Here is a 110692-nt window from a genome sequence, read left to right as displayed (position 1 = left end):
CGGTACGCAACCGGCGAAACATCGGATCGGCCTTGGTGGTGTCCTTGCGCGTCTGGCTGAAGTTGATATCGAGGTAACGCTTGATATCCTCGCGATAGAAGGAGCGGACGGCGCCGCGGCCTTCATCGAAACCGGTCAGCATGCGGCCGCGGCTGCCCTTGGTTGCCCGCCAGTTTTTCAGGCGGCGGGTTTCGCCGTTCCAGATAAAGCCAATCCCGGCCTGTGAGCGCAGCACCTTGCGGCGGCGCTTCTCGAATTTTGAGCCGTCCGGGTTTTCCTGGCGTGCAATGCGCCGCGACTGGCTCTGGCGCAGCATGCGGCCGACCTCGCGCGCGGTGCGTATACGCCCGGCAGGGGACATGCCGCCGAGAATATCGGCGAATACCTGATCCAGTTCATGAAACAGCGCGGCATCGGTCATGGCACCAGCTCCCCGCCGCTCTCAGGATCGAATACGATTTGCCAGTCGCCGCCGTTGATGCGTGGCTTGTCTTCCGCCAGGTGCTGCGCGACGGGCTTGCCGTTCTCGATAGTGACCATCACGCGTTCCCATACCGGCACCTTCAGCAGAATGTCGGCGCTGTCGTCGCTCACGATATCGGCGTCAAACTCAATCTTTTTGTTGCTGTCCGGGTTCAGCAGCAGGTCGGGCTGGTTCTCCCAAATCCACGCCAGCAGCGGCAGCATGAGGTCATCCAGTTGACCGGAAAAGTCCATTGCCAGCACCTGGATCGGGTACACGTACATGAACGAGCTTTCGCCGGTGGCCTGGATCTCGATATGGCCTTTTTCCACCCATACCGTGAACAGTTCAGGATTGGCCTTGCACCAGTCGCAGTCCGCGATCAGCGCGTCGCGCAGCAGTTCGGCTTTTTTCACTTCATCCCCCGGGCGATACGCCGTAGTTCGAGTTCTCGTATGGCCGCCTTGTCGGCATTGCAGGTGTCCAGCGCATCCAGCAGCCGATCCGCCCATGGCGCCAGGCTGCCGTAAGTCATCGGTGACGGTGCTGCAGGCACATCAGTGTTTGCCGTCAGGCTGGCCGGCAAAGGCTCCTGAATAATCTGCGGTGCGAACTTCCGCGGCGCGTTTTTGCAGGCTGTCAGCGACAGCAGCAGGCACAGGAGTAACGGCACACGCTTCGCCGTCCAGCGCAGTCTTGATGGTTTCACGTCGTTGCTCTCCATTGGTGCCGCGCTTCTCGCTCAGCTTCTTCATTCCGGCCTCAATCTCGCCGACGTCGGCACGCAGGGCGCGCACTTCGGCCAGCACATCCCCGGTTTGCTCGACGGCGCGCTCGGCAATATCGCGGCGCTGTTCGGCCAGTTCCCGCTGATGCTTCTGCCATCCCATCCCGGCCAGCGCCGCCAGAAACAGCAGGATCAATACCGCGGCCGCTTTCATTCGGCGCCCCTGAGTGCCGGGTCAGACAGGCACCAGGCTTTGAACTCTTCCCGACGGTTAACCAGCCCTTGCAGGCGTTTTCCGCCGGAGTTCACAAAGTCGGTCAGGCGCTGGCATACGCCGGGCCAGTTGCCCGCCTGCGCGTATTTCCACAGCGTGGTGCGCTGTTTTTTGCCCTGGCGATCGGTGAACCAACTGATCCCAGTGCAACCCACGTTGAAACTGACGTCGGTCAGCGCTTCAAACACGAATTGAGGGGCGGCGGCGCCGTTAAAGTTGCTGTTGATACACTTTTCCGCGCGTACCAGGTCGTTTACCCAACGCTCGGCGATCTCCGTTTCCGAGTACTGCCGATCCTCGACACGGGTCGTTGAGCCCATGCCGATGGTCAGCACCCCGGCGGGGCAGTAGTAGGGCGTTTTGCGGCAGTCTTCATACTTCGCCATTTTTAACTGTGCCGCCTGGCTGGTGCGCACCTTCTCGGGCCACAGGGCACCGGCCAGCGCCACAATGGCGGCCACGCTGCAGGCGATAACGCTTTTTCGTCTCACCGGTGGCCCCCTTTCAGCTCGCTGATAAGCGCCTTCACATCCTGCCGGTTCTCGGCATCGCTGCGCACTGCGTCAACCAGCTGCGCCAGCAGGGCATTGGTGGTTGCCTGGCTGCGCGCCACCCGGCGGCGGTGGATTTCGCCCAGCGCCGCGGCGATAAGGCCGATCACCAGCCCGCCTGTCGCCAGCCATTCGCGCTGCGTCATCATGCCGATGCCCATCAGCACGGTGGAATAGGAGTAGATCACCCAGTTCCAGAGGCGGTCGATTACGTCCATAGCTGCACCGTCTCCTGTTGGGTTGAACGTTCGATCTCCGGCAGCTCGACCACCTGGCCGGCGGTCAAAAATATCTGTTCGGCGATCCCCGAATTGGCGGCCAACACGATTTCTGTCACGCCTTGCGTGGTGCCGTAGTGTCGCTGGCACAGCAGATCCAGCGTGTCGCCCTGCATTGCTTGCACCTTCACTAAAATGCCTCCGCAAAATTGCGCACTTCGTCGCGAATATCGGCGATAGCCCAGCGGGCATCCCGCCACAGATCTGCCGCCTGCAGCGTCAACCCGGCGACGCGTTTCTCGCCGGCGTCGCCGGTGGTGTCGACGTCGCGATAGTTTTCGATCAGCAGCGCACGGGTGATGCTGAATACCGCGCGGCGGTAGCGGTGGATCTTCACGCTCACGTCATTGATTTGACGGGCTGGCACGGTCTCCAGCGACGCGAAGCCGGCTTTTAACTGGTTTTCTTGCCAGCCCGTCAGCTGGTCGATCACATGGCCTGTCGCTTCAATCGCGGCCTGCTTTAAGCGGGTGGTGGTCACCGCGCCGGTGATGCGCATCTCAAGGCGCACGTCCTTGAGCGCAATCGCGGGCCAGAAGGGGCCGGCTGTGATGGTCTCGCCGCCATCGTCGGTATCTGGCACATCGTCAGCGGCGGGGGTGACGGTACGCCCGGCAACAAGGCTCATGGCCCAATCTCCTCAAAAGGTGGCGGTGAGCGGACGGGGAAAAGCACACGCGAAGCGCTGCAGATCTCCGTCCGCGCCGCCAGCGCACGGGGCGCAAGTCGTTTTATTCGGTGGCGTCCTGCTTGGCTTTCTTACCAGCGGCCTTGCCGGCGGGTTTTTTAGCGGCCGATGGCTTACGCGCGGTGCTGCTGCGCTGCCGGCGCTGGGTGGCCGGTACAGTCGTTTTTGATGCTGCTGCAGCGTCGGTCGTTGCTGCGGTGCCGGAGGTGTCGGCATCGTTATCGCCTGCGCCGTCGGTAGTCTGGCTGGCCTTCTTGACCTGGCGTGCCAGGCTCTCGATCGCTTTTTTCACGCCGGCGTTGGCGTCCAGTTTCAGCGCCTGGCGCAGCAGTTCCAGCGCCTTCGCCTGGGCGGCATCATCGCCACCGCGCAAGGCAAAGCCGCGCACCTTGAACAGTTTGGCGAGCACGACGTCAGGCATATCCTTGCCATCGACGATTTGCGCGAGCTCGTCCAGCACCTGCAGGTGTGCGGTCAAATCGGTACTCTCGTCGGCCTTGACCTGCACAAGAATGGGATCGCAAAGTTCTTCCACGAGGGCCGTCGCTGCCGTGCGGCGGAACTGGTCAGGCATCGCGAGGTTGTGCTCGATGACATAGCGGCCGATACGCACCGCGAGCGGATAATCGCCGGCGTCAATCGCCCAGATCATCAGGGTGACGATGACCTCGTCCTGCCGGCCGCTGTTGCCGTCGAGCGTGCCTTCGATCCAGCCGTCGTACTGCGGTAAAAGCTGCTTTTTCATCTCCGCTTTCGCCTGGTCTGACTGCACGCGTCTGAGTGCACTCTGATCCATGCGCAAACGGTGAAGGATTTGTTCATGCGCGGTGCGGGCGGCTTCTGTGAACTCCTCGGTCTTACCGTGGCGCTCCGCCATCACGCGCTGAAAATGTCGTTGTGCCGGTGTCAGCATTGTCCTGTCCCCGAAAGGGGGCGGGCAGGAGCCCGCCCGGGTGATTAACCGCCGTTCTCAGGCTTTGCGAAGGTGATGCCGTCGATAAAGGCAACGTTGCCGTAGTCCTCTACCACGAAGTCATCGTTCGATGACTGGTAAGTCGCAACGCGGTTGTACTCCGGCTCTTCCTTGATGCTGCGGCGCAGGCTCCCGCGCTGGTAGTACACCGACAGGTTTTTAAACGGCGTGATCAGGATACCGTTGACCGGGAAGTACGGCGCGATGAAGGTCGGCATGTTCCCGACGCGCTCCTGCGCAACAATGAGCTGACCGGCCAACATTTCGGTGTTCGGGTTGCTCTGGCTCATGGCGTTGATCGCCGGGAAATTGCTACTGGTCAGCAGGTCACCGGCCAGGATCACCACGTTATCCGGGTTACGCTTGTGCCACTCGTCCATCAGGCTGTTTTTGGCGTCATAAACTGCTGAGGTCAGGTTGCCGTAGGTGCCTTTGGCGATGATCTTGTTGTCGTCATCACGGGCCGTCACGGTCACGCCGGAAATCATGCGGTGTGGGGCTTCCGTACGAATTTTTTCCAGCCAGCCGATGCCGCAGTCCTGCAACAGCGGGTTAGCGGCGCGGTTGGATGGATCGGCATAGCTGGTGCCGTTGAAGCCGATCATGATGCGGTCTAGTGACATTTGGCGCGCCATTGCTTTGCTGATCAGCGGCTGGAAATCAGGCTGATGCGCCCAGGTATCTAACTGCTCGTAACTCAGGCCGTAGTCATAGTTGACCTTGCGGCAGGTGTAGTTGAACGGCTCCATTTTGCTGTTATCGGCCGGGTTGCGGCGTGTGGTGGTGCTGTTGTTCACGCCGGCCAGCGGGCCTTTGCTGCCGATCAGCACTTTCTGGCCGATCTGTTGGGTCACGCCGAAGACGTTAATCTTGCTCAGGAAAGAGTCGCTTTCCTGCGCTGCGGCTTCCAGCTTCTGCTGCACCGTCGGATCGACAGCGAATTTTGCCGCGACGGCGGCCGGCGATACGCGGTTTAGCTGGGCCTGCCGGCTGATGTACTGGTCGAACAGCTCGCGGGTAATGTTTTCCATGTTCGTTTCTCTTGTAGTGAATATCGATCAGGCGCTGGCTTAGTAGTCAGCCAACTGCGCGTTGCCACCACCGCCAGCCGGCGGGCGACGGCTGAAGTTACCGTCCGTGGTTACAACCTTCTGCTGCATCGCAGCCAGGTCAGCGGTCAACTTCGCGATGGCCTGCTTGTTGCTGGCGCTTTCCTGCGCGGTGGCGCTGAACTGGTCGGTCAAATCGGCCTGCGACTGCGCCACGGCCTCTACCGCCTGATGCACCTGGCTGAAGCGTTCATCGTCGGTTTTCTTGCCCTTGCCGAGGATGCCCATGACGCGGGAGAACCACTCGTTGCCGGTGGTTGAGCGCGACTGGTCTGCCTGCATCAACTCAGCTTCGAAAGCGGCGGTGAACATCGTCGGCTCGGCATCTGCGGTGTTGAAGCGCATGATCTCCCCGCGCTTCTCTGCGGCGAATTTCAGCTTGTCAGTGCCCAGACTGGCCGGGGTATCGGTCATCGCCAGGCCGACCAGGTACGGGCCGTTGGTCAGTGAAAACTTTGGATGGATCTCGACGCTGGAATAAATCTTCTTCCCGTCGTCGGTCATGGTCTTCATGCGTGCCGTAGGCTCGATCTCTGCGTACAACGCAGCTTCGCCAGTCAGCGGGCCGTCGGAAATGTCCTCGGCGGACAGGGCCATCACGTCACCCATGGCGCAGAAGGTGCTGTCAGGGAACGGGGAAAGGTAGTGCTCGATATTGACGCGGGCGCCATACACCGCCGGGTTATACGACGCCGCCATCGCATGGATCTGATCGCGGGTGACCTGACGGCCGTCGATAGTGACGCCGGAGGTCATAACGCGGAATTTCTTACGGGTGCTCGTTGTGCTTGCCATGTCTGCTTGCTCACGATTCTGTTGAGTTCCCGGTGATGATGGCAGGGCGCCCGGCCCCGTCTCAACGCGTTGTTGTTGTCGGAGAACGGCGACAGCCGGCACCGCGAGAAAGCCCCCGCGCGCGCGGGTTAACCTCCCCGGCAGGACATGGGGGAGACAATGACGGTTCAGGAAACATTCACTAGGCACCGCGCACGACAGCTTTACTGGCAGGGCTACCCGCCGGCGGAAATCGCGCGCCTGATGGGTATCAACCAGAACACGGTTTACGCCTGGAAGAAGCGCGACGAATGGGACGAAACGCCACCGATCCAGCGCGTCACCACCTCGATTGATGCGCGCCTGGTGCAGCTGACCGGCAAGGACAAGAAGAGCGGCGGCGACTTCAAGGAAATCGACCTGCTCACGCGCCAGTTGAAGAAGCTGGACAACGGCACGCCGGCCACCCAGCCGAAAAAGAAGGTGCGCAAGAAGCAAAACTTCTTCTCTGAGTCGCAGATCGCGCAGCTGCGGCAGAACATCCTGGGGTCGCTGCACTGGCACCAGCAAGGCTGGTATGACAATCACCACCACCGCAACCGGATGATCCTGAAGAGTCGCCAGGTGGGGGCGACCTGGTATTTTGCACGTGAGGCGCTGATCCGCGCGTTATCTGACGATGTGAAGTACAAGCACCAGCTCAACCAGATCTTTCTGTCGGCCAGCCGCCGGCAGGCGTACCAGTTTCGCAGCTTTATTCGTTCCGCCGCGGCGGAGGTCGACGTCGAGCTGAAAGGCGGCGACATGATCCAGCTGTTCAACGGCGCCGAGCTGCACTTCCTCGGCACGTCTGCAGCGACGGCGCAGTCCTACACTGGCAACCTGTTCTTTGACGAGTTTTTCTGGGTGGGCCAGTTCGCGAACCTGAAGAAGGTGGCCGGCGCGATGGCGACGCTGAAAGGGCTGACGCGTACCTACTTCTCCACGCCATCGGCGGAAAGCCATGAGGCCTACCCGTTTTGGACAGGGGAGGCGTTCAACAAGGGGCGCGCCAGCAGTAGTCGCGTGGAGTTCGACACGTCCTGGAAGACTCTGAACAGCGGGCTAATGTGCCCGGACAAGATCTGGCGCCAGATCGTCACCTTGCAGGACGCCATCGATCACGGCTGGGATTTGACCGATATCGATGAAATCCGCGACGAGAACAGCCCGGAGGAATACGACAACCTCTACGGCTGCCAGTTTATCCGCAACGGCGAATCGGCCTTTGACTACAACATGCTGCTGACCTGCGGCGCCGATGGTTATGACGACTGGCTCGATTGGAAACCCTATGCCATGCGGCCGCTGGCCGATCGGCCTGTCTGGATTGGCTACGATCCCAACGGCGCCAGCGGGAAGGGGGACAGCGGGGCGATCTCCGTCAACGCCGTGCCGCTGGTCGCCGGTGGCAAGTTCCGCACCATCGAGACGCAGCGCATTCGTGGCATGGAGTTCGAGGCGCAGGCCAATCTGATCATTGGCATGCTGGATCGCTATAACGTGCAGCATATCGGCATTGACGGGCAGGGGATTGGCGAGGCGGTCTGGCAGTTGGTGAAGAAGAAGTTTCCGGCGGCGGTCTGCTACCAGTTCAACCCGGCCAGCAAGCGCATGCTGGTACTGAAGATGCAGCAGCTGGTTCGCGGCGGTCGCTGGGAGTTCGACCGCGGGGAGCGTGACCTGATCACGGCATTCAGCGCGGTGCGCAAAGTGGTAACGCCTGGCGGGGTTATCACCTATGACACCGACCGCAGCCGCGGCGTCAGCCATGGCGACCTTGCCTGGGCGACGATGCTGGCCATTATCAACGAGCCGCTGGGACAAGATGGCGGCAGCACAATGACGGTTATGGAGTATTAACGTGAGCAAACGAAAATCACCGCGGCAGCGCCAGCAGCCCGCCGCAGACACCCAGCTTGATCTGGCGACCGAGCTGCAAAAACTCCCTGGCCTGAGCACTTTCTCCTTCGACGGCCCCTGGCCGGTCAGCTCGTCCTATGACCTGCTCGACTCGATGTACTGCGCCGACAACGGCCGCTACTACGACACGCCGATCAGCTGGTACGGTCTGGCGCGCCAGTTCGGCCACGCCAGCTGGCACCAGTCGGCGCTGATATTCAAGCGTAACGTGCTGGCCGGTTGTTTCATCCCGCACAAGCTGCTGTCGCGGCAGGCGTTCTCGGCCTTCGCCATGGATTGGGTGGTGTTCGGCAATGCCTATCTGGAGCTGCGCCGCAACGTGTTAGGCGGGCCGCTGGCACTGCACCACACGCTGGCGAAGTACACCCGCCGCGGCTCTGACCTGGACACCTACTGGTTTATCCAGGCGGGGTTTGATGATTATCAGTTTCCTACCGGCGCCGTCTGCCATGTGATCAACCCGGACATTCACCAGGAGATCTACGGCATGCCGGAGTACTTCGCGGGCCTGCTGTCCGCGAACCTTTCACACTCGGCCGACACGTTCCGCAAGCTGTACTACGACAACGGCAGCCATGCCGGCTGCATCGTCTACGTCAACAGCGCCATCGCCGATCAGGAGAGCCTCGACAAGCTCAAGAAGACGCTGACCGACACGCGCCGCGGCGGGGCATTCAAAAACATCCTGCTGCACGCGCCTAACGGCGGTAAGGACTCGGTGCAGATCCTGCCGTTCAGCCAGATCTCAGCCAAGGATGAATTCCTGGGCGTCAAGAGCGCCACGCGTGACGACATTCTCGCCGCGCACCGTGTGCCGCCGCAGCTGATGGGCGCCATGCCGGAAGGTAATGGCACCTTCGGCGACGTGGAGAAGGCGGCGCGGGTGTTCGCCATCAACGAGCTGACGCCCATCATGGAAGCCATGAAGCACGTCAACGACTGGATGGGGGAGGAGGTGATCCGCTTCAACCCTTATGCGCTGCTCGACGTAGAGTAACCCCGGCGCTGCAGCACGGCCGCCGTTGTCTATGGCGGCTATCACCCGACAAGTAACCCCATCACGCGCCACGCCCATCACTTCTAACCGCTCCCCACCGCCAGCCGCGCTATGCGGGCCGCTGGCGCGTTAACGCCTGCCCATCACCTCATTAGCACCACGACGGCGAGAGCCTCACAGCGGCCCATTCAGGCAACACACGACCCCCTTCCCATACCCCAAAGCGCGCGCTTGCTCCCCCGCCTCGCCTGCGCGCCTCACACCCTCTTTTTTGTGCAAGATCCAAAGTAGATCGAACCCGTGCCAGTACTGGCACAGGTTCGCAATGTGGGAGATCGAATTATTGTGCAAAATTGTGCGGGTTCGTGCAGAAGGATTCAATGGCCTCTCCTCCCAAATCTTGGGAGGAGAGGTGATCTGATTACGGTCTGATGGTAATAGATGTTTGAGGTTGAATTGGAACCAGTATCTGATTGTAAGCGCGCAATATCTCGTTATAGAGATCCTGATGTTTTGCCGCTCGTACTGTAATGATAAGCGCGTATTTAATTTTGTCGGCTTTGTGGCTAACGATGCTTGCTCCAGCTTCGCGCGCATTATAGTGAATGTCGAACACTGGATTCTTTAATGAAGAACCGCGCATGTTTTTTGTGCTATGCAACACTGTTTCCCATTTCCCCATGTCAGAACGCCGTTCACTTTCTGTTGAAAACTTCTTCAAATCAAAGAAACCGGCAGTGTCTGCATTTTTGCTACCTTCTTTTACTTTGGCATCATTTGGCCTAAACGATATTTCTAACCCTGCTTTTGTATAAGAGGCTGAGTCTTGCGGGTCTGTAGCCGTTGCATAACAGAATGTGGCTGTCAGGTTTACAGTTCCTTTTAATCCGCCATCAGGAATAGGCACCGGCGCTCGTAGGTATTTTCCCGGTTTTAATTCCCCTTGGTAGACGATTCTGGCAACTCCATCTGGGCTTATAATCACTTCACTTAAATTTTCCGGTAGTTTTCCCCAACCTACCTCAGTACATGGGTGTTCAAGAGGTTTGGAGGCATGAATAAGTAATGCCTTAATAGCAAGTTGACTTAGTTCACTACCCAATATAGAACGTATTCCCACAGCAGATCGCAAAGCGTAAGGAGCCGCGAAACTCGTTCCTCTTTCTGGCGATACTACAGGCTTTTCTCCCTTACTAAGCACATGGAAATATTCAGTGGTTTCACCACCAAAAGCCACTAGGTCCGGCTTCATGACACCGGGACTTCTTCCTGGCCCCATAGCACTATATGAAGCCCTTTTCCATTGACTGTCATTAGTTGAGTCACTTGACCCAACAGCGAGCGCATTAACACAGTCAGAGGGTACTTGAATTCGAGCATTACCCGATTGACGATCTCTTTCGCCGTTGTTTCCAACTGCTACGGTCATCAGTGTATCGCCATCACTCAATAAATCGTCTATCACAGAGGTCCATGCGTGGACATCTGTATCTTCGATAGGTAAATCTGGCCCTAGGCTAAGATTCAAAAATTGATATTGTCTAGAAAGCAATACTTCCTCTATAAAGCCTAAGGTTCGGTATAGTTCTAATGGGTCTTCTTCACATGTTTTATTGTCAAGCACCCTCAAATTATCAATGGAGGAATACGGTCGAGGTATTTCTCCTTTGGTATTGATTGGCCCGAATAAAAATGCAGAGGAGACAGCCAACCCGTGATCAAGTGCATCCGGATCATCGTCGGCATGATCATCCATTACTCGATACGATCTCAGCCATGGCGAAATAGGGTGCTTTTCTGGCAATCCACCATCAAGAATCGCAACCCTAATTTCTGGGGATAGTGGCCCTTCTGATGGAAGAATGCACTGCGCCTCAGCTCCCCCTGCTCGACGCATAGGACGGATGCCACGTAGCTTTGGTACAGGTCGAATTACCCGTACAAATGTAAACTTAGCTAATTTATTGATTTCTGTAATATGACCTTTGACTGGTAGGAACCAAAGCGTTCCTGCGGTAAAGGCCAGTTCATTATGAACAGTAATACCTAATGATGTGGCATACTTTATGAAATGTTGTTGAATGAAGTCACGACCGTCATCGGCCAATAAATGAATGCCAACTTCAAAGTATGAGTTATTATCCGGCAAGTTGCTTACAATTCTCTCTTCTGGTAGATAAGGCTGGAATTGCTCTACTCTTGCAAAGTCAATTGCTTCATCAGAGTTTACCTTTAACTCATCGATCCATTTCTTTAAGTTAGTGAATGATGTCCTTTTACCTGCAACAAATATCTGAGTTGTCGGGTATTCAGTAACTTCTATTTTTCTTTTCCAACTGTCAGGAGTGATTTTTACGGTTTTGCTGCCGATAGACTCTAACCCCGTATCCTTTAACAGCGCTGACGGGAAAAATGATCGTGCAATGTAGCTAGGGTTTAGGGTGAGTTTCGCAACCGCATAGTCATTCGGGCATGCGGAGGACGGTAAGGTATCAAAAGCCTCAATTGTAGATTTCACCTGAGGTACAAGTCTTTGCTTTGCTTCAGCTAAAGTGTATACCTCAGATTTATCCATTCTTCTTCTTGGGCCGGGAATGTCATGGGTTAACAATTCACCTCTACCAATTAAAAAGTTTGTTTTTGGCATAATAGTTCCTTACTGTGTCTAATCAATATTAACTGAACGATACTTCCTAATCGTATCCCTGCTGACGCTGGTCAAATCTGATATCGCGCGCTGAGGTAACTTAGAGTTTTTAGTAAGACTAACTGCTATCTCTATCCTTTCATTTCTGTCAAGCTCAGATAACCTCCCTTTTATGAACTCTTCAATTAGTTCTTCATCAGATGCGATACCTAGAGCAACAGAGCGTCTAAATCTATTTATAGAACGTTCTATATTACTGAAGGACTCGTCTTTAAATGCTAAGGCCAAAACGTCCATCCATCGTCCAAAAATGGCGTAATCAGGCCCCAAAAATCTTGTTACTGCGTCACGTATAGCAGCTTGATCTGGTTTATCAAAATTTAGGACAAGATCAAATCGACGCCAGAGCGCTGGATCTATCAGTTCTGCATGGTTAGTAGCAGCAAGAAGTAGGCTCGATGACGGCCATTCATCAACCTCTTGTAAAATAACAGTCACTAGGCGTTTAAGTTCACCTACATCTGAATCATCGCTACGTTTTTTTGCAATTGCATCTATTTCATCCAAAAGTAATACGCATGGACCTTTTTTCGCAAAATCCAGAGCCGCTCGTAAGTTATTACCACTTTTGCCTAAGTAACTACTCATCACCGCTGTCAGGTCAAGCACATAGAAAGGAACACCTAATTTCTGCGCAAGCCAACTAGCCGTAAGGGTTTTACCAACACCAGGAGGACCTACAAAGATTGCAGAGCGAGTCGGCATTAGACCTAGATCCTCAAGTTTCTTAATACTTTTGCGCTCAAGGATGAGTTGATCCAATGCATCTTCGATACTGCTTGTTAGCATCGGTTTGGAAATCTGCGCCTTATCCGATGGAGCTTTCAACAAGGTCAATCTAGAATCTTCGTCAACAGGCATAGTCTGCGGCGCTAGATCCGGGGTGTTAGCTTTTCTCAAACCTTGGGTAGGTTTCTGTGGTTTGCTTCGTAAATACAAATCCAATTGTTCGGAAAGAGCTGGCATAGACTCACGGTACTTACGAACCAAGCGTGCGACATAGAGGCGCACGTCATCATACTGTTCAGTGATCACCAGTCTGACTAACTGGGCTAAATCTGACTGAATTCCGCTCAACTCGCCCATTGTTTTTGTAACCTCTTGTTTTTCATCTAAATTAAAATTGTCGTTTGTGGACTACTTATAGTATTGCATTTTTTTTCATAGTGGGAAAGAAAAATACTATATGTAATTACAGTGCTGGCCTGAGGCAGGCTGACATCATTGTTCGTGACAATACCGATGATTTTTCAGTGCAAAAACCCGACTCATGATGGCGCTGCGTTTTTCCGCGTAGCTGGCCGGCGCCTCGCGGATGGTTCCATCGGCGCCAGCCCGCCAGCGCTTGCCGTTCAGCGACAACTCATCACCGCCGGCCAGTTTTTTCGCTTCCAGTTCAGTCAGTTCCAGGCCGATCGAAGCCGCGAAATCGGTTAGCCGCTCTAGATGCTGCGACGATTTTTCGGCACGTTGGTGCTGCACGGGCTGCTTGCTTCGCGTTTTTTTCGCTTCTGCTATCAGGTATTCGTTGAGGGCCCGCCGTTCTCGGCGCGTCATCCCCTCAAAATCGCCCCCAGGCGGCCAGCTGGCACAGCCATTTGCATCTATATCAGGGGACAAAAGGCCGGAATTACTGCCCTGTCTGTCTTCCTCCTGCTGCGTTCCGCGTACAGTTATTGACAGAACTCCGAGGGGCGGCGCTGCCGCCTGAAGGTCAACGGCCAAACCCGGATCGGCGCTGGCCGGGACAATCTTGTAGGTGTTCAGGCGGGTGTAAATCATCGGCTGCGTTCTGGCGAACGGCGAGTAAACGCCGGCTATCTTGCTGATGTCGTCTCCGTAATCGTTGCCGTTCTCGGTGATGTCGTAGCCGATGCGCACGCGTATGTGACGACGCTCGACTAACGGGCCGCCCTGGGCGTCGGTATACCCGGCCCAGTCGCCGGCATCTGCCGCGATGTGCGCGGGCGAGATCTCCGGGTGCAGGAACAAGTCGCGATCACGCAGTCGGCGCAGCTCGCGGTATACCGTGACCGGAGCGCCGCCAATCTGTTGAAACTGACGAATACGCCATCGCGACGCCCAGGCGTTGACGCGTTTGGCGATATCCTTCAACAGTTCACCGGTATCATGATCGCGCTCGCCGTCCAGCGCGTACCCATCGATATTTTTCGAGATGTATTTCGCGATGTAACCCGTGGCGGAGCCGAATTGCTCATCCATTGGCTTTACCTTAAAACGGTATTCGGCAGCGCCAGGCTCATCGCCATCTACCTGCAGCGCGTAGCGACGGAAGATGTCGCGGGCTTGCTCGATGTGCTCAGGCTTGAGGAACAGCAACAAATGCCAGTGCGGGGTTTCGTCGTGGTGCGGTTCGGTGACGCGGAAGCCGAACACGCGAATGCCGGCGCGCTTCCATGATGCGCGCACCTTTGACCATACCTTGCACAGATAGCGCTGGGTTTCGCGCGGGCTGGCGCCGCGGTATTTGTTATTGCGGCGTCCGGTCTTGCTTTGCATCGCGTGGTACTTCGACGGCGCCGTCAGGGTGTAAAACTCGCCAGCAAGATCGCGGGCCTTCGCCAAATCTTCAAAGCCGCGCATGCGGTTCATTAGCTCAGCGCGGCGCACTGCCGGATTGGCGACGCTGCCGTCCACCTTATCGACCAGCGAAACGCGTTCGCCGGTGTCCACGTCTTCGAGTTCCCGCGACTTCAAAAACTCGCGGTTGGCTTTCTTCTGGGCATGCCATTCTTTCAGGCATGGATCGCTGCAGTAGGGTGTCGCCTTATCGCTGACGTAGCCCGCGGCGATCATGAGGTGCTCGCGCCACTGGTCATGGAGGCGGCGCAAACGGCGCAACCACCATGCCGGTGATTCGAGGCGCGCGACGGCGCGCGTTGCATCTTCCGCGCTCAACTGCCCGCTGCAATATTGCTGCCAGCCCGGAGCGAACATATTCAGATGCTGAGTTAAGTAGCCGATGCGGCCATAGGCATAGATCACGGCGAAGGCCAGATCGTTAGCGGCGGCGGCCCAGTAATCGCAAAGGCGGACAAACTCACCTGTCATGCAGTCGGCCAGCCTATGCGCCAGGCGCTTAAGGTCTTTTTTCCCACTGTAAGGGATACGGAAAAAGTCATCGCGGAAAGGTATTAGCGCCGGCGGCACTTGGCCGATCTGGTACTGTTCATTAACTGCATCGATGCGCGGCAGTACGTGGCGCTCAAAGGTATTGACCAGCCAACCGTTAGCGGCCTTCATTCCTTTGCCTTGCTCGAGGCTGTTCAGGCGCTGGGTGTAATAGCGTCGGACATACTGGGGAAGGGCGGCTAGCCGCCGGCGCAGGCGACGTGGCGCGGGATCGGCAACGCGGGTCTGACCTGCGATATCAAACAGGGGAACGCGCACCGGTTCGCCGGCGTGGTTGGTAGCACCGAATAACTGGATCGAGGCCGGTTCGTCGGCGCGTTCGGTGACGATGGCATCGCGCTTGGCGTTCCATGAGTACGCGTATTCAAAAGCAACCGCGCCGCTGCCCGGATAGGGTAGCGGCGGGGAAGGTTGGTGCCGTCCGCGTGCGTTGCTTGTCATTCGCAAACGCCGGCGTAAACGCTACTGCAAGCGGTGTGATCGTTCATGGCGGCAATCAAATCGAACTGTTGCCCACCCCTGGTGGTTAGGGCCCAATCGCGATAGGTTTCGATGCCATGTGATTCAACCGTGATGCACTCGATTCGGCTTTCCGCCTTTTTCGGATCTTGAGTAGCGGGAAAGAAGGCGCTGTTCTGGCGGCGAGAGCAAGCGGCGACCAGCTTTTCCCATCGTGCAACGCGGGCTATCTCTTCCGGCCAGCGGGTAAAGATCTCGGCCAGCTCGGATTTGCGAGCGTGAATACATGGCATGCAGCCGACGCGGCTACAGCCTTGTGTATACAGCGGATTCGGCTTGATGCCGTGATGTTTGGCAATCGCGAAAACGTCGGCATGTTTCCAATCGAGAATTGGCCGATAAATATTTAGGCCCGGCGTTTTATCGGCATCGGTTTCCCACGCGGGCAAACCTGCGCGTTGTGGTGATTCCTCCGCCCGTACCCCTTGCCAACTAATCACCTCGTCGCACTCTTCCAGCAAAGGTACTACCAGCTGATCACGGATTGGGATGTGCTTTAACTCGAATGTACAGAAGCGGGCCATTGTTGACGGGAAACGGCCCTTCCACATACAGAGATCAAGGAATGGCACGCCGGTTGGGTGAAGGGTTTCGAGCGCCAAGGCGACGGTTTCTTCAGCCTGCTGCTCGGTTAATCCGCATTCCTTTACCAGCGACACTGGCCAGTTCTCGGCAATAAACCGGCGCTTACCTTCAATGCGCGCGGTAAAGTCGGCTTTGACGCGGCGAATCGGCCCTAACTTGGATTCGAGATAATCCAGGTATTTCATTGTTAACGGGTGTTCGTGTCCGGTGTCAGCAAATGCGGGAATAATCTTGACGCCGGCAGCAAGTGCTAGCAGCCATTGCGCCAGACTGTCTTTGCCGCCGGAAATACTGATCACGTTTATGGCGTCGGTAGCGAAGACGCGATCGTCGATCAGCGCCGTTCCGGCAGGATATGAGATTGCACGCAAAGGCATCAGCATTTGAACGGCCCCCGCTCGATACTCAGCATCACGTAACCCGGCGCCCATTCGGCCAGGTCGGTGATGTGGGTGATACGCACCCAGATGTGCTCGCCGGTAAACCCTTCCAGGTGACCAAACTTTGTATAGCCGTTCAGACTCAGCAGATCGCCGACGGCAAAGTCACGGTCGTTAATACGGAATTCGGCTCTTTTCGCGCCACAGTTGACGGCGGCGAGGTGTTCCGGGTGGATCTTCAGGTGGTGTTTTTTCACGATGCCGCCCTCATGGTCGCGATGATCTCGCCAGCGTCTGCACGGCTGGAAGCTTTGGCGCTGACAGACCGGCGGGCAGTGATCGAGGTGATAGCGAAATCTGAGTACAGCGCTTTGGCTGCGTCCGTCTCGCTGTTCGAGGCCACGACGTGGCGGCCCAGCTTGGCGGCGATACGGAGCATGCGCGCCAGCTTGCTCTGCTGCTCGTTGGTAAAGCCGTCAGTGTGATAGCTGGTAAAGTTGGCTGATGCACTGGCTGGGATGTACGGCGGATCGCAATAAATCACGTCGCCGGCCTGGGCCATCCTGATTGCCTCTGGGAAGCTGCAGCACAGGAAAATAGCTTTCTTGGCCTGCGCCTTTTCTGCGAAGGCTCTGATCTCGTCTTCTGGGAAGTAGGGCGCTTTTCGATGACCGAACGGCGAATTAAACTCGCCGCTCAGGTTGTAGCGGCAAACGCCGTTGAAGGTGTGGCGGTTCAGGTAAAGGAACTGCGCCGCACGGTAGATGAAATTGCTGTCACAGCGCAGATTGAAGTCAGCGCGCACGCCGTAATAGCCCTCCTGATCCGGGTGTGCGTTGAACAGATGGCGCGCTTCGCGGATCAGCACCTCAGGATGGTTTTTGGCGACGTTGTGGAAGTTGATCAGATCGCTGTTGATATCGCACAGCAGATAACTGTCATAGTCGGTATTGAGGAAAACAGCGCCGGAGCCGACGAACGGCTCAACCAGGCGCTTACCTTCAGGCAGGTGCTGGCGCAGAGTGTCGATAATACGGGCTTTGCTGCCGAGCCATTTAAGGGCGGTTCTGTTCATGACTTACCCCTTGATATGCCGTGCTTTGGCTTCGTGGATTTCCTGGCAGGTAACGCAACGCGTTACGCCATGGACGATGGCGCGGCGCGCTTCAGATATCGGCGCGTCGCAGATTTCACAGGTGAAGGCAGAAGGCCCGCATTGCTGCGGGCGGGCGCTGGCGATTTGAGACTCAAGAATCAGCTGGTGCCGTTCTTGTGCCATATCGATCTGATCAGCCATTACCATGCAACCCCGTTAGCTTTAGTTACTGGCTCTCCCGGGCGCTTTGCGTAGGGCAGGTTGATCAGTACACGGATTGCCATGGCACCAACTTGAGTGGCCTCGCGGCGCACCTTTTCCAGTGAACCGTTGTGATAGTGATAATCGATCGCCGCCTGGGTCAGTTCGCCGGCCTCTTCGTTGAGAATGGCGGTTGCGTGAATAACATCCGTCGGCCAGGTAGGGTGCTTGCTCTCGGCAGCGCTCAGTTCTTCCCTGATCTGAGTAATAGCAACGCTTCTAAGTACATCGCGGAAATACACGCCCCTTTCATAACGGGAGAATTTCGGGAAGGGGTGACTTACGTTAAATAGAAGATCATCTTGGATTTGCTGACTGATGTTTTCGCTAACGGTTGCAGCAAAGTCGACGCCAACATAGGTGCATTTCAATTTGTCTTGTTCGGTAGTGACCTTTTTTAATGCCTTATTCTGTTCAGCAATGAAAGCGCATGCTTTTTGCCACTCGCTCTCACCGTGATATTTCTCTAACCATTGCGGGTCAATTGAATTGATGGCATTGGTAAGGCTCAACCAGGCAGCTTTATATTCTTCATGCTGCCCAGCCTCATTAATGAAATTTGCCACCGAGTTTAATTCGCGTATTGAGTCATTGCATGGTTCAATAGCACGAACAAAACCGATAGCACGATTTACAGCGTTCATTGCGTCTTGTTTGTTAGTCATCATTTCACCTTTACATGATTAGTCGTAGTTACGTTGTTCAGGCTGCAAATACTGCCGATTGAATGCGCGGCAGAATTTGCAATAGCGGTAGGCAACCCAGCCAACCAGCCCAAACGCGACAACCGCCCAAACGGCGGCGAGAGTGAAGCAGAAATCCATCATTGGGGCTTCTCCACTTTTGGTGCGTCGGTAGACCGGCGGATGTTGATCCAGTCCTTCAACGTGCTTAATACCTGATCGCGGGTGAAGTTATCCGCAGCCAGTCGGTCAAGTTTGCTTTCCAACAGCTCAAGCAGTTGCAGCCGCTCAGAGCGGCGGGCATTCATAAACGCTTTGTGTAATTCGTCGTCTTGCATATCCCCCTCCTGATTTCAGGGTGTAAGAAACCCGCCACCATGAAGGCGGCATTACTTTTAACAACGCTGTTTAATTAATCGCAGTCAGTAATATTTATTAATGACGGGATATCGCGATTTAACCTTTGTAGAAGTTTTATTCCTCGGAAAACGGCTCGCCTTTCTGCGTAACTCATTTCCTCGAATTTCATTTCGATGTGCCGGGCTGTTAACTTTGTGCGGCTGTCAATATTGCCTAATGTGCAAATGGCTTTTTTTTCACTCGCCATCAGCTTGTTATAAAAACAGGCAGTGTGATTTTTGTTTTTAGCGCGCGCCAGTAATGACTTGGCATTATTGACGAAACACTCAACGGATTTTATTTGCTCAACTGTCATGCTCATAAAAGCCTCCACACTATTGCCTATCTGAGAGCACACCCCGCGACGCCCATCGCCACACATTAAAGGAAGGGATGCGCTCTCAGATAGGGCCGGGCGTACCCGGCTAAGCTGAAATTTCAGGTTGCGGAATATCACCGTTGTTGCAGCGCATGATCAAACAATCGATAACGGCGGCGGCCGGGCCATCGCCAGCAGCCTCTGCCGTACTCAGCAGGCCAGTTAGGCCGATGCACAGGCGGAAGGCGTAATCGTTCAGCGATACCTGGCGAACCTCTGGCGCCACAGCGGAAGCGCTGTGCAGATTGGTCGCTTTAGTGTGGTACTGCAGCAGTAGCGCGTCGATCAGAATGCGGTAAGGCTGTTTCATGCTGGTGTGTCCTCTGAAAATGGCGCCGGTTTTTTGCCGTAGCACTGCCAATACTTCGCGGCGTTCTCGATAATGATGCTGGCAGCAGGGTGACCGGCATAGCGTGCGGCGTCTGCGATACGTCCGAGATTGATCACTGCATTCGCCGATTCGCCGACCGCGCGCTCTGGTTTCATGTACTGCATGCGTTTATAGTAAGAAGCGATCACGGCGTTTGCTGCGTCGTAGAATGGGTTGCCGCTCATGCTGGCCTCTTGCCGTTGATCATCTTGTCCACGGTGCGCATGGCTTCCGCCAGCGCGAAATCACGACCGAAATAATCCCCGTTGCTCACCAGCTGGTAGGCCGTGCGATTCGTTTCGCTATGGCGCGGGCACTTTTGAATCGTGAACCCGCGATAAATAAAGGTGTGCTTTGAAAGTTGGATTAGGGTGCGCGGCTTTATCTCTTTCATCTGCAATTTCCTCACGACCCCATATGCGCGACGAACTTCTCAGCATGACGCTTGGCATTCAGGTAGATGGCGTAAAGATTTACCCGGCGTTTGGCACCCGGACGAGCTTGCAAAATCGGCAGGGCGCCAGTGTCTGCCTGAGTGCGAATAGTCTGCGGGTTTTTACCAATGCGACGCGCATACTCGGAGATCGATTCTTCCAGTAATTCACCAAATGGATAGTCATCAGGAAGCTGGCTCCCCCTCGGCACAATCACCTTTTTTTGTCGGTTTTTGCTCATAGTGATAACCTCTAGGATCACGCAGATTTAAGTTATTTTGGGTTCATAAATATGAACCAAGGTGACTTTAGTTCATAGGAATGAACCATGTCAAGCACTCTAGGCGACAAAGTGAAAGCGATTCGTAAAAGCGAAGGGGTCAGTCAGAGCGAATTTTGTGAAATAACAGGCATTTCAATCAGTACAGTGAAGAAGTATGAAACCGGATTGATAGAGCCTGGCGGTGCGACACTGATGAAGATCACAAGCAACCCGAGATTTAAAAAATACACAATGTGGCTAATGACAGGGGATGTCGCGCCGGAAATTGGGCAGATATCTCCTGCTCTCTCCCCTGATGGGCTCGACAGCACATCCAACCGCCAAAAAGGCCAGAAGGCTGGCTAACTGCTTGGCGTATAAAGAATTCATGGGGTAAAGGTGGGATTTGTGCTGAAAGGAGTCTTTGGGGATGAGTATTAAGTCTCTTGGCGCTGACGGTTACATGGTGGATGTGCGGCCCCAAGGTCGAGATGGGAAGCGAGTCCGCAAAAAGTTTAAAACGAAGTCTGAAGCGCAACAGTTCGAACGCTGGGTGATTGCGACGCAGAACAACAAAGAGTGGCTCGATAAGCCCGCTGACCATCGCCCATTAACAGACCTGATCGATCTGTGGTGGAACCATCACGGCCAGCACCTGAAAGACGGTGTGAAGAGGGCGCAGAAATTGCGCGTCATGGCGGAGAAAATGGGGCATCCCAAAGCGAGCCAGATCACCCGCACTTTCTTCGCCGACTACCGGGCGCTGCGATTTGCTGAAGGCAAGAAAGCCAAGACGGTCAACCTTGACCAAGAAATGCTGGGCGGCGTGTTCTCTGTTCTCATCGAGCTGGGGCATTACCACGGCGAGCACCCGCTCAAGGCCATGAAGAAAATGAAGCTGCCGGCACAGGAAATGGGGTTTCTTACCCAGGCCGAGATTGCCGCGCTACAAGAGCGGCTCGACGGCGATCACCTGAAAGCTGTCCGTCTTTGCCTGGCGACGGGCGCCCGCTGGGGTGAAGTGGCGAAGCTGCGAAAGGAAGAGGTGATCGGTAACAAGGTCACCTACCTGAACACCAAGAACAACAAGAACAGGACGGTGCCGATCTCGCCCGAACTCTGCAAAGAGATCACCAGCGGTGTGAAGTCGGGGCCGCTGTTCAAGGATCTGAACTATCCCTATGTCCGGCTATGCGTGAAGGAAGTTGCTCCCGGTCTGCCGGCGGGACAAGCGGTGCATGTGCTGCGGCATACGTTCGCCAGTCATTTCATGATGAACGGCGGCAACATTTTGGCACTGCAGCGGATTTTAGGACACTCAAGTATTTTACAAACAATGGTTTATGCGCATTTTGCGCCGGATTATCTGGAAGATGCTGTCCGGTTTAATCCTTTAACCAGTGTGGCTTAGACATGTCGTCTTCGGTTAACCAGACTCGGCCGCGAAGTTGAGACATTTGCTCGCGTGTCGCCGGGTTGAATTTTGCGCACCATGCACCGCCACGCAATACACAAAAAGCACCGTGAATCATTTGGCAAGCCACGATTAATCTTACATAAAAAGGAGTTTTCATGCCGGAAATGAATAATTTCATACAAGTCCCATTTCGTGTTGATGGTTGGAATTCAAACGCATTATTGAAGGAGCTTAACGAGGCGGGGTTTGAAACGCAAATTACAAGGCGGCACTTCAGCGCGGGCTCTACCGGCGGTGACTTTTTCAACCTTGCGCTTGAACTTGCACCTTATGCTTTTGGGTTACTCTCTTCTGTTTTAGTTGCGTATGTAACAAGAGGGAAGAAGGTGAAAATCAGCTTTAAAGATGGGCGCGTTACAGAGCTTGAAACAAACTATTGCAGCGTCAAGGAAGTGACCAAACTTTTAGAGTCGGTAGAATCTGTGAGACAGATTGACGTTTCGAACAACTGATCCACAAATTGACCCAAACACCCACGCTATACCCATTTTAAGCACGCAGTTACAGGTATCTAAATCACTGATAATCCTGTAACTGATTGTTTTTCTTACCCTCGAAATGGCGGCGAAAGCCTCCCTTTTTTATTGCCTGTCGTCAGGCGCTAAGGCGCTGTTCGAGTTCGGCGAGAGAAGGAAGGAACCAGACCTGTTCGCCGCGGTTGGCTTCGCGCACGAAATCTTGCAGCGCGTTGCTTTTCGCCAGCCAGGGGGTGATATCGCCTAGCAGCGCCACGCGCAGGCGGTAGTTGATAAATTTCTGCAATACGGCGCCGGCAATGCCGCTTCTGAGCTGGAAAAAGGTGGCGTCCAGGCGGTTGACGGGGAGGGCAATCATCCCGGCATCGTGTTCAAAGGCGGGCGCGATAAACAGGCTGACGTCGTTTTCGTCTTTCAACAGCGGCCCGGCTTCGGCGAAAACCACCAGGCGCCGATCATGGATTTGCCGCACGGCGTAGCTCATCGGCGCTCCGGGAGTCAGGGTTTGGCGTGCTTTTGCAGGTAATGCTCGAACACCGCCAGCGTTTCGTCCGAGATATGGTGTTCAATCCCTTCGCTATCCAGCTCGGCGGTTTCGCTCGGCACCCCGAGGCACATCAGCAGATCGACCACGATGCGGTGACGGCGACGCACCTTCTGCGCCAGCTGCTCGCCTTCCACGGTTAAAAACACCCCGCGATAAGGGCGCGACTCCACCAGCCCGGCGCTTTTGAGCCGCGCGATATTTTTGATCGCCGTCGGGTGAGAGACGCCGAAGCGGCGCGCGATATCGGTGGTTCTGGCTTCGCGGGTGCTTTGCAGCAAATCGGCGATCAGCTCAACGTAATCTTCGATCAGCGCATTGGACTGCGCTTCGCGGGCGCGGCTAAAACGCAGGGCGTGCTCGGCCTCGTCCGGCATGTCGGTCTGGGCGTGGCGGTCGGCGTTATCTGGCGCGCGGGTAACCATAGCGTGGGGCGTCCTGTAAGCATAAAAATGGCGTCTCCCGGCAATGCGGGGAGGGTTGCCCTAAGTTAGTCCAAATAGCACACATTATCAATTCGATGCCATGCATTGTGGTAGTTAGAAATATCTCTACACAAAGCCCATTAATTTCGCCTGTTGCATAAAGTGTAGCCGATGCTACATTGTCAGCATGATCGGTGGAAAAATAACCAGTAAAAGATTAAGGGTACTTCATGCGAGACGCGGCAACCCCCCCATCGTTAACCGAACGGACCAACATCGCGATTGGCGCCGCCCTTGCCGGGCGCAAGCGCGGCGCCTTCACGCCGCTGCTGTTCGCCGGTCCGGCGGTGATTGCCTCTATCGCCTATATGGATCCCGGTAATTTCGCCACCAACATCCAGGCCGGGGCGAAATACGGCTACAGCCTGCTGTGGGTGGTGGTGATGGCCAACCTGATCGCCATGTTGTTTCAGGCGCTGTCGGCCAAGCTGGGCATCGTCACCAACCGCAATCTGGCGGAAATGTGCCGTGACCAGTTTTCACGGCCGGTGGTGATCGGCATGTGGCTGCTCAGCGAAGTGGCGGCGATGGCCACCGATCTGGCGGAGTTTCTCGGCGGGGCGATCGCGCTGGCGCTGCTGTTCCATATGCCGCTGCTGGCGGGGATGGGGGTGACGGCGGTGATCACCTATGCACTGTTGATGGTGGAAAAAAAAGGTTTCCGCCCGGTCGAGCTGATGATCGGCGGCCTGGTGGGGATCATCGCGCTGTGTTACCTGGTCGAGATGTTCATCGTACCGGTGGATTGGCAGGCGGCCGGCATCGGTATGGTGACGCCGCAGTTGCCGGATGCGCAGGCGCTGACCATCGCCGTCGGCATTATCGGCGCCACCGTAATGCCGCACGCCATTTTCCTGCACTCGGGGCTGACCCAGCACCGCAGCCCGGCCAGCGACAACGGCGAGCGGCGCAAGCTGCTGCGTTTTTCCAATATTGAAGTGGTGATCGCGCTGGCTCTTGCCGGGCTGGTGAATATTGCGATGGTGATCATGGCCTCGAGCGCCTTCCACGCCGGTAACAGCGACGTGGCCGAAATCGGCACCGCCTACCATACGCTGACGCCGCTGTTCGGCGCGGCGGCGGCCGGCATTTTCCTGGCTTCGCTGATCGCCTCCGGTATTTCCAGCTCGGTGGTGGGCACCATGGCCGGGCAAATGATCATGCAGGGCTTCGTCGGTTTCCGTATCCCGGTGTGGGTGCGCCGTCTGGTCACCATGGTGCCGGCGTTCATCGTGGTGGCGATGGGCGTCAACGCCACCGACGCGCTGGTCTACAGCCAGGTGGTGTTGAGTCTGGCGCTGCCGGCGCCGATGATTGCGCTGGTAATGTTCACTCGCCGCCGCGACATCATGGGCGAGTTCGCCAACGGTCGCTGGACCAGCCTGGCTGCGGTGGTCGGCACGGTGGTGATCGTGCTGCTCAACGTGGTGTTGCTGCTGCAGACTTTCGGCGTCGATATCCCCGGGTTGGGATGAGCTGCGCGATCAGTGCCCGGCGGATTTACCGGCGAACAGTTCGCTGATGAAGTCGACGAAAACCCGAATTTTATGGCTGCGATCCCGCAGGCGCGGATAGAGAATATTGATTGGCGCCCCAGGGGGCGCCCACTCCAGCAGTATCGGTTCCAGTTCGCCTGCCTTCAGATAGTTTTCCAGCGTGCAGTCCAGCAAGTAAACCAGGCCAAGATGGTTCCTGGCCACCTCACACAGCGATTGTGAATGGTTGAAGCTCAACAGCGGGCTGGGCGCCAGACGGTAGCGCTCGTCACCACGAATGAACTGCCAGTCGTCCGCCGCCGCCGCGCCTGAACGGATAAATCCCAGCCGCTGATGGCGTTGCAACTGCTCCGGGTGTTCCGGCCGGCCGTGGCGCGCAAAATAATCGGGAGACGCACAGCACAGATAACGGGGTTGCAGCAATGGGCGGCTGACCATCTCGGGGATGTTGCCGGCGCCGATGCGAATAAACACGTCGGCGCGATCTTCCGCCGGATTGACCAAGCGATCGCTGACCGACACGCTGAGCTGCAACTCTGGGTATTGCGCCAAAAAAGCCGGGAGCGCCGGGGCGATATGCATGCTGCTGAGCATCGAGGCTATCTCGACCCGCAGCGGTCCTCGTGGTTGTTCAAAATCGCACGACATGTCGTTTTTCAGCCGGTCAAACTGCTGCAGAATTTCTTGCGCGGTGCGATAGCAACGCTCCCCGGCGCTGGTCAGCGAGAAGCGCCGGGTTGAACGCTTGAACAGGGGTTGCCCGAACTGTTTTTCAAGCTGATTGATGCTGTATGTGACGCTGGCCGGGGAGAGCCCCATTTTGGTTGCCGCCTGGCTGAACCCCTCCATTTCCACCACCTGGCAGAATACGCGCAGCGCGTGCAGTTCATTCATGTTAACGGCTTCCATTATTTAAATTATTAAAAGAGTATTTTTAAATATGCCGGCTGTCAATTTAACGCGGCATTGGATAATTTATTTCCAGCGTTTTTATTTATCTGAAATCGCATCCTGTATTGCCATAATGAAATAACGCCTGAGAGGATATTTATATGAAAAAATTAACTGCCGTATTGTTATTGGCGGGCGTGGGCTTGTGCGGCCAAAGTTATGCCGCAAGCAGCGAGGCCGCACCGCAAAGTTACAGGGTTTCCGCTGAGGCGGGCGTCGCGGCCGAGCAGAAGGCGGTGTATAACCTGATAAACCGCTACCAGACAGCGCTTAACGCCGGCGATACGCAAACAATTTTGTCACTTTTTGCCCCGGAAAGTTACTCGCAATGGAACGAAAAACCGACGGCGGACAGCAATGAAAAACGCCGACAACAATATGACAATTTATTTAAAAACGAGAAATTTGAAACCGAGTTTGCTTATGACAGCATCAGTGTGAACGGGAATATGGCCTATGTGCGCACGCACCATCATCGCGGCGCGACGGTAACCCGAATAAGCGACGGAGCCACCTTGATCGATTTAAACCGTGAAGTATTTGTATTGGAGAAACAGCAGGGCCAGTGGAAGATCGTGGTCTACACCTTTAATACCAACCCGATTCAAGGGGTGAGTTGAGTGACACTGACAAAGGCCGCGCAAGCGGCCTTATTGTGTCGCGAGACGGCTAAAGATTCCCCACGCCGCCGTCCATCTGCAGCTCCGCGCCGACCATAAAGGCCGACTCATCCGCCGCCAGAAACACCGCCGCTTTGGCCAGCTCCAACGCGCTGCCCATGCGGCCGATCGGCACCAGCGCGCGGATATCGTCGCGCAAGGCCCGCTCATCCGCTTCCGCCAGCCCCAGTTTTCCCAGCGCCGGGGTTTCGGTCGGGCCGGGGCTGAGGCCGTTGACGCGAATGCCGCGCGCGTGCAGCTCGCCGGAGAGCGTTCTGGCCAAAGACAACAAACCGGCTTTGCTGGCGGCGTAGGCGCTGCTCTGCGGCAGGCCGATATGGGCGCTGACCGAACCGCACAGGATCACCGAAGAAGGGTTGGCCAGCAGCGGCAGCAGCGCCTGGATCAGAAAGAACGGCCCCTTCAGGTTGATGTCCATCAGCCGCTGGTAGCTCTGCTCATCCCACTCCTGCAGCGGGCGATGCGTGACGTCGCCGGCGTTAACGTACAGCACGTCCAGCCGCGGCCACCGTTGCTCCAACTGCTGCGCCAGCGCGCGCTGCTGTGGGATGTTGCCGGCATCGCTCAGCAGCAGCAGCGCGTTGCCCGCCAATGCCTGGCCCGCCGCGTCCAGGGCGCGTTGGCTGCGGCCGGTGATCGCCACCGTTGCGCCCTCGGCGATGAACTGACGGGCGGTTTCCAGCCCGATGCCGCTGGTGCCGCCGGTAATCAATGCGTATTTGCCTTGCAGTCGTGACATAACCGATTCCTCTTTAGCGTCTGTTGCGGCATTATTTGCGCTATAGTTCCTTTTGCATAGTAGGCACCTTTTGGATACTAAAGGGCGAGGTGGGATGAAATGACGACGCAAGCGCCCTTAACGGCGGAAAATAATTTGTCGGCGCTGCCGACGGCGGGCGAACCCTGCCCGATGGTGGACTTCGTCAATCTGGTGTCGGGCAAATGGGCGATACCCATCCTGTACCGGCTGATCATAATCGATGGCCCGGTGCGATTCAGCGAGCTGCAGCGGGCGGTGGCGCCCATCGCGCAAAAAGAGCTGACGCGCCAGCTGCGGCTGTTCGAACAACGCGGTCTGGTGACGCGGCAGGTGTATCCCGAAGTGCCGCCGCGAGTGGAGTATCAGGTCACCGCGCTGGGCAAATCGCTGCGGCCGACGCTGGACTCGCTGGCCGAGTGGATGCGTCGGCATGCCCCGCAGCTGATCGGCGGTTAGTCGCCGATGCCCGGCGGGTTGATGGTTGAACGCTCGACCTTTTCGTCGCCTTCGCCCCAGCGTTCCAGCACCTGCGCGTATTCGCCGCTGACGATCGCGCCATTGATCGCGGCGTTGACGGCGTTCACCAATCCGTTGCCTTTTTTGGTGGTGACCGCGACGTAGGCCACGTTGGGGCCGATGCCGACCATTTTGGTTTTGCCGGTCAGCGCCGCCTTGTAGGCGCCGGTGGAGTGGGGGCCGAAGAACGCATCGGCGCGCCCGGACTGAATGCTGAGGTTGGTGGCGGCGTCGTCGGTCACGTAGATCGGCTGTACCGGCGGCAGCCCGGCGGCGCGATTCTGCTTATCCCATCCCAGCAGAATGTTTTCCTGATTGGTGCCGGATCCGACGATGATCCGCAGCCCGGCCACATCCTGCGGGCGGTTGATCGCGGTGATGTGGCTGGTGGATTTGACGTAAAAGCCCAGCGTGTCCACCCGGTAGGTGGCGAAATCGAATTTGGTTTTACGCTGTTTGGTGACGGCGATGTTGAAGATCGCCGCATCGTATTTGCCCGCGCTGATGCCCAGCGGCCAATCTTCCCAGGAGGTGGGCACCAGATTCAGCTCCAGCCCGAGGCTGTCGGCCACCAGGCGGGCGATGTCCGGATCGCTGCCGATCAGCGTTTTATTGTCTTCGGCGAACAGCGCCAGCGGCGGGGAGTTCTCGAATGCTACCGCCACCGTCAGCTTGCCGGGCACCGCGAAGTGAAAGTTCGCCGGGATCAGCGCGATAGCGGCGGGATTTTTCTCCGCGCGTATCGGCTCTCGGTTAGCCTGCAGATCGATACCGCCCGTCGTGGCCGCCTGCACGGCAGCGCTCAGCAACAGCGCGCACAGCGCCGCAATCTTCAGTGGCATAGTGCCCTCTATCCTTTGTTAATCATGGGGTTACTATTGGCGGCGGCGCGGGGCAAGTAAAGCAACAATAGTGAATAACCAAAGTGAAAAGATGCACAAGCGGGGCGACGGCCTGCGCGAATCTGCAGCACTCGACGTGGAAAGTGCGCAATCAGGTTGAAAGCAGTAGAATTTGTCACTCATACTGCGTACAGCTAATTGTGTAAAACAAGGAACGCCAGATGGCCGAAGAAACGATTTTCAGTAAAATTATCCGCCGCGAAATCCCTGCTGATGTGGTTTACCAGGATGAACTGGTCACCGCTTTCCGTGACATCTCCCCCCAGGCGCCTACCCATGTGCTGATCGTTCCCAACGTGCTGATCCCAACCGTCAACGACGTGACCGTGGAGCATGAGGCCGCATTGGGCCGCATGATCACCGCCGCGGCGAAAATCGCCGAACAGGAAGGCATCGCCGAGGACGGCTACCGCCTGATCGTCAACTGCAACCGCCACGCCGGTCAGGAGGTCTATCATATTCATATGCACCTGGTCGGTGGCCGCTCGCTGGGGCCGCTGCTGTCACGTTAAGCGAGGAAATCATGCGCGGTAAAAAAACTCTGCGTTGTCTGATGGCGTTGGCGCTGCCCGCCGCGTTGCTGATGGGGTGCAGTTCGCCATCCGGCATCGCGGTTAACCGGGGGCAAACGGTGGTGATGGATCCTTCGGTGCTGACCGCCGGCATTTTTGCCGATACGCCCTCTGTCTCGAACGCTTCCGGGCGGGTGATGGCGACTTCGGTGCTCAATAACAGCCAACCGACGCCGGTCACCGTGCATTATCGTTTCTATTGGTACGACGCGCAGGGGCTGGATATTCGCCCCTTCGAGAAACCGCGTGAGATCGTCGTGGCGCCTAACTCGGACGCCAAAATCTACTCGATTAACGGTAATCTGGAAGCTAAAAGCGCGCGTCTGTATCTGTACCTGTAAGCGCTTGCCAGGTTTGGAGAAAAAGCATGAAAAAGTACGTCTTAGTGGCGCTGGCCGCATTCACCCTGAGCGGCTGTCTGTCGCGCCCGCCTGAGCCGGATCAGCCGTTGCCGCCGGTCACCGCCGAACCGGAACAGCCAACGCCGCCGGTCGAGCAGCCGCAGCCACCAACCACCGAGCCGGTGCCGCAGCCGCCGAAAATCCAGCAGCTTGACTGGCTGGGCAGCGTTCAGCCGCTGGTGAATCAGATGCTGAAGGCCGATGGCGTCACGGCCGGCAGCGTGCTGCTGCTGGACAGCGTCAAGAACAACACCAACGGCTCGCTGCAGATGGGCAAAGCCACCGCGGCGCTGTATAAGGCGCTGGCGTCGAACTCCACCTTCAGCGTGGTGCCGGAAGCGAAGCTGACGAGCGCCAGACAAACGCTGGGCCTGTCGGCGGATGACAGCTTCGGCTCGCGCAGCAAGGCGATTGGCCTGGCGCGCATCGTCGGCGCGCAGTACGTGTTGTACAGCGACGTCAGCGGCGACGTGAAGTCGCCGGCGTTGGATATGCAGCTGATGCTGGTGCAAACCGGCGAGATCGTCTGGTCGGGCAATGGCGCCGTTAAACGCTGAGGCCGCGCTGCGACAATTGATGGAAACCAGACTGCCGGCGGTGAATACCGCCGGTTGTCATTTCAGCCCGGTGCAGGGGCTGACCGGCGAGAGCTGGCGCATCGACGGATCGGGCATTATGCTGCTGGCGCGGCAAAACAGCGCGGAGAAACGCGCGCTGGGCGTGAGCAGACGGCGGGAAGCGCAGGTCTTGCGTCGCTGCGCGTCGGGGCTGGGACCACGGGTTTTCGCGCAGAATAATCAGTGGCTTGTCCTCGAATGGCTCGAAGGTGACATCGTCACAGAAGCTGAGTTTGACATGCTGAATCAACGCGGCGAGCTGGCGGCGATGGCGACGACGCTGCACCGGCGGCCGCTCAGCGGTTACCGGCTGGATCTGCGGCGGCAGTTCCTCCGCTACTGGCAGCAGCTGGATACGCGGCGCTTAACCCCCGCCTGGCTGCGTTGGCAGCGTCATTTCTTACGCTGCGCGCCGCCGCGGCCATTACGCCTGGCGCCGCTGCACATGGACATCCACCCGGGCAATTTGCTCGCGACCGGCGAGGGGCTGCGGCTGATCGACTGGGAGTATGCCGCCGACGGCGATGTGGCGTTGGATATCGCCGCGCTGTTTCGCGGCAACGGCTGGGCGGCTGAGCCGCAGCAGCGCTTTTTGCAGCACTACGCGCGTCAGGGCTATCACGACGTCGCCCGGCTGCAGGCGCAGGTGCAGCGCTGGCTGCCGTGGGTGGATTATCTGATGCTGCTGTGGTTTGAAGTGCGCTGGCAGCAGAGCGGCGACGTTGAATTTTTGCGCTGGGGCGCGGCGCTGCGCCGGCAATTCTGTTTATCATCATCCGAATTCTGAACGAACAATATGAAGTGAGGTGCCCGTGGGCCCAGTAATGTTAGATGTCGCCGGCTACGAGCTGGATGCAGAAGAACGCGAGATTCTGAAACACCCGCTGGTTGGCGGATTGATCCTGTTTACCCGCAATTTCCACGATGCGGAGCAGCTGCGTGAGCTGGTGCGCCAGATCCGCGCCGCTTCGCACGATCGGCTGGTGGTGGCCGTGGATCAGGAGGGCGGGCGCGTGCAGCGCTTCCGCGAAGGCTTCACCCGCTTGCCGGCGGCGCAATCGTTCGCCGCCTTGAACGATGCGCAAGAAGGTGGCCGCCTGGCGCAGGAGGCCGGCTGGCTGATGGCGGCGGAGATGATCGCGCAGGATATCGACATTAGCTTTGCGCCGGTGCTGGACATCGGCCATGCCAGCGCGGCGATCGGCGAGCGTTCGTTCCACAGCGATCCGCAGCAGGCGTTGGCGATGGCGGAGCGCTTTATCCTCGGCATGCACAGCGCCGGCATGAAAACCACCGGTAAGCACTTCCCGGGGCACGGCGCCGTCAGCGCCGATTCGCACAAGGAAACCCCGCGCGATCCGCGGCCGCTGGCGCAGATCCGCGAGCATGACATGGCGATCTTCCGCGAGCTGATCAATCGTCAGCTGCTGGACGCCGTCATGCCGGCTCACGTCATCTATACTGAAGCGGACCCGCGTCCGGCCAGCGGCTCGCCGTACTGGCTGCAGCAGATCCTGCGTCAGGAGCTGGGCTTCGACGGCGTGATTTTCTCCGACGATCTGTCGATGGAAGGCGCCGCCATCATGGGCAGCTATGCCGAACGCGGCCAGGCGGCGCTGGATGCCGGTTGCGACATGATCCTGGTGTGCAACCACCGCGAAGGCGCGGTCAGCGTGTTGGATAACCTGTCCCCGGTCAAAGCAGAGAAGGTGAAGCGGTTATATCATCGCGGTCAGTTCACCCGTCAGGAACTGCGCGACTCCGAGCGCTGGCAGCAGGCGCACAAGGCGCTCAGCGCGCTGAGCGAACGCTGGGAGGAGCACAAGCAGCGTTCGCAAGGGTGAATCCAGGCGCCGCATCGCGGCGCAGAGCGGAAATGATGAGGGCCGCACCCGCGGCCCTTGGCTTGTTGCGAGGATCCACATGATTATCTATTTGCACGGCTTCGATTCCACCAGCCCCGGCAATCATGAAAAGGTGTTACAGCTGCAGTTTATCGATCCGGATGTGCGCTTTATCAGCTACAGCACGCTGCACCCGCGTCACGACATGCAGCATCTGTTGAAAGAGGTGGACAAGGCGGTGCAGCAGGGCGGCGATGCGCACCCGTTGATCTGCGGGGTCGGCCTCGGCGGCTTCTGGGCGGAGCGCATCGGCTTCCTGTGCGGCATTCGCCAGGCGATGTTCAATCCCAACCTGTACCCGGAAGAGCACATGCACGGCAAGATAGACCGGCCGGAAGAGTATCGCGATATCGCCACCAAGTGCGTGGAGGATTTCCGCGAGAAAAACCGCGATCGCTGTCTGGTGGTGCTGTCGCGCCACGACGAGGTGCTGGATAACCGGCGCAGCGCCGAATTGCTGCATCACTACTACGAGATCGTGTGGGATGAACAGCAGACGCACAAGTTCAAAAACATCTCGCCGCATCTGCAGCGGCTCAAGGCGTTCAAGGCGCTGGGTTAACAGTTTCATAACGCTGCCGCGAGCCGCGCTCCCCGTTTTTCACCGACGGAAAGTGCGGCTTTTTTGTGCGCCAAAGCCAGATTTTGCGTGGCAATCGGCAAAATTTAAAACTGTGACTCAGCGCTAACTATTTGAATCGCAATCCCCAAAAAATGCCCTCGTCCAGCCTTTAACCAAAAAAATTGATGTACGTCAATTTTGGTATGACCAAATAACCTCACATGCTATTCTGGCTGCAGAGAGCCGATTTATTTTACGCGAACCCTATGTATTCTAAGGATATTATTTATTTACCCTGGGATAACAAATGGTTCACATTTAGGGGGTTATTTTGACAACGCCAAAGAAGAAAATCGTTATTGTCGGCGGCGGCGCCGGTGGTCTGGAGCTGGCGACCAGCCTGGGCCATAAACTTGGCCGTAAGAACAAAGCCGAGATCACTCTGGTGGATCGCAACCACAGCCATTTGTGGAAACCGCTGTTGCACGAAGTGGCGACCGGCTCCCTCGATGACGGCGTGGATGCGCTCAGCTACCTGGCGCACGCGCGCAATCACCATTTCAGCTTCCAGCTGGGGTCGTTGACCAACATCAACCGCGAGACGCAAACGCTGCAGCTGGCGCAGATCTGCGACGAGCAGGGCGGCGAGTTGGTGCCGGCGCGTGAACTGCCGTACGACATCCTGGTGATGGCGCTGGGCAGCACCTCAAACGATTTCGGTACGCCGGGCGTGAAAGAGCACTGCATCTTCCTGGATAACCCGCATCAGGCACGTCGTTTCCACAACGAAATGCTTAACCTGTTCCTGAAGTTCTCGGCGCAGCCGGGGCAAAAAGAGCGGGTCAACATCGCCATCGTCGGCGGCGGCGCCACCGGCGTTGAACTGTCCGCCGAACTGCACAACGCGGTGAAACAGCTGCACAGCTACGGTTTTGAAGGCCTGGACAACAGCGCGCTCAACGTGACGCTGGTCGAAGCCGGCGAGCGCATTCTGCCGGCGCTGCCGCCGCGCATTTCCGCTGCGGCGCACCAGGAGCTGATCAAGCTGGGCGTGCGCGTGCTGACCAACACCATGGTGACCAGCGCGGACGCCAAAGGCCTGAATACCAAGGGCGGCGAGTTCATCGACGCCGATCTGATGGTGTGGGCGGCGGGCATCAAAGCGCCGGACTTTATGAAGGACATCGGCGGCCTGGAAACCAACCGCATCAACCAGTTGGTGGTGGAGCCGACGCTGCAGACCACGCGCGATCCGAACATCTTCGCCATCGGCGACTGCGCCTCTTGCCCGAAAGAGGGCGGCGGTTTCGTGCCGCCACGCGCCCAGTCGGCGCACCAGATGGCCTCACGCTGCGCCACTAATATCCTGGCGCTGATGAACGGTCAGACGCTGAAGCCTTACGTGTACAAAGACCACGGTTCGCTGGTGTCGCTGTCGCGCTTCAGCACCGTCGGCAGCCTGATGGGCAACCTGATGCGCGGCTCGATGATGGTGGAAGGGCGCATTGCGCGTTTCGTCTACATCTCGCTGTACCGCATGCACCAGGTGGCGCTGCACGGCTACATCAAAACCGGCCTGATGATGCTGGTGGGCGGCATTAACCGGGTGATCCGCCCGCGCCTGAAGATGCACTGATCCCGCCGTTGTCGATCAACCCGCGCCGGTTCGCCCGCGCGGTTTTTTTTATGGCGGTGCGAGGCTAACGGCGGCGGTTGCTTGATTCTTCAGCATAAGCTGTCGCCGATATGGGTAAAATTCTTAAGATTCCTCCTAAACAACGGCAAAACGGCCGTTTTCCCGCATTTTTGGTCCCCTTGTCTTATTGCGAGCCCTCAAATCATTGTGCAGACTTTACCTCGTTTACAGACGGCGCGTCGCGCACGCCGTAAACCGGGATACCGCAAGCCGCCCATGCGCAAAATAATAAGCGCGGTGCCATGCCGGTAACAGACCCGGAAAAAATGCGTGGTAACACTTTCAGGAGGTTTCCTGTGAACAAGTCAATGTTAGCCGGTGTTGGGATTGGCATCGCTGCCGCTCTGGGGATTGCCGCGGTAGCCAGCCTGGACGTCTTTTCTGCCGGTCCGCAATATGCGCAGGTGCTCGCCGCAACGCCGATTAAAGAAACCATCAAAACGCCGCGTCAGGAATGCCGCAACGTCACCGTCACGCACCGTGCACCGGTGCAGGATGAAAACCGCATCGCCGGTTCTGTGCTGGGCGCAGTGGCGGGCGGCGTGATCGGCCACCAGTTCGGCGGCGGTCGCGGACGCGACGTGGCGACCGTGGTGGGCGCTCTGGGCGGCGGCTACGCCGGTAACCAGGTGCAAGGGGCGATGCAGAATAACGACGTCACCACCAGCGTTCAGCAGCGTTGCAAAACGGTCTATGACAAGTCTCAGAAAATGCTGGGCTATGACGTGACCTACAAGATCGGCAATCAGCAGGGCAAGATCCGCATGGATCACGATCCGGGCACCCAAATCCCGTTGGACAAAAACGGCCAGCTGGTGCTGAACAGAGCCTGATCGACGCATTCGAATTAAACCCGCGGGCAGTGTTAGTTCTGATCGTTTAACTCGGTTAAGCGAGCGGCGTTAACATTGACGCGGGTTTCTGCTTTTTGTCTGCCCGCGAATTCGACGATCGTTCTAATGTCTGCGTGCGATATCACTGGGCAAAACTTCAAAAAAGCCCCCGCGTTTGTTATATTATTGTGCGATTAAGCGGTGTGTTCGGCGCTAATCGCCGCACCGGCCAAACCCGAGTATTTCGTCTCGCAGAGATAACGACATGTTAGATTTTCGCTTTCCGACAGCGTTGCAAATGGTCCTTAGCGTCGCCGTAGCTGAGAAGCAGGGCATGCGTTCGACGAGCGCCACGCTCGCCGCCACTCTGGAAGCTAACCCGAGCTTTATCCGCAAACTGATGGTGCCGCTGACCAAAGACGGCATCATCGTTTCCACCCTGGGCCGAAACGGCTCTATCCACCTTGGCCGCCCGGCGGAAGAGATTACCCTGCGGGATATCTACCTGGCGGTGATCGACGACAAGCGCATCTGGGCCTCACGCCCTGAAGTGCCGGCCCGTTGCCTGGTGAGCGCCAACGCCTGTTGGTATTTCAAATCGGTGGTGAACGAGGCCGAGCAGGCTTCGCTCGCGGTGCTGGCGCGCCACACCGTGGCTGACTCGCTGGCCGAACTGGAGCGGGGCGACAAGCGCGCCTGTGCGGAATACGCCGCCGCGCAAGAGGCTGAAACCGCCGATAAATAATCGCGGTTCGCATGCATAAAAAAGGTCGGGCAATGCCCGACCTTTTTGCATGTTAAGACGAGGATTACGCCGTCTGCGTCTGCGTTTTGCGTGCCACCAGGCGACGCAGGGTGACGTAGAACACCGGCGTCAGGAACAGCCCGAACAGCGTGACCCCCAGCATGCCGGAGAACACCGTGATGCCGGTGACGCCGCGCACTTCGGCGCCGGCGCCGTGGCCGAGGATCAGCGGGATGGTGCCGGCGATGAAGGCGATGGAGGTCATCACGATCGGTCGCAACCGCAGGCGACAGGCTTCCAGCGCCGCCTCGACGATGCCTTTGCCCTGCATTTCCAGCTCGCGGGCGAACTCGACGATCAGAATGGCGTTCTTGCAGGCCAGCCCCATCAGAACGACCAACCCGACCTGCACGAACACGTTGTTGTCGCCGCCGGTCAACCACACGCCGAACAGCGCCGACAGCATGGTCATCGGCACGATCAGGATCACCGCCAGCGGCAGCGTCCAGCTTTCATACAGCGCCGCCAGCGCGAGGAACGCCAGCAGCACCGCGACCGGGAACACCACCAGCGCGGCGTTGCCCTGGGTCGATTGCTGGTAGCTCAGATCGGTCCACTGGATGTTCATGCCGTTCGGCAACAGCTTGCCGGCCATTTGCGTCAGCGCGCTCATCGCCTGGGTAGAGGAGAGGACGCGCGGATCGGCGTCGCCGATCAGGTCCGCCGCCGGGAAACCGTTGTAGCGGATCACCGGATCCGGGCCGTAGGTCGTGCCGATGCTGACCATACTGCCGATCGGCACCATTTCGCCTTTGTCGTTGCGGGTACGCAGGTTGGCGATGTCTTCCACGCTGTCGCGGAACTGGCCGTCGGCCTGCGCCATCACCTTCCAGGTGCGGCCGTAACGGTTAAAGTCGTTGATGTAAGACGAACCGAGGTAGGTCTGCAGCGTGCTGAACAGCGCATTGAGCGGCACCCCTTGGGCCTTGGCCTTGTCGCGATCGATTTTGGCGTCCAGCTGCGGCACGTTGGCCTGATAAGAGGAGATCGGGAAGCCCATGCCCGGCGTTTGCATAATGGCGCCGGACATCGTGTTGATCGCGGTCTGCAGCGCGCCGTAACCCAGCCCGCCGCGATCCTGCACGTACAGCGAATAGCCGGAACCCTGGCCGATGCCGAGGATCGGCGGCGGCATGATCGAGAAGGCGAAACCTTCCTGGATCTGCGAAATGCGCGCGTTGATCTCGGCGTTGATCTGCGCCGCGGTGCGGGTACGGGTGCTCAATGACTCCAGCGCGAAGAATACCGTGCCGGTATTCGGCGTATTGGTGAACTGCAGCGCGTTCAGGCCGGGGAAGGCCACCGCATCGGTGACGCCGTCCACGCTCAGGCCGATGGCGCTCATCTTGCGGATCACCGCATCGGTGCGCTCCAGCGAGGCGCCTTCCGGCATCTTCACGCCGCCAATCAGATACAGCTTGTCCTGCGTCGGGATAAAGCCGCCGGGCACGGTCTTGAACATTACCCCGGCGGCGATCAGCAGCAGCAGGTAGACGACGAACACTGCGCCGCGTCGGCCCAGCACGCGGGATACCCCGTGCTGATAACGCTGCGAGCCGCTGGCGAAGAAGCGGTTGAACGGCCGGAACAGCCAGCCGAACAGCCGGTCGATCAGGCGCGACGGCAGATCTTTCGGCGCGCCGTGCGGCTTCAGCAAGCGCGCCGCCAGCGCCGGCGACAGGGTCAGTGAGTTGATGGCGGAGATCACCGTCGAGATGGCGATGGTGACGGCGAACTGTTTGTAGAACTGGCCGGTAACGCCGGAGAGGAATGCCATCGGCACAAACACCGCGCACAGCACCACGGCGATGGCGATGATCGGGCCGGAGACCTCGCGCATCGCCTGGTGCGCTGCCGCCAGCGGCGACAGCCCCTCTTCGATGTTGCGCTCGACGTTCTCCACCACCACGATGGCGTCATCCACCACGATGCCGATCGCCAGCACCAGCCCGAACAGGCTAAGGGTGTTGAGCGAGAAGCCGAGCAGATACAGCGCGGCGAAGGTACCGACTACGGAGATCGGCACCGCCAACAGGGGAATGATCGAGGCGCGCCAGGTCTGCAGGAACAGAATGACCACCAGCACTACCAGGATCACCGCTTCCAGCAGGGTGTCGACCACCGCGCGGATCGAATCGCGCACGAACACCGTCGGATCGTACGGCGATTTCCAGCTCATGCCGTCCGGGAAGCGGGTCGCCAGCTCGGCCATCTTGCCGCGCACCGCATCCGACAGCTCGATGGCGTTGGCCCCCGGCGACTGGAAGATGCCGATGCCGACCGCATCCTTGTTATTGAGCTGGGCGCGCAGCGCGTAGCTGCCGGAACCCATTTCGATGCGCGCCACGTCGCGCAGCCGCACGATCTCGCCGTTATCGCCGCTCTTGAGAATGATGTTGCCGAACTCTTCTTCGGTTTGCAGACGGCCCTGGGCGTTGATCGACAGCAGATAGTCGCTGCGCGTCGGCATCGGCTCCGCGCCGAGCTGGCCGGCGGAGACCTGCACGTTCTGCTCCTGCATGGCGCTCACCACGTCGGAGGCGGTCAGCCCGCGCGCGGCGACCTTGTTCGGATCGAGCCAGATGCGCATTGCGTATTCGCCGGCGCCGAAGATTTGCACCTGGCCGACGCCCGGCAGGCGAGCCAGTTCATCCTTGACCTTCAGGGTGGCGTAGTTGCGCAGGTACAGCGAGTCGTACTTGCCGGAAGGCGATACCAGATGCACCACCAGCGTCAGCGCCGGAGACTGTTTCTGGGTAGTGATGCCCTGGCGGCGCACATCCTCCGGCAGGCGCGCTTCGGCCTGCGCCACGCGGTTTTGCACCTGTACCTGCGCCTGATCGGGATCGGTGCCCGGGCGGAAGGTGACGGTGGTCACCAGCACGCCGTCGGAGCCGGCGACCGATTTCATGTACATCATGTTTTCGACACCGTTGATCGCTTCTTCCAGCGGCATCGCCACCGTTTCAGCAATCTCTTTCGGGTTGGCGCCCGGGTATTCGGCGCGCACCTGTACGCTGGGCGGCACCACGTCCGGGTACTCGCTGATCGGCAGCAGCGGAATGGCGATCACCCCGGCGACAAAAATCAGTATCGACAGCACCGCGGCGAAGATCGGCCGGTCGATGAAAAAACGGGAAAAGTCCATGGGTCAGAATTCTCTGCTGGGAGCTTAGTTAAGGGCGGACGCGGAGGTGGTCATGGCGACGCTTTTCGCGTCGACCGACATGCCCGGCATAAACACTTTCTGCATGCCGTCGACGATCACCCGATCGCCGTTCACCAGGCCTTTTTGCACAATGCGCAATCCTTCGGCTATCCGGCCCACGGCGATGTCGCGGCGCTGCGCTTTGCCGTCTTTATCGACGATGTAAACGAACTTGCGGTTCTGATCGGTCATCACCGCTTTGTCGTCGATCAGCATGGCGTTGAACTCGGCGCTGCCGGGCATCTGCACGCGGGCGAACAGCCCCGGCGTGAAGCGGCGATCGCGGTTGTCGAGCAGGGCGCGCATGCGGATGGTGCCGGTACCGGCGTTCAACTGATTGTCGGTGAAGTCCACCAGCCCCTGATGCGGAGTGCCGTCTTCGCCCACCAGGCCCACTTTCACCGGCAGACGCGCGTCGTGTCGGCCCTGCTGCTGATAGCGCAGGAAGGTCGCCTCATCCACGTCGAAATAGACGTAAACCTTATCGAGCGATACCAGCGTCGTCAGCACGCTGGCGCTGTCGCCGGCGGTGACCAGGTTGCCGGCGGTGATCATCGCGCGGCTGGCGCGCCCGTCGATCGGGGCAGTGACGCGGGTAAAGTCGAGATTAAGCTGCGCCATATCGAGCTGGGCCTGCGCCGCCAGCACGTTGCTTTGCGCCTGCGCGGCGGACGAACGGCGCTGTTCCCACACCTCTTGCGAGATGGCCTGAGTGCCGATCAGTTTCTCGGTTCGCGAAGATTCGCTGCGCGCGAGGGCTGCCTGATTGCGCGCCCGCACCAGCTCCGCCTGCGCCTGTTCGCGCGCGGCGCGGTAGGTGCGATCGTCAATGGTGAACAGCACCTGACCTTTCTTCACCTCGTCGCCTTCGGTGTAGTTGACCCGCTCGATGTAGCCGGAAACTCGCGGGCGGAGCTGTACGCTTTGCACTGCTTCGACCCGGCCATTGAACGCATCCCACTGGCTGATCGGTTTGACCACCACGCTGGCGGCGCTGACCACCGGCGGCGGTGGCGGGGCGTTGTGCGCGACGCTGTTGTCACACCCGGCGAGCAGGGCGGCCAGCAGCGCCACCCCGGAGAGCCGCTGGCCCAGAGCGAAGGCGCGCGTGCGGCGGCCGGCGTTGAACGATGAGTTTGGTTGATTTGGCATTATTTTTATTCCGATAAGTAAGCGCTGTCTGGCCCCATACCCAGCCCTGTTTTCCGGGCTTTTCCCTTCATGCCGGCGTTCGGCGGAAGGGGCGCCGCGCCTTGTCATGGCGCAACGTTAGGTTTTGAAACATATTGGTGTCACATTAATGTATCAATATCGGTTACATTAATTGGGTGGAGTATAGAGGCGGCTTTCTGGTAAATGCAATAATAAAAATTGCATTTAAAGCGAAACTGTTGCAACGTATGCGCACTGGGCAGAGGGGGACCCTGCCGACATGATGGGAGCATCAGCATGAACACGACGGGTTTCATTACCGATTTGAAGACGTGGATCGACAACAATCTGGAAGAAAAACTGGATATCAACACCGTAGCGGACCGCGCGGGCTACTCCAAATGGCATCTGCAGCGCATGTTCAAGCGTCAGACCGGCTATGCGTTGGGGGAGTATATCCGCATGCAAAAACTGAAGGTGTCGGCGGAGCGCTTGGCCAACAGCGGCGAACCGATCGTCAGCGTGGCGATCTCGCTTGGCTTCGACTCACAGCAGTCGTTCAACCGCAGCTTCAAACGCCAGTTCGGCCAAACGCCGGGGGACTGGCGCCGCGCACTGGCGCAGCCGACGGCGGTGAGATGCACGCACCACTGAGCGGTTTGGCAGTGGGAATAAAAAAGCCTGAATTTGCGTTCGGGCTTTTTTTATGGCGGTGAGGGAGGGATAGATTCGCTACGCTCACCCTGCGGGCCGCCGTTGGCGGTCCAAAACGCGAGCGTTTTGTCGAACCCTGTCGAGGATTCTCACCCTCCCGGTCGGTGCGCGATGCAAACAAAAAAGCCTGAACGCGAGTTCAGGCTTCTTCGTAGAATATGGCGGTGAGGGAGGGATAGATTCGCTGCGCTCACCCTGCGGGCCGCCGTTGGCGGTCCAAAACGCGGGCGTTTTGTCGAACCCTGTCGAGGGTTCTCACCCTCCCGGTCGGTGCGCTATGCATACAAAAAAGCCTGAACTTTCGCTCAGGCTTTCTCGTTAGAATATGGCGGTGAGGGAGGGATTCGAACCCTCGATACACTTTCGCGTATACACACTTTCCAGGCGTGCTCCTTCAGCCACTCGGACACCTCACCATATTTTTTTGTTGCGAAATCATCGCTGCAACGGGGCGCTACTATAGGGAGTGGGGCCGATCCGGTCAAGAATAATTTCTGTGTTTTTGCTTGTCCGCTCAAGCCGTGTTCACTTTGTTGAAAACTGCGGCGAACTACACGTCAGAAGTCATGAAAGGGCGAGAAAATCAGAGAGGCGGTTCGAGGAGAACCGAGAAAAAGGGGAACCTCGGCAGCGTAAGGCGGGAGGCGTTCGCGGCGGGCCGCCGTTGGCGGTCCAAAACGCGGGCGTTTTGTCGAACCCTGTCGGGGCTTCTCACCCCTCTCGGCGGTGCACCATGCAAAAAAAGCCTGGACGCAATCCAGGCTTTCTCTTTGAATTTGGCGGTGAGAGAGGGCTTGATTCGCTGCGCTCACCCTACGGGCCGCCGTTGGCGGTCCAAAACGCGAGCGTTTTGTCGAACCCTGTCGAGGCTTCTCACCCCTCTCGGCGGTGCACCATGCAAAAAAAAGCCTGGACGCGAATCCAGGCTTTCTCTTTGAATTTGGCGGTGAGAGAGGGGTTCGAACCCTCGATACACTTTCGCGTATACACACTTTCCAGGCGTGCTCCTTCAGCCACTCAGACACCTCACCGTTTTGTTGCCGATAACGCCTTGCGCTGTCGACGGGCGCTAATGTAGGAGAATCTGATCTCAGCGTCAACCCTCTTATTTCATTCTCATGACTGTTTAGCCAAACTTGCAGCAATTTGCTGATTTACCGAACGATATCCTGACTCTCGGCCGCCGGCGGACAGGGCGGCAGCGAGCAAAATGCGTGAAAGCCGATTGTTTGACTTTTTTCTGTACAGATAGCTCAATATCTCGCCATTGAGGTGAGGTTGTTTGCTGTTATATGCATTAATACTGGATTATTAGTCAGATGTGTCGCTAAATGGAATCATGTCGGCGCGGCGTTTTTGGCAAGGAACATCACGTCGCCGCGCAGATTGCCGGGTGACAGGCCGGCGATACCGCAGACAGGGACAGACTCATTACATAATAATGCAGTAGAGGTTCGTTTTGACTCCTTCAGATGCCATGCCGGCGCCGCAAGCGCGCCATGCCATTCCCCCCGGCGCGGGGGCGCTGTTCTTCATCCAGATCTTCGCCACGCTGGGTTTCGCCGTGCTCTATTCCACGCTGGTGCTGTACGCCACCAAGCGATTGGGTTTCAACGAAAGCAGCGCCAATGCCATGATGGGCGTGTTCGGCGCCTTCAACTATGGCCTGCACATGTTCGGCGGCTATCTCGGCGGCCGTTTCCTCAGCAACCGCAATCTGTTCGTGCTCGGTATGGTGCTGCAGGTGTTCGGCTGCGCGCTGATTGCCGTCGCGGGCGTGTGGGGGTTGTACTGGGGGCTGGCGATGTTCCTGACCGGCAGCGGTCTCAACGTGACCTGCATCAATATGATGCTCACCCAGCGTTTCAAACCGGACGATGATCGGCGCGAATCGGCGTTCCTGTGGAATTACGCCGGCATGAACCTCGGGTTCTTCGTTGGCTTTACCGTGGCCGGGTATTTCCAACTGACGGAAAATTATCGCGCGCTGTTCCTGTTCGCCACGCTGGGCAACGCGGCGGCGATCATCGTCGCCGTCTGTCGCTGGCGCATTCTGGCCGATCTCAATACGCCGCTCCACGACGCCAGCCGCAGCCAATACCGCTGGCGCATGCTGGTCGGGTTGGCGGTGCTGGTGGCGCTGGTGCCGATTATCCGCGTGATGCTGACCCATGCCGAGTTCAGCGGCCATTTCGTGATCGTGCTCGGCGCGCTGATCTTCCTGATGCTGTGCCTCGTGACGCTGCGCCACCATCCGCGCGATGAGCGCCGCAGAATGGCGGCCTATCTGATCCTGGCGCTGGGGTCGCTGGTGTTCTGGGCGCTGTATCAGCTGGCGCCGATGGGGCTGATGCTATTCTCCGAGCACAACATCAATCTGAACGTTTACGGCATTCAGGTAGCGCCGCAGTGGATCCAGAACATCAACACGCTGGTGATCGTGGTGGGCGGCCCGCTGCTGGCCTGGTGGTTCAACCGCCTGCGCGCTCGCGGCTGCAACATCGACATTCCGCTGCAGTTCTCCGGATCGCTGTTTTGCATCGGGCTCGGCATGCTGGTATTGCCGCTGGGCATCAGCATGGCGGGCGGCGACGGGCTGGTGGCGTTTAAATGGATCGTCATCAGCTATGTGCTGCAAAGCGTCGGTGAATTGATGATCTCGCCGATCGGTTACGCGATGATCGGCAAGTTGGCGCCGCCGCGCTATCAGGGCGTGATGATGGGCTGCTGGATGATGGTGACCGGTGTCGCTTCGGTGTTGGCGGGCTACGTATCCGGCTTGATGCCGGAAAACAGCGGCAGTACGCCGCTGCAAACCAATCCCGGCTACAGCGAAATCTTCAGCGCGCTGGGCTGGGGGGCGACGGGCGTCGGCGTGGCGATGCTGATTTTAATTCCGCTGTTGCGGCGTCTTATCCGGCGCGACGGCGCGCCTGCCGCCTGATTTTGCGCACATGCACAACAGCCCCACTGGTCGGGGCTGTTTTTATTTTGGGCTTTAACGCTTGCATCCGGCGATGAATCGCGGAAGGCTGAAGGAAAACCAATAAAAACAAACGGGAGCCTGCAGTATGAACATCATCTATTACCATCCCTTATTTAACGCCCAGGAATGGCTGACCGGCATCAAGCAACGCCTGCCGCAGGCCGAGATCCGCGAATGGCAGCGCGGCGACGAGCGGCCGGCGGATTACGCGCTGGTATGGCGCCCGCCGCACGAGATGTTAGCCAACCGCCGCGATCTGAAAGCGGTGTTCGCCCTCGGCGCCGGCGTCGACGCCATTCTCGATCAGGAGCGCAAACACCCCGGCACGCTGCCCGCCGGCGTGCCGCTGCTGCGGCTGGAGGATACCGGCATGGCGCAGCAGATGCAGGAATATGCGCTGAGCTATGTGCTGCGCTATTTCCGCCGTTTCGACGAGTATCAGGCGTTGCAGCAGCGGCAGGAATGGCAGCCGCTCGATCCGCACTCACTGGATGATTTCACCATCGGCATCCTCGGCGCCGGCGTGCTGGGGCAGAGCGTGGCGCGGAAGCTGACCGAGTTTGGCTTTAGCGTGCGCTGCTGGAGCCGCAGCGCCAAACAGATTGACGGCGTGCAAAGCTTCGCCGGGGAGGCTCAGCGCGCGGCCTTCCTCGACGGCGTCAAACTGCTGATCAACCTGCTGCCCAATACGCCGGAGACCGTTGGCATCCTCAACCGCGAGCTGTTCGCACAGTTGAGCGCGGGCGCCTACCTCATCAACATCGCGCGCGGCGCGCACCTGGTGGAAGCCGATCTGCTGGCGGCGTTGGAACAGGGGCAACTGGCCGCCGCCACGCTGGACGTGTTCGTCCGCGAGCCGCTGCCGCAGGATCACCCGTTCTGGCGTCATCCGCGTGTCACCATTACCCCGCATATTGCTGCCATCACGTTGCCGCAGCAGGCGATGGATCAGATCGCCGCCAACATTCGCGCGCTGGAGACGGGGCATCCCCCTGCCGGCGTGGTCGACAGGCAACGGGGGTACTGATCCTTCAGCCGCCGTTCGGTAACTGATAAGCTGACACCGTCATCGCGCCCGCCCGCACCGCTGCGGGCAGGCCCTCTGGAAGGAGAAACAATGTATCCCGTTGATTTGCATATGCACACCGTCGCCAGCACGCACGCTTACAGCACGCTGCACGATTACATCGCCGAAGCCCGGCAGAAGGGCATCCAGCTGTTCGCCATCACCGATCACGGCCCGGACATGGCCGATGCGCCGCACTACTGGCACTTTATGAACATGCACGTTTGGCCGCGCCGGGTGAACGGCGTGGGCATTTTGCGCGGTATCGAAGCCAACATCAAAAACCTGCAGGGCGATATCGACTGCACCGGCCCGATGCTGACGGCCACCGACGTGATCATCGCCGGTTTCCATGAGCCGGTGTTTGCGCCGCAGGATAAAGCGTCCAATACTGAAGCGATGATCGCCGCAATGGCGCAGGGGGACGTGCATATCATCAGCCACCCCGGCAACCCGCGTTATCCGATCGACATTCCCGCCGTCGCGGCGGCGGCGGCCAAATACGAGGTGGCGCTGGAGCTGAATAACTCGTCGTTCACCCACTCCCGCAAGGGCAGCGAGGCCAACTGTCGGGCGATCGCCGCCGCGGTGCGCGACGCCGGCGGCTGGCTGGCGCTGGGCTCGGATTCGCACGTCGCCTTTTCGCTGGGTAACTTTGAGCACTGCGAGCGCATTATCGAAGAGGTGGGCTTCCCGCAGGAGCGCATTCTCAACGTCAGCCCGCGCCGGCTGCTGGATTTTCTCGAGCGGCGCGGCAAGCCGGCGATTGCGGAATTGGCCGATTTGTGACATCGTCCCGGCAAAATTTTCCGTATTGAATAAGGCTTTATCATGAATGAGTTTTCGATTGTCTGCCGCGTGCTGGGTACGCTGTTCTACCGCCAGCCGCAGGATCCGCTGTTGGTGCCGCTGTTCGCGCTGATTAAAGAGGGCAAGCTGCAGCAGCACTGGCCGCTGGAGCAGGATGACCTGCTGAAGCGCCTGCAGCAGGGCGGCGACGTCAACCAACTGGCGACCGACTTCAATGCGATGTTCGTCGGCAGCGAATGCAGCGTGCCGCCGTTCCGCTCCGACTATGTCGAAGGCGCAAGCGAGGCTGAAGTGCGCGCCTTCCTGCAGCAGCGCGGCATGCCGCTGGCTGAGGCGCCGGCCGACCATTTCGGCCAGCTGCTGCTGGCGGCGTCCTGGCTGGAAGATCAGTCGCAGGAAGATGAAGCGCAGGCGCAGATCGCGCTGTTCGACGAGTTCCTGCTGCCGTGGTGCGGCCGCTTCCTCGGCAAAGTGGAAGCGCACGCCACCACCGGTTTCTACCGCACGCTGGCGCTGATGACCCGCGACGCCCTCCAGGCGATGCGCGACGAGCTGGCCGAGTACGAGCAGGACGATGAAGCGGGCGACGAAAACGCGTAACGCCGCAGCTTATCCAGGCGGGCCGCCCGGCCCGCTAAACACAGGTTTGCATCCCCCAGACGTAAATTGACAAAAGATCCCCTAATCTGGCGGTTTACCGTCGGTTCGGGCGCGCCTGCGCGCCGCGTTTTTTCACGCAAGGGGTAGATGATGAAAAGTAACTGGATGCAGCAGATTCAAACGTTGATCGGGCAGAAGGCCGGCGCGATGGGCGGGGCAGAAGGCATCGGCAAACTGCTGGCGCCCACGGCGCTGGGCGGCCTGGTCGGCGTGCTGTTGGCCAACAAATCTTCGCGCAAGCTGGTGGGTAAGTTCGGCAAGAATGCGCTGATTATCGGCGGCAGCGCGGCGGTGGGCGCGGTGCTGTGGAACAAGTACAAGCAGCGGGTGAAAGAGACCCATCAGGACGAACCGCAGTTCGGTTTGCAAACCACGCCGGTGGATCTGCGCGCCAAGCGTTTGGTGCAGGCGCTGGTGTTCGCCGCCAAAAGCGACGGCCATATCGATGCCGACGAGCAGCGCGCCATCGATCACAGCCTGGCGCAACTGCAGGTGGGGGAAGAGGCGCAGGGCTGGGTGCAGGAAGCGCTCGACCAGCCGCTCAACCCGGCGTTAATCGCCCGCAGCGTGCAAAACGAAGACGAGGCGCTGGAGGTTTATTACCTGAGTTGTCTGGTGATCGACGTCGATCACTTTATGGAGCGCGGCTATCTTGATGCGCTGGCGCAGGCGCTGAAGATCCCGGCGGACGTCAAGCAGGGCATCGAGAGCGACGTCAACGAGAAAAAGCGCGAGCTGGCATAGCGCCGCTTGGCAAGCCGGGGGGAATCGTGTCACTCTTGCCGCAATCTATGTAAGCGGATGATTTAGCAATGATGACCCCACCGAAAGCGGAAAAACGGCCTTATCCCATCACTATCCACGGCGATACGCGCGTGGATGACTACTACTGGCTGCGCGACGATGAGCGCGCAGACCGTCAGGTGCTGGACTACCTGCAGGCGGAGAATGCCTACACCGATGCGATGTTGAAGCCGCAGCAGGCGTTGCGCGAAGCCCTGTACGAAGAGATGGTGGCGCGCATCCCGCAGCAGGAACATTCGGTGCCTTACGTGCGCCACGGCTATCGCTATCAGACGCGCTACGAGCCGGGCAACGAATACGCGATTTATGTGCGCCAGCCGCAGGCCGAGAGCGAGCAGTGGGATGTGCTTATCGACGGCAACCAACGCGCCGAGAACCACGAGTTTTACACCCTGGGCGGGCTGGACGTCAGTCCCGACAATCAGCGTCTGGGGGTGGCGGAGGATTTCCTGTCGCGCCGCCAGTATGACATTCGTTTCAAGAACCTGGCCGACGGCAGCTGGGCCGACGAAGTGCTGGAAAACACCTCCGGCAGCTTCGAGTGGGCCAACGATTCCTCGACGGTGTACTACGTGCGCAAGCACGCCAAGACGCTGTTGCCGTATCAGGTTTATCGCCACGTAGTCGGCAGCGATCCGCAGCAGGACGAGCTGATTTACGAAGAGCAGGACGATACCTTCTACGTCGGGCTGGAGAAGACCACCTCCGAGCGCTTTATTCTGATCCACCTGAGCAGCACCACCACCTCGGAGATCCTGTTGCTGGATGCCGATCGTGCGGACGCCAAACCGCAGCTGTTCGTGCCGCGCCGCAAGGATCACGAGTACGCCATCGATCACTATCACCAGCATTTCTATATCCGCTCTAACAAGGACGGCAAGAACTTCGGCCTGTACCAAAGCGAACAGGCGGACGAAGCGCAGTGGCAGACGCTGATCGCCCCTCGCGCCGACGTGATGCTGGAGGGCTTCAGCCTGTTCCGTGATTGGTTGGTGGTCGAAGAGCGCAATGCCGGCCTGACGCTGCTGCGCCAGATCCACTGGCAAAGCGGCGAAGAGAAGCGCATCGCCTTCGACGATCCGACCTACACCACCTGGCTGGCGTATAACCGGATCCGGAAACCGCGCTGCTGCGCTACGGCTATTCGTCGATGACCACCCCGACCACGCTGTACGAGCTGAACATGGACAGCGGCGAGCGGACGATGCTCAAACAGCAGGAAGTGAAGAATTTCACGCCGGAAAACTACCGCAGCGAGCGGGTGTGGGTGAAGGCGCGCGACGGCGTCGAGGTGCCGGTTTCGCTGGTGTATCGCCAGGACAGCTTCCAGCGCGGCGCCAACCCGCTGATGGTGTATGGCTACGGCTCTTACGGCAGCAGCATGGATCCGGCGTTCAGCGCCAGCCGCCTGAGCCTGCTGGATCGCGGTGTCGTGTTCGCGTTGGCGCACATTCGCGGCGGCGGCGAGCTGGGGCAGCTGTGGTATGAAGACGGCAAGTTGTTCAACAAGCAGAACACCTTCAACGACTTTATCGACGTGACCGAAACGCTGGTCGCCCAGGGGTACGGTGATGGCAAGCGAGTGTTCGCGATGGGCGGCAGCGCGGGCGGCCTGCTGATGGGCGCGGTGATCAACCAGGCGCCGCAGCTGTTCCACGGCGTGGTGGCGCAGGTGCCGTTCGTCGACGTGGTGACCACCATGCTGGATGAGTCCATTCCGCTGACCACCGGCGAATACGACGAGTGGGGCAACCCGAACGAGCAGGCCTATTACGACTACATCAAGCAGTACAGCCCGTACGATCAGGTGAAAGCGCAGGAGTACCCGCATCTGCTGGTGACCACCGGCCTGCACGATTCGCAGGTGCAGTATTGGGAGCCGGCCAAGTGGGTGGCCAAGCTGCGCGAGCTGAAAACCGACGATCGGCAGCTGCTGCTGTATACCGACATGGATGCCGGCCACGGCGGCAAATCCGGCCGCTTCAAGGCCTATGAGGATATTGCGCTGGAGTACGCCTTCATTCTGGCGCTGGCGGAATAACGGCGTGCGGCGGGCGGCCTGAGCCGCCCGCTGTGTTAGCCAATCAGATAGTATTTCAGCGTGTGTTTCATGTCCGGGCTCAGATCGTCGATGGATTTCAGCATCCAGCGCAGATAGCCGGGGTCTTCCTGGGCGATGCGGTCGATCTCCTGCCCGCGATACTTGCCGAACTTGAACTTCTTCAGCAGCACCGGCTGTTCGGTGATCTGCACCATTTGCTCCGGCGTCCAGCCCGAATCCTTGATGATGCGTTGCAGCAGCGCGGCGGTGACGTAGCAGTCATACAGCGCGCGGTGCGGGTACAGCGTGGCGTCTGCCGGCAGCTGCACGTCCAGATTCAGCGCGTAGCGCAGATACTGGTTGCCGTACTTGATGTCCGGATACAGCGTGCGCGCCAGCTTGAGGGTGCAGATCCAGGCGCCGTTCATCTCCGGCAACACCCCGCGATCAAAGGCGGCGTTGTGCGCCACATAGTAGGGGCTGCCCTGATAGCGGCCGATCGCCACCGCAATGCGCGGTTTGCCTTCCACCATCTGTTCGGTGATGTGATGAATCGCCATCGCGTCGAGGCTGATGGGGCGGTCCGGGCTGATCAGGTCGCTCATCGGGTTGGTCAATTGGCCGTCGAGCAGATCGAGGGAGGCCACTTCCACCACGCCGCCGTCCAGCCCGCAGGTCTCGGTATCTATTACGCGTAACGTCATGCTTTCCTCCGCGTTGCCGTCAGGTTTCAGCTTAACCGGCACAGGCGGCCGTGCCAACCGTCGCGGATCCTGTCGGCGATGATAAGACCAGGGGCGTCATCCGGCGCGGCAACCAAAAGCGCTCCCGTTTCATTCCAGATGGCGCTGCGGCCTGCCGGGATCCAGCCTCCGGTCGGCGCCGCATGGTTGGCCATCAGCGTGACCATGCCATAACGACGGGCATAGCCTGCCAGCGCAGCGCTGTCTTTCGCGTAACCGGCTTCAGATACCAGCACGCCGGCGGCATAAATCTGCGCCCCCGCCAGCGCGGCGGCGCTTGCGTGGCCGGGTTGCGAGGTGTCGGCGCAGATAGCCAGCGCGATGCGTTGCCGATGTATTTCCAGCAGCGTGCCGCCATTACCGGGCAAGAACCGTTGTTGTTCCGCGCCGTGCAGATGTTGCTTGGTATAGGCGGCCACCGCGCCGTTGGGGTGAAAGATCAAGGCGGCGATATGCAGCGCCTGGCCGCTGCGCAAGGGCGCGCCGACGATGATCGTCATCTGATGCGATTGCGCCGCCGCAGCGAGCGGTTGCAGACGCGGATCGCCCAGCGTCAGCGCCAGTTCGGCGGCATCGGCCAGCTCATAGCCGCTTAGCGACAGTTCGGGAAAAACCAGCAGTTGCACCTGCTGTTCGGCTGCCTGCGCGACAAATTCAAGGTGACGTTCAAGGTTGCAGGCGATATCGGCCGCAGCGGCGGGGTATTGGGCGGCGGCGAGGGTAAAGCAGGACATTGGCCATCTCTCCAGTGAGGCAATAAAAAACCCGCCTTGGCGGGTTTAATGACGGATGGAAGGACGCTTACTCACCAGACGGATGCGCTTTTTTGGCGCGTTTCTCCGCACGTTTCTCTGCTGGGGTTTTCAACGGCTTCTTCTTCGCATTTTTTTTGCTATCCATTCCCTTACTCATGATGGCCTCTCGTTACCTATGATTGGGTGGCTTGCTCAGCCATTAACCGCCTAAAGCCGACAGGATGCAAGCGACAAAGTGCAAGTAGTATGTAACTGGCTGTTTGCACGTGAAATTTTGTTTTTGGATGACCGGGTGCTTAAAATAATTATTATGTTATAATATTACACCTTTAGGGTTCGGAGAACGCAATGACAGTGATGACATTACCGGATGCGCAGCAACTGCTGGCCATGCCGGATTCTGATTACATGAACTCGGTTCAACGGGCTTTTTTCCGCCAGCTGCTGCAGGATGAGCGGCAAAAACTGCTGTTGCACATCGATGAGCTGAAGAAGGCGATCGACAGCGGCGAAGCGACGGGCGATGAAGCCGACAAGGCGGCGCGCGAAGAAGAGCTGCGCCTGTTGTTCCGCCAGTTGGATCGCGAAAGCCGCCTGCTGCCGAAAATCGATGCGGCGCTGGCGCGGTTGCAGAACGGCGAATACGGCTACTGCCGGGAAACCGGCGAACCCATCGGCTTGGCACGCCTGATGTTGCGCCCGACGGCGGAGCTGAGCATCGAGGCGAAAACCGCACAGGAGATGCGCGAGCCGCATATGCGTAAAGGCGTGTAGGCGTAACAAGGCGTGAACTGATCGGGCCTGTGGGCATTTTGCAGGCGGGTCGTTGCGATTTTGAGCAAACGCGCGCCGAGTTCCCGGCGCGCGTTCGAGTTTTCAGGTTTTACCGTTGACCTGCCGGGCGGCTTCCGCTTTGATGAAAGCATGACTCACAGAGAGACGGAAAGCGCCATGGAACAATTACGAGGTTTGTACCCGCCGTTAGCGGCATACGACAGCGGTTGGCTGGACACTGGGGATGGCCACCGGATCTACTGGGAGCTGAGCGGCAACCCGAACGGTAAACCGGCGGTCTTCATTCATGGCGGGCCGGGCGGCGGCATCTCTGCGCATCATCGCCAGCTGTTCGATCCCGAGCGCTACAAGGTATTGCTGTTCGATCAGCGCGGCTGTGGCCGCTCCCGTCCGCACGCCAGTCTGGATAACAACACCACCTGGCATTTGGTGGCCGATATCGAGCGGCTGCGCGAAATGGCCGGCGTCGAGCAGTGGCTGGTGTTCGGCGGCTCCTGGGGATCTACGTTGGCGCTCGCCTATGCGCAGACCCACCCGGCGCGCGTCAGTGAAATGGTGCTGCGCGGTATCTTTACCCTGCGCAAGCAGGAGCTGCATTGGTATTACCAGGACGGCGCCTCGCGCTTCTTCCCGGACAAGTGGGAGCGCGTGCTGTCCATTCTGTCGGATGACGAGCGCAAAGACGTGATTGCCGCCTATCGGCAGCGGCTGACTTCAGCCGATCCGCAGGTGCAGCTCGAAGCGGCCAAACTGTGGAGCGTGTGGGAAGGGGAAACGGTGACGCTGTTGCCAAGCCGTGAATCCGCTTCGTTCGGCGAGGATGATTTCGCGCTGGCGTTCGCCCGCATTGAAAACCACTACTTCACGCATTTGGGGTTCCTGGAGAGCGATGACCAACTGCTGCGCAACGTGCCGCTGATCCGCCATATCCCGGCGGTGATCGTCCATGGCCGCTATGACATGGCCTGCCAGGTGCAGAACGCCTGGGATCTGGCCAAGGCCTGGCCGGAGGCGGAGCTGCATATCGTGGAAGGGGCGGGGCATTCGTTTGATGAACCGGGCATTTTGCACCAGCTGATGATCGCCACCGACCGATTCGCCGGCAAGTGACACGAAAAACCCGCCGTAACGGCGGGTTTTGTTATTTGGCCTTCGGTTCGTAAGGCAGACGCGAAAACTTGTGGGATTCCGCGCGGTAGTGCGCCACGCGCTCGCGAAAATAGTCGCGCAGCGGCTCCGGCTGCTCGCGCTCCACCACTTCCGGGATCACCGGCATGTTGTAACGCTCTTTGTACGCCACGCCTGAGGCGGCGAGATCCACATTCACCCTGTCCATTTCTTCTTTGGACAACTCGGCCAGATTGTAACCCACCTTATGCTCCTTACTTTGCCGCATTGAATCTGCGCAGAAGGTAATCCACCCGGCGGCGCTTGGCAAGCCCGTTGCGCCGCGGCGGCGGGCGATATTTATCCAAGAGTAATGCAATCTATTTATTCTTTTAAATAAGAATGATTCGCTTTTTGATTAAAATAAAAGATCTAAATAATTCTCATGTTAATTACCAATAACTCCATGATATTTTAACTTATTGATATAATTTGTTTTTGTAATTGATTTGGTTTGAATGTAAATAAGGTGTTTTTATTTTTACGGCGACAGGGCATAATGCGCGGAAATTAAATTCATGACCTGCAAAATAAAAGGAATGATTATGCTGACGCAAGAAATGACTCAAAAGCTGAATGAGCAACTGAATCTGGAGTTCTACTCCGCCAACCTGTATCTGCAGATGAGCGCATGGTGCAGCGACAAAGGCTTTGAAGGCGCCGCCGCATTTCTTAAAGAGCACTCTCAGGAAGAGATGCAGCATATGCAACGTCTGTTCGACTACCTGAGCGACACCGGCTCTCTGCCGCTGCTGGGCACCATCGCGGCCCCGCCGGTGGCGTTTGAGTCGCTGGCGGACGTGTTCGAGCAGACCTACGAACACGAGAAGCTGATCACCCGTCAGATCAACGAGCTGGCGCACGCGGCAATGTCCTCGCACGATTACTCCACCTTCAACTTCCTGCAATGGTACGTGGCGGAGCAGCACGAAGAAGAGAAACTGTTCAAATCCGTGCTGGATAAGCTGGCGCTGGTGGGCACCAGCGGCAAAGGCCTGTTCTTCATCGACAAAGACCTGAAGAAAATGGGCGCGATGGGCCAGGGCGGCAACGGCCAGGCCTGATCCCTGACTGAACATTGAAAAACCGCGCGCGGGGCAAACCCGACGCGCGGTTTTTTTTACCCTGCGTTTATCGCGGTTATGCGGCGATACGTGCTGCCGGATCGCAAAATGCCAGTGATGCGCTCGACTTGCTGAGGCGTGCTCGTTATGATTTACCGCGATACGCTACAGGGATGGTAGAGTCAAAACAGCGGGTTAGCCGATACAACCCGTTTTTCTGTTTACCCGTGGCGCAATCATTTGCGGTGGGTTGGGGCCGCTGATACATCGCCTTGGCTGTGGCCTTAACCCTTATGACCCTCTTTATATTGTTAAGGGATACCACTGTGATCGGTAAAATTCGTTCCTCCTGTCGCCTGCTTTCCACCGTTTTCGTCCTGTTCGTTGGCCTGTCTTCACAGCAAGCCTTGGCGCACGCTCACCTGAAAGTGGAAACGCCGAAGGCCGACGCCAGCGTCAGCCCGGCGCCGAAGGCGCTGACTCTCAGCTTCTCCGAAGGCATCGAGCCGAACTTCAGCGGCGTGAAAATCACCGGCCCGGATAACGCCGTGGTGAAAACCGGCAAGCTGCAGCTCGATCCGAACAACAACACCCAGGTCAACGTGCCGATCGAAGGCGAGCTGAGCGCGGGCAAATACAACGTCAGCTGGCATGTGGTGTCGGTCGACGGGCATAAAACCAAAGGCCAGTACAGCTTCACCGTAAACTGATCGTGAGTTTGGCGACCCTGTTCGTTCTGTGTCGCTTGGTGCACTTTGCGGCGGTGATGCTGATGTTTGGCATCAGTCTGTTCACCGCCTTATTGGCACCGCAGCGCCTTTCCCCGATCCTCTCCCGCGATGTGCGTCCGCTGCTGCTTGCCGGCACCTGGATTGCCGGGCTTTCCGCCGTGGCGCTGCTGGCCATTCAGGCTGGGCAGATGGGTGACGGTTGGCAAGACGCCTGGCGGCTGGAGGTTTGGTGGGCGGTGCTCGGCACCACCTTCGGCGAAGTGTGGCGCTGGCATCTGGGCCTGTCGCTGCTGGCGATCCTGAGCCTGCTGCTACCGGAACGGCCGCGCGCGCAGGCGTTGGCGCTGTGCTCAGCGCTGCTGCTGGTGAGCCTGGCGTTCATCGGCCACGCGGCGATGCACGAAGGCGCGCTGGGCGCGCTGCACCGCGCCAACCATGCGGCGCACCTGCTGGCCGCCGGTTACTGGTTCGGCAGTCTGGCGCCGCTGCTGGTTTGCCTACGCTACCTGCAGCCGCCGCAGTGGCGCAGCGACGCCATCACCACGCTGATCCGTTTCTCGCGCTGGGGGCACCTGGCGGTGGCGGCGGTGATCGTCACCGGCATCGTCAACAGCCTGATCATACTCGGCGGTTGGCCGCTTAATCTCAGCTCGCCTTATCAGCGCCTGCTGCTGATCAAAACCGCGCTGGTGGCGCTGATGGTGATGGTGGCGCTGGCCAATCGCTACGCCATCGTGCCGGCGATGAGCCGCGTACCGGCGCTGGCGCAGCGCGGGGTGGTGCTGGCGTGCTGGCTCGAAGTCGGGCTGGGCATAGCGGTGCTGCTGCTGGTCAGTTTATTTGCAACCTATGCGCCGGTTTGACATTTCAGCTTGCCGCAGGCCGGCAAGCTGCGGGAAAATCGACGCGAATAGCAACCTTAAGGCCATCACATGAAATCGGTATTACTCGGCATTACGCTGCTGGCAACCGCGACCGGCGCGCTGGCGGCAGACAAACTGGTTAACATCACCAAACTGGAGTACGGCAAACAGTGGGCGTTCACCAAGGAAGAGGTGACGCTGCAGTGCCGCAGCGGCGGCGCGCTGTTCGTGCTGAATAACAGCACCCTGATGCAATACCCGCTCAACGACGCGGCGGAGCAGCAGGTGAAGAAGGGCCATCAGCGCGCGCAGCCGCTGGACGTGATCCTGCTGGACGATCCCGCTGAACCGGGGAAGAAAATGAGCATGGCGCCGTTTATCGAACGCGCCGAGAAGCTGTGCGCTGACTAACCGCTTGTTTGCCAACGCCTTGCCCAGCGCGCGCAGATTGATGCGCATTTGCCGCATAGTTATTTCGTCACGAAACTATCACGCGGCCACCGGGCGGCTGGCAAAACTGGCGCGGTAGGCTACTCTTAAAGTGCACGGCTGAACAAGCCCTGCATTAAATGCCAACTTTTAGCGCACGGCTCTCTCCCAAGAGCCATTTCCCTAGACCGAATATAGGAATCGTATTCGGTCTTTTTTTGAGTTTTTGATTTTGAAGGATTTATTTTCGTTTGTCCGAAAATGTCCGAAATATGTCCGAATTTTGATATTCGGTCTTTTACAGCATCACGTACTCTTTCCCCCTCGTTTTGAGATATTTCAGCGTCATCATTTCCGTTGTATGCCCCAGCAGCTTTTGCGCAAAGTCTTTCCCTCTTTCCTTATACAGCCGGCCAACCAAACTGCGGATCTCGTGAAAGGTCGGCGGACTTTCCTCGAACGACAAATCTGAAGCCTTTCGAGCAGCAACAAATTTTTTCGTTATCCCGTCGGGATGGATCGAACCATCTGGGCTATTTTTCCTGATGCCTGCGCTGATCATGAAGTCTGTCGTGCTGACCAATCGGCATCGGTCGATAACGGTGCCAAGCCGCAGGCCCATACATTTCAGTTCAAGATCAAGTGGGAGGGAGAGCAAAGCCCCCGTTTTGCCTTGTTCAACCTGCAGGCGTCCGTCAACGATATGGTTAAAGTGCATTTGTGTCAGATCCTCGCGGCGTTGGCCGGAGATCAGCGCGAGATCCATCGCCAGGCAGAACCACGGCGGCATTGTCTCCGCGGCCTTTCGACGGCAACGCCCGACACGGTCGATTTCGTTACGAACAAGCTCAAGCTGGGGGCGGTTGTCATTGGCGAGTTTAAGCGCGCCCGGAATCCCGGACTGCACCGCAAATTTTTCTCACTCCTGAATCTCGGTTTGAATACTGGACGCCGACTGGCGGCGCAGTATCAACGTTTGAGCGTCAATTCCTCCGCGGGTATATCAATCGCCTGGCGCGCCATGTTGACGATGCTAGCGTGTTCTATGCGCCGGCGGACGAATACCTGCAGCTGGTGACCAAGAAGCGCGCCGAACGGCTGACGATTGCAAAATCCTTCCACGCTTTCCGCCGATGGGTAACCGTCGAAGCGGGGCATTATGACCTTTTTGAACTCCCCGACGGTTCGACCCTGCGCGAGCCGCGATCGATCTCATTCTCAAAAATGGACGACCTCGAATTTAACGACCTGTACCAGGCAGCGCTTAACGTGCTGTGGACCTTCATCTTAAACAAATCCTTCCCAACCATCGCCGAGGCAGAGAACGCCGCGGCTCAGCTTCTGGATTATGCAGCATGAGCAAACTGACAGACGAGGCCCGCGGTCGTGATTGCCAAATCAGGATCCCCGGCATCTGTAACCGAAACCCCGAAACAACTGTCGCCGCACATTACCGGCTGACCGGCACCTGCGGCACGGTAATAAAGCCAGACGACACACAGGCAGCGTGGGCCTGCAGCGCCTGTCACAATGAAGTAGACCGCCGCACGCGTCTTATCGCCGCGAACGGCGCCAGACTGATGCACGCCGAAGGCGTCAAGTGCACGCAAAAAATTTTGAGAAAGGAAGGAAAGCTATGAAATTGGACATATACGAAGTGCTGTCCCGTTGGGGAGTGTGGGCGCGAGAAAGTAGTAGCATTAATTATTCGCCAATCGCTGCAGGTTTTAAGGGGCTACTACCTCATCCGCCCAATGGTAAGCTGTCTTGCTGCAATGATGACGGGTTGGTAATCGATGGATGTGTGGCCAGGCTGAAGCAGTACAAGTCGGGCGAGTACGACCTGGTGATTGCGCACCATGTTTACGGAGTTTCTTTGCGCAAGATTGCTAAGATGCGTAAGTGCTCCGACGGTACTGTGCGAAAAGAGATACAAACTGCTGAAGGGTTTATCGGCAGGATCTTGGCTATTTTAGATGTAAAGATTAATATGGATATTTGATGTCTGATTAAAGCTAATTCTAAGAGTTTAGATCAAACCTCTCTAAAAATAGCTCTTTTATCCTTAAAGGAATAAATAAGGAGTTTAGAAAAGAGAATGAAGTAAAGAACGTAATGCCATACTCAAGAGATGATTTTACATGAGTTTGGTACTTGAATGTTTCATGATTTCCCTTTGAAATAAGATAATATAAGAAAATCATAACAAGAACCATAAAGTATATGAAAAATAGTGAGTAGTACCTGTAGAATCTAGTTGTAAATCGATCTTTTTGGTTCTTTTTCTCAGATTCAGACAAGCCATCCAATATAGATGCAGTGTCGCTTGTCATTGTTATAACTAGTAATAGAAAGCCTGTTAGAACGGAGAATACATTAGCCACAAGGTTAAGGGCGTCTGTATTACCAACCAATGTCTTACTGAAAAGTAATGAAAAGACAGCAGATATGATGAAGAAAATAAAGGTGAGACCTACTGCGATGTAATCAACTTTTCCTACCCCTGAGCTCATGATCTCACCTCTGCATCCAATTAAATTGTCGAATTATAACACGTTGGCTTTGAAATGCGAAAGTATTTCGTTTGCGCACTTGGCTGTTATAGTCTTGGAGCCATAAGGGAATGTGTAATAAATTTTATGAAGTTTAATTTTATCACCAGTTATTTTACTCCCCTTTTTAGTCTCGATGTAAAAATCACCATCAAGCTCATTCACCCAAATCTGAGGGGTTTGTTCAATAGAGTTTGCAATCTCAGGATTACCATTTCCAGCTATTCTGATGTTACCATATACACCTTTATTTCCAACTTTGGGAACCTTATTCGCAATTCTTGTGAAAAAACTGTCTTTTGTCGTAGTCTTCGATGAGTGAATAACAGTATTTATATGCAATGCTTTAAATCCTTCATCTTGTAAACTAGAGACTACTTGAGAGTCTAATACTGGTGTTGGAGTTACGTAGATGCCTAACTGTTCAAAAAATAGATGTAGTTTATTTTCAGGCCAAGTGAATGAAATTTGCAGTATGACACGTATGTAATTTTTATTTATAAGCATAAAGTAATGACAAGTATCGTAATTATCTACATCAATTAAGTCACCAGTGTTATTTTGAATTTTTGGTGTGATGGATACACTTTCCTTAGGGTTGTATACTGTTACATGGCAAAAACACTCATTAGATGTATATGTAATCTCTCTAATTCGAATTTTTTTTGTTCCTGAGATAGAAAAGTCCGCATTCACCTTAAATTTAGAGTTGCTTTTGAGCTGATCGAAAAGTTTGTTTTTAGAGGTATGGTTCACCTCAAAGGCTCTTACGATGGATTTTTTTGTATAGTTGCCTTCTTTACTTTCTCTAAAATTCATATTGAATCCTTATGAACGACAATACAATGCTGTTTGTTTGACTTGAAATAATTTCAAATGTAACTAATAAAAATTAAATTAATGCAGGTAAATTCAGTGCTAGTTATCTACCTAGAGCAATATTACAAAATAACTAACGCGCACGCAAAAGCTGTTGTAACGTGATAAGTGTGGTTACGTAGTCTAGTCGCTTACCCAATTAAAAACCTCGTTCCGGCGGAGTTTTTTCGTTTCGCCTCTTTGCCAAAACATTCGATCACTGCGCATTTATCCTGTCATCGAGTGTCTAATGCAGGCGACTAAACCATTCCTATCACCGGTACCGGGACAGATCCCCGGAAGGCGAAGAGTATGAATATGGATAAATACAGCTCCCAGCTCTCGTATTGGGTTGCTTCACTGTTGGCCGCAGCTGGTGCCATGACATTGCAAGATTGGGCTGTCTTGGCAGCTATAAAGCGATGAGCGAGTGATGCCATGAACCCACAATTGAGAAATAAAATCGTCGCTGCCATAACCGGTGGTGGCGGGGCGATTGCGATTGCCACTGCAATGCTCGGCGGCCATGATGGGTTGAGGGGCGGTGGTATGTGTTCTATCGCGACGTCGTCGGCGTTCTGACGGTCTGCGATGAACATACCGGCGCCGATATTATTCCCGGCAAGCGATACAGCGACGCAGAATGTGACGCGCTTTTGAAATCTGACCTGCAGAAAGTCGCACGGATTGTCGATCCCGCGATCAAGGTGAAAACCACGTAAACTCAGCGCGCCGCTATTTACTCGTTCTCGTACAACGTTGGACGTATGCGTTTATCGGCTCCACGATGCTGAAAAAATTGAATGCCGATGACCCGGCCGGCGTGTGCGGTGAACTGAAGCGCTGGAAGTATGCCGGCGGCAAAGAGTGGAAAGGGCTGAGCACCCGGCGTGAAGTCGAAAACACCGTCTGCACCCGGAACCAATCATGAACGGCTGGATGAACAAGATCGCCAGCGGCAGCCTGGCGCTTCTGTTGCTGTGGCTATCTGACTTGGCGGTTACAACTCGCTTTTGTCGCACCGGTTGCAGTTGGCACACCAACAGGCTGCAGAACAGCAGAAGACGCTGGCACAACAGGCCGGGCTGATAGCTACGCTGCAGACGCAAGATGCGCAGAATCGCGCGCTGAAGGCGATGCAGCAGCTGCGCCAGCAGCACGACACCGCCCAAAGGAAATACCGTGAAGCGATTAAAAACTGTTGCTGATAAGACCCTGCCAGCAGTCACGGATTTAAACGCGATAATCGCACCTGATGAATACTTCCAGAACGTGACCAGCAACGCCACATTAACCCTAAACTACCCAGAGGTTGTGGCTGCGCGCTAAAGTGTTTCGATCAGAGGTGATGTTGGTGCGTGCTGCCAGGTGTATATGCCGTACAACTCGACGGTTGAACACCGGCGCTACGTATTCGGCGACCCGCTGATGTTCTCTACATGGAAGGCTCATTGATGAATCATGGCCGGCACTCATCGGTCTGATAACATCAATAACCTCGTAGCTTTTTGATGAGGGTGTCGCCGAGCCAGCAAATGATACAAAATATTGCTATTGTCGATAAAATGGCAACGACGCGCTGAGTTATCGTATCGAAGCTAAAGAAAAAATAGATACACAATAAAAAACCAATTCCTCCGATTAACTGATAGAAAAATTCAAAGAAAAAAGAGAGTATGCGGATATGGATGCTATCTTTTCTCATTTCATTTTTTCCTCAATGTTTTGCAGCAATCTATTAAACTCTGCATCACCTTGGTTTTTACGTACAGCCAAAGCTTCTATGAATGGATCAACATAGGGTTGAACTAAAAAGTATATAAAGTCCAAATTCCCGGCACTTCTAAGCTTGTAGTAAACGGCACTATGCATACGTTCGAGACCGATTGATTTGTATATGCTTCGTTCTATCATTCCGCCAGCCATCAGCGTGAAGCTTGTAGCAACGCCTGCACCTCGGGTAATCATGGCCGCACCACCTGCTGATATGATGCTATTCACTATTCTGGATGAAATCAGAGAGGTGGTAAGCATTCTGCCGGTGGATGCGGAGCCTACGGCTCTAAATATTTTGTCTTGCGTCTCTTGTGGGATGTACGCGGTGAATGCATCGATGATGATTTTAGTCGTCCTGATAACTTGATGATAGTTCAATAAACCGGACTTTATTGCCCGCATCATGCGAATGCGTTCGTCTTCCATCTTGCGACGATTGCTTGTGTCAAAAATGCCCAGAGCTAGATAGCCAAAATCGACAGGCACAGACATTGCGCCGTCAAGCAGCCCCACAACTGTTTCTGGGGAGACAATGACTTTTACTATCCGTTCCACTATCTCTGTGTTGTTCACTTCCATCCCTCGAAATTTTTATGGTTGTAACATAACGGACGTGGGGAGATGTTTCAATGCTTGGCCAGTGTGGCCGCCAGAGCGAAAATTACACTTTTGATCTGGCGATTACATCCCAACCCGATCTCCATTCCCCCCAACCGCACCTATCGCTAATTTGGCTGCACCAAAAGTCATTACGTCATCTATGGCGCTGATAAGCTTCGTCCATTGCTCCCATCAACGGTTTCGAGAGTGTCATTATGGGAAATATCCCGGCATCAGGCGCTATAAAAGGTAACCCGCAGTGAACGAGCAACTGAGTCAATAAAGATGATGTTGCCCGGCTATCTCGAGGCGTGGCGTGAGGGGGCCTTACCCTCTGACTGGGAGCAGGTGGCTAATCCTGAAGTGATCGCCGTCCTGTTGGCGGAGTGGGAGGCGCTCAGCGAGTTGGCCTCTCGGTTCGACTCCGCCACTGAAACACGCGCCGACGCCACCGCGTTTTGGCATGCGCGCGCCGAGCTGATGGCGCAGCGCAATCGTGATCTTATGGCCCAACTGGCGACGCCAATCCGTTTGCCCAGCGCACGGGGGGCCTTTTTTGGCTATGTGAAAACGGCCGTGATGGACGCCAGGCAGGTTAAGGCGGCGATTCGCGATGCCGGTTTTATCGTTGCGGGCGGCGCCCCCAATAAGAACACGGCTTAACGCGGTTTCTTATCAAATTTCTCGGCAAAAAAGAACCGCAGCAATTTATGGGTCCACAGCAGGATGGCGCCGACCACCACCAGCGAGACGACGAAATGCGACAGATTTTTAGGCGCGGCGTAGCCGTGGGTAAAGGAGACCCCCGCGCCGCTGAGCAGCAGGGTGGCGATCCAGAAGCCGAGCAGCAGGCATAAGGTACGAAACAGTTTAAACATGGTTATCACCCAAAATACGGAAAGCACCGACCGAACGGAAAGGGCTCAGCCGGGGCTTTGATTAATTAAAACCGCTTAGCGCGAACAGGTATTGCCGCCTTTATTGCTATTGCAGTTGCTGCCGCTGTTTTTGTTGCCGCCTTTCCCCATGCCGACGTTGCCGCCGCCTTTGCTGCCTTCCTTGAAGCAGCCGCCGTTGAGCGCGCCCACCGCCAGGCCGCCAAGGCCGCCCAGAGAACCGGTGATCACGCCGTTAACGCAATCCGGCGAGGTGTGCTTGCCGTAGAATCCCTGATTGGATGACCCGCCCCCGTTCTTGTTGCCGCCGTTGTTGTTGACGCGGCCATTGCTGCCGCGGTTGTCGGCAAAGTTACCGGCGCCGGCGATCAGGTGAAAGTGTTTGGCATCGATCTCTTGCATAAAATTCCCTCTTTATCGATTCAGTTAAATTCCGTAAAGCTTGCGCAAGCCAGCTGTTTTTAACAGAAAAAATAGCGGGGGTAATTACCGGTTCGGATAAGAACAGGGGGTTTATTTTGCGATATTTTCCAGACTGATAGAGCACCGAGGAATGATATTTTGGGCGTGTGGATCCGTATCGCTATCCGTTCTCTTGAGCCGGTTAATTTGTTAACATGGAGCCCCTGGATGACTATTGGTGCAGTACATTGAAAATTAAAGCGTTGTTATTTGTTGCGTTGGCCGCGCTGGCCGGCTGCAGCCAGGAGGGAACCTCGATGAATCAGCCCGCAAACGAGAAAGGCGGCCAAACGGAAGTGTTGTTGGTCAACAGCGCGCTGGTGGACTGCGTGGGCGTCGGCCCGATGAAGTGCATGCAGGTGCGCCGCTCCGCGCAGCAGCCGTGGGAGTTGTTCTATACCGGCATCGAGGGTTTCACCTTCGAACCAGGCTATCAGTATCGGCTGAAAGTGCGCGTCACCCCGGTGGAGAACGTACCGGCCGACGCCTCATCGCTGCGTTACACGCTGATTGAGCAGTTGGAAAAGCACAAGGCATGACCCTCAACAGGCCGGGCAATAGCAACCTGGCCTGCTATCATTATCCCTTGCCTGTGTCGCAGGGCCGTTGACTGGTCTGTTCACTGCGCTTGTTTTCGCACTTTCTTAAGTATATCGAGAAAATCAGGTATATTGTCCTTCGGTTTTTAGCTACCAAGAAAAAATTACTATGATTATCAAACCTAAAATTCGTGGTTTTATCTGCACCACCGCTCACCCGGCAGGCTGTGAAGCCAACGTCCGTGAGCAAATCGCCTACGTTAAGTCGCGCGGCGAACTGAAAAACGGGCCTAAAAAGGTGCTGGTCATTGGTGCATCCACCGGTTACGGTCTGGCCTCGCGCATCAATGCCGCTTTCGGCAGCGGTGCGGCCACCATCGGCGTATTTTTCGAGAAGCCTGGCAGCGAAGGCAAAACCGGTTCCGCCGGTTGGTACAACTCCGCCGGTTTCGACAAGGCAGCTAAAGAAGAAGGCCTGTACGCGAAAAGCATCAACGGCGACGCATTTTCCAACGAGTGCCGTCAGACCGTTATCGATCTGATCAAGAAAGACCTGGGTCAGGTTGACCTGGTGGTTTACTCGCTGGCTTCGCCGGTGCGTAAGATGCCGGAAACCGGCGAAGTGGTGCGTTCCGCACTGAAGCCGATCGGCGAGCCGTACAAATCCGTCGCGCTGGACACCAACAAAGACGTGCTGGTTGAGGCCGTGGTCGAGCCGGCCAACGAGCAAGAAATCGCCGACACCGTGAAGGTGATGGGCGGCCAGGACTGGCAGCTGTGGATGGACGCGCTGGACGAAGCGGGCGTGCTGGCGGATAACGCGCAGTCTGTCGCTTACTCCTACATCGGTACCGATCTGACCTGGCCAATCTATTGGCACGGTACGCTGGGCAAGGCGAAAGAAGATCTGGATCGCGCGGCGCACGCCATCAACCAGAAGCTGCAGGCCAAAGGCGGCGCGGCTTACGTTGCGGTGCTCAAGTCGGTGGTGACGCAGGCTTCTTCCGCCATTCCGGTGATGCCGCTGTATATCTCCATCGTGTTCAAGATCATGAAGGAGCAGGGCATTCACGAAGGCTGCATCGAGCAGATCCAGCGTCTGTTCGCCACCAAGCTGTACAGCGGTGCGGCGCCGGATACCGACGAGAAACACCGTCTGCGCCTGGATGACTGGGAACTGCGTGACGAAGTGCAGGAAACCTGCCGTGAAATCTGGAAGCAGCTGAACGACAGCAACATCAACGAACTGACCGATTACCAGGGCTACAAGGCGGAATTCCTGCGCCTGTTCGGCTTCGGTCTGCAGGGCGTTGATTACGATGCCGATCTGAGCGGCGAAGCCAACTTCGAGGTGATCGAACTGGTCTAAGCGCGTCGAGCGGTCAAACAAGGTCGGGTTAGCCCGGCCTTTTTTATTGTCCGCGCGTTGGCGACCACCGCCTGACTCATCAGTCCACTTGATCATTGACAGCAATAAATTATCGTTTTACGATAATTTATTGCTGTTGATTAAGGGATAGAAAATTATGGGCGCTGCGCCAAGGATCCATCTGCCGCTGTATGTGCGTTGTCTGTGTTTGCTCATCATGGCGATGCTGATCGTCAGCACCGGCGTTGAGATGTTCATCATCGTGCGGGACTGGCTGCAGGGCGTAGCCTATCGCGATATCGTCGCCTCTTACCGGGAATATTACCCGGAGCTGCTTGCCTACGCGATCCCGCAGCAACGTTGGGCGCTGTTCGCCACGCTGGTTATCGACATGCTCGGTTATTTGCCCTATTACAGCGCGCTGCTGTGCGGCGCCGGGCTGTTTTATCAATTCTTCCGCGGCAACGTGTGGCATCGCAACAATATGGTGCTGTTGCAGATCATTGGCATCTTGCTGATCGTCGATGTGTTGTTCCCGTCGTTAGCCGGTCTGCTGCAGGTGATGGTATTGACCGCCGATGAAAAAATGCTGTTTATCCTTTATTATGGCGTCAATAGCGAGTCGGTGCGCTCGCTGATCGTAGGCTGCGCAATCCTGGTATTTAGCCGGGTATTTCTGGAAGCGTTGCGGCTGAATGAAGAACAGCTTTCTTTCGTGTGAGAATAGAGTGGCAATAATCGTAAGTCTTGATGTCATGTTGGCCAAAAGGAAGATGCGTTCAAAGGAGCTGGCGGAGCAGGTGGGGATCACCGAGCAAAACCTGTCTCTGTTGAAAAACGGCAAGGTCAAGGGAGTCAGGCTGGAAACGCTGGACAAGATCTGCCGCATTCTCGACTGCCAGCCTGGCGATCTGCTGGCCTGGCAGCCGGACGGCGAAGAGTAAGATCCCAGCGCACTCGGAAGTGCGCTGAGCCTGCTGGCCCATTTCTGCGATTAGCGTTGTCTTATTGAACGATATTTGTTTGATTCAGGTTAATTAAAATAACGGGTTATTAACACTTGCGTATTCTTTTTGTCGCAGGCGATTGCATGCGGCGAAAGTTATTAAACTAAATAAACTCGTTTTTCATTTACCGTCACTACCAATAGCGTTATTTTAAGGGAAATAGTATGACATGGCGTAATTCTCTTCTGGCATTGTGTCTTGTATTAAACGGATGCAGTGCCATTCACCCCACTGTTTCATCCTCATCCTCCTCCACTCACTGGGGGAATTGGGGAACTCCGCAGCCCGCAACGCGAGAACAGAAACAGCGCATTATCGCCGGCGAATCCGCCGCTGCCGTGCTGAATGAAGGCCGGGTCGGTATCGGCGGTACGCTGGACTGGTCGAAAATAGGGGGGCGCTAACCGCCGCTCTTTATTCGGCGGGGCGGCAGACGTTATCTCAAAGATATTGTGGAACGGTTTATTATTAATTCGCTACTCTGTTTTTCCGATGCGTTATTTATCTTTAAACGATGAATCTCTGCTTGTTGAATATATATCAACATACCCAGACATCCTTACAGGAGTTTTCAATGGCAAAGCGTATTGTCGCCATGTTGATAATGTCGTTGTTGAGTCTGCAAGCAAATGCGGCCCGTTACGATCGGCAATGCGAGGGAATTTCTCCCGTGCTGTTTCAGAAGAAATTGAAAGAGCTGGCGCATGGCCTGCGACAAGAGATGGCTGAGCCGACCCCGCCCACGGAGAATGAGGCCGAAACCTTGGCGCGTCTGGCGGAATGCGATGCCGAAAACGCGAAAGCGCCGGCGACGGGAGGGCAACATGCGCCCGATTCCGCGGAGCCTCAGGTGTCTTCACTCAACGGCTGTTGAACGGTTCTCTGCGTCGTTTTTCGCGGCGCGCCCCAGTCGGCTTATTCATGGAGCTTGTGTATTGAAACTACCTTCGTTAATCGCTGCGGCGCTGGCGCTGCTGGCCTCATTTTGCAGTCAGGCGTTCATCGATCGCCATTCCTCGCCCGGCGCCTCGACGGAAAGTCCCTCTGCGGCGGGGTGTCCGGCGCGGCTGGATGGCTTGTTGCAGCATATTTGGTTGGCTGAACAGATTCAGGCGGAGCGCATGCAGCTGGCGCTGCTGCGTGCGGAGCGGGAAGCGTTGGAAATCCGGTTGCAAACGCAGGAAGCGGCGAGACCTTCCGCGCAGGGGCATCAGAGCGCCCGAACGGCCTGTGAGCAGGGTGCCGATATCGTCCGTTGCCTGTCGCTGCGTCTGCGGCGGACGTCTCTGACGGGGCCGCATCGACCGTTTGTCGGCGTTTATTGCCGCGCCTGGCTGAATGGCCGGCCGCTGAATTGCTAAAGATGAGAACAGGGATTTGTCAGGAGTTTATCGATGAAAAGGCTAGTGTTGGCCGGCGTGGCCCTGTGTTGCGCCTGCTTTGCGCAGGCGCGGGTGGATTTGGAATACCACGCGGCGCCGCCGAAGGACAATAAAGTCCCCGAGGAGTACCAGAAAAAACGCAGCGCGCTGCGCCACAAGGTGTGGAATGTCGACAGCCTGACGCAGGCCAATGAGCAGGCGATTGCACGCGAACAGCAGCGCGAGGCCGCAGAAGCCGCCAAGCGGCAGCAGCGTCACCTGGAGCAACAGCAGAAAAAGCGGCGCTGCCTGCGGATACACTCGAAAGATCCTCACCGCGAGGCGAGGTGTTACATGTACAACTTCTAGCTTTCAACGTCCGGGCGCTTGCAGCGCCCGGCGTCGTTTATGCCGGGCGGCAATGCTCTTTCAGCATGGCGATCGCATCCGGCTTCAGCTGATACAGATAGACCGGGCGGCCCGTCGCGCCGTACAGAATGCGGGTGCCGAGAATGCCGCTTTCCGCCAGGTAGATGAGGTACTTGCGGCAGGACACCCGCGAAATGCCGATGGCGTTGGCCAGGTTGTCGGTGGAGAATTCGCTGTCGTGCTGCTGTTCTATCCACTCGCAGACCGTGCTCAGGGTGATGCTGGTCAGGCCCTTCGGCAGCTTTTTGCTCTCCTGACCGCCGGGCTGGCGGCGCAGCAGGCTGTCGACGTCAGCCTGCGAAAACTCGCGCTGCGCCAGCAGCTGCGACTGTTGCCGATAGTGGCTGAGCGCCTCTTTGAAGCGGCTGAACTGGAACGGCTTGATCAGGTAATCCACCACGCCGTAGTGCAGCGCCTTTTGCACCGTGTTTACATCGCTGGCGGAAGAGATGATGATCACATCGGTCTTCTCGCCGAGCTCGCGCAGGCCGGGCAGCAGATCCAGCCCGTTCTCCTGCTGCATGTAGATATCCAGCAGCACCAGATCGATGCTGACGCTGGCGTCGGCCAGCAGGGCGCGCGCCTGGCCCAGGGTGGCGACCGTAGCCTGGCAGTGAAAACCGCCGATCTGGCTCAGGTAATATTTGTTCAGCTCCGCCACCATCGGGTCGTCGTCGACAATCAGTACGTTAATCATGGGTTTCGCTCTTGGCCTGATAGGGAAGGTGCACGAAAAATTGGGTCAGCTCGCCCGGTTCGGACTCGACATCGATGCCGCCGCCCAGTTTCTCCAGATGGCTGCGGATCAGCGCAAGGCCGATGCCGCGTCCCGTTCCCTTGGTGGAAAATCCGTGTTCAAAGATGTGCGCGGCGATCGCCGGATCGATGCCGGGGCCGTCGTCGCTGACGATACAGTGTAATTGATCGTCGTGGTGATGGAAGCTCAGGCCGATCTCGTGGCCTTCAACGCCGTCGATGGCGTCGATGGCGTTTTCGATCAGGTTGCCGAGCACGCTGATCAGCACGTGCGTGGTTTCCGCGTCGTCGGTTTCCGGCAGCAGGCTGGTTTCCTCGATGGTCAGTTCGATGCCGGCTTCGTGGGCGCGGCTGATCTTGCCGATGAAGAAGCCCGCCACTTCCGGCGAGTGGATCTTGCGCAGCAGCGCGCCGATCTCTTCCTGGTAGTTGCTGGCGGTATTGATGATGTAGTTTTCCAACTGCTGATAAGCCTTCATGTGCAGCATGCCGAGTATCACGTGCAGCTTGTTCATAAATTCGTGCGACTGCACCCGCAGGGCATCGGCGTAGTGCGCCATGCCGCTCAGGCGCTGCAGCAGGCGGCTGACCTCGGTCTTGTCGCGGAAGGTGGCGATGGCGCCGGTCACCTGGCCGTTGACGATCACCGGCACGGTATTGGTCAGCAGTTCGCTGCCGTTGAAGCTGATCTGTCGATCGCGCAGCGGTTTGCCGCTGGCCAGCACTTCCGCCAGATGCAGCTGTGCCGGCCAATGCTTGCTGGCGGCGTCCAGCAGCAGGTTTTCCACCGGGCCGCTCTGGCGCAGCAGGCGCTTGGCCTCGTCGTTGACGATGGTGATGCGGGAATCATTATCGACCGCGATCACGCCTTCTTTAATCGACTGCAGCATGGCGTTGCGCTGCTCGAACAGGGTGGAGATTTCGTAAGGCTCGAAACCCAGCATGATGCGTTTGAGCGCGGAGACCAGGAAAAAAGTGCCCAGGCTGCCGACCAGCGCGGCGAAGGCGATGGTCCAATAGATGATCCAGCGGCTTTCCGCCACCACCCGCTGCACGGTGTCCAGCGCGATGCCGAGCGCCACCACGCCGATTTGCCGCCGCTGCTCGTCATACACCGGCACGAACACCCGCAGCGCCGGGGCCAGCGTGCCGCGGTTGATGGCGCTGTTGACGTTGCCCTGCAGCGCGGGCGCCAGATCTTCGCCGATGAAATGTTTGCCGATCAGCCAGGGTTTGGGATGCGAATAGCGGATGCCCTGCATATCCACCACCACCACGAACAGCAGCTCGTTTTGATGGCGCACCTGCTCGGCGAAGCGCTGCACGGCGCCGCTTTGATCGCGTCGCTGCAGGCCGTCTATCACGGTGCTCGAGAGCGCCAGCGTGTTGGCGATCGCGATGGCTTTTTGCTGCAGCTGATCTTGCCCTTCGCGGCTCATCTGCACGAAAAACAGCGCGAACACCACCAGCAGCACCGAAGCGATGATGGCAGACACCATCAGCGTGATGGAGGTGCTCAGCTTGAGCGGCACCCGTTGTTTTGGCATGGCGGTTCTCCGAATGGCGATATCACGGCGTATTCTAGCGAGGAATGAGGCAAGCTGCAGTTACCGGCAGCAGGTTATAGCATGCTGCCGGGTCGCGAAGGGGTTATTTTAGTTACAAAAGCGGGTCACTGCTGGTGGTAGATCTCCAGCGCCTGTTGGCCGCTGGCGCCTTGATGGATGATCGCCATCAGGGCGCGCACCACCTGCGACGGATTGCTGTGTTGATACACGTTGCGGCCATAGACCATGCCGGACGCGCCCTGAGCCATCAGCGCCGCGGATTTCTCCAGCACCGGGCCCAGCTCCCCCTTGCCGCCGCCGCGCACCAGCGTCGGGCAGCGCGCCGCTTCCACCACGCGGTGGAAATCTTCCACCCGTTCGGTCGGGTCGGCCTTGATGATGTCGGCGCCCAGTTCGCGCGCCAGCCGCACCAGCGGCACGATCTTTTCCACGTCGCCGAGCGACCCGTAGGCGGCGCCCTGGCCGGCCGGGGCCATCACCAGCGGTTCGATCATCAGCGGCATGGCGTAGCGATCGCAGGCGTGGCGCAGGCGGCCGATGTTCTCTACGCACTGGCGGAAAATGCCGGGTTCATCCGGGATCATATACAGATTGACCACCACCGCGGCGGCGTCCATTTGCAGTGCCGCGAGGATCGGCGCTTCCGGGTTGTGCAACACCGCCCACATCTCACGGTGGCGTGCGGCGTTATAGGCGTTGCCGACGTCGGTGCGCATCACCAGCGCCGGCTTTTCGCGCTGCGGCGCGCGCTGCAGCAGCTCCGCCTGGCCGTAGTTGACCTGAATGGCGTCGGGGCGCGCGGCGATCAGGTTGCCCATCACCCGTTCGATATCTTCCAGACCGATTAAGAAATCCGGTTCGTTGGCGATGCCGTGATCGATCGCCACATCCAGGCACTTGCCGTTATTGAACAGGCGGTTCATCCGCACCTTACTGCTGAGCTGCATGTCAGGTCCTCCTGAGATAGGGATATGTCCATTATTGCCGAGTAAGGATGGTCGGGAAACGCGGAAACCGCAAACTGCGCGCCCGCTCGCAGTTTTTGCCGACGCCCGGCGTGGCGCACGCGCGGGGCGCGTTACCCGATGGCTTTCACTGCATTTGTTAGATCCGTGTCATGTTTTTGTTAATAAGCCATTCCAAAACGCATGTTTCGCTTGTTTGGGTTAAAAAGTTTCAATAATCTCAATTATGAAATAAACATTTAAAAAAGCGGCGAAGACGCGGCTTGCTCTACCAGGGGTTTATTTCAATTGATTGTTTTTAATCTATTTTGAGATATCGATCACCATTTTGTTCACGGCCTTAATACGGGGATAACGCGGTAATTTCGCCGTATCAAAGGGATAACACCGACCGTAATGTTGTTTGAATGTAAAAAATATCTTTCATTAGCTGTCAACCAACAGACCACTTCATTCTAACGATTAAAGGGTAACGAACATGAAGCTGAAGAAACTGATCGCCGCCTCCGTACTGATGTGCATGCTGCCGGCCAGCGTGTTGGCGAAAGACATCAAGATCGGCGTTTCCATGGCTTACTTCGATGACAACTTCCTCACCATTCTGCGCCAGTCGATGCAAAACAAAATGAAAGCCGACGGCAACGTCAGCGGCCAGTTCGAAGACGCCAAGGGCGACATCGCGCAACAAATTCAACAAATCGAAAACTTCGTCAGCCAGGGCGTCGACGCCATCATCCTCAACCCGGTGGATACCCAGGGCGTCAAGCCGATGATCAAATTGGCCGAGAACGCCAAGATCCCGCTGGTGTTCGTCAACCGCAAGCCGGAAGTGACGCTCCCGGCCGGCATGGCCTACGTCGGCTCCGATTCCAAGCTGGCCGGCAAACTGCAGATGGAAGCGTTAGCCAAGCTGATGAACGGCAAGGGCAACGTGATGATCCTGATGGGGGAACTGTCGAATGAATCGACCCGCGACCGCACCCGCGGCGTGGAAGAGGTGGCGGCCAACTATCCCGGCATCAAGATTGTCGATAAGCAAACCGCCAAGTGGACGCGTAAAGATGCGGTGGATATCACCACTGACTGGGTGCTGACCGGCCAGCAGATCGACGCCATCGCCTCCAACAACGATGAAATGGCCATCGGCGCCATCCTGGCGCTCAAGCAGGCTAAAAAGTCCGGCGTGCGGGTGGCCGGCGTGGATGGCACGCCCGATGCGCTGGAATTCATCAGAAAAGGCGATCTGGCGCTGAGCGTGTTCCAGGACGCCAAAGGCCAGGGCGAAGGCGCGGTGCAAACCGCCGTTCAGTTGGTGAAAGGCGAGAAGGTGGAGAGCAACGTGCTGATCCCTTATCAGTTGATCACCCAGGCCAATTACCAGCAATTCGCCGATAAAAACAAAAAATAAGCCTTGAAGCCTGCCGCAGGCGCTCCACCTGAGCGCCCGCGGCAGAAAACGTGGGTCAGTGCGGAGGTAAGCGGTATGTACCCTTATGTTCTTGAGGCCGAAGGCATCAGCAAGCAGTTCCCCGGCGTCAAAGCGCTGGATAAGGTCTCGATTAAAATCAAACCCGGCAGCGTGCATGCGCTGATGGGCGAAAACGGCGCGGGCAAGTCGACGCTGATGAAATGCCTGATCGGCATCTATCACCCGGATGAGGGCTCGATCAAAATCAAAGGCCGGCCGGTGACCTTCAGCGACACGCTGCAGGCGCTGCATTCGGGCATTTCCATGATTCACCAGGAGCTGAACCTGGTGCCCTACATGACGGTGGCGGAAAACATCTGGCTGGGGCGTGAGCCGGCGCGGCTGGGGTTCGTCAACCACGAACAGCTGAATGAACAAACCCGCGAGCTGCTGGCGCGGCTGAACATCAAACTGCGGCCGGAAACGCTGGTGGGCGAACTGAGCATCGCCAGCCAGCAGATGGTGGAGATCGCCAAGGCCGTATCCTACAACGCCGACGTGCTGATCATGGATGAGCCGACCTCGGCGCTGACCGAAGGTGAAGTGGTGCACCTGTTCGCCATCATTCGCGAGCTGCGCGAGCAGGGCAAGGGCATCATTTACATCAGCCACAAGATGGACGAAATCTTCGCCATCACCGACGAAGTGAGCATTTTCCGCGACGGCACCTTCATCGCCTGCGACAAAACCGAAAATCTGACCAAACAGTCGCTAATCACCATGATGGTGGGGCGCGAGCTGACGCAGATGTTCCCCAAATTCAACAACAACATCGGCGAGGAAGTGCTGCGGGTGGCCGGGTTGCGCCGCAGCGGCTGGTTCCACGACGTCTCGTTCAGCGTCAAACGCGGCGAGATCCTCGGCGTCGCCGGGCTGGTGGGCGCCGGACGCAGCGAAGTGATGGAAAGCCTGTTCGGCATGCACCCGGCGGACGGCGGCGAGATCTTTATCGAAGGCCAGGCGGTGAAGGTGGATTCCCCGGCGAAGGCGATCGAGAGCGGGCTGGCGTTTCTCACCGAAGATCGCAAGAAGTCCGGCCTGTTTCTGGTGCTGTCGGTGGTCGAAAACATGAGCATCGTCAACCTGTCGGAATACATCGGCAAGAACGGCTTCGTCAGCCATGTGCAGATGGCCAAAGACTGCATGGCGCAGATCAAGAAGCTCAACATCAAAACGCCGACCATGGATCAGATCATCAATAACCTCAGCGGCGGCAACCAGCAGAAGGTGCTGATCGCGCGTTGGCTGCTGGCGCAGCCGAAAATCCTGATACTTGACGAACCGACGCGCGGCATCGACGTGGGAGCCAAAGCGGAAATCTACCGCCTGATCAGCGAGCTGGCCAACCGCGGCGTCGCCATCATTCTGGTGTCTTCGGAGCTGCCGGAGATCCTCGGCATGAGCGATCGGGTGATGGTGATGCACGGCGGCCGCATCACCGGCATTTTGGACAAAGACGACGCGGACCAGGAAAAGATCCTGGCGCTGGCCTCAGAATAACGAAGGGTGAACATCATGAGTAACGTAAAGATTGAGAAGCCGCTCTCCGCCGATTCAACGGGCAAGGGATCGCTGTTCTCCGGGCTGAGCGGCAAAATGCCGAAAGACACCGGTATTTTCATCGTGATGCTCGGCATTGCGCTGATCTTCGAAATCCTCGGCTGGTACATGCGCGATCAGTCGTTCCTGCTTAACCCGAACCGCCTGCTGCTGATCGTGCTGCAGGTGGCGATCATCGGCATCATCGCGGTGGGCGTCACCCAGGTCATCATCACCACCGGCATCGATCTCTCATCCGGTTCGCTGATTGCGTTGACCGCGGTGGTGGCGGCCAGCCTGGCGCAGACCTCGGACAGCATTTCGCCGATGTATCCGGGGCTGCTCGATCTGCCGGCGGCGATCCCGATCGGCGCGGGGATCGGGGTGGGCATCGTTTGCGGCTTTATCAACGGCTTCCTGATCACCCGCACCGGCATTCCGCCGTTCATCGCCACGCTGGGGATGATGGTATCGGCGCGCGGTCTGGCGCAGTACTACACCAAGGGCAACCCGGTCAGCTTCCTGTCGGATGGCTTCACGGCGATCGGCCAGGGCGCAATGCCGGTGATCATCTTCCTGGTGATCGCGGTGATCTTCCACATCGCGCTGAAGCACACCCGTTATGGCAAATACATCTACGCCATCGGCGGCAACATGACCTCGGCGCGGGTTTCCGGCATCAACGTCAATAAGTACCTGGTGACGGTTTATACCATCGCCGGCGGGTTGGCGGGGCTGGCGGGCGTGGTGCTGGCGGCGCGCGTCAGCAGCGGCCAGTCGAGCATGGGCATGTCCTATGAGCTGGACGCCATCGCCGCGGCGGTGATCGGCGGCAGCAGCCTGATGGGTGGCGTCGGGCGCATTACCGGCACGCTGATCGGCGCGGTGATCCTCGGCCTTATCAAAAGCGGCTTCACCTTTATCGGCGTCGATTCTTACATTCAGGACATCATCAAAGGCGTGATTATCGTCGCCGCCGTGTCGATCGACATGCGTCGCAACCGCAAAAAACACTGATTGCCGTGAATTGCCGCCGGCGCCAAGGTTGGCCGGCGGCGTTTTTTTACCCGGGGGGACACATCATGAACTTTCTGAAAGGGCTGTGGCTGGCGGCGGCGCTGTGCGCTTCCGCGCCGGCATGGGCGCAAACCATCGGCGTATCGATGCCTATTTCGACCAGAACTTCCTCACCATTATCCGCCAGGCGATCGACAAGGAGGCCAAAGCGCGCGGCATTACCGTGCAGTTTGAGGACGCGCGCGGCGACGTCGGCCGCCAGACCGATCAGGTGCAGAGCTTTATCAGCGCCGGGGTGGACGCGATTATCGTCGATCCGGTCAACTCGGCCAGCACGCCGGTGATGACCAAAATGGTGCAGGCCGCCGGCGTGCCGCTGGTGTACGTGAACCGCACGCCGGGCGACGCCAGGCTGCCGCAGGGGGTGGTGTTCGTCGGCTCCGACGAGCGGGAGTCCGGCACGCTGCAGATGGAAGAACTGGCGCGGCTGGCTAACTATCAGGGCAACGTGGCGGTGATGATCGGCAACCTGACCGACGCCGGCGCGCTGCAGCGCACCAAAGACGTGGAGCAGGTGGTGGCCAAATACCCGAAGATGAAGGTGGTGCAGAAACAGAGCGCCAACTATTCACGCAGTGAAGGTATGGACCTGATGATGAACTGGCTGACCAACGGCGAAACGATCGACATCGTCGCCGCCAACAATGACGAGATGGCGATCGGCGCGATCATGGCGCTGCAGCAGGCCGGCAAAGCGGACAAGAACGTGCTGATCGGCGGCATCGACGCCACGCCCGACGGCCTCAAGGCGCTGGCCTCCGGCAAGATGCAGGTCACGGTGTTCCAGGATGCGGTCGGCCAGGGCAAGGCGTCGGTCGATGTGGCGCAGCGCATGATCAACGGCGAAAAGCTTGAGCCGTATTACTGGATCCCGTTCGAGTTGGTGACGCCGGCCAATCAGGAGAAATACGCGGCCAAACCGTGAGTTCGCCGTCGGATCCGCGTTGCCGGGGCGCTGCTTGCAGCGCCTTTTTCATGGCGCCAATTGCATGTCCGCTTGCGGCCAGCGCTGCGCCGGATGTTGCGTCACACTGAGGCTCTTTTACGGTGTGAGGATAAGAGATGAACGCATTGAACGGTAAGGTGGCGGTGATTGGCGGCGCCAGTTCGGGGATCGGGCGGGCGGCGGCGCTGTTGTTCGCCCGGCAGGGGGCGACGCTGGTGCTGGGCGCCCGGCGCGAGCGGCTGCTGGCTGAACTGGTGGAGGACATTCGGCGCGAGGGCGGCCGGGCGTTGGCGGTAGCCGGTGACGTGCGCGACGAAGCCTTCGCCGAACGGTTGACGGCGACGGCCGTCGATGAATTCGGCAGGCTGGATATCGCCTTCAACAACGCCGGCACGTTGGGGCCGCTGGGGCCGTCGCTGGCGCTCAGCGCGTCAGAATGGCGCGACGTGCTGGAAACCAACCTGTCCAGCGCTTACTACAGCGCCAAATATCAAATCCCCGCCATGCAGGCGCGCGGCGCGGGCTCGGTGATCTTCACCTCTACGTTCGTCGGCCACACCGCGGCGTTTCCCGGGACGGCGGCCTATGCAGCCAGCAAATCGGGGCTGATCGGCCTGACGCAGGCGCTGGCGGTGGAATTTGGCGGACACGGCATTCGGGTGAACGCGCTGCTGCCGGGGGGCACCGACACGGCGATGGGGCGGCAGATGAGCAATACCCCGGAAGCATTGGCGCAGGTGGCCCAGCTGCACGCGCTGAAGCGGTTGGCGATGCCGGAGGAGATCGCGCAGGCGGCGCTGTATTTGGCGTCTGACGCTTCCTCGTTCGTCACCGGCACCGCAATGCTGGTGGACGGCGGCGTTTCCATCCAGCGCGGCTGAGGCTGTCATCGCCCGTGGCCAGGCGCCACGGGCCCTACGCGCGGCGTTACCAGCCTTTGACGGCATCGCCCTTGTAGATTTCGGCGGCGCTGGCCGCCACTTCATCGGTCTGATAGGCCTTGACCAGATCCTTCACTTTCTCGCTGTCTTTGTTGTCGATGCGGCTGGCGAAGATGTTGACGTAAGGCGAGTTTTTGTCCTCGACAAACAGCCCGTCCTTCGCCGGCGACAGACCGATCTGGCTGGAATAGTTGGTGTTGATGATCGCCAGCGTCACCTGCTGGTCGTCCAGCGCGCGCGGCAGCTGCGGCGCTTCAATCTCGACGATTTTCAGCTTTTTCGGGTTGCTGACGATGTCCAACGCGGTCGGCAGCAGGCCGACGCCGTCTTTCAGCGTAATCAGCCCCTGTTTTTGCAACAGCAGCAGCGAGCGGCCCAGGTTGGTCGGATCGTTCGGCACTGCCACCTGCGCGCCGTCCGGCAGTTGGCTGAGCGCGGTGATTTTCTTCGAATAGCCGGCGATCGGGTAGACGAAGGTGTTGCCTACTGCCGCCAGTTTGTAGCCGCGCTCCTGCATCTGTTTGTCCAGATACGGCTTGTGTTGGAAGGCGTTGACGTCCAGATCGCCGTTGTTCAGCGCTTCGTTCGGCAGCACGTAATCGTTGAAGGTCACCACCTTCACGTCCAGATCGTATTTCTGCTTGGCCACTTTCTGCACCACCGCCCACAGCGACTGATCGATGCCGGCGCTGATGCCGACCTTGATGTGGTGATCGTCCTGTGCGGTCGGGCCGCAGGCGGTCAGCAACAGCGTGCCGGCGGCGGCCAGCGCCAGCGTGAGGTTTTTCAGCGTAAATGTCATTTTCCCAGGGTCCTTGTCAACATTGCCTGCTAATTTAGGCGGGCAGAATAGTGGCAGTGACTGTAGGTAATCGCTGAGCTAAAACAAAATACTGATTCACTATGACTAATAGCGATTGGCTATGAGTAGCCGCCGCCCGGCGCGATGCGGATTGCTTTGACGGCGAATCGGCGGGCTTATTATGATAGCCGCTGGCCCGCGAGGGCAGACTGGGTACTGAAACGAAGGAAAAGACAATGCGATTGAACACTTGGAGCAAGGCGCTGCTGCCGCTGGTGGTGTTGGCCTGCGTCTCGGCGACTCAGGTTCGGGCGGCGGAGAGCGATACCGGGCCGATCCCTAAACAGCTGCTGGGCAACTGGCGCGTCAGCAAAATCGTGCCGACCCAAACCGCCGGTTGCTGGGATCAGCAGCAGGCGCAGAGCCTGATCGGCGGCAAGATCAGCTATAAAGCGGATGCGTTCAGCTGGAACGGCACGGCGCTGAAAAGCGAGGGGGCTACCGTCAGCACCGTAGAGGCGCAGGAGTTTGTCGAGGACAACGCCGGCAGCAGTTCCTACATCGATTTCCCGATGCTGGGCATCAGCACGCCGTCGGTCGAGCGCGTGGCCATTCAGCATGCCGATATCGCTATCAAAGGCATCACCGATCAAGGCACCGAAGGGGTGCCCGGCGACAACGTGCTGGTGAAAGACGCCAACACGCTGATCCTGTCGTTGTGCAACGTCTGGTTTGAGGCGCAGCGCGAGAAGTAATTTCTGCCTTCAGCCCCGGCAACGGGGCTTTCCCACCGCATCACCTCCCGCCACGAGTGCCATTTCTGAACTAAAATTAACCATAACGATATGACCCCGGCGTGATATCGGAGCCTCGGCTCTACCGAGTCCATGACAGGAGGCGCTATGTGTTACCACCATATTGTCATCGCCACCGATCTGAGCGATGACGGCAAACGGCTGGTCGAAAAGGGGGCGCTGCTGGCGGAAGCGCTGAAGGCCAAACTCTCGCTGATCTATGTGGACGTTCACTACGACACCTACCACGCGGCGATCGGCTTTTCTGAGCGCAGCGACGACGGCGTGCCGTTCGAAGAGAAGATCCGCAAAGAGCTGGAACCCACCACGCAAAACGTCAATTACCCGATCGCGGGAGTGATTATCGGGCGCGGCGGCTTCGTTGACGAACTGCGCACGGCGATCGTGGATAAAGACATCGATCTGCTGGTGTTCGGCCATCACCACGATCTGTGGAGCAATCTGTTTTCTTCCACCCGCAACGCCATCAACCAGTTGAATATCGACGTGCTGGTGATCCCGATCCGTTCATAAGCGCGATCATGCCTCGTCCATTCACTCCGCGCTGCGGCGCGGAGTTTCTTTTGCAGCAAAAAATGCCTTGCTCGGTTGCATAATACATAAGTGAATACTAATGTGTTTGTATGAACGAAAATGACATCTTCAAGGCGTTGGCCGATCCGACCCGCCGCTGCATCTTCGACAAACTCGCCGCCGGCAGCATGAACGCCAGCGCGCTGCGCGAAGGGCTGACCATCAGCCAGTCGGCGATGTCGCAACACCTGGCGGTGCTGCGCAATGCCGGACTGGTGCGCGAGGCGAAACAGGGGCGCTTCGTCAATTACCAGGTCGACCCGGAGGGGCTGGCGCAGATCGCGCAGTGGCTGGCGAAGTACCGTGCTTACTGGCCGGCACGCATCGACGCGCTGCAAACCTTGCTGAAGGACATGGATCAATGAACAAACAGGCCGAGCCGCCGCCGCAGGAACGGCTGGTGTTGGAATATTCGCTTGATGCGCCGCCGGAAAAAGTGTGGCGAGCGCTCAGCGTGCCCGAATTGCGCGAGCAGTGGCTGCCGACGGGAGATCTGGCGCAGGCAGAACCGTTGGCCGCCACGCCGGGCGAAGCGGTGAGCTATCGCCTGCGCGACGACCAACCGCCGTTTCTCGAAAGTGTCGTCACCCTGCAGATCGTGCCGGACGCCGGCGGCGGCAGCCTGCTGCGGATTATCCACCAGCTCGACGCCGCCAACGATGGCCCGACGACGGTAATGCGCGCCGCCTGACGCGTTAAACACCTTTCTCTTTGTTGCCAACCCAGGAGTTCACCGATGCGTGAGAAGATGATGCTCGTCCCGATGGTGGTGGAGCAGACCAGCCGGGGAGAACGTTCCTTTGACATTTACTCGCGCCTGCTGCGCGATCGGATCGTGTTCCTCAACGGCGAAGTCAACGACGACGTGGCCGAAATGCTGTGCGCCCAGCTGCTGTTTCTGGAAGCGGAAAACCCGGAAAAACCGGTCCACCTGTACATCAACTCGCCGGGCGGGGCGATCACCAGCGGGCTGGCGATTTACGACACCATGCAGTATATCCGCGCCCCGGTGCATACGCTGTGCATGGGCACCGCGCGCTCGATGGGGTCGTTCCTGCTGATGGCCGGTGAACCGGGGCACCGCATGGCGCTGCCCAACGCCAGCCTGCATGTGCACCAACCGCTGGGCGGCTTTCAGGGGCAGGCGTCCGACATTCTGATCCAGGCAGAGGAAATGAAACGCACCAAAGACCGGGTGATCCGGCTGTATGCCCAACATTGTGGCCTGAGCGAAGAGGAAGTGGAGCGGGTGTTGGATCGCGATCGCTTTATGACCGCCGACGAAGCGGCGGCCTGGGGATTGATCGATCGGGTATTGCGGGCGCGGTAAAGGGCTCAGGAGTGCGTGGCGGATTGTTGCGTTTGCCAAACGTGTTCAAGCCCGAATTCGACCATCGCGAAATAGAGACTGAAATAACGCTCCGCCATGATGAAAAACGAACTGTTGAGTTCGATCACCACATTATTGGTGGTGGTCAGCAGGCCGGATTTTTCCGCCGCCTGCAGAATGCGGTTCACGTGAGCGCGAGAGACGGAACACGACTTGGCGATTTTCGCCGAGGAGAGCAGCAGAAAGGGGGAGTCCTGTCGGATGCTTTCGATAAACAGCATCAACAACACCATGTGGCCGGCGTCTTTGCTGATAAACAGCCCGGACTGTTGCACCAGGTCGATCAGGTAGATCTCCTTGAGCATCAGTTGCCCGTAGGCGGCGAAAAAGGTGGGCAGAAAGTCGGGCGCCGCCAGCAGCGCCGCGATGGGCATCTGTGGCGCCAGCGTCTGATAAGGCCGCGCCATTGAGGCGATCAGCGCCTGGGTTTCCGCCAGCGCGTGCGGCGTAGGCTTATAGCGCAACTGGCGTTTGTCATGCTCGCAGGGTTTGACCTCCAGCCGGCGCCCGACCCGTAAAAAGAACAGAAAGGAATCCAGGGAGTTCTCGCTGATCATATTCTTCCCTTTGAAAAAGGCTTTGATGTCTTTCAGCGCGGCGGCGGGCTGGTGGTAATAAATGGACAGGATGGTGGAGCAGATGATGAACCGGCTGTTCCTGAAAATGATTTTGTAAAACAGCGGATGCTTCTTGTAGGTCTCCCTCAATAATTCCCCGTGTTTGACGATGGCGGTGTGAAACGCCGCTGACTGCCTGATGTTGTTGGCCTGTTTCTCCAGATGAAACTGTAGCTGGAATCTGCTTAGACTCATTTTCCCTATTTCCTGTACTTAAAAAAATGCGCTGCTTTTTATCGTTATGGGTTTGCTGTGTATGGCTTGACGATCTGCTGGCCCTGGTCGTTGATGAGGGTGGCCTGAACGGTGGCCCGAGAGGGGAGCGCGGATGCCGAAACGCCGTCGAGGTGATAATCCCGCGAGCTGAATGGCGCGGTCATCATGTCGCTTTCTTGCCGCACCGGGTAATCGCGCCTGTTGGTGTGCACGGCGATACGCGCGAACGAGAGATAAAACGCCGATCGGTTTTGACAGCGCAGCAGATAACCGTCCGGCGATTTTTGCAGCGTGAATGAGACGGCCTCGGCCGCGTTTTCGGCTTTTCCCTTCAGCGCCCTGGGCCGGTAGAAGATTTTCATCTGGGTGTTCATCGCCAGCGTCACGCGCGACGCCAGCGGCGGCGTGGTCGGCCGGGTGGGCGGGATCTCATACAGGTTAAGCCAGAACACCGACTCTCTGTCGGCGGGCAGGTTCGCGCCGGCAAACAGGATCCGCAGCCCTTTCAGCGCCGAAGGCTGCAGCGCGAATACGCTGGGCAGGGCGACAAACGGCGCGCGAGACAGTTCGGGGGCGGCGTTGACGTCACCGTTATCGACCCAGGTTTGCGCCACGATCGGGTAACCGTTGGTGTTGAGCAGCATCAGGGTTTTTTCCGTCTCGCCCTCGTGAAAGATCACCCGCGTGGCGGAGGCGATGATGCCCGCCTGCGCGCCGATGGAGGCCAGCGCCAGCAGCAGGGCGCATCCCATAATCAGGTATTTCTTTCTCATCATTGCACCTTAACCCAGACGTAGGCCCTGGCATCCACCTTGCCGGCGGTGACGGTCTGGCCAGGCAGCCGGGCGAGCGTGGCGGTGAGCTGGGTGGTGTAGTGGGTAAACCCCGCCGCGGTGCTGCCGCCGCCGCTGGCGCCGTTGAGCACCGGATACCAGCCGGCGTCGCTACCCTGCGGGCATTGCCCGGCGCTGCATCGCGCCCAGCCGACGAAGTTCATCGGCGCGCCGTTGCCGGCGTTGGCGAGCGCGATGCCCACGCCGGTGGCGACGCTGCTGTCGGTGCCGTAGCCGCTGGAGAGCAGGTAACTTACGCCGCCGTTGGCGCTGACCAACCCGAGCCGCTGCGCCGCGACATAGCTTTCATACGGCACCTGCAGGCCGAGGGCGGTATTGTTGCTGCTGACGCCGGACACGGCGGCGTTGTCGCATTCGATATTGAGGGTGAACTGCGCCTGCGAGGTTTGCCCGGCGGTCAGTTGGCTGACGGAGAGGGTCGGCAGGATCACCAGCGGCGTGACGTTGCGCGCCACGCAGGTGGCGGTATAGGTCAGCGAAGAGATCGGTGCGGTACCCATGCCCATCGCGTTCCAGCGCCCGGTGCCCCAGGTGGCGTAGTTGGTGGCGGAGTCGCTGCCGATAGGATCCGAGGCGATGCCGGGCCCCTGAAAGGTGACATAGCCGTTCGGCTGCGTGCAGGTATAGTTCGAATTGCCGGTGGTCGACGCCATGCCCACCAGCGGGTTGCCGGCGCTGTAGCCGCAGTAGTTGCTGGCGCCCGCGCCCGGCAGCGAGCTGATGCGGATCAGATCGGCGCGGATGGCGCTGAAGTCTTTCACCCGGATCTGGATTTTGTTGCCGACGGTGGCGTAGCGGGTAATCGGCGCCGACTGCCAGTAACGGGTAAAAACCTTGCCGGAATCCAGATGGGTCAAACGAATGCCGACGTAAGGGAAGTAGGTGGCGTAATAGTTGGGATTGCCGTCCCTGGCGCCCAGATCGTAATAGCCGCCGACGCGATCGTCGCCGTTGGTGGCGAAGACTTCATAAATTTGCCCAACATCGCCGGCATCGCATTCATACAGCACCTTGTTTGGGTCGGGATAGCGGGTGCCGGAGGTCAGATCGAACACGCTGGTGCCCAGCGGCGTGCCGACGGGCTGCAGATAAGTGCTGGTCAGATTGACCCGACCCAGCGCCGTGCCCACCCCGCAAGGATCGCAGCCGGAGTCGATCCAGGGGGCGACGCGCGTGCATTGCGCCAGCGCCGCGGGCGCGCCGAACAGCGACAGGGCGAACAGCGCCGGGGCGGCGACCAGATAAGAAATGCGTTTCATCGTCTCTCCTGAGATAAGTTAAACGGGTTAGCGGCACGGAGCGCTGAGCCGCTGAATCGGGCTGTCTTCCGCGGCGGGCAGGCGATAGTGCAGCGTGCACTGCTGGCCGGGTGCGTCGCCCCAGTTCAGCGTCAGCGTGCCGGCATTCCGGTCGCTGCGCAGATACACCTGATTGGCCTGGCCAACCATGCCCACGCTGTTGCCCGCGTTGTCCAACACGTTGGCGCCCATCGGGATCGGCGCGTTGTCGGGACGCTGTGCGGTAATCAGCAGCGCCTGGCCGCGCACGGTGTTGAAGCGCAGGCGCACCGTGGCGCCGGCGTACGGGGCGACGCGTTGCTGGCCGTCCTCCAGTTCCGCTTTATCATTCATGCCCTCGGGGTTCAGCGCGACGGTGTTGTAGTGATAGGGCACCAGCGCCGGCGCCAGCGCATAGCCGAAGCGATCGACGCGCGCGCCTTGGCCGCCCATCACCTGCGCGCCGTTGGCGCCGGGCGCCTCTATCAGGGCGAAGGTATCACCGACATACGGCCCTAATGTCACGCCGCCGCGGTGCGCCACCACCGCGCCCTGCAGCGACAGTGAGCCTTGTCGATACTGGCGCGCGGTGGAGAACGAGCCGGTGACGTTGGCGTAAGGCAGGCGGGTTTGCAGGTTGCCGCCCCAGATGCTTTGTTGGCGATCGTCGTCGGTGGTGAAGTTCAGACCGTAACTGACCGGCTGTTCGTCGCCGACGCTGCCCGACAGCGCAGCCTGATAGTTGCCGCCCTGACCCTGGCTGTGGTTGGCCAGCAGCGAGACGCTGGGGGCGGATGACGAACGCCCGAGCGGGAAGCTGAGCGACAGGGCAGTGACGGTTTGCGTGTTCTGCGCCAGCGGCGCGCTGTAGACGTTATCCAACGGCCCGTAGCCGCGATAGTCGCCGTTGCTGTAGCCCAGACTGCGGGTGCGGGTGACGGAGAGGTTAAGCGCCACGCCGTTGCCGAAGGTTTTCCCCCAGCCCAGCTGGAGCTGATTGTCGCGGCCGCGCTGATCGCGGTAGTCCTGGGTCGAGCCGGACATCGTCAAGCTGCCGAACGCGCCCATGCCCTGATTGACGGCCACCTCGAAACGCGAACGCTGGCGGTAGGAATCGGACTGCCAGCGTTGGCCGGTGACGGCGGCGCGCCGCACGCCGAGCACGTCGCTGAGATCGCGGAAGCCTTCGGTGGAGTAACGGTAGCCGGCGATGGATAAGGTGGTGTCCGTCGGGCTGAAGGTTCGGCTGTAAGAGAGATGCAGCATCCAGCCTGAGGCGCCGCCGTCCGGCAGGCTGGCGTGGGAATAGGTGGTGTCCATGCCGAAGGCGCCCAGTTCGCTGCTGTACACGCCGCCCAGCATCATCGCCTGATAGCCGTCCGCCAGCTGGTTGCCGATGTTGAAGGTCAGGGCGTTGGTCAGGCCGTGCTGCCAGGTCACTTCGCTGAACAGATCGTTATCGCCGACGTAGCGGGAACGGCCGACGATGGCGGAGTAGCGCGACTGGCCGGGGCGGATGGATTCCGGCACCGCGGCGAACGGCACGGTGAAGGTGCTGACGCTGCCGTCGGCCTCGGTCACCACCACGGTCAGATCGCCGGCGTAGTTGGTGGCGTACAGATCGTTGATGGCGAACGGCCCCGGCGCCACGGTGGTTTCGTACAGCGTGCTTTTACCCTGCAGCACCGTCACGCGCGCGTTGCTTTTCGCCACGCCGCGCACCACCGGCGCATAGCCGCGCTGTGAATCCGGCAGCATGCGATCGTCCGAGCTGAGCTGAATGCCGCGAAAGCCCAGGCCGGAAAAGAAGTGCCCGTCGGTAAAGCCTTCGCCCAGCAGCATTTCGCTGCGCCAGGGCAAGATCGCGCGCTGCACGTAGCGGCGGCTGGTGTCCAGGTGGCCGCCGAACTCCCGATCGTAGCGGTAGCTGGATTGCTGGCGGTAGCGCCAGAGCCCGAGGTTGAACCCGCCGTTCAGGTTGGCGTAGGTCGAGTCGAGGTCGCGGGTTTGCCCCTGTCGGTAGCTGACGTGGTACTGGTTGAGGTTGTAATTGACGAAGACCATCGATTCGCCGCCGTCCAGGCTGGCGGGATTGACGCTGCCGCGCGGCTGGCCGTTCAACAGCGCCTGCGGAATGCTCAGATCCAGGCGCAGCCGCGAGATATCGGCGTTCACCGTGATGTCCTTCAGATCCCGGCCGGGCAGCAGGCATGCCGTTTCGGCCGCCGGCGGATTTTTCAGCCCGAAGCGCGTCAGCTGCGCGCGATCGAAACAGGGCAGTACCTGCTTGCCATCGCGCACGAAACGAATTTGATCGCGCTCGAGAAACTGGCCGTTGAGGTACAGATCGATCTGATAGCTGCCGGGGGCGACGGCGTCCTGTTGGTTGAATTGACTCAGGGCGCTGTTGCTCAGCACGCTGCCGCGCAGCAGCGCGGGATCGAAGGTGTAGCCATCGGCGGCGGCGCAGCCCAGCGGCAGCGCCAGCAGCGCGCAACACCAGCGTGCGGGAAGCGGCGTCGCCTTGCGAGCATCGAACATGAAAACCTCCCTGTCTGGTTTCAGCGCGCGACGTTCAGGGTGCGTGTGATTTCCACCCCATAGTCATTGATGACGCGCAGCGCGATCTGCCGCACCTCACCGTTCACCGGCCAGCTGGCCTGCGAAAACGGCGGGATCAGGTCCGCCTGCGGGATCGCGGTGCGTTTTGCGCCGCTGAGTATCGCGGCCTGGCTGACGTTGGCGTAGTAGCCGGTCGGGTTGTCGACGCGCAGCGCGTTGCCGACCTGGCGCAGGCTGAGCTTATCGATGACGTGATTGGCGTCGCCGGCCAGCCCGGCCGGGCGATAGAACACTTTCAGGCGATTGGTGACCACCAGCAGCAGTTTGTTCTTGTCGCTGTCCGTCTGACGCACGGCGGGCACCTGCAGGAAGTTGAGGTAGAACAGCGATTCGCGATCGCGCGGCAGCGGCTGGCCGACGAACGACAGCCGCACCATCTGCCCGCTGTGCGGATTCATGCGGAAGATTTGCGGCGAGGCGACAAAAGGCGCGTCGGCGTTTTCCGGCGTGGACTTGGGGTTATTGATATCGAGCCAGATCTGCATCAGCGCCGGGGCGCCGTCGTCATTGGTGAATTGCAGCGTTTTTTCCCGCGCCTCGGCGGGGTAGATCACGCGATTGCCGAGCAGCGTGACGCTGGCCGACGCGTAGCTGGCGGCAAAACTCATCAGGCAAAACGATAGGGCGGCCCAACGGCGGGCGTAACGGGTTATCTGCTGCATAAACGTGAACCGATAAAAGGAGCGAGTCATTCAGCGCCGTCCGCTAAGGAACGGCGCTGTCATCAACAGGTATGGCGCCTGACGCCGGCTTATCTGTAGGTAATGGCGAACTGGGCGGTGGCGATCACCGAACCGGCCGCTACGCCGGTATCTTCCGCGTAGTAGCGAGCCACCAGGTTCTGCGAGGTGGACGTGGCGTCTTTCGCCAGCGTCATCGCCGACGTGGTGACGGTAGAGCCGCTGGCGAATGACAACGGCGTAGTGGCGTCGCTGTCCAGCAGTTGAATGGAAACCTTGGCCGCATCGCCCGCGTTGCCCAGGTTGCCGTTAACTGTCGGGTTGTTGCCCGCCAGCACGGTTTTGATCGCCGTATCGCTGGTTGCCGCCGCACAGCCCGTGACGTTAACGGTAAAGGTGGTGTCGCCGGCGGTGGCGCCTTTGGTGGCGAGCTGGCTGGCGGCGACGGTCGGCAGCAGAACAACCGGGTTGGATTGGTTGCCGTTAATATTCACCGAACAGGTTTGCGTGCTGACTTCGCCTTTAAATTGCACCGTATTGGACGAGGCGGCCGCACAGGCGCCGGAGAGAGCCAGCATGGATAATGCGACTAATTTAACATTCATGTGAAATGCCCTTTAATTTACTTTAGAGAAAAGCTTTCCTGACAGTAATAATTTACTGACGTGCGGTTGTTGATTAATCATGTTGCGCAATTGTTTTTTAAACGCGTCGGCAAACATGGATTTTCATCCTAACAAACTAAGAATTTTCCCTATAGATATTTTGAATAAGGCAATAAGGCGATGACTCCTGTTGTTACATTTGCTTTCATTTTCGCTTATATCATACAAAATAGAAAATAGATCTATATCATTGCGTTGCATTTTTATTGAATTGTCAGTTTTTGCGAATGAAATAATCTGAAACATTCATGCCTTTTTTGCGTATTAATCAAAGCGCTGGCTGTTGCGTGATTATTTGAAAAACATGTTATCAAGATGTTTTATATCGGTGTGCTTTGCAGGCGAATTACCCCAAAAAAGAGCAGCGACAAGCCGCCTGAGGTGTGGAAGCATACTTTTACGCTGATAAGGAGAATTAAAGTGAGAGTGATTTATATCGACGGTTCGCCGCTGTGCCGTTTGGGGATGAAAACATTATTGGGAGAAGGAGTGATAACCTTATCCTCGCCCAATATTAATATTATTAAAAATATAAGCCCTGCGCCTGATTTAATTATCATGGATTTTCCCCATGAAATTTATCGGTTCGAAGCGTATTTGCGATTTATTCACGCCTCACGTGCTGAATATGAAGGCGTCCGGATACTGTTCTTCGTCGATAAGACTTCGCCGCTGATCCTGGCGTTTATCGCGGCGGCGCAGCCGGATGCGATTTTGCACAAACGGGAAGCGCTACAGGTGGTGCGGGAGACCTGCGCGGCGCTGAGCCGCCGGGAAAAGGCGAGCGAACGGCGCGCGCTGAACAGGCATCGGGCGGCGGCGATCACGCCCGGTGAGGCGGCGGTGCTGTGTGAAACGGCCCGTACGGAAGATATCCGCCTGACCGCGCGGCGGCTGAATTTGCACCCGAAAACCGTTTATTCGCACCTCAACAATGCCGGCAAGAAGTTCGGCATCCGCAATCGGGTGGAATTGCTGAAGATGATTGCGCTGCTGTAGATCACAACGAACGGGCTTGGCCGACGGCCAGCCGCCATTGCGTCATTTCGTCGGCGCCCGGCCCGGCCGCCAGCGCCAGGTTTTGCGCCGGCAGCGATTCGCCGGTCACGGCATCCACCGCGCGCAGGGTGGCAGGGTGGCCGGTTACGCGGTCAACCACGCGCAGCGGCGGCCCGGCCAGCTCGGACAGATTCCATTTGTCGCCAATCTGAATCATCGCCATCACCAGCAGTCCGAGATCTTTTCCTTTCTCCGTCGGCAGATACTCATAACGAGCGGGGCGCGTTTGGTATTGCCGCTTTTCGATAAGGCCGTGGCTTTCCAGGGCCTTGAGCCGGTCGGCCAGCGTATTGTTGGTGATGCCGGTCGAGTGGCGCAGATCGTCATAGCGCGAGAGCCCCAGCAGCAGATCGCGCATGAGAATAGCGCCCCAGCGATCGCCCAATGCCGACAGCACGTGCGCCACCGAGCACGTCATGCCTTCAAACCCTTTTGCTTTCACGTTGCTTTACCTCCGCTTGCCGCCTGATTGCCGAGAATGTTATCGCCTCGGCTTGATAACTTCAATAATTGGAGTTATTACTCTTATTATTGGAGTTTATCATTAACAGCGGCTGATGGCCTGAGCGCCGGCCGGAAACCCGCGCCTTCACCGAGGAGAAAACGTTATGCCACTGTGGCAGATTTACCACCCTGAGCCGGCCTTCAGCGCCGCCGATAAACGCGCGATTGCGCAGAAGGTCACCGCCCTGTACCAGGACTTTTTGCCGCGCTTTTACGTCAACGTGTTCTTCCACGCGCTGCCGCCAGGTTCGGCCTATCTCGGCGGCGAACCGGCCGATGATTTCGTGCGGGTGACCATAGACCATATCGCGCGCGCCATGGACAACGACGCAGAGCAGCAGCAATTCCTGGCGGCCTGCACCCGCATCCTGCACCCCTACATCGCCGCCCGCGGGCTGCGCTGGGAATTGCACGTCGACGAAACGCCGTTCTCGCTGTGGACGATAGACGGATTGAAACCCCCGTTGCCGGGGACGGCGGCGGGGGAGAGGTGGCGCAAGGAGAACCGGCCTTCGGCGTGGGAGGGAAGTTGATGGGGGAGCGGCGGCGGCAAAACGCTATTCGCCACCGCGAACCGTTATCAGCGCTTAGTCTTTTCGCTTAAAGACCTTCTGCCGCAGCCAGTGTTTGATCTGGCCCCAATACTCTTTGCCCAGCAGGGCGATGGCAATGACAAACAAGGTTTCACCGACCACAACAAGCGTAGAGACAACGACAATCTTGTACGGGATGTCGAGGAACGGAATGACAGGAAATGCCAGCCAATACAGCAGAACTACGATAAGCATGGCAAACCCGGCTTTTTTCCTCCCGCTCAGGTTCTTGCTGCGTGCCAGCAGGCTGGGCAACTTGCGCAGCCAGTTTTCAAGATCGTCAATCAGGGTATAAACGACAGGGATAACCAGCAGGCTCAGCACGGTGGAGGTGATCAATCCTCCGATGACGGCCACCGCCATCGGGCTGCGGAAGCTGGGGTCGGCACTGCCGAAACCCAGAGCCACGGGCAACATGCCCGCCCCCATCGCTAACGTCGTCATGATGACGGGGCGGGAACGTTTGTGGCAGGCATCAATCAGCGCCTCTGTCCGGCTCATGGGTTTATTGAGCACTTCGCCATTCGGGCCGTAATGGCCGCGCCGTGACTCGATCGCATAATCGACCAGCAGTATCGAGTTTTTGGTCGCAATCCCCATCAACATGATTAACCCGATCAGGGATGACATCGTGAACGACTGGCCCGCCAGCAGTAACCCAACGAATGCGCCGCCCAATGACAGCGGGAGCGCGGCCAGGATGGTGATCGGTTGGAAGAAGTCTTTGAACAGCAGAACCAGCACGACATAGATGGCCAGGATGCCGGCGACCATAGCCGTGCCGAAACCGGCAAACAGTTCCTTCATCATTTCGTCATCACCCTGCACAACCTGGTGCACGCCGACCGGCAGATTCTGGATTGACGGCAGCTTCGCCACCTGAGCGGCCAGATCCCCGAGTTGGGTGCCCGACAGTTCCACGTCAAGGGTCACACTGCGTGTGCGATTGATGCGATTAATCTGCGCCGGCCCACTGCCTTGCTCAATATTGACGATCTGATTGAGCAGCACCGGGCCTCTGGCGCCGGGTACGGTCAAACGTTCAAGTAGCCCCATATCTTCACGGATGTCCTTTGACAGCTTGACGACGATCGGGATCTGGCGCTGCTCCACGTTGAATTTAGACAGAAACTGATCGTAGTCACCTACGGTTGCAATACGCAAAGTATCGGCAATCGCGACGCCCGATACCCCCAGATCGGCCGCTTTGGCGAAATTGGGTTGCAGGAGGATTTCGCTGCGCGCCAGCCCGGCACTGGAGGTAATGTTACCGAGGCCGGGGAGCTGCCGCAGGTCACTTAATACTGAATCGGCCGCCTTAGCCAGCCGCTGAGGATCATCACCGGCCAACACCAACTGGTATTTCTCACCTGAGCCGCCAAACCCCACTTTGCTGCGAACCCCCGGAAGTGCTGCCATTGCCGTGCGTATCTCGCCTTCGATGACCTGCTTCTTCGGGCGCGCTTGACGCGCATCCAACAACACCGTCAGCGTTGCCATGCGAACGTCGGTTTTCCCATCGGAAGCCATGACATCGCCGCCCGTTGCACCGCCACCGATGGTGGTATAGATGTTACGGATATGCGGGATGGGCGCCAGGCGATGCCGAGCGAGTTCTGCCATGGCCTGGGTTTGTTCCAGCGTGCTCCCTGGCGGCAGCTCCAACGTCACCTGCGTCTGGGAGTTGTCATCTGCAGGGAAAAAGCCCTGGGGCAGCAGAGGGATAAGCATCAGAGAGCCAATAAAGAACCCGCCGGCCAGCGCCAGGGTGAGCCCGCGGTGCCGCAGCGTCCACCGGCAGGCGCGCAGGTAGATCGCCATCCAGAAAGGATCGCGCTGAGGGCGCACATGCGGTTTCATCAGGTAGGCGGCCATCATCGGCGTCAGCAAACGCGCCACAACCAGCGAGGCAAACACCGCCAGCGCCGCCGTCCATCCAAACTGCGTGAAGAATCTTCCGGCAACGCCGGACATGAAGGCCGTCGGCAGGAAAACGGCGATCAAGGCAAACGTCGTGGCGACGACGGCCAGGCCGATTTCCGATGCGGCATCCATCGCGGCCTGGTACGGCGGTTTACCCATGCCGATGTGGCGTTCGATGTTCTCCACTTCGACGATGGCGTCATCCACCAACAGGCCAATCACCAGCGACAGCGCCAGCAGCGTGACGATACTGAGCGAAAAGCCCATCATGTCCATACCGATGAAGGCCGGTAAAATCGACAGAGGCAACGCCGCCGCCGAGATCAACGTCGCCCGGATATCGCGCAGAAACATGAAGACCACCAGGATAGCGAGAATGGCGCCTTCATAAATCATGTGCATGGAGGCGTCGAACTCCTCCTGCACAGGCCGGACAAAGTCGAAGACCTGCGTGATGTGCAAATCAGGCCGCTCTGTGCGCAACTGCGCCAGAACTTTCTCCACCTTGTTGCCGACCTCGACTTCACCGGCGCCTTTGGCGCGCGTGATCTCAAAGCCCACCACCTTCTTGCCGTTGAGGAGCGCAAGTGCACTGCGTTCCGCAATGGTGTCTTTCAGCGTCGCCACGTCGTCCAGGCGAAAACGTTGCCCGCCGGGCAACGACAGTTCCACCGCGGCTAGTTCATCCACGTTCTTGACGCGGGCGACCAAACGCAGCGGTTGTTTTCCCCGCCCCAGATCGACTCGCCCGCCCGTCGCGTCCATCTGTATATCGCGCAACTGACGGGAAACTTCGGCGGCGGTGGCGCCAATCGCCTCCAGTTTGACCGGATCGAGTTCGACTTGAACCTCACGGTTCACGCCGCCCACACGGGTGACCGACCCTACGCCGGCGACGCCTCTCAGACGCCGCGACAGGGTATTGTCCACGAACCAGGACAGTTCATTCTCATCCATCTTGCTGGCGCTGATGGAAAAGGCCAGGATAGGTTTGCCCGTGATGTTGAGCTTGCGAACGATAGGATCACGTAAATCCGTCGGCAACTCGGTGCGAATGCTTTGCACGGCTGACCGGACTTCATCCACCGCTTCCTGAACGGGTTTTTCCAGACGAAACTCTGCTGAGATATCGACCAGCCCATCCTGGATCGTGGTGCGCAGGTTCTTCAACCCCTGTACCGAAGAGACGGTGTCCTCCAGCTTGCGCGCCACCTCCGTTTCGAGCTGGGGCGCGCCGCGCCCGGAAGCGAAGCGGACACGGTGACCGTAGGCACATCCATGTCCGGGAAGCTCTGGATCTTCATCAATTTGAAAGAATAAAAGCCGGCAACGCTCAAGATGACAAAGAGCAAGATGGACGGAATAGGGTTGCGAATGGACCAGGTTGAGATATTCATAATGGGCCTCTTAGCGCGGATCCGATGAGTGGGAAGCCTCGGCCGTGTTGGCCAACTGGACTTTATCGCCCTCATTGAGGAACACGCCGCCGCTGGCGACGATGCGTTCCGCGCCTTGAAGACCGGACAGGATCTCCTGCTGGTCATTCACCAGACGGCCTACCGCGACTTTAAGCGGATGTGCATGCAGCTCGTCATCTACGGTGAACACCAGGTGAAAACCGTCGCGCGCCACGACGGCGGATTGCGGCACGGTCAGCCCTTGCCGATCGCCTACCGTAATCGTACCGCTGGCATACGTGCCGGGCCGAATCGGCGAGGCATTCTTCGCGGTTGATGGGAGGATGTCCACATAGGCAATTCCGCGGCGCGAGGTCGAATTGACCGTCGGTGCCGCCAGGCGCACGATGCCTTCCCAGGTGTTACCGCCAGGTGAAGCGATCTGCGCTTTTTGCCCCGGTTGGATTTGTTCCAGCTGCTGCGCCGACAATTCCGCTCGCCATTCAAATTTTCCCTGGCGGATCAGGCGGAACATTTCGGTGCTTTGCATAGGAACTGAACCGACCGCGGCCGATCGCGCGGAAATGATGCCGTCATCGGGGGCGCGCAATATCGTCTGGTCTAGTCGCAACTGCTGGGCCGCCATCCGCGCTTTCGCCGATTCCAGACGCGCCTGTGCCGTCTTTTCCTGGGTTAACAGCTTTTGGATATCCTGTTCGCTCAGGCTGCCGACACCGCGCAACAACCGCGCTCGTTTTCCATCCGCTTGCGCATTCAACGCGACCGCTTTCGCTTCGTTGAGATCGGCTTTCGCCAGCAGCCAGTCATTCATCACGGAGTCGCGTGTAAATTCCGCCAGCGGTTGGCCCTGGCGCACCACATCCCCTTCCTGCACCAACAGTTTTTGCACGCGCAGCCCATTGGCTTCCGGGCTGATGATCGCCTCTTGCCAGGCCGCAACAGAGCCATTGGCCGTGACGGTGCGGGAAAGGGACTGTCTTGCCGGCGTTGTCAGGGTCACTGTCAGCGTCGGTTTATCTGCCGGTGGGGCAACCTTGTCCGCCGGCGTATCGCAGGCCGATAAGGCGGCGGCAATCGGCATCGCCAGCACGGCTGCATGCAGGCTCCGCAAAGACCAAAAGCGGGGACGCGTGTTTTTAGCTATCAGTTGTGTCATCGGGAGAACCCATAAGGTGAATGATTTGTCGAACCTGTCGCCAGCGGTGCGGCGATGTATTGCTCTGTATTGAATTTCAAACGAATACGGCGCTGTCCTGCAGCGGTTCAGCCTGGCGTTGAATCCTTGTTCGCTCTGACGCAGTGAACAGACGCCGTATCCACTTCCGCACTGTCGATCGCACGCGGCTATGATGCTCAGGCGGTTCAGCCTGCCAATCCGCCGCGCTTTCGCCGGGGTCGGTATCCACGCTCGATAGATCCAACGTCCAGGGAACAGAATGCTTGGTTGTGTGGCGGTTGATCCCGCTTCCATCGGCAGCGGTCTTGCCACGCTCGGCGACTTCCTTCTGAGCAGATTGAGACGCCCGGCGAGGGGGCGTTTGTATCGCCCGTTCGAAGGATTCAGGCAATGGCGCGCTTTGGGTAGAGAACGCGTGTTGTCGCCGGCAGGTACGCGATGCGTAATAGAGGGCCGCAGCCTCTGTCGCAACCAGTTTGCGGGCGTCATTCCATAACGCTTGAACGCACTCCAAATTTGCGCGCGCAACCGACGTTTGTGCTCCGCGCTCATTCTCCAAGTGACTGGGCTTGCCGGCCGGAGCGCGCAAGCGCCGGGCGCCGGATTCATTTCGGGCGGGGGGCCATGCATTCCACACAGACACATGCGCCGAGCCAGGCAGGGAGGCCCGCCATTTTGTTGGAACATGCTGGGTTCCTGACAAACGGTCTGATGCAGGTGCGGTTGCGCAAGCGCAGAGGATCAAAGACACGCTGAGAATAAGAGAAACGAATATGAGTCGGCGGAGCCTTGGATAGGGCCGTGTTCGCAGCATTTTTAGTTTTGAAACGGGTGGCATGATTGTCGTGTCTTTTTAATGCGTGAGTACGCACTCATTATATAATTAAAAAAAGAAGCTAGATGGCTGTATGAGCGTCAGGAAGCTCAATGGCTCGCATCATGGCTTCATAACCTGCGCGTTTGTAAATATCCAGCAGGTGAGGTTTTTGAACGGCCATATCGATAACGCCATTGGCCATTACCGTGCAAATCATGCCCTGAAACTCGCTCGACTGCGGTAAATCCAGCCCCTGGACCAACGGAATACCCAGTTGGGAAATATCACCGAACCGTACGCTTCTTTCCCTCTGTGCGCTGGATAACTTGCCGGAGACCATCAATTTGTTTCCTGTCGCATACGCGGCGGGATTGGCGAGCGCCCAGTCAATGTAGGCATCCCAGGCGGCCTGCATGTTATCTTTACCAGGCGAAACGTCCTGCAAGCTTTGCGTCAGCAGGCACTCCATTTCATCAAGCAGGTAATCGCAGACTGCGCTCAGCAGTACGTCCTTATTTTCAAAGTAGCGGAACAGCGTACCCTCCGAGACGCCAGCCTTCCTGGCGATGGCCGATGTGGGCGCCGCTAATCCTTGTTCGGCAAAAATGTCGGTGGCGGCCTGCAAGAGCGCCTGCTGCTTTTCTTCACTGCGGGGACGGGCCACTTTGAGGCTCCTTTAATAAGTGAGTAAACACTCATTATAAGACTGCAACGGAAGATGACAAGCTTTTTCCTGTAGGACAAAGTATCAACACGAGAGCCATTTTCGTGCAGCGATGCGGATAATGCCGTCATGAAGGGCGCAATAAAACGTACGGCGAAGATCGTTCAGTGGGAAAGAACCGGGAGGGTGAGACGGCGTCCAGGTTGCCAAAACGCAGGCCCTGGAGACAAAAAAATCCACGCCGAAGCGTGGATTTTTCCGTTTCCGGCAGCGGAGAAAAGCGCTGCGGAGAGAGGCTTAGACGTTGAACAAGAAGTTCATTACGTCGCCGTCTTTGACGATGTAGTCTTTACCTTCGGAGCGCATTTTGCCGGCTTCTTTGGCGCCTTGCTCACCCTTGTAGGTGATGAAGTCGTCATAGGAGATGGTTTGGGCGCGGATAAAGCCTTTCTCGAAGTCGGTGTGGATCTTGCCGGCCGCCTGCGGGGCGGTGGCGCCTACCGGGATGGTCCAGGCGCGCACTTCTTTCACGCCGGCGGTGAAGTAGGTTTGCAGGTTCAGCAGTTCATAACCGGCGCGGATCACGCGGTTCAGGCCCGGCTCTTCCAGGCCCAGTTCGGCCATGAACTCGTCGCGCTCTTCATCTTCCAGCTCGGCGATGTCGGATTCCACGGCGGCGCACACGGCAACCACCACGGAGCCTTCGGCGTCGGCGATTTTACGCACGGTGTCCAGGTACGGGTTGTTCTCGAAGCCGTCTTCGTTGACGTTGGCGATGTACATGGTCGGCTTCAGCGTCAGGAAGCTCAGGTATTTGATCGCCGCCTTGTCTTCATCGGTCAGATCCAGCGCGCGCAGCATGCCGGCGTTTTCCAGGTGCGGCAGGCATTTCTCCAGCGCCGCCAGCTCGGCTTTAGCGTCTTTGTCGCCGCCTTTGGCTTTCTTCTGCACGCGGTGGATGGCGCGCTCGCAGGTGTCCAGGTCGGACAGCGCCAGCTCGGTGTTGATCACGTCGATGTCTTCGGCCGGATCGACCTTGTTGTTGACGTGGATGATGTTGTCGTTTTCGAAGCAGCGCACTACGTGGCCGATGGCTTCGGTTTCGCGAATGTTGGTCAGGAACTGGTTGCCCAGGCCTTCACCTTTGGACGCGCCTTTCACCAGGCCGGCGATGTCGACGAATTCCATGGTGGTCGGCAGAATGCGCTGCGGCTTGACGATCTCGGCCAGCTTATCCAGACGCGGATCGGGCATCGGCACCACACCGGTGTTCGGTTCAATGGTGCAGAACGGGAAGTTGGCTGCTTCAATGCCCGCTTTGGTCAACGCGTTGAACAGGGTGGATTTGCCTACGTTAGGCAGGCCGACGATACCGCATTTGAATCCCATGTTGTAATCACCTTAAATATCTTAACTATCAGCCGGTTAGATTTAACCGACTGCATAAAGGGCAAAATAATGCCGCCATTATACACGTAATGGGCGTTTATCTCGATCAGACTTGTTTGGCGGGGCGATCCGCAGCAGGAGAGGAGACGCCGCGTGAGCGAGGAGACCTTCCACCCGCGTGGCTAAAAGCCGGCAGCGGGCAGGGCGCCCGCTGCGGCAAGGTTCAGGCTTGCGCCTTGAAGCTGTGCAGGCGCTGAACGGTTTTTTCCAGCCCGTCCTTCATCAGCATCTCGGTGCAGCGCAGCGATTCGTCGATCGCTTCGTCGATCATCTTCTGCTCGCTGGCCGGCGGCTTGCCGAGCACGAAGCCCACCACCTTGTTCTTGTCGCCCGGATGGCCGATGCCGATGCGCAGGCGATAGAAGTTCGGGTTGTTGCCGAACTTGTTTTGGATGTCTTTCAGGCCGTTGTGGCCGCCGTTGCCGCCGCCGAGCTTGATTTTGGCTACGCCGGGCGGCAGATCCAGCTCGTCGTGCGCCACCAGGATCTCGCTTGGTTCGATGCGGTAGAAGTTGGCCATCGCCAGCACCGCTTTGCCGCTCAGGTTCATGAAGGTGGTCGGCACCAGCAGGCGCACGTCGTTGCCCGCCAGGTTCAAACGGGCGGTATAACCGAAGAACTTGCTCTCTTCTTTCAGCTGCTGATTGTGGCGCTGGGCCAGCAGATCGACGTACCAGGCGCCGGCGTTGTGGCGCGTCTGGGCGTATTCCGCGCCCGGGTTAGCCAGGCCGACTATCAATTTAATACTGCTCACTGAGTGATTCGCTATGATCAGGGTAATGGAAAGGGAGTTAGTCTACCTGTCGGGGCGGCGAATGACAAAATCCGATCTCCGCCGTCGTCGCAGGTAACAAAGACGAATGATTCATTAGCTGAATAATTCAATTTGTCCGCTAATTTTCAGCCGTGTGTTAAGAAGTGTCAATAATTCTTTACCATTGTGATCGCCTCCGCAATCCCCTTGCCGCAGCAAGGGCTATACTTAACTTATCAAAGTGGGTTAACAAGTTGCAGCGTTATCCCGGTTGGCACATGGCAATCATGGAGGTGGCATATGAAACGTAGAAACGCGGACAGAGTGGGCAACTTTTTTATGGGGCTGGGCCTGGTCGTGATGATCGGCGGCGTCGGATACTCCATTCTTGCTGAAGTATCGCAGTTCAATTTACCGCAATTTTTCGCCCACGGCGCCATCATGAGCATCTTCGTCGGCGCGCTGTTGTGGCTGGTGGGCGCGCGTATCGGCGGCCGCGAGCAGGTGGCGGATCGCTACTGGTGGGTAAAACACTTTGATAAACGGTGCCGCAACGATCAACATCGTTCGTCGCATTGATTAAAAAAGCAGAAGGGAAGCAAGAGCAGGGCAAGGGAACATCTGCCGTGCATTAAGGTTTGAGGTCATGTCGGACTACAAGTAGAAAACCCGTTGTTGCTCGCGCACCAACGGGTTTTTCTTTTTCTGCTGTCGGGCTCGCTATCTTTCCGGCACGGTGGGCGCCGCACCGGAAAGACGACGAATCAATGCTCGAACATCGCAGAGATCGACTCTTCGTTGCTGATGCGGCGGATGGCTTCAGCCAGCATGCCGGACAGGGTCAGAGTGCGAACGTTTTTCAGTGCCTTGATTTCCGGCGACAGCGGAATGGTGTCGCAGACGATCACTTCATCAATCACCGAGTTCTTGATGTTGTCCACGGCGTTGCCGGAGAAGATCGGGTGCGTCGCGTAGGCGAATACGCGCTTGGCACCGCGTTCTTTCAACGCTTCAGCCGCTTTACACAAGGTGCCGCCGGTGTCGATCATGTCGTCGACCAGCACGCAGTCGCGGCCTGCCACGTCACCGATGATGTGCATCACCTGAGAAACGTTCGCGCGCGGGCGACGTTTGTCGATGATGGCCATGTCGGTGTCGTTCAGCAGTTTGGCGATAGCGCGGGCACGCACCACGCCGCCGATATCCGGAGAAACCACGATCGGGTTTTCCAGATTTTGCTGCAGCATGTCTTCCAGCAGGATCGGGCTGCCGAACACGTTGTCTACCGGTACGTCGAAGAAGCCTTGAATCTGCTCAGCATGCAGATCCACCGTCAGAACGCGGTCAACCCCTACGCTGGAGAGAAAATCGGCGACAACCTTGGCGGTGATTGGCACACGCGCGGAACGCACGCGGCGATCCTGGCGGGCATAGCCGAAGTAAGGGATAACGGCGGTAATACGACCTGCGGAGGCGCGACGCAGGGCGTCGACCATCACAACCAGTTCCATCAGGTTGTCGTTGGTCGGGGCACAGGTGGACTGGATGATGAAAATATCACCGCCGCGTACATTTTCGTTGATTTGCACGCTCACTTCGCCGTCGCTAAAACGACCTACAGCGGCGTCACCAAGGCTGGTGTACAAACGGTTGGCAATACGTTGTGCTAGTTCCGGGGTGGCGTTACCAGCAAAAAGCTTCATATCAGGCACGAGAAGAACCTCAGGCTTGCGTCCAGAGAAGATATTGTCATGCGACATCGCCAAGGGGCAGTCGGCGACGCCGGCGCAATATACATACGGGTATGTAAAACTAAAATTGAGACCGCAGGCAGCGCAGGGATAACAGGGCCAGGTGTGCATGACCCTGCGCAGCGAAACGTTGAGCTACGACTCAAACCGCCCGGAACGGATGCGATGTAGTGGGGAGACGTTAACGCCGCGCGCTACAAAACCACACAACCACTCCGGGGCTTGATTTAACACCTGACGGGCGGCGATTTCTGTGTCGAATTCAGCAAACACACAAGCACCTGTGCCAGTCAGGCGTGACGGGGCGTATTCTAACAGCCATGAAAGAAGCTGTTCAACCTCGCGAAAACGTTTTCTTGCGATCGGTTCGCAATCATTTGCGTACGGCGCCTGCAACAGCTCACTTAAGGAGCGAACCGGGGTGTTTCTTTTCAATTCGGCGTCGCCGAAGATAACCGGCGTCGGGATGCCGACGCCGGGATGCGCCACCAGATACCATTTTTCCTGCGGCTCGGCCGGCTGCAGGCGCTCGCCGATGCCTTCGGCGAAGGCGGCGTGGCCGCGCACGAACACCGGCACGTCGGCGCCGAGGCTGAGCCCCAGCTCTGCCAGTTGGTCGTCGCCAAGACCGCAGCGCCACAATTCGTTCAGCGCCACCAGCACGGTGGCGGCGTTGGAGGAGCCGCCGCCCAAACCGCCGCCCATCGGCAGGCGTTTGTCGATGCTGATATCGGCGCCGCGCGGCGCGGTTTGCAGGCCGCGTTCATCGCAATAGCGTTGCAGCAGGCGGGCGGCGCGCACGATCAGGTTCTGCTCGTCCGGCACGCCCTCAACCGGCGTCAGCAGGTGAATGCGGTCGTCCTGGCGTGGGTCGATGGTCAGGGTGTCGCCGTAGTCCAAAAACTGGAACAGCGTCTGCAGCAGGTGATAGCCGTCTTCACGACGGCCGGTGATGTACAGAAACAGGTTGAGTTTCGCGGGGGAGGGCCACTGGCGGATCATTTGAGTGTCCAGTTATCCATCTTCAGCTTGATGCGCTGGTCGCCCTGCTGCAGCTCCAGACGGTTCGGCAGCGTCGGCTGCACCTCGTTGCTGTAGCCCTGGTAATCCACTTTCCAGGTCTGGCCGCCTTGCTGGTAGGTCAGTTTGCTCAGACGATATTGGTCATCCAGCGCAAAATCGCTGGCTTCGCCCGGCAGGCCGAGCATCCACTGGCGCAGGTTGTTCAGCGGGATCGCCATGCCGGTCAGCTTGCGGATCATCTCTTCCGGGTTGTCGCTGACGTAACGTTTGCCCTGGTTGTCGGTCAGCTGCACCACGTTTTTCTGCACGTTGAGATCCATTTCCGTGCTGCCCAGTGGGTTGGTCAGCAGCAGGCGGTAGCGCTCCGGCGAGAACTGCTGCCAGAAGAAGCGGGCGTAGACTTTTTTCTGATCAGACAAGTAGGCGAAGGAGCCGCGGGTCTGATAGGTGCTGAGCTGTTGCACCGCCTGCTCATGGGCGCGCCACTGCGGTGAGGTTGGGCTGGTGGCCGGGCCGGTCGGCTTGGTGGTGGTACAGGCGGCCAGCACCAGGCTGGCCAGCGGGATCAGACGGAGCAAACTAACTTTGCGTATTGGCATAACTTTCTCTTGTCCTTTTGTCCTTGCGGGCATGCGCGACGAAACCCGGATTCAGCGCTCACGCTAACGGGGCGGCGGCGACGCGTCAATTTTTTGCTGCATCGCGTTGAATCTTGCCGCTTTTACCGGCGCAATACCAACCTGGCACGCGCGTCGGGGTCGCCATTAAGCGTAACACAATCGGCCGAAGGCGGGGGAGGCGCGCCCGATAAGCGGTGCCGGAGTTGCGCAAACGCCGCCGCTGCGTACGCCGAATAGCGTGCGCGTTATCGCAAACTGCGCTAAAATTTAAGCAATTAACCTACCCTATGACTATTTATCCTGCTGTATTTATTGCTTATTCATTAATTGATGTCATCTATGACAGCGATTGAACGGAAGATGCGGTTGTTACTTTTATTGATCCCGCGCATCAAGTAGAATGCCGTTCAACGAGAACCCGTACCAAGATAAGTATTACTCGAAGCAATGACCCTGCTGGCGTTAGGTATAAATCACAAAACCGCTCCGGTTTCTCTGCGTGAAAGGGTGACCTTCTCGCCAGAGTCCATCGATGAGGCGCTAACCAGCTTGCTCCAACAACCGTTGGTGCAGGGCGGCGTCGTGTTGTCCACCTGCAACCGCACCGAGCTGTACCTCAGCGTAGAGCAACAGGAACACATGCACGAGCAGCTGGTCGCCTGGCTGTGCGCGTACCACAACCTGCGCCCGGAAGAGGTGAAGAAAAGCCTGTACTGGCATCAGGGCAACGACGCGGTCAGCCATCTGATGCGGGTGGCCAGCGGGTTGGACTCACTGGTGCTGGGCGAACCGCAGATCCTCGGCCAGGTGAAAAAGGCCTTCGCCGAGTCGCAACGCGGCCAGTCGCTGTCCGGCGAGCTGGAGCGGCTGTTCCAGAAATCCTTCTCCGTCGCCAAGCGCGTGCGCACCGAAACCGAAATCGGCGCCAGCGCGGTCTCCGTGGCTTTCGCCGCCTGTACACTGGCGCGGCAGATCTTCGAATCGCTGGCCGATCTCAACGTATTGCTGGTGGGCGCCGGTGAAACCATCGAGCTGGTGGCGCGCCACCTGCGCGAACACAAAGTGCGGCACATGATCATCGCCAACCGCACCCGCGAGCGCGCGCAGCTGCTGGCGGACGAGGTCGGCGCTGAGGTGATCACCCTGCCGGAGATCGACGAACGCCTGGCGGACGCCGACATCATCATCAGTTCCACCGCCAGCCCGCTGCCGATCATCGGCAAGGGGATGGTGGAGCGCGCGCTGAAGGCGCGCCGCAACCAGCCGATGCTGCTGGTGGATATCGCCGTACCGCGCGATATCGAGCCGGAGGTCGGCAAACTGGCCAACGCCTATCTGTACAGCGTGGACGATCTGCACGCCATCATTCAAAGCAACCTGGCGCAGCGCAAAGCGGCGGCGGTGCAGGCGGAGTCGATCGTGCAGCAGGAAAGCACCAACTTCATGGCCTGGCTGCGCTCGCAGGGCGCGGTGGAAACCATCCGCGACTACCGTTCGCAGGCCGACCAAATTCGCGCAGAGATGGAGGCCAAAGCGCTGGCCGCCATCGCGCAGGGCGCCAACGTGGAGCAGGTTATTCACGAGCTGGCCCATAAACTGACCAACCGTCTTATTCATGCCCCCACCAAATCCCTCCAGCAGGCCGCCGGCGACGGCGACGTGGAGCGGTTGCAGTTATTACGCGACAGCCTCGGGCTGGATCAGCATTAGTTTTCTCTATTAACAGGGTTTATTACCACGCATGAAGCCTTCTATTGTTGCCAAACTGGAAGCGTTACAAGAGCGCCATGAAGAAGTGCAGGCGCTGCTCGGCGATGCCGGCGTCATCGCCGACCAAGACCGGTTCCGCGCGCTGTCGCGAGAATACGCGCAGCTGACCGATGTCAGCCGCTGCTTCCTGGAATGGCGTCAGGTGCAGGAGGATCTGGAGACGGCGGAAATGATGCTGGACGATCCGGAGATGCGCGAGATGGCGCAGGAAGAGCTGAAACAGGCGCGGGCGAGCAGCGAAGAGCTGGAACAGCAGCTGCAGGTCTTGCTGCTGCCGAAAGATCCGGATGATGAGCGCAGCTGCTTCCTCGAAGTGCGCGCCGGCACCGGCGGCGATGAGGCGGCGATCTTCGCCGGCGATCTGTTCCGCATGTACAGCCGTTACGCCGAAGGCCGCCGCTGGCGCGTCGAGGTGATGAGCGCCAACGAAGGCGAGCACGGCGGCTTCAAAGAAGTGATCGCCAAAGTTTCCGGCGACGGCGTGTACGGCCAGCTGAAGTTTGAATCCGGCGGCCACCGCGTGCAGCGCGTGCCGGAAACCGAATCCCAGGGGCGCATCCACACCTCCGCCTGCACCGTGGCGGTGATGCCGGAAGTGCCGGAAGCCGAGCTGCCGGACATCAACCCGGGCGATCTGAAAATCGACACCTTCCGCTCCTCCGGCGCCGGCGGCCAGCACGTTAACACCACCGACTCGGCGATCCGCATTACCCACCTGCCGACCGGCATCGTGGTGGAGTGCCAGGACGAACGTTCTCAACACAAAAACAAAGCCAAGGCGATGTCGGTGCTGGGCGCGCGCATTCGCGCCGCCGAGATGGCCAAGCGCCAGCAGGCCGAGGCGTCCACTCGCCGCAACCTGCTGGGCAGCGGCGATCGTTCCGATCGCAACCGCACCTACAACTTCCCGCAGGGGCGGGTGACCGACCACCGCATCAACCTGACGCTTTACCGCCTGGATGAAGTGATGGAAGGCAAACTGGACATGCTGATCCAGCCGATCGTGCAGGAGTATCAGGCCGATCAGCTGGCTGCGCTGTCCGCCGAGCAAGAGTGATGGATTATCAACACTGGCTGAAAGCCGCCGCCGCGCGTTTGACCCACAGCGACAGCGCCCGGCGCGACGCGGAAATCCTGTTGGGTTTCGTGACCGGCAAGGCCAGAACCTTCCTGATGGCGTTCGGGGAAACCCTGCTGACGCCGCCGCAGCAACAGCAGCTGGAGACGCTGCTGGCGCGCCGCGAACGCGGTGAGCCGGTGGCCTATCTGGTGGGCGAGCGCGAGTTTTGGTCGCTGCCGCTGTCGGTCTCGCCCGCGACGCTGATCCCGCGCCCGGATACCGAATGCCTGGTGGAACTGGCGCTGGCGCGCCTGCCGCCGCAACCCTGCCACTTCCTCGATCTCGGCACCGGCACCGGCGCCATCGCGCTGGCGCTGGCCAGCGAGCGCCCGGATTGTTCGGCAATCGGCGTCGATGTGCAGCCGGACGCGGTCGCGCTGGCGCAGCACAATGCGCGCAAGCTGAAGATCGACAACGTTCGATTTTTACAGGGCAGCTGGTTTGCGCCCGTGGCCGGGCAACGCTTTGCGCTGATCGCCAGCAATCCGCCCTATATCGACGCCGCCGATCCGCATTTGTCGCAGGGCGATGTGCGCTTCGAGCCGGGCAGCGCGCTGGTGGCCGCCGAGCACGGGCTGGCCGATCTGGCCGCCATCGTGCGCCAGGCGCCGCACTATCTGCAGCCACAGGGCTGGCTGCTGTTGGAACATGGCTGGCAGCAGGGCGAGAGCGTGCGCGCGCTGCTGCAGGCCGCCGGATTTTCCGCTGTCGCCACCCACCGTGATTACGGCGACAACGATCGTGTGACGCTCGGCCAATGGCCGGGATAAGCGCCCCTCATAATAACGACGCCCGGGCCATCTAAGGGAGCATCATGACTGCATACACCGCGTTGAAACATTTCCATTTGCTGACGGTCGCCATCAGTATTACCTTGTTTGTGCTGCGTTTTTACTGGCAGTGGCGCCGCTCGCCGATCGTGGGGCGCCGCTGGGTCAAGATAGCGCCGCACCTGAACGACACGCTGCTGTTCGTCAGCGGCATCGCGCTGGTGGTGACGTTCGGGTTTTATCCGCTGCTGGGTATGGACTCATGGCTGACCGAGAAGCTGTTTGGCGTTATTATCTATATCCTGCTTGGCTACGTCGCATTGGGCAAGAAGACCAAAAGTCAGCGGCTGCGAACCGTGGCGTTCGTGCTGGCGTTGGGCTGTCTGTATCTGATAATTAAACTTGCCACGACGAAAATACCGTTTCTGATGGGATACCTATGAGTAGCATTGCTGATTTTGAATTTAACACCTCGCCACTGAGCGAAGGGGTGATCCTGGTGTCGCAGTCGGTAAGGCGTGATTTCCCCGCCGCCGACGTGGAGCGCAAGCTGCAACAGCTGGTGGACGAAGCGCGCGCGGCGGTGCCGGCCGACATCACACAGGAGCAGCAACTGGATGCGCTCATCGAACTGTTCTACAAAACCTGGGGATTCGGCGGCGCCAGCGGCGTCTATCGCCTGTCGGACGCCATCTGGCTGGACAAGGTGCTGGAGGGGCGGCAGGGCACGCCGGTTTCGCTCGGCACCATCTTCCTGCATATCGCCAACGCGCTGGATTTGCCGCTGCTGCCGGTGATTTTCCCCACTCAGCTGATCCTGCGCGCCGATTGGCTGGATGAAGAGCTGTGGCTGATCAACCCGCTGAACGGCGAAACCCTGAGCGAACACCAGCTGGAAGTGTGGATCAAGGGCAACCTGGGGCTGGGCGCCGAGCTGGAAGACGACGATCTCGACGAATCCGAGAACATCATGGTGGTGCGCAAGATGCTGGATACGCTGAAGGCCGCCCTGATGGAAGAAAAGCAGCTGGAAATGGCGCTGCGCACCAGCGAAACGGTGCTGTGCTTCGATCCGGAAGATCCGTACGAGATCCGCGATCGTGGGCTGATTTACGCCCAGCTGGAGTGCAACCATATCGCGATTTCCGATCTCAACTATTTTGTCGAGCAGTGTCCTGAAGACCCGGTCAGCGAAGTGATCAAAGTACAGATCCACTCGATTGAGCCGAAACAGGTGACGCTGCATTAATTCAATGACTCCGTGCAGTTTGCAAGGCGACGGTTACAACCTTAACAAAGGCGAAAGCATGAAACAGAAAGTGGTTAGCATTGGCGACATCGACGTAGCAAACGACCTGCCGTTTGTGCTGTTTGGCGGTATGAACGTGCTGGAATCGCGCGATCTGGCGATGAGCATCTGCGAGCACTACGTCACCGTGACGCAAAAACTGGGCATTCCTTACGTTTTCAAAGCCTCTTTCGACAAAGCCAACCGTTCTTCCATCCACTCGTACCGCGGTCCGGGCCTGGAAGAAGGGATGAAGATCTTCGAAGAGCTGAAGAAAACCTTCGGCGTGAAAATCATCACCGACGTTCACGAAGCGGCGCAGGCGCAGCCGGTTTCCGAAGTGGTTGACGTGATCCAACTGCCGGCCTTCCTGGCGCGTCAGACCGATCTGGTGGAAGCGATGGCGAAAACCGGCGCGGTAATCAACGTCAAGAAGCCGCAGTTCGTCAGCCCAGGGCAGATGGGCAACATCGTCGACAAATTCAAAGAAGGCGGCAACGACCAGGTGATCCTGTGCGATCGCGGCAGCAACTTTGGTTATGACAACCTGGTGGTCGACATGCTGGGCATCAACGTAATGAAGAACGTGACCGGCGGCCATCCGGTGATCTTCGACGTGACCCATGCGCTGCAGACCCGCGATCCGTTCGGCGCCGCGTCCGGCGGCCGTCGCGCTCAGGTGGCCGAGCTGGCGCGTGCCGGCATGGCGGTTGGCCTGGCAGGGCTGTTCCTCGAAGCGCACCCGGATCCGAACAACGCCAAGTGCGACGGCCCGTCCGCGCTGCCGCTGGACAAGCTGGAGCCGTTCCTGGCGCAGATGAAAGCCATCGACGACCTGGTGAAGAGCTTCCCGGAGCTGGATACCAGCAACTAAGCGTTCATCGCCAAAAAAAGCCCGACTCGTCGGGCTTTTTTACGTTTAGGCGCCGGTGTCCGCCAGCGCTTCCGGCAGCGTCGGGTAGAACTGCAGCCGGCCCTCGATCGGCTGCACCCGCGCGCGCGCCAGGGTTTTCAGCGGCTGGAACGGCACGTCGTGATCACCAGCTTTTTATCCGCCGGCAGCACGTCGATAAAGCGACGCAGGGCGCTCAGGCCGCCGGCGTCGAGCACCGGCACCGCATCCCATTGCAGCACGATCGTCCGATAGCCCTCGCTGCGCGCCAACAGTTCGGTAAAGATGCGCTCGGCGGCGGCGAAGAACAGCGGGCCGTTCACTCGCAGCACCAGGCGGCCATCGTCGGCGCTCAGTTCGCTCAGCCGCGTCATGCGGGCGATACGGCGCATAAACAGCAGCGACGCCAGCACGATGCCCACGGTAATGGCGATCACCATGTCGAACAGCACCGTCAGCGACATGCACAGCAGCAGCACCAAAATATCGTCCTTCGGCGCCCGGCGCAGCAGGTAAACCACCTTGTGGGCCTCACTCATGTTCCAGGCGACCATCAACAGCAGCGCCGCCATCGCCGCCAGCGGCAGATAAGAGAGCCACGGCGCCAGGACCAGCAGCGCCAGCAGCACCAGCAGCGCGTGGATGATGGCGGATACCGGCGAGGTGGCGCCGGCGCGCACGTTGGCGGCCGAACGGGCAATCGCGGCGGTCGCGGTGATGCCGCCGAAGAACGGCGCGATGATGTTGCCCGCGCCCTGGCCGATCAGTTCGCTGTTCGAGTTATGCTTCTTGCCGGTCATGCCGTCGAGCACCACCGCGCACAGCAGCGATTCGATCGCCCCGAGCATCGCCATCGAAAACGCCGCCGGCAGCAGGGCGGAGACGGTTTGCCAACTGAGGCTGAACGGCTGCCCGCCGCCGCCCGGCAGATCCCAGGGCAGCAGCAGCTGCGGCAAGATAGGCGGGATGCCCTGGCCGCTGCTGCCGTCGGCCAGCAGGTAGCTGAAACGAGAGCCGATGGTCGCCACCGGGTGGTCAAACAGCGTCAGCAGCCCCATCAGCGCAGTGCCTGCCAGCAGCGCCGGCAGGTGGCCGGGTACGCGCAGGCCGAGTTTGGGCCAGAAGATCAGGATCAAGAGCGTCACCGCGCCGATCAGGGTATCGCCGAGATCCAACGTCGGCAGCGCCTGCAGCAGGGCGTACAGCTTGCCGACGTAGTTTTCCGGCGTGTGCGCCAGCTGCAAACCGAAAAAGTCCTTAATCTGCATGGTGGCGATGGTGATGGCGATACCGGAGGTAAAACCGAGCGTCACCGGCAGCGGAATGTACTCGATCAGCCGGCCAAAGCGCGCCAGCCCCATCAGCAGCAGAAATACCCCGGAGATCAGCGTGGCGACCAGCAGGCCGGCCAGGCCGAACTGCTGCGAGACCGGATAGAGGATCACCACGAAGGCGGCGGTGGGGCCGGAGACGCTGTAGCGCGAACCGCCGCTGACGGCGATGACGATGCCGGCGATGGCGGCGGTATACAGGCCATACTGCGGCGGCACGCCGCTGGCGATCGCCAGCGCCATCGCCAGCGGAATGGCGATAATGCCGACCGTCACCCCGGCGATGGCGTCTTTCAGCAACCGCGCCAGGCTATAAGGTTCCCGCCAGCAGGCGTCTATCAGCGCGCTGAAGGGGCGAATTTTGTTTATTTCATGGGTTTTCATCTACGGTGCGTACCAAATCTTCAAAAGTGAAAGGAATGGCGGGCCCGATGAGGTCCGTCTTGTCACGTGACAGATACCATACGCCTTTTGCTCAGCGGATTACCAGACCTGTATCAATTTGGCGCAGGAAATCAGAGAGTCGCCGTTTTATCCGGCGCTAAATGCCGCTGATGAGTAAGTCAGCCGCAGAATCTGCGGCTGAAAAGGAAGTGAACAATCAAGATTTTGACGGTTAACGCGGGGTGGGCAGGGATAAGCCGAGAAAATGGGCTAAAGTGCTCACCAGCAGCTGATGATCTTCTTTCTGCGGCGCGCCGGAAATGCTGATGCTGCCGACGCAGCCGAGGCCGGTCAGGGTGAGCGGGAAGGCGCCGCCGTGCACCGAATAGTCGCGTACGCTCAGCCCGTAACGCTCCTCCAGCGACGTTTGGCGCTGCTGCAGGCGCAGGCCGATAGCGTAAGAGCTTTTGTGAAAATGGTTCACCAGGTTGCGCTTGCGCCGCACCCAGTCGGCGATATCCGGCGTGGTGCCCGGCATGGCGTAATAAAACAGCGTTTGCCCGGCCAGCTGGATCTCGATGGCGATGCTCAGGCCGCGCCGCTCGGCGGCGGTTTTCAGCGCCGCACCCAGTTCCCAGGCGGTCGCGGCGTCAAAATGCGCAAACGCCAGCGTCGCTTCCTGTTCGCTGAGTGCGTGCAGTTCATCGTCGATATTCATGCGGTTCTCCCCAGATAACCCAAAGCACAGAGTAGCCTGAAGCGTTCGCCATGAGATAGACGGCTTAGCGATAAGATAGAACTGCTACTCTATTAATAGACCGTGTAAAATGGCCGCCGCCGAAGCGGAGACGACAGGGATGCGTTATTCAACGTCTGCATATTACCCCCTGGCGACACCGAGGAGCGCGCTGATTATTTATGACTTACATTGCGTCCATTTCTACCCTTTACAGCGACGCCTGCATCACCTACGCCACGCTGTCGATAAGCTATTTCCTGCTCAGCAAGAATGCCCCGTTTTCTTATCAATCCGCACGGTGGAAGCGCGTCGTTTTCGGCCTGCTGGCCGGCGTGGCGGCGCTGTACTTAAGCCAGGACCGCCTGGAGCTGACCGATAAGGTTCACTACAGCTTTGCGATGATCCCGATGATTTTGGTGACGTTCTTCGGCGGCGGCGTCAGCGGGCTGGTAAGCTTTCTGTTCGCTATGGCACTGACCGGCGGCTTCACCGTCGATAACCTGTTCATCGCCTCGATTGTCGCGCCGCTGCTGCTGTCGCGGGTGTGGCTGAAGAAATCCCATCGGGTGTTTTACCTGACGATCGGCGTCATCGCGCTGTATCGCATCGTTGTGGTGTGGCTGTTGGTGGACCTAAGGGGGCTGTGGCCGGATGTGTTGCTGTACCAGGCGGCTTCGGCGCTCTGTCTGGCGATTTGCTATCATGCGCTGAATTTCAAAGAGCGCCACATCTACGCCTATTTCGCGATGCGCGCGCGCGCCACGACCGACAGCGTGACCCACATCAACAACCGCGCCAGCGTCGATTATCACCTGATGCTGCAGCGCGCCGAACGTCGCCCGTGCGGGCTGATGATCCTCGATTTGGATAACTTCAAAAACATCAACGACACTTACGGTCACCCGGCCGGCGACGTGCTGCTGGCGAGCGTGGGGCGGCTGCTGCAAAACAGCGTGCGCAATGAGGACTTCGTCGGGCGCTACGGCGGCGAAGAGTTTATGGTGATCACCGCCAGCTACGATCCGCAGGTGATCGGCGGGGTGGCCGAGCGCATTCGCAGCGCGGTGGAAAGCTCGACGTTCTTGCTGAATGCGCACGACGAAGCGCACATCACAATGTCTATCGGCGTGTCGCTGTATCTGCCTGGCATGATGCTGGACAAGGCGATCGCCATGACCGACGAGGCCTTGTATGAGGCGAAGCGCAGCGGCAAAAACCGGGTGGTGACCAGCCGCGTGATGCAGCTGGCGCCGCTGGGCGCCGGATTCCCGCGCGAGTAAGCTGCCCCCGCCGCCACGGCGGGGGCGTTGGCTCAGGCCGCCAGCGTGTGTTCGCGG

Annotated in this window: 118 protein-coding genes, 2 tRNA genes, 2 other RNA genes and 8 pseudogenes (2 of these 130 running past the window's edge); 63 read left to right on the top strand and 67 right to left on the bottom strand. The window is 58.3% G+C overall.

Annotation, left to right across the window (positions count from 1 at the left end):
• The 11 genes from ITX55_RS04680 to ITX55_RS04635 form a co-directional block, all read right to left on the bottom strand.
• A protein-coding gene (locus tag ITX55_RS04680) for a phage virion morphogenesis protein (RefSeq protein WP_223084843.1) crosses the window boundary here: on the bottom strand, positions 1–421 show its 5' portion. Its footprint begins 218 nt before the window's first position; the window shows 421 of its 639 coding nt (coding positions 1–421); the start codon lies at positions 419–421; its stop codon lies beyond the left edge, outside the window.
• A complete protein-coding gene (locus tag ITX55_RS04675; protein ID WP_072628384.1) occupies positions 418–879 on the bottom strand; it encodes a phage tail protein in 462 nt (153 codons plus the stop codon). The genes ITX55_RS04680 and ITX55_RS04675 overlap by 4 nt, the downstream gene beginning before the upstream one ends.
• Positions 876–998, bottom strand: coding sequence for a hypothetical protein (locus ITX55_RS23995; protein ID WP_255612211.1), 123 nt, complete (start codon positions 996–998; stop codon positions 876–878). The genes ITX55_RS04675 and ITX55_RS23995 overlap by 4 nt, the downstream gene beginning before the upstream one ends.
• Before the next feature lie 22 nt (positions 999–1020).
• The gene (locus tag ITX55_RS23990; protein ID WP_255612210.1) at positions 1021–1404 is read right to left on the bottom strand and encodes a DUF2570 domain-containing protein; all 384 of its coding nucleotides are present in this window, start codon (positions 1402–1404) and stop codon (positions 1021–1023) included.
• Entirely contained in the window at positions 1401–1955 is a 555-nt protein-coding gene (locus ITX55_RS04665) for a lysozyme (RefSeq protein WP_060436614.1), read from the bottom strand. The genes ITX55_RS23990 and ITX55_RS04665 overlap by 4 nt, the downstream gene beginning before the upstream one ends.
• Entirely contained in the window at positions 1952–2233 is a 282-nt protein-coding gene (locus ITX55_RS04660; protein ID WP_046687313.1) for a hypothetical protein, read from the bottom strand. The genes ITX55_RS04665 and ITX55_RS04660 overlap by 4 nt, the downstream gene beginning before the upstream one ends.
• Positions 2224–2424 (bottom strand): tail protein X, encoded by a 201-nt coding sequence (locus ITX55_RS04655; RefSeq protein WP_223084838.1) that lies wholly within the window; start codon positions 2422–2424, stop codon positions 2224–2226. Before ITX55_RS04655 ends, ITX55_RS04660 begins: the two co-directional genes overlap by 10 nt.
• Positions 2424–2921 carry a head completion/stabilization protein gene (locus tag ITX55_RS04650; protein ID WP_223084837.1) on the bottom strand — a complete coding sequence of 166 codons (498 nt, stop codon included), beginning with the start codon at positions 2919–2921 and terminating at the stop codon, positions 2424–2426. Before ITX55_RS04650 ends, ITX55_RS04655 begins: the two co-directional genes overlap by 1 nt.
• A gap of 103 nt (positions 2922–3024) precedes the next feature.
• Complete coding sequence (gene gpM / locus ITX55_RS04645) at positions 3025–3894, bottom strand: phage terminase small subunit (protein WP_223084836.1); 870 nt, start codon at positions 3892–3894, stop codon at positions 3025–3027.
• 44 nt (positions 3895–3938) lie between these two features.
• A complete protein-coding gene (locus ITX55_RS04640) occupies positions 3939–4985 on the bottom strand; it encodes a phage major capsid protein, P2 family (protein ID WP_223084835.1) in 1047 nt (348 codons plus the stop codon).
• Positions 4986–5024: 39 nt separating this feature from the next.
• Entirely contained in the window at positions 5025–5858 is an 834-nt protein-coding gene (locus ITX55_RS04635) for a GPO family capsid scaffolding protein (RefSeq protein WP_079449393.1), read from the bottom strand.
• Positions 5859–6017: 159 nt separating this feature from the next.
• Between ITX55_RS04635 and ITX55_RS04630 the strand changes: the two genes are divergently transcribed.
• Together ITX55_RS04630 and ITX55_RS04625 are read left to right on the top strand one after the other, a co-directional pair.
• Complete coding sequence (locus ITX55_RS04630) at positions 6018–7739, top strand: terminase large subunit domain-containing protein (protein WP_033640706.1); 1722 nt, start codon at positions 6018–6020, stop codon at positions 7737–7739.
• 1 nt (position 7740) lies between these two features.
• Positions 7741–8796, top strand: a complete 1056-nt coding sequence (locus ITX55_RS04625) for a phage portal protein (RefSeq protein WP_172905149.1) — start codon at positions 7741–7743, stop codon at positions 8794–8796.
• 421 nt (positions 8797–9217) lie between these two features.
• On the opposite strand, the gene ITX55_RS04620 is transcribed toward ITX55_RS04625, so the two are convergent.
• The 14 genes from ITX55_RS04620 to ITX55_RS04550 form a co-directional block, all read right to left on the bottom strand.
• On the bottom strand, positions 9218–11443 hold the full coding sequence (locus tag ITX55_RS04620) for a S8 family peptidase (RefSeq protein ID WP_117286914.1): 2226 nt from the start codon (positions 11441–11443) through the stop codon (positions 9218–9220).
• A gap of 18 nt (positions 11444–11461) precedes the next feature.
• Positions 11462–12589, bottom strand: a complete 1128-nt coding sequence (locus tag ITX55_RS04615; protein WP_048233398.1) for an AAA family ATPase — start codon at positions 12587–12589, stop codon at positions 11462–11464.
• Positions 12590–12724: 135 nt separating this feature from the next.
• Positions 12725–15097, bottom strand: a complete 2373-nt coding sequence (locus ITX55_RS04605) for a replication endonuclease (RefSeq protein ID WP_255612208.1) — start codon at positions 15095–15097, stop codon at positions 12725–12727.
• Entirely contained in the window at positions 15094–16143 is a 1050-nt protein-coding gene (locus ITX55_RS04600; protein ID WP_255612207.1) for a phosphoadenosine phosphosulfate reductase family protein, read from the bottom strand. The genes ITX55_RS04605 and ITX55_RS04600 overlap by 4 nt, the downstream gene beginning before the upstream one ends.
• Complete coding sequence (locus ITX55_RS04595; RefSeq protein ID WP_239505020.1) at positions 16137–16397, bottom strand: DUF3850 domain-containing protein; 261 nt, start codon at positions 16395–16397, stop codon at positions 16137–16139. Before ITX55_RS04595 ends, ITX55_RS04600 begins: the two co-directional genes overlap by 7 nt.
• Entirely contained in the window at positions 16394–17215 is an 822-nt protein-coding gene (locus ITX55_RS04590; RefSeq protein WP_223084830.1) for a Dam family site-specific DNA-(adenine-N6)-methyltransferase, read from the bottom strand. Before ITX55_RS04590 ends, ITX55_RS04595 begins: the two co-directional genes overlap by 4 nt.
• 3 nt (positions 17216–17218) lie before the next feature.
• Entirely contained in the window at positions 17219–17437 is a 219-nt protein-coding gene (locus ITX55_RS04585) for a TraR/DksA family transcriptional regulator (protein ID WP_223084828.1), read from the bottom strand.
• The gene (locus ITX55_RS04580; RefSeq protein ID WP_223084825.1) at positions 17437–18162 is read right to left on the bottom strand and encodes a hypothetical protein; all 726 of its coding nucleotides are present in this window, start codon (positions 18160–18162) and stop codon (positions 17437–17439) included. Before ITX55_RS04580 ends, ITX55_RS04585 begins: the two co-directional genes overlap by 1 nt.
• Positions 18163–18320: 158 nt before the next feature.
• Positions 18321–18518: a hypothetical protein gene (locus ITX55_RS04575; protein WP_033640694.1), complete on the bottom strand. Its 198-nt coding sequence runs from the start codon at positions 18516–18518 to the stop codon at positions 18321–18323.
• 74 nt (positions 18519–18592) lie between these two features.
• Positions 18593–18901 (bottom strand): hypothetical protein, encoded by a 309-nt coding sequence (locus ITX55_RS04570; RefSeq protein ID WP_213587137.1) that lies wholly within the window; start codon positions 18899–18901, stop codon positions 18593–18595.
• A 103-nt stretch (positions 18902–19004) separates the two neighbouring features.
• A complete protein-coding gene (locus ITX55_RS04565; protein WP_223084823.1) occupies positions 19005–19268 on the bottom strand; it encodes a hypothetical protein in 264 nt (87 codons plus the stop codon).
• Positions 19265–19513, bottom strand: coding sequence for a hypothetical protein (locus ITX55_RS04560; protein ID WP_223084822.1), 249 nt, complete (start codon positions 19511–19513; stop codon positions 19265–19267). Before ITX55_RS04560 ends, ITX55_RS04565 begins: the two co-directional genes overlap by 4 nt.
• Positions 19510–19722, bottom strand: coding sequence for a DUF4761 family protein (locus ITX55_RS04555; RefSeq protein WP_223084821.1), 213 nt, complete (start codon positions 19720–19722; stop codon positions 19510–19512). Before ITX55_RS04555 ends, ITX55_RS04560 begins: the two co-directional genes overlap by 4 nt.
• 11 nt (positions 19723–19733) lie before the next feature.
• Entirely contained in the window at positions 19734–20003 is a 270-nt protein-coding gene (locus ITX55_RS04550; RefSeq protein WP_049300609.1) for a hypothetical protein, read from the bottom strand.
• An 87-nt stretch (positions 20004–20090) separates the two neighbouring features.
• Between ITX55_RS04550 and ITX55_RS04545 the strand changes: the two genes are divergently transcribed.
• The 3 genes from ITX55_RS04545 (at position 20091) to ITX55_RS04535 (ending at position 21953) form a co-directional block, all read left to right on the top strand.
• Positions 20091–20390, top strand: coding sequence for a DNA-binding transcriptional regulator (locus ITX55_RS04545; RefSeq protein WP_049300610.1), 300 nt, complete (start codon positions 20091–20093; stop codon positions 20388–20390).
• 64 nt (positions 20391–20454) lie between these two features.
• Positions 20455–21435: a tyrosine-type recombinase/integrase gene (locus ITX55_RS04540; protein ID WP_194038037.1), complete on the top strand. Its 981-nt coding sequence runs from the start codon at positions 20455–20457 to the stop codon at positions 21433–21435.
• A gap of 161 nt (positions 21436–21596) precedes the next feature.
• The gene (locus ITX55_RS04535; RefSeq protein WP_194038039.1) at positions 21597–21953 is read left to right on the top strand and encodes a hypothetical protein; all 357 of its coding nucleotides are present in this window, start codon (positions 21597–21599) and stop codon (positions 21951–21953) included.
• A 142-nt stretch (positions 21954–22095) separates the two neighbouring features.
• Here the strand turns inward: ITX55_RS04535 and ITX55_RS04530 are convergent, their stop codons facing one another.
• Together ITX55_RS04530 and mntR are read right to left on the bottom strand one after the other, a co-directional pair.
• Entirely contained in the window at positions 22096–22461 is a 366-nt protein-coding gene (locus ITX55_RS04530; protein WP_164106090.1) for a DUF4180 domain-containing protein, read from the bottom strand.
• A gap of 14 nt (positions 22462–22475) precedes the next feature.
• Positions 22476–22946, bottom strand: coding sequence for a manganese-binding transcriptional regulator MntR (mntR, locus tag ITX55_RS04525; RefSeq protein ID WP_089191541.1), 471 nt, complete (start codon positions 22944–22946; stop codon positions 22476–22478).
• A 230-nt stretch (positions 22947–23176) separates the two neighbouring features.
• On the opposite strand from mntR, the gene ITX55_RS04520 reads away from it, so the two are divergent.
• Positions 23177–24481 (top strand): Nramp family divalent metal transporter, encoded by a 1305-nt coding sequence (locus ITX55_RS04520; protein ID WP_172755740.1) that lies wholly within the window; start codon positions 23177–23179, stop codon positions 24479–24481.
• A gap of 9 nt (positions 24482–24490) precedes the next feature.
• On the opposite strand, the gene ITX55_RS04515 is transcribed toward ITX55_RS04520, so the two are convergent.
• Positions 24491–25396, bottom strand: coding sequence for a LysR family transcriptional regulator (locus ITX55_RS04515; protein ID WP_089191542.1), 906 nt, complete (start codon positions 25394–25396; stop codon positions 24491–24493).
• Between the two features lie 158 nt (positions 25397–25554).
• Between ITX55_RS04515 and ITX55_RS04510 the strand changes: the two genes are divergently transcribed.
• Positions 25555–26073, top strand: coding sequence for a DUF4440 domain-containing protein (locus ITX55_RS04510; RefSeq protein ID WP_072627821.1), 519 nt, complete (start codon positions 25555–25557; stop codon positions 26071–26073).
• Positions 26074–26122: 49 nt separating this feature from the next.
• On the opposite strand, the gene ITX55_RS04505 is transcribed toward ITX55_RS04510, so the two are convergent.
• Positions 26123–26872: an SDR family oxidoreductase gene (locus tag ITX55_RS04505; RefSeq protein WP_089191543.1), complete on the bottom strand. Its 750-nt coding sequence runs from the start codon at positions 26870–26872 to the stop codon at positions 26123–26125.
• A gap of 99 nt (positions 26873–26971) precedes the next feature.
• On the opposite strand from ITX55_RS04505, the gene ITX55_RS04500 reads away from it, so the two are divergent.
• Positions 26972–27349, top strand: coding sequence for a helix-turn-helix domain-containing protein (locus ITX55_RS04500; RefSeq protein ID WP_080273385.1), 378 nt, complete (start codon positions 26972–26974; stop codon positions 27347–27349).
• Here the strand turns inward: ITX55_RS04500 and ITX55_RS04495 are convergent.
• Positions 27346–28251, bottom strand: coding sequence for a transporter substrate-binding domain-containing protein (locus ITX55_RS04495; protein ID WP_033650750.1), 906 nt, complete (start codon positions 28249–28251; stop codon positions 27346–27348). The genes ITX55_RS04500 and ITX55_RS04495 overlap by 4 nt on opposite strands.
• A 221-nt stretch (positions 28252–28472) precedes the next feature.
• Here ITX55_RS04495 and hinT point away from each other — a divergent pair, with 221 nt between their 5' ends.
• The 9 genes from hinT (at position 28473) to ITX55_RS04450 (ending at position 35641) form a co-directional block, all read left to right on the top strand.
• Positions 28473–28823: a purine nucleoside phosphoramidase gene (hinT, locus tag ITX55_RS04490; RefSeq protein WP_004928776.1), complete on the top strand. Its 351-nt coding sequence runs from the start codon at positions 28473–28475 to the stop codon at positions 28821–28823.
• 11 nt (positions 28824–28834) lie between these two features.
• Positions 28835–29224: a YcfL family protein gene (locus ITX55_RS04485; protein WP_025302428.1), complete on the top strand. Its 390-nt coding sequence runs from the start codon at positions 28835–28837 to the stop codon at positions 29222–29224.
• A 26-nt stretch (positions 29225–29250) separates the two neighbouring features.
• Positions 29251–29841, top strand: coding sequence for a penicillin-binding protein activator LpoB (lpoB, locus tag ITX55_RS04480; RefSeq protein ID WP_044031470.1), 591 nt, complete (start codon positions 29251–29253; stop codon positions 29839–29841).
• Positions 29822–30688, top strand: a complete 867-nt coding sequence (thiK, locus tag ITX55_RS04475) for a thiamine kinase (RefSeq protein WP_089191544.1) — start codon at positions 29822–29824, stop codon at positions 30686–30688. The genes lpoB and thiK overlap by 20 nt, the downstream gene beginning before the upstream one ends.
• Positions 30689–30725: 37 nt before the next feature.
• On the top strand, positions 30726–31745 hold the full coding sequence (gene nagZ / locus ITX55_RS04470) for a beta-N-acetylhexosaminidase (protein ID WP_033650752.1): 1020 nt from the start codon (positions 30726–30728) through the stop codon (positions 31743–31745).
• A 79-nt stretch (positions 31746–31824) separates the two neighbouring features.
• Complete coding sequence (gene ycfP, locus ITX55_RS04465; protein WP_015377468.1) at positions 31825–32367, top strand: alpha/beta hydrolase YcfP; 543 nt, start codon at positions 31825–31827, stop codon at positions 32365–32367.
• A gap of 331 nt (positions 32368–32698) precedes the next feature.
• Entirely contained in the window at positions 32699–34003 is a 1305-nt protein-coding gene (locus tag ITX55_RS04460) for an NAD(P)/FAD-dependent oxidoreductase (protein WP_004928794.1), read from the top strand.
• 356 nt (positions 34004–34359) lie between these two features.
• Positions 34360–34896 (top strand): glycine zipper 2TM domain-containing protein, encoded by a 537-nt coding sequence (locus ITX55_RS04455; protein WP_004928798.1) that lies wholly within the window; start codon positions 34360–34362, stop codon positions 34894–34896.
• Positions 34897–35161: 265 nt separating this feature from the next.
• Positions 35162–35641 carry an Rrf2 family transcriptional regulator gene (locus ITX55_RS04450; RefSeq protein WP_033642703.1) on the top strand — a complete coding sequence of 160 codons (480 nt, stop codon included), beginning with the start codon at positions 35162–35164 and terminating at the stop codon, positions 35639–35641.
• A 64-nt stretch (positions 35642–35705) separates the two neighbouring features.
• On the opposite strand, the gene sdeB is transcribed toward ITX55_RS04450, so the two are convergent.
• Both sdeB and sdeA read right to left on the bottom strand, forming a co-directional pair.
• Positions 35706–38849 carry a multidrug efflux RND transporter permease subunit SdeB gene (gene sdeB / locus ITX55_RS04445; protein WP_089191545.1) on the bottom strand — a complete coding sequence of 1048 codons (3144 nt, stop codon included), beginning with the start codon at positions 38847–38849 and terminating at the stop codon, positions 35706–35708.
• Between the two features lie 24 nt (positions 38850–38873).
• Positions 38874–40061: a multidrug efflux RND transporter periplasmic adaptor subunit SdeA gene (sdeA, locus tag ITX55_RS04440; RefSeq protein WP_089191546.1), complete on the bottom strand. Its 1188-nt coding sequence runs from the start codon at positions 40059–40061 to the stop codon at positions 38874–38876.
• Positions 40062–40358: 297 nt separating this feature from the next.
• On the opposite strand from sdeA, the gene ITX55_RS04435 reads away from it, so the two are divergent.
• Positions 40359–40715, top strand: coding sequence for a helix-turn-helix domain-containing protein (locus ITX55_RS04435; protein ID WP_033642706.1), 357 nt, complete (start codon positions 40359–40361; stop codon positions 40713–40715).
• A 53-nt stretch (positions 40716–40768) separates the two neighbouring features.
• On the opposite strand, the gene ITX55_RS04430 is transcribed toward ITX55_RS04435, so the two are convergent.
• The 4 genes from ITX55_RS04430 to ITX55_RS04415 all read right to left on the bottom strand — a co-directional run bounded on the left by ITX55_RS04430 (position 40769) and on the right by ITX55_RS04415 (position 41806).
• Positions 40769–40888: non-coding RNA, RtT sRNA (locus ITX55_RS04430), on the bottom strand.
• 46 nt (positions 40889–40934) lie between these two features.
• A non-coding RNA gene (locus tag ITX55_RS04425) (RtT sRNA) lies at positions 40935–41054 on the bottom strand.
• 47 nt (positions 41055–41101) lie between these two features.
• A tRNA-Ser gene (locus ITX55_RS04420) sits at positions 41102–41191 on the bottom strand.
• Between the two features lie 525 nt (positions 41192–41716).
• Positions 41717–41806: transfer RNA gene (locus tag ITX55_RS04415), tRNA-Ser, on the bottom strand.
• Between the two features lie 446 nt (positions 41807–42252).
• Between ITX55_RS04415 and ITX55_RS04410 the strand changes: the two genes are divergently transcribed.
• The 6 genes and pseudogenes from ITX55_RS04410 to ITX55_RS04385 all read left to right on the top strand — a co-directional run bounded on the left by ITX55_RS04410 (position 42253) and on the right by ITX55_RS04385 (position 49142).
• Positions 42253–43719 carry a peptide MFS transporter gene (locus tag ITX55_RS04410; RefSeq protein WP_089191548.1) on the top strand — a complete coding sequence of 489 codons (1467 nt, stop codon included), beginning with the start codon at positions 42253–42255 and terminating at the stop codon, positions 43717–43719.
• A gap of 127 nt (positions 43720–43846) precedes the next feature.
• Entirely contained in the window at positions 43847–44788 is a 942-nt protein-coding gene (ghrA, locus tag ITX55_RS04405; RefSeq protein ID WP_089191549.1) for a glyoxylate/hydroxypyruvate reductase GhrA, read from the top strand.
• 90 nt (positions 44789–44878) lie between these two features.
• Entirely contained in the window at positions 44879–45616 is a 738-nt protein-coding gene (locus ITX55_RS04400) for a phosphatase (RefSeq protein ID WP_033642709.1), read from the top strand.
• A gap of 42 nt (positions 45617–45658) precedes the next feature.
• Positions 45659–46237: a molecular chaperone gene (locus tag ITX55_RS04395; RefSeq protein WP_089191550.1), complete on the top strand. Its 579-nt coding sequence runs from the start codon at positions 45659–45661 to the stop codon at positions 46235–46237.
• A 150-nt stretch (positions 46238–46387) separates the two neighbouring features.
• The gene (locus ITX55_RS04390; protein ID WP_033642711.1) at positions 46388–47041 is read left to right on the top strand and encodes a tellurite resistance TerB family protein; all 654 of its coding nucleotides are present in this window, start codon (positions 46388–46390) and stop codon (positions 47039–47041) included.
• A 68-nt stretch (positions 47042–47109) separates the two neighbouring features.
• Positions 47110–49142 (top strand): annotated as a pseudogene (locus tag ITX55_RS04385) (S9 family peptidase).
• Between the two features lie 35 nt (positions 49143–49177).
• Here ITX55_RS04385 and exoX read toward each other — a convergent pair.
• Both exoX and ITX55_RS04375 read right to left on the bottom strand, forming a co-directional pair.
• Positions 49178–49846, bottom strand: coding sequence for an exodeoxyribonuclease X (exoX, locus tag ITX55_RS04380; protein WP_033644251.1), 669 nt, complete (start codon positions 49844–49846; stop codon positions 49178–49180).
• Between the two features lie 26 nt (positions 49847–49872).
• A complete protein-coding gene (locus ITX55_RS04375; protein ID WP_089191552.1) occupies positions 49873–50619 on the bottom strand; it encodes a carbon-nitrogen hydrolase family protein in 747 nt (248 codons plus the stop codon).
• A gap of 369 nt (positions 50620–50988) precedes the next feature.
• Here ITX55_RS04375 and dksA point away from each other — a divergent pair, with 369 nt between their 5' ends.
• Together dksA and pip are read left to right on the top strand one after the other, a co-directional pair.
• Positions 50989–51414 carry an RNA polymerase-binding protein DksA gene (gene dksA / locus ITX55_RS04370; protein ID WP_033652008.1) on the top strand — a complete coding sequence of 142 codons (426 nt, stop codon included), beginning with the start codon at positions 50989–50991 and terminating at the stop codon, positions 51412–51414.
• 177 nt (positions 51415–51591) lie between these two features.
• Entirely contained in the window at positions 51592–52545 is a 954-nt protein-coding gene (gene pip, locus ITX55_RS04365; RefSeq protein WP_089192588.1) for a prolyl aminopeptidase, read from the top strand.
• Positions 52546–52576: 31 nt separating this feature from the next.
• Here the strand turns inward: pip and ITX55_RS04360 are convergent, their stop codons facing one another.
• Positions 52577–52807, bottom strand: a complete 231-nt coding sequence (locus ITX55_RS04360; RefSeq protein WP_033642715.1) for a DNA polymerase III subunit theta — start codon at positions 52805–52807, stop codon at positions 52577–52579.
• Between the two features lie 340 nt (positions 52808–53147).
• Between ITX55_RS04360 and ftnA the strand changes: the two genes are divergently transcribed.
• From ftnA to ITX55_RS04340, 4 genes are all read left to right on the top strand, one after another.
• On the top strand, positions 53148–53666 hold the full coding sequence (gene ftnA, locus ITX55_RS04355) for a non-heme ferritin (protein ID WP_033642716.1): 519 nt from the start codon (positions 53148–53150) through the stop codon (positions 53664–53666).
• 326 nt (positions 53667–53992) lie between these two features.
• On the top strand, positions 53993–54376 hold the full coding sequence (gene yobA, locus ITX55_RS04350; protein WP_004940886.1) for a CopC domain-containing protein YobA: 384 nt from the start codon (positions 53993–53995) through the stop codon (positions 54374–54376).
• Positions 54377–54378: 2 nt separating this feature from the next.
• Positions 54379–55260, top strand: a complete 882-nt coding sequence (copD, locus tag ITX55_RS04345; RefSeq protein ID WP_164120395.1) for a copper homeostasis membrane protein CopD — start codon at positions 54379–54381, stop codon at positions 55258–55260.
• A gap of 69 nt (positions 55261–55329) precedes the next feature.
• Positions 55330–55671 carry a YebY family protein gene (locus ITX55_RS04340; protein WP_016928154.1) on the top strand — a complete coding sequence of 114 codons (342 nt, stop codon included), beginning with the start codon at positions 55330–55332 and terminating at the stop codon, positions 55669–55671.
• A 316-nt stretch (positions 55672–55987) separates the two neighbouring features.
• Here ITX55_RS04340 and ITX55_RS04335 read toward each other — a convergent pair.
• A pseudogene (locus ITX55_RS04335) lies at positions 55988–56548 on the bottom strand (tyrosine-type recombinase/integrase); the annotation flags it as partial.
• On the opposite strand from ITX55_RS04335, the pseudogene ITX55_RS04330 reads away from it, so the two are divergent.
• The 3 genes and pseudogenes from ITX55_RS04330 to ITX55_RS04320 all read left to right on the top strand — a co-directional run bounded on the left by ITX55_RS04330 (position 56450) and on the right by ITX55_RS04320 (position 57691).
• A pseudogene (locus ITX55_RS04330) lies at positions 56450–57048 on the top strand (DUF1367 family protein). The pseudogenes ITX55_RS04335 and ITX55_RS04330 overlap by 99 nt on opposite strands.
• Entirely contained in the window at positions 57045–57329 is a 285-nt protein-coding gene (locus ITX55_RS04325) for a DUF1364 domain-containing protein (protein WP_108680504.1), read from the top strand. Before ITX55_RS04330 ends, ITX55_RS04325 begins: the two are co-directional and overlap by 4 nt.
• A complete protein-coding gene (locus ITX55_RS04320) occupies positions 57326–57691 on the top strand; it encodes an antiterminator Q family protein (protein ID WP_108680506.1) in 366 nt (121 codons plus the stop codon). Before ITX55_RS04325 ends, ITX55_RS04320 begins: the two co-directional genes overlap by 4 nt.
• Before the next feature lie 544 nt (positions 57692–58235).
• Here the strand turns inward: ITX55_RS04320 and ITX55_RS04315 are convergent.
• Positions 58236–59060: a hypothetical protein gene (locus ITX55_RS04315; protein WP_159085275.1), complete on the bottom strand. Its 825-nt coding sequence runs from the start codon at positions 59058–59060 to the stop codon at positions 58236–58238.
• A gap of 477 nt (positions 59061–59537) precedes the next feature.
• On the opposite strand from ITX55_RS04315, the pseudogene ITX55_RS04310 reads away from it, so the two are divergent.
• Positions 59538–60030 (top strand): annotated as a pseudogene (locus tag ITX55_RS04310) (lysozyme).
• A pseudogene (locus tag ITX55_RS04305) lies at positions 60027–60298 on the top strand (hypothetical protein); the annotation flags it as partial. The pseudogenes ITX55_RS04310 and ITX55_RS04305, both read left to right, overlap by 4 nt.
• Positions 60299–60800: 502 nt before the next feature.
• Here ITX55_RS04305 and ITX55_RS04300 read toward each other — a convergent pair.
• Entirely contained in the window at positions 60801–61454 is a 654-nt protein-coding gene (locus ITX55_RS04300) for a hypothetical protein (protein WP_147837902.1), read from the bottom strand.
• Between the two features lie 306 nt (positions 61455–61760).
• On the opposite strand from ITX55_RS04300, the gene ITX55_RS04295 reads away from it, so the two are divergent.
• Positions 61761–62138: a hypothetical protein gene (locus tag ITX55_RS04295; protein ID WP_108680512.1), complete on the top strand. Its 378-nt coding sequence runs from the start codon at positions 61761–61763 to the stop codon at positions 62136–62138.
• Here the strand turns inward: ITX55_RS04295 and ITX55_RS04290 are convergent.
• Positions 62135–62353: a hypothetical protein gene (locus tag ITX55_RS04290; RefSeq protein ID WP_108680514.1), complete on the bottom strand. Its 219-nt coding sequence runs from the start codon at positions 62351–62353 to the stop codon at positions 62135–62137. The genes ITX55_RS04295 and ITX55_RS04290 overlap by 4 nt on opposite strands.
• 75 nt (positions 62354–62428) lie before the next feature.
• The gene (locus ITX55_RS04285; protein WP_033642719.1) at positions 62429–62773 is read right to left on the bottom strand and encodes a hypothetical protein; all 345 of its coding nucleotides are present in this window, start codon (positions 62771–62773) and stop codon (positions 62429–62431) included.
• A gap of 248 nt (positions 62774–63021) precedes the next feature.
• Here ITX55_RS04285 and ITX55_RS04280 point away from each other — a divergent pair, with 248 nt between their 5' ends.
• The 7 genes from ITX55_RS04280 to ITX55_RS04250 all read left to right on the top strand — a co-directional run bounded on the left by ITX55_RS04280 (position 63022) and on the right by ITX55_RS04250 (position 67478).
• Positions 63022–63372 (top strand): DUF4377 domain-containing protein, encoded by a 351-nt coding sequence (locus ITX55_RS04280; protein WP_049300685.1) that lies wholly within the window; start codon positions 63022–63024, stop codon positions 63370–63372.
• 169 nt (positions 63373–63541) lie between these two features.
• Positions 63542–64741: an enoyl-ACP reductase FabV gene (fabV, locus tag ITX55_RS04275; protein ID WP_033652019.1), complete on the top strand. Its 1200-nt coding sequence runs from the start codon at positions 63542–63544 to the stop codon at positions 64739–64741.
• Positions 64742–64898: 157 nt separating this feature from the next.
• Entirely contained in the window at positions 64899–65462 is a 564-nt protein-coding gene (locus ITX55_RS04270) for a DUF2975 domain-containing protein (RefSeq protein WP_033642723.1), read from the top strand.
• A gap of 7 nt (positions 65463–65469) precedes the next feature.
• A complete protein-coding gene (locus tag ITX55_RS04265) occupies positions 65470–65685 on the top strand; it encodes a helix-turn-helix transcriptional regulator (protein WP_025302459.1) in 216 nt (71 codons plus the stop codon).
• A gap of 637 nt (positions 65686–66322) precedes the next feature.
• A complete protein-coding gene (locus tag ITX55_RS04260; protein ID WP_089196934.1) occupies positions 66323–66622 on the top strand; it encodes a hypothetical protein in 300 nt (99 codons plus the stop codon).
• 61 nt (positions 66623–66683) lie between these two features.
• A complete protein-coding gene (locus tag ITX55_RS04255) occupies positions 66684–67109 on the top strand; it encodes a hypothetical protein (protein WP_089191557.1) in 426 nt (141 codons plus the stop codon).
• Positions 67110–67142: 33 nt separating this feature from the next.
• Positions 67143–67478 carry a hypothetical protein gene (locus ITX55_RS04250; RefSeq protein WP_047575793.1) on the top strand — a complete coding sequence of 112 codons (336 nt, stop codon included), beginning with the start codon at positions 67143–67145 and terminating at the stop codon, positions 67476–67478.
• Between the two features lie 37 nt (positions 67479–67515).
• Here the strand turns inward: ITX55_RS04250 and dcuR are convergent, their stop codons facing one another.
• The 3 genes from dcuR to ITX55_RS04235 all read right to left on the bottom strand — a co-directional run bounded on the left by dcuR (position 67516) and on the right by ITX55_RS04235 (position 70809).
• On the bottom strand, positions 67516–68235 hold the full coding sequence (dcuR, locus tag ITX55_RS04245) for a two-component system response regulator DcuR (RefSeq protein WP_033642727.1): 720 nt from the start codon (positions 68233–68235) through the stop codon (positions 67516–67518).
• Positions 68228–69841 carry a sensor histidine kinase gene (locus ITX55_RS04240; RefSeq protein ID WP_033642728.1) on the bottom strand — a complete coding sequence of 538 codons (1614 nt, stop codon included), beginning with the start codon at positions 69839–69841 and terminating at the stop codon, positions 68228–68230. Before ITX55_RS04240 ends, dcuR begins: the two co-directional genes overlap by 8 nt.
• Positions 69842–69966: 125 nt before the next feature.
• Complete coding sequence (locus ITX55_RS04235; protein ID WP_033642729.1) at positions 69967–70809, bottom strand: class I fructose-bisphosphate aldolase; 843 nt, start codon at positions 70807–70809, stop codon at positions 69967–69969.
• A 496-nt stretch (positions 70810–71305) separates the two neighbouring features.
• Between ITX55_RS04235 and ITX55_RS04230 the strand changes: the two genes are divergently transcribed.
• The 5 genes and pseudogenes from ITX55_RS04230 to ITX55_RS04210 all read left to right on the top strand — a co-directional run bounded on the left by ITX55_RS04230 (position 71306) and on the right by ITX55_RS04210 (position 76738).
• Entirely contained in the window at positions 71306–72235 is a 930-nt protein-coding gene (locus tag ITX55_RS04230) for a sugar ABC transporter substrate-binding protein (protein ID WP_033652022.1), read from the top strand.
• 75 nt (positions 72236–72310) lie between these two features.
• Complete coding sequence (locus ITX55_RS04225; protein WP_033642731.1) at positions 72311–73795, top strand: sugar ABC transporter ATP-binding protein; 1485 nt, start codon at positions 72311–72313, stop codon at positions 73793–73795.
• 15 nt (positions 73796–73810) lie between these two features.
• Complete coding sequence (locus ITX55_RS04220) at positions 73811–74851, top strand: ABC transporter permease (protein ID WP_033652114.1); 1041 nt, start codon at positions 73811–73813, stop codon at positions 74849–74851.
• Positions 74852–74916: 65 nt separating this feature from the next.
• Positions 74917–75836: pseudogene (locus tag ITX55_RS04215) on the top strand (sugar ABC transporter substrate-binding protein).
• Positions 75837–75973: 137 nt separating this feature from the next.
• Positions 75974–76738 (top strand): SDR family oxidoreductase, encoded by a 765-nt coding sequence (locus ITX55_RS04210; RefSeq protein WP_108680516.1) that lies wholly within the window; start codon positions 75974–75976, stop codon positions 76736–76738.
• 46 nt (positions 76739–76784) lie between these two features.
• On the opposite strand, the gene metQ is transcribed toward ITX55_RS04210, so the two are convergent.
• Positions 76785–77600, bottom strand: coding sequence for a methionine ABC transporter substrate-binding lipoprotein MetQ (gene metQ / locus ITX55_RS04205; RefSeq protein ID WP_108680517.1), 816 nt, complete (start codon positions 77598–77600; stop codon positions 76785–76787).
• Between the two features lie 236 nt (positions 77601–77836).
• Between metQ and ITX55_RS04200 the strand changes: the two genes are divergently transcribed.
• From ITX55_RS04200 to ITX55_RS04180, 5 genes are all read left to right on the top strand, one after another.
• The gene (locus ITX55_RS04200; RefSeq protein WP_108680519.1) at positions 77837–78355 is read left to right on the top strand and encodes a hypothetical protein; all 519 of its coding nucleotides are present in this window, start codon (positions 77837–77839) and stop codon (positions 78353–78355) included.
• 147 nt (positions 78356–78502) lie between these two features.
• Positions 78503–78928, top strand: a complete 426-nt coding sequence (locus ITX55_RS04195; RefSeq protein ID WP_108680521.1) for a universal stress protein — start codon at positions 78503–78505, stop codon at positions 78926–78928.
• A gap of 110 nt (positions 78929–79038) precedes the next feature.
• A complete protein-coding gene (locus ITX55_RS04190; protein ID WP_033642736.1) occupies positions 79039–79353 on the top strand; it encodes a helix-turn-helix transcriptional regulator in 315 nt (104 codons plus the stop codon).
• The gene (locus tag ITX55_RS04185) at positions 79350–79679 is read left to right on the top strand and encodes an SRPBCC domain-containing protein (RefSeq protein WP_164057139.1); all 330 of its coding nucleotides are present in this window, start codon (positions 79350–79352) and stop codon (positions 79677–79679) included. The genes ITX55_RS04190 and ITX55_RS04185 overlap by 4 nt, the downstream gene beginning before the upstream one ends.
• 45 nt (positions 79680–79724) lie before the next feature.
• Entirely contained in the window at positions 79725–80318 is a 594-nt protein-coding gene (locus ITX55_RS04180; protein WP_046686880.1) for an ATP-dependent Clp protease proteolytic subunit, read from the top strand.
• Between the two features lie 5 nt (positions 80319–80323).
• Here ITX55_RS04180 and ITX55_RS04175 read toward each other — a convergent pair whose 3' ends face one another.
• The 6 genes from ITX55_RS04175 to ITX55_RS04150 all read right to left on the bottom strand — a co-directional run bounded on the left by ITX55_RS04175 (position 80324) and on the right by ITX55_RS04150 (position 87249).
• Positions 80324–81190 carry a hypothetical protein gene (locus tag ITX55_RS04175; protein WP_108680523.1) on the bottom strand — a complete coding sequence of 289 codons (867 nt, stop codon included), beginning with the start codon at positions 81188–81190 and terminating at the stop codon, positions 80324–80326.
• 44 nt (positions 81191–81234) lie between these two features.
• Positions 81235–81987, bottom strand: a complete 753-nt coding sequence (locus ITX55_RS04170) for a molecular chaperone (protein WP_232094298.1) — start codon at positions 81985–81987, stop codon at positions 81235–81237.
• Positions 81984–83324, bottom strand: coding sequence for a fimbrial protein (locus ITX55_RS04165; RefSeq protein WP_047026270.1), 1341 nt, complete (start codon positions 83322–83324; stop codon positions 81984–81986). The genes ITX55_RS04170 and ITX55_RS04165 overlap by 4 nt, the downstream gene beginning before the upstream one ends.
• A 27-nt stretch (positions 83325–83351) precedes the next feature.
• The gene (locus tag ITX55_RS04160; protein ID WP_164057138.1) at positions 83352–85883 is read right to left on the bottom strand and encodes a fimbria/pilus outer membrane usher protein; all 2532 of its coding nucleotides are present in this window, start codon (positions 85881–85883) and stop codon (positions 83352–83354) included.
• A 20-nt stretch (positions 85884–85903) separates the two neighbouring features.
• On the bottom strand, positions 85904–86626 hold the full coding sequence (locus tag ITX55_RS04155; protein WP_033642746.1) for a molecular chaperone: 723 nt from the start codon (positions 86624–86626) through the stop codon (positions 85904–85906).
• An 89-nt stretch (positions 86627–86715) separates the two neighbouring features.
• The gene (locus ITX55_RS04150) at positions 86716–87249 is read right to left on the bottom strand and encodes a fimbrial protein (protein WP_042784243.1); all 534 of its coding nucleotides are present in this window, start codon (positions 87247–87249) and stop codon (positions 86716–86718) included.
• A gap of 375 nt (positions 87250–87624) precedes the next feature.
• Between ITX55_RS04150 and ITX55_RS04145 the strand changes: the two genes are divergently transcribed.
• Positions 87625–88308 carry a helix-turn-helix transcriptional regulator gene (locus ITX55_RS04145; RefSeq protein WP_228287487.1) on the top strand — a complete coding sequence of 228 codons (684 nt, stop codon included), beginning with the start codon at positions 87625–87627 and terminating at the stop codon, positions 88306–88308.
• Between the two features lies 1 nt (position 88309).
• Here the strand turns inward: ITX55_RS04145 and ITX55_RS04140 are convergent, their stop codons facing one another.
• A complete protein-coding gene (locus tag ITX55_RS04140; protein WP_069100075.1) occupies positions 88310–88810 on the bottom strand; it encodes a helix-turn-helix domain-containing protein in 501 nt (166 codons plus the stop codon).
• Positions 88811–88976: 166 nt separating this feature from the next.
• Between ITX55_RS04140 and ITX55_RS04135 the strand changes: the two genes are divergently transcribed.
• Complete coding sequence (locus ITX55_RS04135) at positions 88977–89405, top strand: tautomerase family protein (protein WP_033642750.1); 429 nt, start codon at positions 88977–88979, stop codon at positions 89403–89405.
• A 54-nt stretch (positions 89406–89459) separates the two neighbouring features.
• Here the strand turns inward: ITX55_RS04135 and ITX55_RS23985 are convergent, their stop codons facing one another.
• From ITX55_RS23985 to pth, 6 genes and pseudogenes are all read right to left on the bottom strand, one after another.
• Positions 89460–89660 carry a transporter suffix domain-containing protein gene (locus tag ITX55_RS23985; RefSeq protein ID WP_255612233.1) on the bottom strand — a complete coding sequence of 67 codons (201 nt, stop codon included), beginning with the start codon at positions 89658–89660 and terminating at the stop codon, positions 89460–89462.
• Positions 89661–89807: 147 nt separating this feature from the next.
• Positions 89808–92785: pseudogene (locus ITX55_RS04130) on the bottom strand (efflux RND transporter permease subunit); the annotation flags it as partial.
• A 10-nt stretch (positions 92786–92795) separates the two neighbouring features.
• The gene (locus ITX55_RS04120; RefSeq protein ID WP_255612192.1) at positions 92796–93962 is read right to left on the bottom strand and encodes an efflux RND transporter periplasmic adaptor subunit; all 1167 of its coding nucleotides are present in this window, start codon (positions 93960–93962) and stop codon (positions 92796–92798) included.
• 917 nt (positions 93963–94879) lie between these two features.
• A complete protein-coding gene (locus tag ITX55_RS04115) occupies positions 94880–95464 on the bottom strand; it encodes a TetR/AcrR family transcriptional regulator (protein ID WP_033642752.1) in 585 nt (194 codons plus the stop codon).
• Between the two features lie 297 nt (positions 95465–95761).
• A complete protein-coding gene (gene ychF, locus ITX55_RS04110; RefSeq protein ID WP_025302489.1) occupies positions 95762–96853 on the bottom strand; it encodes a redox-regulated ATPase YchF in 1092 nt (363 codons plus the stop codon).
• 223 nt (positions 96854–97076) lie between these two features.
• Positions 97077–97667 (bottom strand): aminoacyl-tRNA hydrolase, encoded by a 591-nt coding sequence (pth, locus tag ITX55_RS04105; protein ID WP_021504829.1) that lies wholly within the window; start codon positions 97665–97667, stop codon positions 97077–97079.
• A gap of 300 nt (positions 97668–97967) precedes the next feature.
• On the opposite strand from pth, the gene ychH reads away from it, so the two are divergent.
• Positions 97968–98246 carry a stress-induced protein YchH gene (gene ychH, locus ITX55_RS04100; protein ID WP_108680531.1) on the top strand — a complete coding sequence of 93 codons (279 nt, stop codon included), beginning with the start codon at positions 97968–97970 and terminating at the stop codon, positions 98244–98246.
• Between the two features lie 185 nt (positions 98247–98431).
• On the opposite strand, the gene prs is transcribed toward ychH, so the two are convergent.
• The 3 genes from prs to lolB all read right to left on the bottom strand — a co-directional run bounded on the left by prs (position 98432) and on the right by lolB (position 101040).
• Entirely contained in the window at positions 98432–99379 is a 948-nt protein-coding gene (prs, locus tag ITX55_RS04095; protein WP_004941061.1) for a ribose-phosphate diphosphokinase, read from the bottom strand.
• Between the two features lie 174 nt (positions 99380–99553).
• Positions 99554–100420 (bottom strand): 4-(cytidine 5'-diphospho)-2-C-methyl-D-erythritol kinase, encoded by an 867-nt coding sequence (ispE, locus tag ITX55_RS04090; protein ID WP_047026265.1) that lies wholly within the window; start codon positions 100418–100420, stop codon positions 99554–99556.
• Positions 100417–101040 carry a lipoprotein insertase outer membrane protein LolB gene (gene lolB / locus ITX55_RS04085; protein ID WP_025302493.1) on the bottom strand — a complete coding sequence of 208 codons (624 nt, stop codon included), beginning with the start codon at positions 101038–101040 and terminating at the stop codon, positions 100417–100419. Before lolB ends, ispE begins: the two co-directional genes overlap by 4 nt.
• Before the next feature lie 468 nt (positions 101041–101508).
• Here lolB and hemA point away from each other — a divergent pair, with 468 nt between their 5' ends.
• From hemA to kdsA, 6 genes are read left to right on the top strand one after another with little or no spacing between them, the layout of a single operon-like run.
• Positions 101509–102771: a glutamyl-tRNA reductase gene (hemA, locus tag ITX55_RS04080; protein WP_019454778.1), complete on the top strand. Its 1263-nt coding sequence runs from the start codon at positions 101509–101511 to the stop codon at positions 102769–102771.
• Positions 102772–102802: 31 nt separating this feature from the next.
• A complete protein-coding gene (gene prfA / locus ITX55_RS04075; RefSeq protein WP_033652048.1) occupies positions 102803–103888 on the top strand; it encodes a peptide chain release factor 1 in 1086 nt (361 codons plus the stop codon).
• Complete coding sequence (prmC, locus tag ITX55_RS04070) at positions 103888–104721, top strand: peptide chain release factor N(5)-glutamine methyltransferase (RefSeq protein ID WP_149542858.1); 834 nt, start codon at positions 103888–103890, stop codon at positions 104719–104721. The genes prfA and prmC overlap by 1 nt, the downstream gene beginning before the upstream one ends.
• 44 nt (positions 104722–104765) lie before the next feature.
• Complete coding sequence (locus ITX55_RS04065) at positions 104766–105164, top strand: SirB2 family protein (RefSeq protein WP_033642758.1); 399 nt, start codon at positions 104766–104768, stop codon at positions 105162–105164.
• Positions 105161–105970 carry an invasion regulator SirB1 gene (sirB1, locus tag ITX55_RS04060; protein ID WP_033642759.1) on the top strand — a complete coding sequence of 270 codons (810 nt, stop codon included), beginning with the start codon at positions 105161–105163 and terminating at the stop codon, positions 105968–105970. The genes ITX55_RS04065 and sirB1 overlap by 4 nt, the downstream gene beginning before the upstream one ends.
• A gap of 58 nt (positions 105971–106028) precedes the next feature.
• The gene (gene kdsA, locus ITX55_RS04055; RefSeq protein ID WP_004941087.1) at positions 106029–106883 is read left to right on the top strand and encodes a 3-deoxy-8-phosphooctulonate synthase; all 855 of its coding nucleotides are present in this window, start codon (positions 106029–106031) and stop codon (positions 106881–106883) included.
• 45 nt (positions 106884–106928) lie between these two features.
• Here kdsA and dauA read toward each other — a convergent pair.
• Positions 106929–108616: pseudogene (gene dauA / locus ITX55_RS04050) on the bottom strand (C4-dicarboxylic acid transporter DauA).
• A gap of 232 nt (positions 108617–108848) precedes the next feature.
• On the bottom strand, positions 108849–109334 hold the full coding sequence (locus ITX55_RS04045; protein ID WP_042784262.1) for a heme-degrading domain-containing protein: 486 nt from the start codon (positions 109332–109334) through the stop codon (positions 108849–108851).
• 200 nt (positions 109335–109534) lie between these two features.
• Between ITX55_RS04045 and ITX55_RS04040 the strand changes: the two genes are divergently transcribed.
• A complete protein-coding gene (locus ITX55_RS04040) occupies positions 109535–110635 on the top strand; it encodes a GGDEF domain-containing protein (protein WP_047575748.1) in 1101 nt (366 codons plus the stop codon).
• A gap of 32 nt (positions 110636–110667) precedes the next feature.
• On the opposite strand, the gene mfd is transcribed toward ITX55_RS04040, so the two are convergent.
• Positions 110668–110692: the 3' portion of a transcription-repair coupling factor gene (gene mfd / locus ITX55_RS04035; RefSeq protein ID WP_223084816.1), read on the bottom strand. Its footprint extends 3449 nt past the window's final position; only the last 25 of its 3474 coding nucleotides appear in the window; its start codon lies beyond the right edge, outside the window; it ends in the stop codon at positions 110668–110670.

It is taken from the genome of Serratia sp. EWG9 (genome assembly GCF_019913725.1).
Classification (GTDB): Bacteria; Pseudomonadota; Gammaproteobacteria; order Enterobacterales; family Enterobacteriaceae; genus Serratia; species Serratia ureilytica.
The sequence above is the reverse complement of the archived record's forward strand: the minus strand, read 5'-3'. Positions and strand labels throughout refer to the sequence as shown.

Bases quoted from the DNA above. Each gene is read 5' to 3' on its own strand.
- ITX55_RS23995 (WP_255612211.1), bottom strand. From the start codon at position 998: ATGACTTACGGCAGCCTGGCGCCATGGGCGGATCGGCTGCTGGATGCG.
- ITX55_RS23990 (WP_255612210.1), bottom strand. From the start codon at position 1,404: ATGAAAGCGGCCGCGGTATTGATCCTGCTGTTTCTGGCGGCGCTGGCC.
- ITX55_RS04660 (WP_046687313.1), bottom strand. From the start codon at position 2,233: ATGGACGTAATCGACCGCCTCTGGAACTGGGTGATCTACTCCTATTCC.
- ITX55_RS04650 (WP_223084837.1), bottom strand. From the start codon at position 2,921: ATGAGCCTTGTTGCCGGGCGTACCGTCACCCCCGCCGCTGACGATGTG.
- gpM (WP_223084836.1), bottom strand. From the start codon at position 3,894: ATGCTGACACCGGCACAACGACATTTTCAGCGCGTGATGGCGGAGCGC.
- ITX55_RS04640 (WP_223084835.1), bottom strand. From the start codon at position 4,985: ATGGAAAACATTACCCGCGAGCTGTTCGACCAGTACATCAGCCGGCAG.
- ITX55_RS04635 (WP_079449393.1), bottom strand. From the start codon at position 5,858: ATGGCAAGCACAACGAGCACCCGTAAGAAATTCCGCGTTATGACCTCC.
- ITX55_RS04630 (WP_033640706.1), top strand. From the start codon at position 6,018: ATGACGGTTCAGGAAACATTCACTAGGCACCGCGCACGACAGCTTTAC.
- ITX55_RS04620 (WP_117286914.1), bottom strand. From the start codon at position 11,443: ATGCCAAAAACAAACTTTTTAATTGGTAGAGGTGAATTGTTAACCCAT.
- ITX55_RS04615 (WP_048233398.1), bottom strand. From the start codon at position 12,589: ATGGGCGAGTTGAGCGGAATTCAGTCAGATTTAGCCCAGTTAGTCAGA.
- ITX55_RS04605 (WP_255612208.1), bottom strand. From the start codon at position 15,097: ATGACAAGCAACGCACGCGGACGGCACCAACCTTCCCCGCCGCTACCC.
- ITX55_RS04600 (WP_255612207.1), bottom strand. From the start codon at position 16,143: ATGCTGATGCCTTTGCGTGCAATCTCATATCCTGCCGGAACGGCGCTG.
- ITX55_RS04590 (WP_223084830.1), bottom strand. From the start codon at position 17,215: ATGAACAGAACCGCCCTTAAATGGCTCGGCAGCAAAGCCCGTATTATC.
- ITX55_RS04585 (WP_223084828.1), bottom strand. From the start codon at position 17,437: ATGGCTGATCAGATCGATATGGCACAAGAACGGCACCAGCTGATTCTT.
- ITX55_RS04580 (WP_223084825.1), bottom strand. From the start codon at position 18,162: ATGACTAACAAACAAGACGCAATGAACGCTGTAAATCGTGCTATCGGT.
- ITX55_RS04575 (WP_033640694.1), bottom strand. From the start codon at position 18,518: ATGCAAGACGACGAATTACACAAAGCGTTTATGAATGCCCGCCGCTCT.
- ITX55_RS04570 (WP_213587137.1), bottom strand. From the start codon at position 18,901: ATGAGCATGACAGTTGAGCAAATAAAATCCGTTGAGTGTTTCGTCAAT.
- ITX55_RS04565 (WP_223084823.1), bottom strand. From the start codon at position 19,268: ATGAAACAGCCTTACCGCATTCTGATCGACGCGCTACTGCTGCAGTAC.
- ITX55_RS04560 (WP_223084822.1), bottom strand. From the start codon at position 19,513: ATGAGCGGCAACCCATTCTACGACGCAGCAAACGCCGTGATCGCTTCT.
- ITX55_RS04555 (WP_223084821.1), bottom strand. From the start codon at position 19,722: ATGAAAGAGATAAAGCCGCGCACCCTAATCCAACTTTCAAAGCACACC.
- ITX55_RS04550 (WP_049300609.1), bottom strand. From the start codon at position 20,003: ATGAGCAAAAACCGACAAAAAAAGGTGATTGTGCCGAGGGGGAGCCAG.
- ITX55_RS04545 (WP_049300610.1), top strand. From the start codon at position 20,091: ATGTCAAGCACTCTAGGCGACAAAGTGAAAGCGATTCGTAAAAGCGAA.
- ITX55_RS04540 (WP_194038037.1), top strand. From the start codon at position 20,455: ATGAGTATTAAGTCTCTTGGCGCTGACGGTTACATGGTGGATGTGCGG.
- ITX55_RS04535 (WP_194038039.1), top strand. From the start codon at position 21,597: ATGCCGGAAATGAATAATTTCATACAAGTCCCATTTCGTGTTGATGGT.
- ITX55_RS04530 (WP_164106090.1), bottom strand. From the start codon at position 22,461: ATGAGCTACGCCGTGCGGCAAATCCATGATCGGCGCCTGGTGGTTTTC.
- mntR (WP_089191541.1), bottom strand. From the start codon at position 22,946: ATGGTTACCCGCGCGCCAGATAACGCCGACCGCCACGCCCAGACCGAC.
- ITX55_RS04520 (WP_172755740.1), top strand. From the start codon at position 23,177: ATGCGAGACGCGGCAACCCCCCCATCGTTAACCGAACGGACCAACATC.
- ITX55_RS04515 (WP_089191542.1), bottom strand. From the start codon at position 25,396: ATGAATGAACTGCACGCGCTGCGCGTATTCTGCCAGGTGGTGGAAATG.
- ITX55_RS04510 (WP_072627821.1), top strand. From the start codon at position 25,555: ATGAAAAAATTAACTGCCGTATTGTTATTGGCGGGCGTGGGCTTGTGC.
- ITX55_RS04505 (WP_089191543.1), bottom strand. From the start codon at position 26,872: ATGTCACGACTGCAAGGCAAATACGCATTGATTACCGGCGGCACCAGC.
- ITX55_RS04500 (WP_080273385.1), top strand. From the start codon at position 26,972: ATGACGACGCAAGCGCCCTTAACGGCGGAAAATAATTTGTCGGCGCTG.
- ITX55_RS04495 (WP_033650750.1), bottom strand. From the start codon at position 28,251: ATGCCACTGAAGATTGCGGCGCTGTGCGCGCTGTTGCTGAGCGCTGCC.
- hinT (WP_004928776.1), top strand. From the start codon at position 28,473: ATGGCCGAAGAAACGATTTTCAGTAAAATTATCCGCCGCGAAATCCCT.
- ITX55_RS04485 (WP_025302428.1), top strand. From the start codon at position 28,835: ATGCGCGGTAAAAAAACTCTGCGTTGTCTGATGGCGTTGGCGCTGCCC.
- lpoB (WP_044031470.1), top strand. From the start codon at position 29,251: ATGAAAAAGTACGTCTTAGTGGCGCTGGCCGCATTCACCCTGAGCGGC.
- thiK (WP_089191544.1), top strand. From the start codon at position 29,822: ATGGCGCCGTTAAACGCTGAGGCCGCGCTGCGACAATTGATGGAAACC.
- nagZ (WP_033650752.1), top strand. From the start codon at position 30,726: ATGTTAGATGTCGCCGGCTACGAGCTGGATGCAGAAGAACGCGAGATT.
- ycfP (WP_015377468.1), top strand. From the start codon at position 31,825: ATGATTATCTATTTGCACGGCTTCGATTCCACCAGCCCCGGCAATCAT.
- ITX55_RS04450 (WP_033642703.1), top strand. From the start codon at position 35,162: ATGTTAGATTTTCGCTTTCCGACAGCGTTGCAAATGGTCCTTAGCGTC.
- sdeB (WP_089191545.1), bottom strand. From the start codon at position 38,849: ATGGACTTTTCCCGTTTTTTCATCGACCGGCCGATCTTCGCCGCGGTG.
- sdeA (WP_089191546.1), bottom strand. From the start codon at position 40,061: ATGCCAAATCAACCAAACTCATCGTTCAACGCCGGCCGCCGCACGCGC.
- ITX55_RS04435 (WP_033642706.1), top strand. From the start codon at position 40,359: ATGAACACGACGGGTTTCATTACCGATTTGAAGACGTGGATCGACAAC.
- ITX55_RS04410 (WP_089191548.1), top strand. From the start codon at position 42,253: ATGCCGGCGCCGCAAGCGCGCCATGCCATTCCCCCCGGCGCGGGGGCG.
- ghrA (WP_089191549.1), top strand. From the start codon at position 43,847: ATGAACATCATCTATTACCATCCCTTATTTAACGCCCAGGAATGGCTG.
- ITX55_RS04400 (WP_033642709.1), top strand. From the start codon at position 44,879: ATGTATCCCGTTGATTTGCATATGCACACCGTCGCCAGCACGCACGCT.
- ITX55_RS04395 (WP_089191550.1), top strand. From the start codon at position 45,659: ATGAATGAGTTTTCGATTGTCTGCCGCGTGCTGGGTACGCTGTTCTAC.
- ITX55_RS04390 (WP_033642711.1), top strand. From the start codon at position 46,388: ATGAAAAGTAACTGGATGCAGCAGATTCAAACGTTGATCGGGCAGAAG.
- exoX (WP_033644251.1), bottom strand. From the start codon at position 49,846: ATGACGTTACGCGTAATAGATACCGAGACCTGCGGGCTGGACGGCGGC.
- ITX55_RS04375 (WP_089191552.1), bottom strand. From the start codon at position 50,619: ATGTCCTGCTTTACCCTCGCCGCCGCCCAATACCCCGCCGCTGCGGCC.
- dksA (WP_033652008.1), top strand. From the start codon at position 50,989: ATGACAGTGATGACATTACCGGATGCGCAGCAACTGCTGGCCATGCCG.
- pip (WP_089192588.1), top strand. From the start codon at position 51,592: ATGGAACAATTACGAGGTTTGTACCCGCCGTTAGCGGCATACGACAGC.
- ftnA (WP_033642716.1), top strand. From the start codon at position 53,148: ATGCTGACGCAAGAAATGACTCAAAAGCTGAATGAGCAACTGAATCTG.
- ITX55_RS04340 (WP_016928154.1), top strand. From the start codon at position 55,330: ATGAAATCGGTATTACTCGGCATTACGCTGCTGGCAACCGCGACCGGC.
- ITX55_RS04325 (WP_108680504.1), top strand. From the start codon at position 57,045: ATGAGCAAACTGACAGACGAGGCCCGCGGTCGTGATTGCCAAATCAGG.
- ITX55_RS04320 (WP_108680506.1), top strand. From the start codon at position 57,326: ATGAAATTGGACATATACGAAGTGCTGTCCCGTTGGGGAGTGTGGGCG.
- ITX55_RS04315 (WP_159085275.1), bottom strand. From the start codon at position 59,060: ATGAATTTTAGAGAAAGTAAAGAAGGCAACTATACAAAAAAATCCATC.
- ITX55_RS04300 (WP_147837902.1), bottom strand. From the start codon at position 61,454: ATGGAAGTGAACAACACAGAGATAGTGGAACGGATAGTAAAAGTCATT.
- ITX55_RS04295 (WP_108680512.1), top strand. From the start codon at position 61,761: ATGATGTTGCCCGGCTATCTCGAGGCGTGGCGTGAGGGGGCCTTACCC.
- ITX55_RS04290 (WP_108680514.1), bottom strand. From the start codon at position 62,353: ATGTTTAAACTGTTTCGTACCTTATGCCTGCTGCTCGGCTTCTGGATC.
- ITX55_RS04285 (WP_033642719.1), bottom strand. From the start codon at position 62,773: ATGCAAGAGATCGATGCCAAACACTTTCACCTGATCGCCGGCGCCGGT.
- fabV (WP_033652019.1), top strand. From the start codon at position 63,542: ATGATTATCAAACCTAAAATTCGTGGTTTTATCTGCACCACCGCTCAC.
- ITX55_RS04270 (WP_033642723.1), top strand. From the start codon at position 64,899: ATGGGCGCTGCGCCAAGGATCCATCTGCCGCTGTATGTGCGTTGTCTG.
- ITX55_RS04260 (WP_089196934.1), top strand. From the start codon at position 66,323: ATGGCAAAGCGTATTGTCGCCATGTTGATAATGTCGTTGTTGAGTCTG.
- ITX55_RS04250 (WP_047575793.1), top strand. From the start codon at position 67,143: ATGAAAAGGCTAGTGTTGGCCGGCGTGGCCCTGTGTTGCGCCTGCTTT.
- dcuR (WP_033642727.1), bottom strand. From the start codon at position 68,235: ATGATTAACGTACTGATTGTCGACGACGACCCGATGGTGGCGGAGCTG.
- ITX55_RS04240 (WP_033642728.1), bottom strand. From the start codon at position 69,841: ATGCCAAAACAACGGGTGCCGCTCAAGCTGAGCACCTCCATCACGCTG.
- ITX55_RS04235 (WP_033642729.1), bottom strand. From the start codon at position 70,809: ATGCAGCTCAGCAGTAAGGTGCGGATGAACCGCCTGTTCAATAACGGC.
- ITX55_RS04230 (WP_033652022.1), top strand. From the start codon at position 71,306: ATGAAGCTGAAGAAACTGATCGCCGCCTCCGTACTGATGTGCATGCTG.
- ITX55_RS04225 (WP_033642731.1), top strand. From the start codon at position 72,311: ATGTACCCTTATGTTCTTGAGGCCGAAGGCATCAGCAAGCAGTTCCCC.
- ITX55_RS04220 (WP_033652114.1), top strand. From the start codon at position 73,811: ATGAGTAACGTAAAGATTGAGAAGCCGCTCTCCGCCGATTCAACGGGC.
- ITX55_RS04210 (WP_108680516.1), top strand. From the start codon at position 75,974: ATGAACGCATTGAACGGTAAGGTGGCGGTGATTGGCGGCGCCAGTTCG.
- metQ (WP_108680517.1), bottom strand. From the start codon at position 77,600: ATGACATTTACGCTGAAAAACCTCACGCTGGCGCTGGCCGCCGCCGGC.
- ITX55_RS04200 (WP_108680519.1), top strand. From the start codon at position 77,837: ATGCGATTGAACACTTGGAGCAAGGCGCTGCTGCCGCTGGTGGTGTTG.
- ITX55_RS04195 (WP_108680521.1), top strand. From the start codon at position 78,503: ATGTGTTACCACCATATTGTCATCGCCACCGATCTGAGCGATGACGGC.
- ITX55_RS04190 (WP_033642736.1), top strand. From the start codon at position 79,039: ATGAACGAAAATGACATCTTCAAGGCGTTGGCCGATCCGACCCGCCGC.
- ITX55_RS04185 (WP_164057139.1), top strand. From the start codon at position 79,350: ATGAACAAACAGGCCGAGCCGCCGCCGCAGGAACGGCTGGTGTTGGAA.
- ITX55_RS04180 (WP_046686880.1), top strand. From the start codon at position 79,725: ATGCGTGAGAAGATGATGCTCGTCCCGATGGTGGTGGAGCAGACCAGC.
- ITX55_RS04175 (WP_108680523.1), bottom strand. From the start codon at position 81,190: ATGAGTCTAAGCAGATTCCAGCTACAGTTTCATCTGGAGAAACAGGCC.
- ITX55_RS04170 (WP_232094298.1), bottom strand. From the start codon at position 81,987: ATGATGAGAAAGAAATACCTGATTATGGGATGCGCCCTGCTGCTGGCG.
- ITX55_RS04165 (WP_047026270.1), bottom strand. From the start codon at position 83,324: ATGAAACGCATTTCTTATCTGGTCGCCGCCCCGGCGCTGTTCGCCCTG.
- ITX55_RS04160 (WP_164057138.1), bottom strand. From the start codon at position 85,883: ATGTTCGATGCTCGCAAGGCGACGCCGCTTCCCGCACGCTGGTGTTGC.
- ITX55_RS04155 (WP_033642746.1), bottom strand. From the start codon at position 86,626: ATGCAGCAGATAACCCGTTACGCCCGCCGTTGGGCCGCCCTATCGTTT.
- ITX55_RS04150 (WP_042784243.1), bottom strand. From the start codon at position 87,249: ATGAATGTTAAATTAGTCGCATTATCCATGCTGGCTCTCTCCGGCGCC.
- ITX55_RS04145 (WP_228287487.1), top strand. From the start codon at position 87,625: ATGTTTTATATCGGTGTGCTTTGCAGGCGAATTACCCCAAAAAAGAGC.
- ITX55_RS04135 (WP_033642750.1), top strand. From the start codon at position 88,977: ATGCCACTGTGGCAGATTTACCACCCTGAGCCGGCCTTCAGCGCCGCC.
- ITX55_RS23985 (WP_255612233.1), bottom strand. From the start codon at position 89,660: ATGCTTATCGTAGTTCTGCTGTATTGGCTGGCATTTCCTGTCATTCCG.
- ITX55_RS04120 (WP_255612192.1), bottom strand. From the start codon at position 93,962: ATGACACAACTGATAGCTAAAAACACGCGTCCCCGCTTTTGGTCTTTG.
- ychF (WP_025302489.1), bottom strand. From the start codon at position 96,853: ATGGGATTCAAATGCGGTATCGTCGGCCTGCCTAACGTAGGCAAATCC.
- ychH (WP_108680531.1), top strand. From the start codon at position 97,968: ATGAAACGTAGAAACGCGGACAGAGTGGGCAACTTTTTTATGGGGCTG.
- ispE (WP_047026265.1), bottom strand. From the start codon at position 100,420: ATGATCCGCCAGTGGCCCTCCCCCGCGAAACTCAACCTGTTTCTGTAC.
- lolB (WP_025302493.1), bottom strand. From the start codon at position 101,040: ATGCCAATACGCAAAGTTAGTTTGCTCCGTCTGATCCCGCTGGCCAGC.
- hemA (WP_019454778.1), top strand. From the start codon at position 101,509: ATGACCCTGCTGGCGTTAGGTATAAATCACAAAACCGCTCCGGTTTCT.
- prfA (WP_033652048.1), top strand. From the start codon at position 102,803: ATGAAGCCTTCTATTGTTGCCAAACTGGAAGCGTTACAAGAGCGCCAT.
- prmC (WP_149542858.1), top strand. From the start codon at position 103,888: ATGGATTATCAACACTGGCTGAAAGCCGCCGCCGCGCGTTTGACCCAC.
- ITX55_RS04065 (WP_033642758.1), top strand. From the start codon at position 104,766: ATGACTGCATACACCGCGTTGAAACATTTCCATTTGCTGACGGTCGCC.
- sirB1 (WP_033642759.1), top strand. From the start codon at position 105,161: ATGAGTAGCATTGCTGATTTTGAATTTAACACCTCGCCACTGAGCGAA.
- kdsA (WP_004941087.1), top strand. From the start codon at position 106,029: ATGAAACAGAAAGTGGTTAGCATTGGCGACATCGACGTAGCAAACGAC.
- ITX55_RS04045 (WP_042784262.1), bottom strand. From the start codon at position 109,334: ATGAATATCGACGATGAACTGCACGCACTCAGCGAACAGGAAGCGACG.
- ITX55_RS04040 (WP_047575748.1), top strand. From the start codon at position 109,535: ATGACTTACATTGCGTCCATTTCTACCCTTTACAGCGACGCCTGCATC.